This window comes from Staphylococcus lugdunensis (genome assembly GCF_002901705.1).
GTDB classification, from domain to species: Bacteria; Bacillota; Bacilli; order Staphylococcales; family Staphylococcaceae; genus Staphylococcus; species Staphylococcus lugdunensis.
Map to the genome: position 1 here is coordinate 452,465 of NZ_PPPV01000012.1, position 115,343 is coordinate 567,807.

The 115,343-nt window shown below is 32.7% G+C and carries 109 protein-coding genes and 2 pseudogenes (2 of these 111 running past the window's edge); 29 read left to right on the forward strand and 82 right to left on the reverse strand.

Annotation, left to right across the window (positions count from 1 at the left end):
- The 18 genes and pseudogenes from CD041_RS02940 to CD041_RS03020 all read right to left on the reverse strand — a co-directional run.
- Positions 1-1,753 carry the 5' portion of a 2-oxoglutarate dehydrogenase E1 component gene (locus CD041_RS02940; protein ID WP_070815408.1) on the reverse strand. 1,055 nt of this gene lie to the left of the window's left edge, so 1,753 of the gene's 2,808 nt are visible here — the first part of the coding sequence; the start codon lies at positions 1,751-1,753; its stop codon lies off the left edge, out of view.
- Positions 1,754-1,947: 194 nt separating this feature from the next.
- A complete protein-coding gene (locus CD041_RS02945; protein WP_002459152.1) occupies positions 1,948-3,327 on the reverse strand; it encodes a HAMP domain-containing sensor histidine kinase in 1,380 nt (459 codons plus the stop codon).
- On the reverse strand, positions 3,324-3,983 hold the full coding sequence (locus CD041_RS02950) for a response regulator transcription factor (protein WP_070648570.1): 660 nt from the start codon (positions 3,981-3,983) through the stop codon (positions 3,324-3,326). The genes CD041_RS02945 and CD041_RS02950 overlap by 4 nt, the downstream gene beginning before the upstream one ends.
- Before the next feature lie 135 nt (positions 3,984-4,118).
- Positions 4,119-4,217: pseudogene (locus CD041_RS12280) on the reverse strand (hypothetical protein); the annotation flags it as partial.
- Positions 4,218-4,634: 417 nt separating this feature from the next.
- On the reverse strand, positions 4,635-5,258 hold the full coding sequence (locus CD041_RS02955; RefSeq protein ID WP_002459155.1) for a phosphatase PAP2 family protein: 624 nt from the start codon (positions 5,256-5,258) through the stop codon (positions 4,635-4,637).
- Between the two features lie 14 nt (positions 5,259-5,272).
- Positions 5,273-6,346 carry an undecaprenyldiphospho-muramoylpentapeptide beta-N-acetylglucosaminyltransferase gene (murG, locus tag CD041_RS02960; RefSeq protein ID WP_002459156.1) on the reverse strand — a complete coding sequence of 358 codons (1,074 nt, stop codon included), beginning with the start codon at positions 6,344-6,346 and terminating at the stop codon, positions 5,273-5,275.
- Between the two features lie 17 nt (positions 6,347-6,363).
- A complete protein-coding gene (locus tag CD041_RS02965; RefSeq protein ID WP_002459157.1) occupies positions 6,364-6,867 on the reverse strand; it encodes a GNAT family N-acetyltransferase in 504 nt (167 codons plus the stop codon).
- Between the two features lie 15 nt (positions 6,868-6,882).
- Positions 6,883-8,298: a S41 family peptidase gene (locus CD041_RS02970; RefSeq protein WP_207754615.1), complete on the reverse strand. Its 1,416-nt coding sequence runs from the start codon at positions 8,296-8,298 to the stop codon at positions 6,883-6,885.
- A gap of 204 nt (positions 8,299-8,502) precedes the next feature.
- Positions 8,503-8,724 carry a YozE family protein gene (locus CD041_RS02975; protein WP_002492786.1) on the reverse strand — a complete coding sequence of 74 codons (222 nt, stop codon included), beginning with the start codon at positions 8,722-8,724 and terminating at the stop codon, positions 8,503-8,505.
- Entirely contained in the window at positions 8,724-9,224 is a 501-nt protein-coding gene (locus CD041_RS02980) for a PTS sugar transporter subunit IIA (RefSeq protein WP_002492789.1), read from the reverse strand. Before CD041_RS02980 ends, CD041_RS02975 begins: the two co-directional genes overlap by 1 nt.
- 12 nt (positions 9,225-9,236) lie before the next feature.
- Positions 9,237-9,665, reverse strand: a complete 429-nt coding sequence (msrB, locus tag CD041_RS02985) for a peptide-methionine (R)-S-oxide reductase MsrB (protein ID WP_070815409.1) — start codon at positions 9,663-9,665, stop codon at positions 9,237-9,239.
- Positions 9,658-10,185 carry a peptide-methionine (S)-S-oxide reductase MsrA gene (gene msrA / locus CD041_RS02990; RefSeq protein WP_062077609.1) on the reverse strand — a complete coding sequence of 176 codons (528 nt, stop codon included), beginning with the start codon at positions 10,183-10,185 and terminating at the stop codon, positions 9,658-9,660. The genes msrB and msrA (CD041_RS02990) overlap by 8 nt, the downstream gene beginning before the upstream one ends.
- A gap of 98 nt (positions 10,186-10,283) precedes the next feature.
- Positions 10,284-11,123, reverse strand: a complete 840-nt coding sequence (fakB, locus tag CD041_RS02995; protein WP_002459163.1) for a DegV family protein — start codon at positions 11,121-11,123, stop codon at positions 10,284-10,286.
- A gap of 485 nt (positions 11,124-11,608) precedes the next feature.
- The gene (locus tag CD041_RS03000) at positions 11,609-12,094 is read right to left on the reverse strand and encodes a dihydrofolate reductase (protein WP_002459164.1); all 486 of its coding nucleotides are present in this window, start codon (positions 12,092-12,094) and stop codon (positions 11,609-11,611) included.
- A gap of 40 nt (positions 12,095-12,134) precedes the next feature.
- Positions 12,135-13,091 (reverse strand): thymidylate synthase, encoded by a 957-nt coding sequence (locus CD041_RS03005; RefSeq protein WP_002478224.1) that lies wholly within the window; start codon positions 13,089-13,091, stop codon positions 12,135-12,137.
- 193 nt (positions 13,092-13,284) lie between these two features.
- Positions 13,285-13,722, reverse strand: coding sequence for a bacilliredoxin BrxA (brxA, locus tag CD041_RS03010; protein WP_062077608.1), 438 nt, complete (start codon positions 13,720-13,722; stop codon positions 13,285-13,287).
- Between the two features lie 232 nt (positions 13,723-13,954).
- The gene (locus tag CD041_RS03015; RefSeq protein WP_002459167.1) at positions 13,955-14,209 is read right to left on the reverse strand and encodes a NifU N-terminal domain-containing protein; all 255 of its coding nucleotides are present in this window, start codon (positions 14,207-14,209) and stop codon (positions 13,955-13,957) included.
- 10 nt (positions 14,210-14,219) lie between these two features.
- On the reverse strand, positions 14,220-14,414 hold the full coding sequence (locus CD041_RS03020; protein ID WP_080606578.1) for a zinc-finger domain-containing protein: 195 nt from the start codon (positions 14,412-14,414) through the stop codon (positions 14,220-14,222).
- Positions 14,415-14,650: 236 nt separating this feature from the next.
- On the opposite strand from CD041_RS03020, the gene CD041_RS03025 reads away from it, so the two are divergent.
- Both CD041_RS03025 and CD041_RS03030 read left to right on the forward strand, forming a co-directional pair.
- Positions 14,651-15,355, forward strand: a complete 705-nt coding sequence (locus tag CD041_RS03025; protein ID WP_002492666.1) for a queuosine precursor transporter — start codon at positions 14,651-14,653, stop codon at positions 15,353-15,355.
- Positions 15,356-15,562: 207 nt separating this feature from the next.
- Positions 15,563-15,964 (forward strand): ribonuclease HI family protein, encoded by a 402-nt coding sequence (locus tag CD041_RS03030; protein ID WP_002492661.1) that lies wholly within the window; start codon positions 15,563-15,565, stop codon positions 15,962-15,964.
- Positions 15,965-16,256: 292 nt separating this feature from the next.
- On the opposite strand, the gene CD041_RS12285 is transcribed toward CD041_RS03030, so the two are convergent.
- The gene (locus CD041_RS12285; protein WP_062077604.1) at positions 16,257-16,409 is read right to left on the reverse strand and encodes a peptidase M42; all 153 of its coding nucleotides are present in this window, start codon (positions 16,407-16,409) and stop codon (positions 16,257-16,259) included.
- A gap of 844 nt (positions 16,410-17,253) precedes the next feature.
- Between CD041_RS12285 and ulaA the strand changes: the two genes are divergently transcribed.
- The 9 genes from ulaA (at position 17,254) to CD041_RS03080 (ending at position 26,370) form a co-directional block, all read left to right on the forward strand.
- Positions 17,254-18,699 carry a PTS ascorbate transporter subunit IIC gene (ulaA, locus tag CD041_RS03040; RefSeq protein WP_002478227.1) on the forward strand — a complete coding sequence of 482 codons (1,446 nt, stop codon included), beginning with the start codon at positions 17,254-17,256 and terminating at the stop codon, positions 18,697-18,699.
- 37 nt (positions 18,700-18,736) lie between these two features.
- Positions 18,737-19,018, forward strand: a complete 282-nt coding sequence (locus CD041_RS03045) for a PTS sugar transporter subunit IIB (RefSeq protein WP_002459174.1) — start codon at positions 18,737-18,739, stop codon at positions 19,016-19,018.
- Positions 19,019-19,042: 24 nt separating this feature from the next.
- The gene (locus CD041_RS03050) at positions 19,043-19,522 is read left to right on the forward strand and encodes a PTS sugar transporter subunit IIA (protein WP_002459175.1); all 480 of its coding nucleotides are present in this window, start codon (positions 19,043-19,045) and stop codon (positions 19,520-19,522) included.
- A gap of 48 nt (positions 19,523-19,570) precedes the next feature.
- A complete protein-coding gene (locus CD041_RS03055) occupies positions 19,571-20,236 on the forward strand; it encodes a 3-keto-L-gulonate-6-phosphate decarboxylase UlaD (protein ID WP_080606579.1) in 666 nt (221 codons plus the stop codon).
- Positions 20,237-20,240: 4 nt separating this feature from the next.
- Positions 20,241-21,104, forward strand: coding sequence for an L-ribulose-5-phosphate 3-epimerase (locus CD041_RS03060; RefSeq protein WP_002478230.1), 864 nt, complete (start codon positions 20,241-20,243; stop codon positions 21,102-21,104).
- Position 21,105: 1 nt separating this feature from the next.
- Positions 21,106-21,810, forward strand: a complete 705-nt coding sequence (locus CD041_RS03065; RefSeq protein WP_002459178.1) for an L-ribulose-5-phosphate 4-epimerase — start codon at positions 21,106-21,108, stop codon at positions 21,808-21,810.
- Positions 21,811-21,842: 32 nt separating this feature from the next.
- Positions 21,843-23,519, forward strand: coding sequence for a BglG family transcription antiterminator (locus CD041_RS03070; protein ID WP_070648576.1), 1,677 nt, complete (start codon positions 21,843-21,845; stop codon positions 23,517-23,519).
- Between the two features lie 73 nt (positions 23,520-23,592).
- Positions 23,593-24,684, forward strand: a complete 1,092-nt coding sequence (gene ulaG, locus CD041_RS03075) for an L-ascorbate 6-phosphate lactonase (protein ID WP_002459180.1) — start codon at positions 23,593-23,595, stop codon at positions 24,682-24,684.
- A gap of 594 nt (positions 24,685-25,278) precedes the next feature.
- The gene (locus tag CD041_RS03080) at positions 25,279-26,370 is read left to right on the forward strand and encodes a prephenate dehydrogenase (protein WP_070648578.1); all 1,092 of its coding nucleotides are present in this window, start codon (positions 25,279-25,281) and stop codon (positions 26,368-26,370) included.
- A 115-nt stretch (positions 26,371-26,485) separates the two neighbouring features.
- Here the strand turns inward: CD041_RS03080 and CD041_RS03085 are convergent, their stop codons facing one another.
- A complete protein-coding gene (locus tag CD041_RS03085; protein WP_002459182.1) occupies positions 26,486-27,748 on the reverse strand; it encodes a Y-family DNA polymerase in 1,263 nt (420 codons plus the stop codon).
- Positions 27,749-27,900: 152 nt separating this feature from the next.
- Between CD041_RS03085 and thmT the strand changes: the two genes are divergently transcribed.
- Positions 27,901-28,086 carry a 2-hydroxymuconate tautomerase gene (gene thmT, locus CD041_RS03090; protein ID WP_002459183.1) on the forward strand — a complete coding sequence of 62 codons (186 nt, stop codon included), beginning with the start codon at positions 27,901-27,903 and terminating at the stop codon, positions 28,084-28,086.
- A gap of 58 nt (positions 28,087-28,144) precedes the next feature.
- Here thmT and CD041_RS03095 read toward each other — a convergent pair whose 3' ends face one another.
- On the reverse strand, positions 28,145-29,125 hold the full coding sequence (locus tag CD041_RS03095; protein ID WP_070648580.1) for an LCP family protein: 981 nt from the start codon (positions 29,123-29,125) through the stop codon (positions 28,145-28,147).
- 139 nt (positions 29,126-29,264) lie between these two features.
- Here CD041_RS03095 and msrA (CD041_RS03100) point away from each other — a divergent pair, with 139 nt between their 5' ends.
- Positions 29,265-29,777 carry a peptide-methionine (S)-S-oxide reductase MsrA gene (gene msrA / locus CD041_RS03100; protein WP_002459185.1) on the forward strand — a complete coding sequence of 171 codons (513 nt, stop codon included), beginning with the start codon at positions 29,265-29,267 and terminating at the stop codon, positions 29,775-29,777.
- A gap of 17 nt (positions 29,778-29,794) precedes the next feature.
- Here the strand turns inward: msrA (CD041_RS03100) and CD041_RS12120 are convergent, their stop codons facing one another.
- Positions 29,795-29,950, reverse strand: a complete 156-nt coding sequence (locus CD041_RS12120) for a hypothetical protein (protein WP_002459186.1) — start codon at positions 29,948-29,950, stop codon at positions 29,795-29,797.
- Positions 29,951-30,696: 746 nt separating this feature from the next.
- On the opposite strand from CD041_RS12120, the gene CD041_RS12425 reads away from it, so the two are divergent.
- The 3 genes and pseudogenes from CD041_RS12425 to CD041_RS03115 form a co-directional block, all read left to right on the forward strand.
- Positions 30,697-30,942 carry an SdpI family protein gene (locus tag CD041_RS12425; RefSeq protein ID WP_070648582.1) on the forward strand — a complete coding sequence of 82 codons (246 nt, stop codon included), beginning with the start codon at positions 30,697-30,699 and terminating at the stop codon, positions 30,940-30,942.
- Positions 30,943-31,082: 140 nt separating this feature from the next.
- A complete protein-coding gene (locus CD041_RS12430) occupies positions 31,083-31,340 on the forward strand; it encodes an SdpA family antimicrobial peptide system protein (RefSeq protein WP_002459188.1) in 258 nt (85 codons plus the stop codon).
- Positions 31,341-31,649: 309 nt separating this feature from the next.
- Positions 31,650-32,028 (forward strand): annotated as a pseudogene (locus tag CD041_RS03115) (transposase); the annotation flags it as partial.
- 196 nt (positions 32,029-32,224) lie between these two features.
- Here CD041_RS03115 and mprF read toward each other — a convergent pair.
- From mprF to parE, 5 genes are all read right to left on the reverse strand, one after another.
- Positions 32,225-34,747, reverse strand: a complete 2,523-nt coding sequence (gene mprF, locus CD041_RS03120) for a bifunctional lysylphosphatidylglycerol flippase/synthetase MprF (RefSeq protein ID WP_002491889.1) — start codon at positions 34,745-34,747, stop codon at positions 32,225-32,227.
- A 188-nt stretch (positions 34,748-34,935) separates the two neighbouring features.
- Positions 34,936-36,159, reverse strand: a complete 1,224-nt coding sequence (locus CD041_RS03125; protein ID WP_002459191.1) for an AI-2E family transporter — start codon at positions 36,157-36,159, stop codon at positions 34,936-34,938.
- A 310-nt stretch (positions 36,160-36,469) separates the two neighbouring features.
- Positions 36,470-37,927 (reverse strand): glutamine transporter AlsT, encoded by a 1,458-nt coding sequence (gene alsT, locus CD041_RS03130; RefSeq protein ID WP_037544547.1) that lies wholly within the window; start codon positions 37,925-37,927, stop codon positions 36,470-36,472.
- A 211-nt stretch (positions 37,928-38,138) separates the two neighbouring features.
- Positions 38,139-40,541, reverse strand: a complete 2,403-nt coding sequence (parC, locus tag CD041_RS03135) for a DNA topoisomerase IV subunit A (protein ID WP_070648587.1) — start codon at positions 40,539-40,541, stop codon at positions 38,139-38,141.
- Positions 40,538-42,532, reverse strand: a complete 1,995-nt coding sequence (gene parE / locus CD041_RS03140) for a DNA topoisomerase IV subunit B (protein ID WP_162494577.1) — start codon at positions 42,530-42,532, stop codon at positions 40,538-40,540. Before parE ends, parC begins: the two co-directional genes overlap by 4 nt.
- Before the next feature lie 205 nt (positions 42,533-42,737).
- Between parE and plsY the strand changes: the two genes are divergently transcribed.
- Both plsY and CD041_RS03150 read left to right on the forward strand, forming a co-directional pair.
- Positions 42,738-43,346 carry a glycerol-3-phosphate 1-O-acyltransferase PlsY gene (plsY, locus tag CD041_RS03145; protein WP_002459195.1) on the forward strand — a complete coding sequence of 203 codons (609 nt, stop codon included), beginning with the start codon at positions 42,738-42,740 and terminating at the stop codon, positions 43,344-43,346.
- Between the two features lie 376 nt (positions 43,347-43,722).
- A complete protein-coding gene (locus tag CD041_RS03150) occupies positions 43,723-44,019 on the forward strand; it encodes a HesB/YadR/YfhF family protein (protein WP_002478237.1) in 297 nt (98 codons plus the stop codon).
- A gap of 160 nt (positions 44,020-44,179) precedes the next feature.
- Here the strand turns inward: CD041_RS03150 and menI are convergent, their stop codons facing one another.
- The 3 genes from menI to CD041_RS03165 all read right to left on the reverse strand — a co-directional run bounded on the left by menI (position 44,180) and on the right by CD041_RS03165 (position 49,469).
- Positions 44,180-44,653, reverse strand: coding sequence for a 1,4-dihydroxy-2-naphthoyl-CoA hydrolase MenI (gene menI / locus CD041_RS03155; protein ID WP_080606580.1), 474 nt, complete (start codon positions 44,651-44,653; stop codon positions 44,180-44,182).
- A gap of 215 nt (positions 44,654-44,868) precedes the next feature.
- Positions 44,869-47,574, reverse strand: a complete 2,706-nt coding sequence (gene acnA / locus CD041_RS03160; RefSeq protein ID WP_002459198.1) for an aconitate hydratase AcnA — start codon at positions 47,572-47,574, stop codon at positions 44,869-44,871.
- 254 nt (positions 47,575-47,828) lie between these two features.
- A complete protein-coding gene (locus CD041_RS03165) occupies positions 47,829-49,469 on the reverse strand; it encodes a BCCT family transporter (protein WP_080606581.1) in 1,641 nt (546 codons plus the stop codon).
- Positions 49,470-49,673: 204 nt separating this feature from the next.
- Between CD041_RS03165 and mscL the strand changes: the two genes are divergently transcribed.
- Positions 49,674-50,030 (forward strand): large conductance mechanosensitive channel protein MscL, encoded by a 357-nt coding sequence (mscL, locus tag CD041_RS03170; RefSeq protein ID WP_037540403.1) that lies wholly within the window; start codon positions 49,674-49,676, stop codon positions 50,028-50,030.
- Between the two features lie 132 nt (positions 50,031-50,162).
- On the opposite strand, the gene sbcC is transcribed toward mscL, so the two are convergent.
- The 7 genes from sbcC to sosA form a co-directional block, all read right to left on the reverse strand.
- Positions 50,163-53,189 carry an exonuclease subunit SbcC gene (gene sbcC, locus CD041_RS03175; protein WP_002478240.1) on the reverse strand — a complete coding sequence of 1,009 codons (3,027 nt, stop codon included), beginning with the start codon at positions 53,187-53,189 and terminating at the stop codon, positions 50,163-50,165.
- Between the two features lie 4 nt (positions 53,190-53,193).
- Positions 53,194-54,318: an exonuclease subunit SbcD gene (sbcD, locus tag CD041_RS03180; protein WP_002478241.1), complete on the reverse strand. Its 1,125-nt coding sequence runs from the start codon at positions 54,316-54,318 to the stop codon at positions 53,194-53,196.
- Between the two features lie 199 nt (positions 54,319-54,517).
- Complete coding sequence (locus CD041_RS03185; RefSeq protein WP_012990854.1) at positions 54,518-54,985, reverse strand: CcdC family protein; 468 nt, start codon at positions 54,983-54,985, stop codon at positions 54,518-54,520.
- Between the two features lie 171 nt (positions 54,986-55,156).
- Positions 55,157-55,399 carry a YneF family protein gene (locus tag CD041_RS03190; protein WP_002459204.1) on the reverse strand — a complete coding sequence of 81 codons (243 nt, stop codon included), beginning with the start codon at positions 55,397-55,399 and terminating at the stop codon, positions 55,157-55,159.
- A 258-nt stretch (positions 55,400-55,657) separates the two neighbouring features.
- Entirely contained in the window at positions 55,658-57,646 is a 1,989-nt protein-coding gene (gene tkt, locus CD041_RS03195) for a transketolase (RefSeq protein ID WP_002491993.1), read from the reverse strand.
- 110 nt (positions 57,647-57,756) lie between these two features.
- Positions 57,757-57,993 (reverse strand): DUF896 domain-containing protein, encoded by a 237-nt coding sequence (locus tag CD041_RS03200; protein ID WP_002459206.1) that lies wholly within the window; start codon positions 57,991-57,993, stop codon positions 57,757-57,759.
- A gap of 262 nt (positions 57,994-58,255) precedes the next feature.
- Positions 58,256-58,489, reverse strand: coding sequence for a DNA damage-induced cell division inhibitor SosA (gene sosA / locus CD041_RS03205; RefSeq protein WP_002459207.1), 234 nt, complete (start codon positions 58,487-58,489; stop codon positions 58,256-58,258).
- 142 nt (positions 58,490-58,631) lie between these two features.
- Between sosA and lexA the strand changes: the two genes are divergently transcribed.
- Positions 58,632-59,255 (forward strand): transcriptional repressor LexA, encoded by a 624-nt coding sequence (gene lexA / locus CD041_RS03210; protein ID WP_002459208.1) that lies wholly within the window; start codon positions 58,632-58,634, stop codon positions 59,253-59,255.
- Between the two features lie 213 nt (positions 59,256-59,468).
- Here lexA and CD041_RS03215 read toward each other — a convergent pair whose 3' ends face one another.
- From CD041_RS03215 to CD041_RS03235, 5 genes are all read right to left on the reverse strand, one after another.
- A complete protein-coding gene (locus CD041_RS03215; protein WP_170121709.1) occupies positions 59,469-60,494 on the reverse strand; it encodes a CAP domain-containing protein in 1,026 nt (341 codons plus the stop codon).
- An 11-nt stretch (positions 60,495-60,505) separates the two neighbouring features.
- Entirely contained in the window at positions 60,506-61,483 is a 978-nt protein-coding gene (gene guaC, locus CD041_RS03220) for a GMP reductase (RefSeq protein ID WP_070648591.1), read from the reverse strand.
- Positions 61,484-61,646: 163 nt separating this feature from the next.
- Positions 61,647-61,916 carry a 30S ribosomal protein S14 gene (gene rpsN / locus CD041_RS03225; protein WP_002492006.1) on the reverse strand — a complete coding sequence of 90 codons (270 nt, stop codon included), beginning with the start codon at positions 61,914-61,916 and terminating at the stop codon, positions 61,647-61,649.
- A gap of 160 nt (positions 61,917-62,076) precedes the next feature.
- A complete protein-coding gene (gene rpmG, locus CD041_RS03230) occupies positions 62,077-62,226 on the reverse strand; it encodes a 50S ribosomal protein L33 (RefSeq protein WP_002459212.1) in 150 nt (49 codons plus the stop codon).
- Between the two features lie 79 nt (positions 62,227-62,305).
- Positions 62,306-63,811, reverse strand: a complete 1,506-nt coding sequence (locus CD041_RS03235) for a catalase (RefSeq protein ID WP_002478245.1) — start codon at positions 63,809-63,811, stop codon at positions 62,306-62,308.
- A 220-nt stretch (positions 63,812-64,031) separates the two neighbouring features.
- Here CD041_RS03235 and CD041_RS03240 point away from each other — a divergent pair, with 220 nt between their 5' ends.
- Positions 64,032-65,477: an amino acid permease gene (locus tag CD041_RS03240; RefSeq protein WP_002459214.1), complete on the forward strand. Its 1,446-nt coding sequence runs from the start codon at positions 64,032-64,034 to the stop codon at positions 65,475-65,477.
- A 178-nt stretch (positions 65,478-65,655) separates the two neighbouring features.
- Complete coding sequence (locus CD041_RS03245) at positions 65,656-65,970, forward strand: hypothetical protein (RefSeq protein ID WP_002459215.1); 315 nt, start codon at positions 65,656-65,658, stop codon at positions 65,968-65,970.
- A 199-nt stretch (positions 65,971-66,169) separates the two neighbouring features.
- Here the strand turns inward: CD041_RS03245 and CD041_RS03250 are convergent, their stop codons facing one another.
- Genes CD041_RS03250 through CD041_RS03265 form a run of 4 tightly spaced genes read right to left on the reverse strand, consistent with a single transcriptional unit; the run spans position 66,170 to position 70,288 of the window.
- Positions 66,170-66,979: a Cof-type HAD-IIB family hydrolase gene (locus CD041_RS03250; protein ID WP_037544555.1), complete on the reverse strand. Its 810-nt coding sequence runs from the start codon at positions 66,977-66,979 to the stop codon at positions 66,170-66,172.
- Between the two features lie 47 nt (positions 66,980-67,026).
- On the reverse strand, positions 67,027-67,944 hold the full coding sequence (gene thrB / locus CD041_RS03255) for a homoserine kinase (protein WP_002478247.1): 918 nt from the start codon (positions 67,942-67,944) through the stop codon (positions 67,027-67,029).
- On the reverse strand, positions 67,944-69,005 hold the full coding sequence (gene thrC, locus CD041_RS03260) for a threonine synthase (RefSeq protein WP_070648594.1): 1,062 nt from the start codon (positions 69,003-69,005) through the stop codon (positions 67,944-67,946). Before thrC ends, thrB begins: the two co-directional genes overlap by 1 nt.
- Positions 69,006-69,010: 5 nt before the next feature.
- Positions 69,011-70,288 carry a homoserine dehydrogenase gene (locus tag CD041_RS03265; RefSeq protein ID WP_070815411.1) on the reverse strand — a complete coding sequence of 426 codons (1,278 nt, stop codon included), beginning with the start codon at positions 70,286-70,288 and terminating at the stop codon, positions 69,011-69,013.
- A 192-nt stretch (positions 70,289-70,480) separates the two neighbouring features.
- Here CD041_RS03265 and CD041_RS03270 point away from each other — a divergent pair, with 192 nt between their 5' ends.
- Positions 70,481-71,854, forward strand: coding sequence for an aspartate kinase (locus CD041_RS03270; protein ID WP_002478248.1), 1,374 nt, complete (start codon positions 70,481-70,483; stop codon positions 71,852-71,854).
- 365 nt (positions 71,855-72,219) lie between these two features.
- Here the strand turns inward: CD041_RS03270 and CD041_RS03275 are convergent, their stop codons facing one another.
- Positions 72,220-72,798 (reverse strand): hypothetical protein, encoded by a 579-nt coding sequence (locus CD041_RS03275; RefSeq protein WP_002459221.1) that lies wholly within the window; start codon positions 72,796-72,798, stop codon positions 72,220-72,222.
- Between the two features lie 314 nt (positions 72,799-73,112).
- On the opposite strand from CD041_RS03275, the gene CD041_RS03280 reads away from it, so the two are divergent.
- Positions 73,113-73,970 carry an NERD domain-containing protein gene (locus CD041_RS03280; protein ID WP_002478250.1) on the forward strand — a complete coding sequence of 286 codons (858 nt, stop codon included), beginning with the start codon at positions 73,113-73,115 and terminating at the stop codon, positions 73,968-73,970.
- Positions 73,971-74,050: 80 nt separating this feature from the next.
- Here the strand turns inward: CD041_RS03280 and nucI are convergent, their stop codons facing one another.
- Positions 74,051-74,593: a thermonuclease NucI gene (gene nucI / locus CD041_RS03285; protein WP_002459223.1), complete on the reverse strand. Its 543-nt coding sequence runs from the start codon at positions 74,591-74,593 to the stop codon at positions 74,051-74,053.
- A gap of 138 nt (positions 74,594-74,731) precedes the next feature.
- Here nucI and CD041_RS03290 point away from each other — a divergent pair, with 138 nt between their 5' ends.
- On the forward strand, positions 74,732-74,923 hold the full coding sequence (locus CD041_RS03290; RefSeq protein WP_070648596.1) for a hypothetical protein: 192 nt from the start codon (positions 74,732-74,734) through the stop codon (positions 74,921-74,923).
- Between the two features lie 233 nt (positions 74,924-75,156).
- Positions 75,157-75,342, forward strand: coding sequence for a hypothetical protein (locus CD041_RS03295; RefSeq protein ID WP_002478251.1), 186 nt, complete (start codon positions 75,157-75,159; stop codon positions 75,340-75,342).
- Here the strand turns inward: CD041_RS03295 and CD041_RS03300 are convergent, their stop codons facing one another.
- The 5 genes from CD041_RS03300 to cls form a co-directional block, all read right to left on the reverse strand.
- Complete coding sequence (locus CD041_RS03300) at positions 75,343-75,945, reverse strand: response regulator transcription factor (RefSeq protein WP_002459226.1); 603 nt, start codon at positions 75,943-75,945, stop codon at positions 75,343-75,345. It lies immediately after the preceding gene.
- Positions 75,942-77,048, reverse strand: coding sequence for a sensor histidine kinase (locus tag CD041_RS03305; protein WP_080606582.1), 1,107 nt, complete (start codon positions 77,046-77,048; stop codon positions 75,942-75,944). The genes CD041_RS03300 and CD041_RS03305 overlap by 4 nt, the downstream gene beginning before the upstream one ends.
- Entirely contained in the window at positions 77,049-77,780 is a 732-nt protein-coding gene (locus CD041_RS03310; protein WP_002459228.1) for an ABC transporter permease, read from the reverse strand.
- The gene (locus CD041_RS03315; RefSeq protein ID WP_002459229.1) at positions 77,777-78,649 is read right to left on the reverse strand and encodes an ABC transporter ATP-binding protein; all 873 of its coding nucleotides are present in this window, start codon (positions 78,647-78,649) and stop codon (positions 77,777-77,779) included. The genes CD041_RS03310 and CD041_RS03315 overlap by 4 nt, the downstream gene beginning before the upstream one ends.
- 154 nt (positions 78,650-78,803) lie before the next feature.
- Complete coding sequence (gene cls / locus CD041_RS03320) at positions 78,804-80,285, reverse strand: cardiolipin synthase (protein WP_080606583.1); 1,482 nt, start codon at positions 80,283-80,285, stop codon at positions 78,804-78,806.
- A gap of 230 nt (positions 80,286-80,515) precedes the next feature.
- On the opposite strand from cls, the gene CD041_RS03325 reads away from it, so the two are divergent.
- Positions 80,516-81,541: a threonine aldolase family protein gene (locus CD041_RS03325; RefSeq protein WP_002459231.1), complete on the forward strand. Its 1,026-nt coding sequence runs from the start codon at positions 80,516-80,518 to the stop codon at positions 81,539-81,541.
- A gap of 393 nt (positions 81,542-81,934) precedes the next feature.
- On the opposite strand, the gene glnA is transcribed toward CD041_RS03325, so the two are convergent.
- From glnA to hflX, 4 genes are all read right to left on the reverse strand, one after another.
- Entirely contained in the window at positions 81,935-83,275 is a 1,341-nt protein-coding gene (glnA, locus tag CD041_RS03330) for a type I glutamate--ammonia ligase (protein ID WP_037544561.1), read from the reverse strand.
- A gap of 19 nt (positions 83,276-83,294) precedes the next feature.
- The gene (locus CD041_RS03335; protein ID WP_012990857.1) at positions 83,295-83,633 is read right to left on the reverse strand and encodes a MerR family transcriptional regulator; all 339 of its coding nucleotides are present in this window, start codon (positions 83,631-83,633) and stop codon (positions 83,295-83,297) included.
- 428 nt (positions 83,634-84,061) lie between these two features.
- Positions 84,062-85,300: a methionine gamma-lyase family protein gene (locus CD041_RS03340; RefSeq protein ID WP_002478257.1), complete on the reverse strand. Its 1,239-nt coding sequence runs from the start codon at positions 85,298-85,300 to the stop codon at positions 84,062-84,064.
- Positions 85,301-85,318: 18 nt separating this feature from the next.
- Entirely contained in the window at positions 85,319-86,557 is a 1,239-nt protein-coding gene (hflX, locus tag CD041_RS03345; protein WP_080606584.1) for a GTPase HflX, read from the reverse strand.
- Positions 86,558-86,667: 110 nt separating this feature from the next.
- On the opposite strand from hflX, the gene CD041_RS03350 reads away from it, so the two are divergent.
- Positions 86,668-87,144 (forward strand): glutathione peroxidase, encoded by a 477-nt coding sequence (locus CD041_RS03350; RefSeq protein WP_002459237.1) that lies wholly within the window; start codon positions 86,668-86,670, stop codon positions 87,142-87,144.
- A 160-nt stretch (positions 87,145-87,304) separates the two neighbouring features.
- Here CD041_RS03350 and hfq read toward each other — a convergent pair whose 3' ends face one another.
- The 17 genes from hfq to CD041_RS03440 form a co-directional block, all read right to left on the reverse strand.
- Complete coding sequence (hfq, locus tag CD041_RS03355; RefSeq protein WP_002459238.1) at positions 87,305-87,544, reverse strand: RNA chaperone Hfq; 240 nt, start codon at positions 87,542-87,544, stop codon at positions 87,305-87,307.
- A complete protein-coding gene (miaA, locus tag CD041_RS03360; RefSeq protein ID WP_002459239.1) occupies positions 87,541-88,494 on the reverse strand; it encodes a tRNA (adenosine(37)-N6)-dimethylallyltransferase MiaA in 954 nt (317 codons plus the stop codon). The genes hfq and miaA overlap by 4 nt, the downstream gene beginning before the upstream one ends.
- A 6-nt stretch (positions 88,495-88,500) precedes the next feature.
- Positions 88,501-89,436, reverse strand: coding sequence for an alpha/beta fold hydrolase (locus CD041_RS03365; protein WP_002459240.1), 936 nt, complete (start codon positions 89,434-89,436; stop codon positions 88,501-88,503).
- Between the two features lie 251 nt (positions 89,437-89,687).
- The gene (locus tag CD041_RS03370) at positions 89,688-91,361 is read right to left on the reverse strand and encodes a glycerol-3-phosphate dehydrogenase/oxidase (protein ID WP_037542961.1); all 1,674 of its coding nucleotides are present in this window, start codon (positions 91,359-91,361) and stop codon (positions 89,688-89,690) included.
- Between the two features lie 143 nt (positions 91,362-91,504).
- Positions 91,505-93,004, reverse strand: a complete 1,500-nt coding sequence (gene glpK, locus CD041_RS03375) for a glycerol kinase GlpK (protein ID WP_002459243.1) — start codon at positions 93,002-93,004, stop codon at positions 91,505-91,507.
- Between the two features lie 92 nt (positions 93,005-93,096).
- Positions 93,097-93,915, reverse strand: a complete 819-nt coding sequence (locus tag CD041_RS03380; protein WP_002459244.1) for an MIP/aquaporin family protein — start codon at positions 93,913-93,915, stop codon at positions 93,097-93,099.
- Positions 93,916-94,244: 329 nt separating this feature from the next.
- Positions 94,245-94,778, reverse strand: a complete 534-nt coding sequence (locus CD041_RS03385; RefSeq protein ID WP_002459245.1) for a glycerol-3-phosphate responsive antiterminator — start codon at positions 94,776-94,778, stop codon at positions 94,245-94,247.
- Positions 94,779-94,792: 14 nt separating this feature from the next.
- On the reverse strand, positions 94,793-96,706 hold the full coding sequence (gene mutL, locus CD041_RS03390) for a DNA mismatch repair endonuclease MutL (protein ID WP_062077581.1): 1,914 nt from the start codon (positions 96,704-96,706) through the stop codon (positions 94,793-94,795).
- Positions 96,707-96,722: 16 nt separating this feature from the next.
- Positions 96,723-99,332, reverse strand: a complete 2,610-nt coding sequence (mutS, locus tag CD041_RS03395) for a DNA mismatch repair protein MutS (protein WP_002478264.1) — start codon at positions 99,330-99,332, stop codon at positions 96,723-96,725.
- A 187-nt stretch (positions 99,333-99,519) separates the two neighbouring features.
- Positions 99,520-100,008: an energy coupling factor transporter S component ThiW gene (thiW, locus tag CD041_RS03400; protein WP_002459248.1), complete on the reverse strand. Its 489-nt coding sequence runs from the start codon at positions 100,006-100,008 to the stop codon at positions 99,520-99,522.
- An 18-nt stretch (positions 100,009-100,026) separates the two neighbouring features.
- Positions 100,027-100,395 (reverse strand): YlbF/YmcA family competence regulator, encoded by a 369-nt coding sequence (locus CD041_RS03405; protein WP_002459249.1) that lies wholly within the window; start codon positions 100,393-100,395, stop codon positions 100,027-100,029.
- Entirely contained in the window at positions 100,396-101,940 is a 1,545-nt protein-coding gene (gene miaB / locus CD041_RS03410; protein ID WP_002459250.1) for a tRNA (N6-isopentenyl adenosine(37)-C2)-methylthiotransferase MiaB, read from the reverse strand.
- A gap of 186 nt (positions 101,941-102,126) precedes the next feature.
- The gene (locus tag CD041_RS03420) at positions 102,127-102,420 is read right to left on the reverse strand and encodes a thiamine-binding protein (RefSeq protein WP_002492111.1); all 294 of its coding nucleotides are present in this window, start codon (positions 102,418-102,420) and stop codon (positions 102,127-102,129) included.
- A gap of 57 nt (positions 102,421-102,477) precedes the next feature.
- Positions 102,478-103,098: a poly-gamma-glutamate hydrolase family protein gene (locus CD041_RS03425; protein ID WP_037542965.1), complete on the reverse strand. Its 621-nt coding sequence runs from the start codon at positions 103,096-103,098 to the stop codon at positions 102,478-102,480.
- A 548-nt stretch (positions 103,099-103,646) separates the two neighbouring features.
- Positions 103,647-104,513 (reverse strand): 2-oxoacid:ferredoxin oxidoreductase subunit beta, encoded by an 867-nt coding sequence (locus tag CD041_RS03430; protein ID WP_002459254.1) that lies wholly within the window; start codon positions 104,511-104,513, stop codon positions 103,647-103,649.
- Positions 104,514-106,274, reverse strand: a complete 1,761-nt coding sequence (locus tag CD041_RS03435) for a 2-oxoacid:acceptor oxidoreductase subunit alpha (protein ID WP_002459255.1) — start codon at positions 106,272-106,274, stop codon at positions 104,514-104,516. It abuts the gene before it with no gap.
- Between the two features lie 133 nt (positions 106,275-106,407).
- A complete protein-coding gene (locus tag CD041_RS03440) occupies positions 106,408-107,196 on the reverse strand; it encodes a TIGR00282 family metallophosphoesterase (RefSeq protein WP_070648604.1) in 789 nt (262 codons plus the stop codon).
- A gap of 155 nt (positions 107,197-107,351) precedes the next feature.
- Between CD041_RS03440 and CD041_RS03445 the strand changes: the two genes are divergently transcribed.
- Positions 107,352-107,570 carry a hypothetical protein gene (locus CD041_RS03445; RefSeq protein WP_002459257.1) on the forward strand — a complete coding sequence of 73 codons (219 nt, stop codon included), beginning with the start codon at positions 107,352-107,354 and terminating at the stop codon, positions 107,568-107,570.
- A gap of 356 nt (positions 107,571-107,926) precedes the next feature.
- Here the strand turns inward: CD041_RS03445 and rny are convergent, their stop codons facing one another.
- The 8 genes from rny to yfmH all read right to left on the reverse strand — a co-directional run.
- A complete protein-coding gene (gene rny / locus CD041_RS03450) occupies positions 107,927-109,486 on the reverse strand; it encodes a ribonuclease Y (RefSeq protein ID WP_002478266.1) in 1,560 nt (519 codons plus the stop codon).
- Between the two features lie 268 nt (positions 109,487-109,754).
- Positions 109,755-110,801: a recombinase RecA gene (gene recA / locus CD041_RS03455; RefSeq protein WP_080606585.1), complete on the reverse strand. Its 1,047-nt coding sequence runs from the start codon at positions 110,799-110,801 to the stop codon at positions 109,755-109,757.
- Positions 110,802-110,974: 173 nt separating this feature from the next.
- Positions 110,975-112,117: a CinA family nicotinamide mononucleotide deamidase-related protein gene (locus CD041_RS03460; protein WP_070648606.1), complete on the reverse strand. Its 1,143-nt coding sequence runs from the start codon at positions 112,115-112,117 to the stop codon at positions 110,975-110,977.
- Positions 112,118-112,287: 170 nt separating this feature from the next.
- Positions 112,288-112,863: a CDP-diacylglycerol--glycerol-3-phosphate 3-phosphatidyltransferase gene (gene pgsA, locus CD041_RS03465; RefSeq protein ID WP_002459261.1), complete on the reverse strand. Its 576-nt coding sequence runs from the start codon at positions 112,861-112,863 to the stop codon at positions 112,288-112,290.
- A 21-nt stretch (positions 112,864-112,884) separates the two neighbouring features.
- On the reverse strand, positions 112,885-113,277 hold the full coding sequence (locus CD041_RS03470) for a helix-turn-helix domain-containing protein (RefSeq protein ID WP_002459262.1): 393 nt from the start codon (positions 113,275-113,277) through the stop codon (positions 112,885-112,887).
- A 21-nt stretch (positions 113,278-113,298) separates the two neighbouring features.
- Positions 113,299-114,132, reverse strand: coding sequence for a YmfK family protein (locus CD041_RS03475; RefSeq protein WP_002459263.1), 834 nt, complete (start codon positions 114,130-114,132; stop codon positions 113,299-113,301).
- A gap of 97 nt (positions 114,133-114,229) precedes the next feature.
- Positions 114,230-114,934, reverse strand: a complete 705-nt coding sequence (gene ymfI / locus CD041_RS03480) for an elongation factor P 5-aminopentanone reductase (RefSeq protein ID WP_002459264.1) — start codon at positions 114,932-114,934, stop codon at positions 114,230-114,232.
- Positions 114,931-115,343, reverse strand: partial view of an EF-P 5-aminopentanol modification-associated protein YfmH gene (gene yfmH / locus CD041_RS03485; protein WP_070648608.1) — the end only. 880 nt of this gene lie beyond the right edge of the window; the window shows 413 of its 1,293 coding nt (coding positions 881-1,293); the start codon falls outside the window, past its right edge; its stop codon occupies positions 114,931-114,933. Before yfmH ends, ymfI begins: the two co-directional genes overlap by 4 nt.

A 115,343-nucleotide genomic window follows, 5' to 3' on the forward strand; every position in this document is an offset into this window, starting at 1 on the left:
ATGGTTCTCGACGCTTTTCTAATACTTTATTTAATTTTTTTAATATATGAAATCCCTCTGGATAAGATAACATCGCATCGTTGATTTCTTTTAACTTTTCAACTGAAAATGATGCTGTTTTACTTTCTAATGGCGCTTGTAGTGCACTTGGTCTAGCCATTTCAGGGTCATCCATTTTATCTGTTTTATCGATCTTATCTTGTGCTGCACGCATCTCTTTATGCACACGTTCAATTGTTTCATTCATATAATCTTCAGAGATAACACCTTCATCAATTAATTGTTTGCCATATAATAATTCCACTGAGTCATGCTGACGAATATTATGATAAGGCACTGGATTCGTAATTGATGGTTCGTCCATTTCATTATGTCCGTAGCGGCGATAACCGACTAAATCAATAACAACGTCTTTATGAAATTCCTTTCTAAATTCAAGCGCAATATCAATAGCTTCAATAGTTGCTTCCACATCGTCCGCATTAACATGTAAAATAGGAACGTCATAACCTTTTGCTACGTCACTTGAATATGTTGTAGATCGTCCATCAATCGGTTCTGTTGTAAAGCCAATTCTATTATTTGTAATAATGTGCAATGTGCCACCAGTGGAATAACCGTGAAGATTGCTTAAGTTCATTGTTTCAAAGTTAATACCTTGACCTGGGTAAGCAGCATCACCATGAATAATAATAGGCATAGATTGATGATAGTCTGTCGTAGGTTTTCCTACGCCATGTGTGTTATCTTGTGCTGCTCTCGTTTTTCCAATAACTACCGGTGCTACAATTTCTAAATGACTTGGATTATTCGCTAATGAAATACGTTGCTGAATACCATACGTATCCGTTGTTTTGACTCCGCCTAAATGATATTTCACATCACTTGTCCATCCAGCAGTTAATTCTAAGCTACCATCTTCAGGTAAGAACTTCATTGGATCAGTATGCATAAACTCCGATATCATCATTTGATATGGCTTTTCCAGAACATGTGTTAAAACATTTAATCTACCTCGATGTGCCATGCCAATTTGAATATTCTGAATTTCTTCTTCAGCCGCTCGTCTCAATGTATGCTGCAACATGGGCACTAATGTATCCACGCCTTCAATAGAAAATCGTTTTGCACCAACAAAGTTTTTATGCAAATATTTTTCAAAACCTTCAACGTGTGCGAGGGTATTAAATAAATACCTTTTTTGATCATGATTTAATGTAGCTTTATACGGCGTTTCAATTCGTCGTTTTAGCCACGTACGTTCTTTATTATTATTTATATGATTGTATTCAAAAGCAATTGGCCCCTTATAACGTTGTTCCATACGTTTAATTGCTTCATAGGCATTATCATATATATCTTTAAAATGATCTGAAACAATGCCTGCTGTTATACCTTCTAGAGTTTGTTTATCTAAATTAAAATCCTCGATTGTTAATTTAGGTAAATGTGTTCTTTTAGGAGGATTTATCGGATATATATCTGCTAATAAATGGCCATACTGCCTAATATTATCAATCAAGCGCATTACTCGCTTAATTGTGCTATCATCCGTTAAGTCACCACTCCCATCTGTGGCTGGCTGAGCTATAGTATGAGCTTCACCATTTTTTATTGTTCCGAATAACACTTGTAAATCATCAGGCACAGATGATGGATCTTGCAAATAATCATCATACAAATCAAGCATTAAACCAAGATTTGCGCCAAAGTTTACAGGTGCTTCTGTAACATCTGTCTTATCCTTTGTCATATGATACCCTCCACATAATAGTTAAACGCTTACACGTTAATAATAGCATTAATTTATGCATTGATAAAGTACATATATGGATTAAAAAATAAAAAGCAGAACCCATTCAAAATGTGATTCTGCTAACCTTTTCAGGCATTTAATTTTGTTGTTTATAAATAAAGAAAATGCATAATTCACCATTTCTTATACGATTATGCAAGGTTGGCGTCTTTTTCAAATTGAATAGTAAATGTAGTATATTGGTTAACTTCACTATCAACAGTGATATATCCACCATTTGCAGTCGCTAATTTTTCAGCAATAGACAACCCCAACCCATTTCCACCTTGACTACGGGCACGAGATTTATCAACACGGTAAAAACGGTCAAATATGAATTCTTGATCTGCTTTTGGTATACCTTGACCATGATCCGTGATTTTAATGGTAATTAATTTATTGCGTAATTGTGTTTCAACTTTAATTTTCTTACGCTTTGTATCATACTTCATAGCGTTATCTAAAAAAATAAGCAATAATTGTTCAAATTGATGACGGTTCATATATAGAAGTAATTGTTTGGGTGATAAATTAAGTTCAAAGTTGTAATCAGGATGCAATTGCTCTAAAGATTTAATACGCGTTCTTATTTCTATGTTTATATCAACTGGTTCATGTTCATTGGCTGAATGTGTAACATTATCTTTTGACAATAACAACAACTCTTCAACTAACTTTGTAATTCGATTCATTTCCTCAATGGAAATGTTGAGTGATTCTTCTAACACTGCTGGATCTTTTTTACCCCAGCGCTGAATTAAATTAAGATGGCCTTGAATAATTTGAAGTGGTGTACGCAATTCATGCGAAGCATCTTCTACAAATTGCCGCTGTTGATTAAATGACTCTTCGATTTGTAGCATCATATCATTAAATGTATCAATAAGGTTGTCTGTTTCTTCATAATTAGTTGTTAATTCTAATTTTTTCTGAAAACCATCACGCCGGATTTGAATCATTTTGTTTGACATAGTCACAATTGGTTTTGTGATTTGTGATGAAAATATGTAACTAATGCCTGCTGTAATAATAGTTGCAATAATACAAAATACTAAAGCAACAACATATATTGAACCTACAGTATTATTAAATTTTTGTAGGGAATGCACTAATACTGTATAACCATGAAAGCTTGGCGTATCAACTGTTTCAGTCAACACAATATAGTCTTCACCATTTCTGCTCATAATTTTTATGCGGTCATGATTATCCTTATCGAAAGCAGGATAAAAGTGTGTAGCATTATTGTTCGCAGTTTGAAATAATTTTTTTCCATTATGATCATAGATTAATACTTCTTGAAAATTCTCCAGCGATGCACTAATGTCTAATGGAGAAATTGTATCAATAGGTTTAGACTCCAATAAATTAGCTATATCTTTTGAGCTTCTTTCAGCTTCATCTAATTCACCATCTTTTAAGGTATCTTTCAAGAAAAAGATAATCACTAGACAGAATAACAAGATTGTTAAGAACATAATCAAAGTTGTAATAATCATCCATTTATATTTTAGTTTACGTTGTTTTATCATCGTATCACATATCCTACGCCTCGGACTGTTTCAATCGTTCTTTCTTTATTAAAAGGCTTTAACTTATTTCTTAAATATCTGATGTAAACATCTACAACATTCGTTTCAACTTCACTATCATATCCCCATACATGATCAAGTATTTGTTCGCGTTGCAAGACATGATTCCTATTTTCTGCAAGAACATACAAAAGATCATATTCTGTTTTAGTTAAATCTAGTTGTGTCCCGTCCACGGTTACTTCAAAAGCATTTTTATCAATAATAATACCATTAATATCGATAACATCTTTCTGGGGTTGTCTGCGTAAAATCGCTCGTATTCGAGCAAATAATTCTTCAATTTCAAATGGCTTTACAATATAATCATCTGCCCCATAATCCAATCCAGTTACTTTATCCATCGTTTCACTCTTTGCTGTAATAATAATGATGGGTGTCGTGTATTGCTGACGAACTCTTCTACAGATTTCTAAACCATTAATATGAGGCAACATTATATCTAATATAATCAAGTCATATGTTTTGGTTAACGCTTTATCTAAACCACTTTGCCCATCATTCTCTATGTCCACTTTATAATTTTCATGCGTTAATTCCAGCTCTAGAAAACGAGCTAAATTTTGTTCATCTTCGACAATTAAAATATTTGCCATTTCTCCACCTCTTTTGCATTACACTGTTTATTTCACTACCTGACTTTTCTATTTTATTATAATACAAAATATTTAACCACCAACCATAGTCTAAGATTTATGATTAACTTTCAAAAATTTATCATAAAAATTTCAGTTTTCTAATTGACAATCATTATCAATGATGTATAATAATAATTGAAAATGATTATCAATACCAAATAGAACTCCCCCCACATATTCGTTCTTATGGATTGATCATTTTCGAATTCCCCTTTTATATGCCCTTAAAAGACTAACGTAAAGCTTACAATAACGCTAAACGTGTACATAAAAGCAGCTCCCTAATGGTAGCTGCTTTTAATCTATATTTTGACACTGACATTCCTAATCGTATAACTCGGAATGTTAAGAAAAAATCGGAATATAAATTCCCAAAAATAGCACAAAGGTGATGTGAAATAAATCATCTTTGTGCTTCTTTATATTGAATACTTTATATTGTTGGCTCACTTGCTAAGGGGATAGCTTTAGGCACCTCAACCTGCTTTGCTTGTAGCCTTTCTTTTTGAAAGCCTTTTTGTTGGGGCCCCAGTCAAAGATATTTTTGTCCTAGCTGATTAGTTATGGCTATTTAAAATGATAGTTAATGATTTAACTTGCATTGATTTTTTAATTTGTAATGTTATAGAGTTTTTTTCTTAAAATTAGCGTTGATAAAACAATACAAAATACCCCACCAATGATACCGGCAACAATATCTGTAGGATAATGAACTCCTAAATAAACTCTAGAGATGGATACCATCAAAATCATTAATGCACATAAGCCAATAATAATACCTTTATCAGCGCCAGACATTTTACGGTTAATAATAAACATCACGCTTCCAAAGAATGCGGTCGAACCCATAGCATGTCCACTTGGAAAACTAAATCCAGTGATATCAATTAATCGCAATAAAGTTGGTCTTTCACGGTCAAATATATTTTTTAACACCGGATTGAGTATACTTGATAGTCCCATAACTAGTACAAAAAAGAGTGCTTCTATTTTACAACGTTTAAGCATGAGATAGGCAATCAGCATTAGAGAAAGTGACAACATGGCCCACACTTCACCAATTTTGGTTGCACCTAATAATATAGATGTCGTGATAAAACTTTCTGAAGCATAAATAAATTCGTAAACCTCATTATCAATCCACTTTCCCAAACGAGACTCATGAAAGAAAGCTATTATTCCAAACACTAATGTAAAAATAATGAGCAATGAAATGCGCTTCGTGCGGTTCACAAAATTTCCCCCTCTTAATGACTGAGTGCATCATCGATGATTTTATTTAATAAATCTTCTTTGGTATAACTTTCTTGATAGTCTGACATATGATTCATTATACTATCTCGTGATGCTTCAATATCTCCTAGCTGCTCTAATAGCTTAGTTGAGGATAGTTCTTCTTCTAAAACGACACGCCCGTAACCTTTTGATTCGAAATATTTTGCATTATCAATCTGGTCACCACGTGATTGGTCTAAACCTAAAGGAATTAATAACATTGGCAGTCGCAGCGTTAAAAATTCGTATATTGCATTTGATCCAGCTCGACTAACTACAGTATCTGTAATAGCTAACAGATCCGTCAATTCTTCTTTCACAAATTCATATTGTATGTAACCTTCTTTTTGAATCGAGCCATCAATAAGTCCTTTACCTGTTAGATGGATAATTTGGTAATCTTCGAGCAGTGCCTCTAAATTTTCACGAATAACACTATTTAATTTTTTACTTCCTAGACTACCTCCCATTACTAATAAGACTTTTTTATCTTTATCAAATTGAGTTAATTCATACCCTCTTGAAGCATGACCATGCTTTAAATCTTCACGTATGGTTGCACCAATAAAATCAGCCTTTGATTTTGGTAAGTAGTTCAGTGTATCTTCAAATGTTGTATAAATCTTTTTCGCAAATTTTAGACTAATTTTATTCGCTAATCCTGGTGTTAAATCAGACTCATGAATAATAGTGGGTATGTTTAAAGTACGAGCAGCAATAACCACTGGAACTGAGACAAATCCGCCTTTAGAAAACAACAAATCAGGTTTTTCTTTTTTAAGTATGCGGCGAGCATCCCATATTCCCTTTACCACTTTAAAAATATCTTTAGCATTTTCAACAGAAATATAGCGACGTAATTTACCACTTGAAATAGCATGGTATTCAATATCAGGTAATTGAGATTCTATCATTTCTTTCTCAATTCCTGCTTTTGAACCAATATAAAATGCACTATATCCATGATTTAACGCAGTGGGTATCAAACTTAAGTTTACTGATACATGACCCACTGTTCCGCCTCCTGTAAATGCAATTTTAGTCATAATTATAACCTCTATTCTTAAATGTTTTTATAATAGGCATAAAATGGTGCACCTCTATCAAATGGATGATAGTCGATTTCAGCTTCTCCAACTTTTGTAAAACCAAATTTTTCAAATAAACCTTGTGCAGGTTTATTCAATGCAAATGTATCTGTCAAAATAACATGTATACCGTGATCTGTTGCTAAATTAACAGCAAATTTAAATAATTCAGTTGCAGCACCTTTATATTCAGGATTTCCAGCTAAGCGATGAATAACATATGCGCCTTCCCGTTTAACTGGCCAGTCAAGTTTATCATACCATTCTGATTGTTGTTGGTCGACAACAATAAAGCCTTGGATTTCATCATTGTCCTCTAGTACATATAATGTTTGATTCGCAATATCTTCTTCAAAGTGTTCTCGCGCAGGATATTTGTCATCCCATTGATTATTATTAAATTCTTTCATTATTTCTTTGGCAGTTTCTACTAATGCTTCAATGTATGGCAAATCATTCTTAATTGCTAATCTAATCATGTTAAGAACACCTCTTTATTTTAATTTTTTTAAAAGTTCATTTAGAACTTTGTCTTCTTTATTTGCTTTTTCAACCAATTGTACTGTGAACTTATCATTTGTTTCCTTATCAAATTGTCCATTTACAGTTAAGTTATTATCTTGTTGAAATGCTTTAATTGCTTGTTCTAAGTTGTCGTCAAAGTCTTTAGATTCATTATCTACTTTATATCCTAATGCTGTTAGACCAATCTTCATAGCTTTCACATGTTTATTATTGTCTCCTTTATGATAGCTTGTATCATTCGGAATGACATTTAATGATTGGTATTTAGGCGTATCTAATTTGATATCTGGTTGAATACCTTTACCATGAATATAATGGTCCTTAGGTGTTAACCACTTCATTTGTGTATATTTTAGTAAAGAACCATCTTTAAATTCTTTTGTTGTTTGAACAATCCCTTTACCAAATGTTTTTGAACCATATACCTTAGCTATACCATAATCTTTTAATGCGCCAGTAAATACTTCAGATGCACTTGCCGAACCTTCATTCACTAAAATCGAAAATTTCATATCTTTCGCTTCTTTTAATGAGTCATTTGAAGTATCGATTGTTTCTTTGTCATTTCCTTTTTCTAATTTAACTACGGGTTTACCTTTATCTATAAAAATATTCGCCATTTTCACGGCTTCATCTAATAAGCCACCTGGATTATTTCGTAAATCCAATATGACATTGTGTACACCTTGTTTATGTGCATCTAAAATTGCTGATTTTAATTCTCCAGAAGTGTTTTCTTGGAAGCGATTTATGGTAATAACTCCAATTTGTCCTTTTTTCTTATATTCCACACTCTTAACATGAATTTTATCTCGTTTAATTTTTATGTCTTTTTCTTCAGAACCGCGTTTGATCGTTAAAGTTACAGTTGTGCCTCTTTTACCTCTAACCATTTTCACTACTTGATCTAATCTTTGCTTTTCAACAGATTTACCATTAACTTTAGTTACTATATCTTTAGGTCGTAAACCTGCTTTCTCAGCCGGAGATGATTTCATTGGACTTGTTACCATAATCTGATTGTTTTTTTGCTGCATTTCAGCACCGATACCAACAAAATCACCAGAAACTCCCTCATTAAATGACTCTGTTTTTTCTTTAGTCATATATTCAGAATATGGATCTTTCAACTCTTTGACCATACCGTCAATTGCAGCTTCAGTTAATTTATTAGGACTTTGTTTTTTATAATAATCATTGTTTAATGTCTTATATACAAATTGAATTTTATTCATCGCTTGTCGCTCATCTTTTGTGAGCCCACTCACTTTATGACTGATAGCTAAAGTAATGCAAACTGTAATTGCTATCGTAGCTAAAATTATAACGAGTTGTAGTACTACAAATTTCCAAAATCTGAATTTCACACTTTTATGCTCATCCATTTCGTCGATTTGTTGATGTTCAGTTTCTTGACTCACTTTAACACTTCCCTCTATGTAACTATTCCCTCATGACCTTCTTAAGGCTTTTTGGATATTATCAGTATGTCGTTTCTCGTCAATAAACGCAAATAAAAAAGTAGAGGTTGGGAGCATAAAAATACGATGCGTCTCAACCTCTATAATTAAATATTATAGAAATTTAGATTAAAATTTTAGCCACTCAGAGTATTCTTCATATAAATCGTCAAACACATACATTGGAATCGTAAATTCACTTTGCGTTTCTATATATTCTGATAGTTTATTAAAATCATTTTCATGCTTTGGAAATGATAAATCATTAAAAATTTGTTCAGCTAATTTTCCTTTGTCACCTTTACGTCCACGTGCTGTTAAGGCAAAATGATAGAATGAATAATCTTTCATTATTTCATTGTCACATCAACTACTTTTGTTTCACCTTTGACAATAGCGTTGACATCATTGATATTGATAGCGCTTGTTTGATCAGTATTTGTAATAATAACTGGAGATATTACAGACTTAGCATTATTGCTAATATACTCTAAGTTAAATTTCACTAAAGGATCTCCAACTTGAACAGTGTCACCGCTATTTACTAATACTTCAAAGCCCTCTCCATCTAGCTGAACTGTATCTAAACCAATGTGGACTAATAGTTCTAAACCATTATCCGCTTTTAATCCGATTGCGTGTTTTGTTGGGAATACGTTATCAACCTTCCCTTCGATTGGAGAAACCACTTCGCCTTCAGTTGGATTAATACCAAAGCCTTCACCCATCATTTTTTGTGCAAATACAGGATCTGGAATATCCTCAATTTTTACGTATTCACCAGTTAATGGTGCATAAATTTCAATATTTTTATTAACTTCTTTGCCTTTACCAAATAGCTTTTTAAACATTTTAGGTCACTCCTATTTTTCAAAATGAGGGATTAAATCCCCATAGCCTAACTCTTGTAATTTGTCATATGGAATAAATTGAATGGCTGCAGAATTGATACAATATCTTAATCCACCTTGATCTTTAGGACCATCATTAAAAACATGCCCTAAATGACTATTAGCTTGTTCTGAACGTACTTCAGTTCTCACCATACCAAATGTTTTATCAACTAATTCCACAATTTCATCATCATTCAAAGCTTTTGAAAAGCTCGGCCAACCACAACTCGATTCAAATTTTTCTTCTGATGTAAAAAGTGGTTGCCCAGAAATTTTATCAATATAAATCCCTTTTTCAAAATGATTCCAGTATTCATTTTCAAAAGGAGGCTCTGTTCCATTTTCTTGTGTAACAAGATATTCCATTTCGTTTAAGTCATCTTTACTCTTTTTAATCATTATGTCCTCCCCAATGTGATTCTATAAAACCTTTACGTCCCGAACCTTGTTGATACCGTTCGTAATGCTGTGGATTCTTTTTATAGTAATCTTGGTGATATGTTTCGGCAGGATAAAAGTTTTTGTATTCAATAATTGGTGTAATCACTGGTTTTTTAAAGATGCCTTGTTCATTTAATTGTTGAATTTTTAATTCAGCAGCTTTTTTCTGTGCTATATCATGATAAAAAATTGCTGGTTCATAGCTTTCGCCTCGATCAAAAAATTGGCCTTTATTATCAGTGGGATCAAAGGTTTTAAAATAGACATCTAATATGTTCTCAAAAGATGTAATATCAGGATTATACGTGATTTGTACGGCTTCTCTATGGCCTGTTTGATTAGTACAAACTTGTTCATAAGTAGGGTTTTCAATATGCCCTCCACTGTATCCAGAAACAACATCTTCAATACCAGGATATGAGGTGAAAGGTTTTACCATACACCAAAAACAACCACCAGCCAACGTTGCATATGCCATATCATTGCCTCCTTAATTATCTCATAATTCACGCTAATTTTTAGCTATTAAAAAGTAATTTACATTTACGATTTATGTTTTAACTCAGAATATTCCACTTAGTCTCGCAAAACAACCAAGCCTATAGCACCTTGGCCTGTGTGTGTTGAAACTACAGGTGTTGTTACATTAACATCATAATTTTCAAAGTCAAATGACTCTGTAAATTGATGTTTTACTTTATCAACAAATTCAATAACATTAGCATGTGCAATACCAATGGACTTTATTTTGTGATTTTCAACAAATTCTGCGATTTCTTTTTTTAAAAATTTAATACTCGCATTTTGCGTTCTTGAATTATGCACAATTTCAAGGCTGCCATCTACTAACGTACCAACTGGTTTAATTTTCATAATATTACCAATTAAGCCCTTCGTTTTACTAATTCTACCGCCTCTAATTAGTTGATTCAACTGCCCAATAACAACAAATAATTTAATATTTTGTTGCATATCTTTCACTTTTTGAACAATTTCATCAGTGCTATAACCTTTATTAATAATTTCAGATAAATATTTTATTTGATAACCTAAACCAAATGAAATAGATTTTGAATCAATAACTGTAACATCAGCCTCAACCATATGGCTGGCCTGAACGGCTGTTTGATACGTACCACTTAATCCAGATGACATGTGTATACTAATAATTTGAACACCTTGTTGACCCAATTCTTCATATTTATTGATAAATTTTCCAATAGAAGGTTGGCTCGTTTTAACATCAGCCTCATCTTCAATTCTGTTTATATATTCTTCCGACGAAATATCAACCTGGTCTACGTATGATTTACCATCAATCGTTAAATTGAGCGGTACAACATGGATTTGATGCTCTGCTAAGTATTGATGTGTTAAATCTGAAGTTGAGTCGGTAACAATAACCTGTTGTTTCATAAAGTCCTTCCCCCAAAAAATGATATATTTCGTATAATTTTAGACTATAACTTTACGTTTCAGTCATTAATAACTTCAATGGAGAATAGCATGTTACGTATTTTAAAGTCTATTTGTTAGTTATTATAAGCTGACAAAAGTACATTTTTCACTATTGCACTTTTTATTTATTTTAAACATTTAACTAATTATTCATGTTTGTGACACAAAATCTAACCCAAATTTGCATCTTTATTACTTAGGATTAATTATTTAAACATAACACTCACGTTGTTACTTTAGTTAGCATCATACTAACATTATTTATAAAGTACAACTGATTTATATTACAAATACGCATTAATGACGTTTATAGCTTAAGTCAAACTGAATTCTAAAATTATATTTAGCGAGCGATCGACTTTATGCCTTCAGCATAGAGAAAATACTAAAAAGCATTTCATCAAGCTTTGCGAGCTGTGAATTGGGGCTCCACGCCATTAGCTCTAATTTTTCTTACGTCTAACTAAATGTAAAAAAGTATGAGGAATTGTATTCTTTTCATCCAAAACACCTTCTTCTGAAGATGCAACTTCCCACTCTTCAAAAGTATATGGCGGAAAGAACGTATCACCTTTAAATTTCCCTTCTAACACAGTAATATACATATCATCTACTTTATCAATCATTTTGTCGAAAAGACTTTGCCCACCAAAAATAAATACATGACCTGGCAAATTATATATTTCATCAATAGAATGGATAACATCAACACCATCATGTTGAAAATTTTGATTATGTGTTAATACAACATTACGTCGATTAGGTAGAGGTTTACCAATGGATTCAAAAGTTCCTCTACCCATGACTAACGTATTGCCTGTTGACAATTTTTTCACATGCTTTAAATCATTAGGTAAATGCCATGGTAAATCGTTATTATAGCCAATCACGCGTTGTTGATCATGTGCTACTAATATTGATAATGTCATAATTGCACTCCTTTACTATTAGTTGTTAAATGCTTGTTTATCAAACAGCTATAGGCGCTTTAATCGCTGCATGTGATTGATAATTTATCAATTCGATATCCTCATAACTAATATCAAAAATAGATTTATCCGTATTAATACGAATGGTTGGTGGTTCAAAACTACTGCGACTCAGTTGTGTATGAACTGCATCTATATGATTAGAATAAATATGTGCATCGCCAAATGTATGGATAAATTCACCAACTTCTAAATCACATTCTTTCGCCACCAAATGGGTCAATAAAGCATAACTTGCTATGTTAAAAGGTACACCTAAAAAGATATCAGCACTTCGCTGATATAATTGACAACTTAATTTGCCATTTTGTACATAAAATTGAAACATAGTATGACATGGTGGTAAAGCCATTGTATCAACTTCTGCAGGATTCCAAGCTGAAACAATATGACGTCTAGAGTTAGGATGGGTTTTTATCTGTTCAATGACCGTCTTTAACTGATCAAAGTGATTGCCGTATTGGTCCACCCAATCGCGCCATTGTTTTCCGTATACATTTCCTAAATCTCCATATTTTCTAGCAAATGCATCATCGGTGAGAATATTTTCTTTAAATCGTGTCATTTCTTCTTTATATTGTGCTTTGAAATGATCATCAACCAATGAGCGATGACCAAAATTAGTCATATCTGGCCCATGATAATCAGAGGATTTAATATATTTTTCAAAAGCCCATTCATTCCAGATATTATTATTGTGTTGTAATAAATATCTAATATTCGTATCACCTTTAATAAACCACAGTAACTCTGTAGCCACCAATTTAAAAGACACTTTTTTTGTTGTTAGCAATGGGAATCCTTTGGTTAAATCAAAGCGCAACTGATGTCCAAACTTGGAAACTGTTCCTGTTTGCGTACGATCATCTTTATTTTTACCGATAGCTAATATATCTTCACATAAGTCATGATATGCAGCATCAAATGGATTTAACATTATTTAATCTCCTTTCTTAAATAAAATGTGTTAAATATTAGTTTTATTATACTAGAAAACTTAAAAGACTAAAAAGAAAATCTCCAGCGCTAAGTGAGAAATAGTACAATATTAGAATGATTACGCACATTTTTATATTTATTTAAAAAAGTCTAAATTGAAGTTTATTTCACTTCAACTTAGACTGTAGATTTTAGTTGCAATACTCATCAAAAGCATCTTTAATATCCATGCAAATATCTTGAATATCTCGTCCTTCGATATGTTCACGAGGAATAAAATGTTTTAATTCAGTTCCTTTAAACAAGGCGTAAGATGGGCTTGACGGTACTTGTTGAATATACGCTCTCATAGTTTGTGTAGCTTCTTTATCCTGACCAGCAAAAACAGTTATCTTGTGTGTTGGCTTTTTATCATTTTGATCTGCTACTGCTACCGCCGCTGGACGTGCTAAACCAGCTGCACAACCACATGTAGAATTGATTACTACAAAAGTAGTATCGTTTTCCCCAACTTGATTCATATATTGTGAAACTGCATCACTTGTTTCTAAACTTTCAAATCCATTTTCTGTAAGTTCAGCTTTCATTTGTTGTGCAAGCTCCCGCATATATTGTTCATATGGATTCATGATATTTCCCCCTCATAGTTTTCTTCTTTCAACATTACAATTTATTTCAAAACAAAGGTAACCCTTCAGCTCCGTTTTGAATATATAAAATTGTCATCTTAATTTATAATTTAACTTCATATACTAACGATCAGCCTATGACTTTAATACTTCTAATTTATTAAACAGCAACTTAATTAGATATAACAGTACGTCGTCAGACATATTATAAATCAATTTTTAACCGGTACGTTTATGCATTAAACTTTTCTTGGATTTTAGGAATTAATTCATCCCAATCTTTATCATTTTCCTTATCGACTGAAATAAAATCCATCACATAAAAGATAGAGGTTACACCTTCTATATCAAATAAGCGATTAATAAATTCAGGTTGTCCATCTGCAGCATGCGTGTAAGTATCTGATTTATTATCACTTCTTTTTTCTGACAGCGTAATTTTTATTGTATTTTGATTCGGTGTTTCGCTAATTGCTTCAATTTGCATAATTTACCTCCTATTGCAGTTCATTTCCAATTTGTTTAATTTGCTTACCCACTGAACATTCATTAATGCAAAAATGATGCGCTTGGGTCTTACCTTCTGTCTTTCTTATATGTGATTTCAACAAACAATGTTCACAATACGTGTTCATTAAATCATCTATCTTATGAATTGCATTCTGCTCGGAATGTGTAAGTATATCAGACACTCCTTTTAAGTCATTTTAGGCTTAATAGCACCTAATTTTAAATACATGTTAACATTATAGCTTAATTTATTATAATTTTGAATTATTCTATTTCTCATTACCACGAGCTTTTACTTATTATTCGTTATAAATGTGGTTATATTTAAATTGCATATTCGAATTTTTTGAAGTAAAATGTATAAGTTGTTTTTAGCGGTTTCTAAACACCCGCATTATCAAAATTTAGGAGGATTTCTATGTTTAATGAGATATTTGGGGCAGCAAGTTTTTTAGTTACTTTTATTTTAATGGTACTTATGTTTCGAGCTTTTGGCAAACAAGGCCTTATTGTTTGGATTGCTATAGGTACAATCATTGCCAATATCCAGGTCATAAAAACAATTCATATTTTTGGCATCTCAGCAACTCTTGGTAATGTCATGTTTGCTTCGATTTATCTAGCAACTGACATACTAAATGATATTTATGGTCGAAAGATAGCTAAAAGAGCAGTTTGGCTCGGGTTTTCTTCAACTTTAATTATGATTATTGTTATGCAAATGTCATTGCATTTCATTCCAGCACCTGAAGACATTGCGCAAAGTGGCATGGAAACGATTTTCAATCTTATACCAAGAATCGCACTAGGTTCTATCATAGCTTATATTATTGGTCAACATGTTGATGTGTTTATTTTTAGTATGATTAAAAAGATATTCAGTTCGGATAAAACATTTATTATTCGTGCTTATGGTAGTACAGCTTTAAGCTCAATTATAGATACTGCACTATTCGTGGCTATCGCATTTATAGGCACATTACCTGGTATGGCCGTGTTTGAAATTTTTATTACTACGTACCTATTAAAACTTTTATCTACAATACTAAACGTACCTTTTGGTTACATTGCTAAATCCATGTATCGTAAAGGTAAAATAGCTAACCTAGATAAAGATTACTAATATTCATTTAATATTATTGACTACACTTAAATAAACTAACTTGTTGATTATACCTAACAGTTATAGACATGAGCGGAATATGAGGTCACATATGACTTTATTCCGCTCTTTTTCTATATCATCTATAAATTTTCAATTGCTATAAACAAAGTTATTTCTTAAAATAAATTTGTATTATAAATTTAAAGTATTGCAGGTGTTGTTTCAATGGCTAAAATATTTTTTGATGCTGCAACCAATGGTAATCCCGGTGAAAGCTGTTGCGCCATTATTATAAAAGACGATAACAATCATCATATTTATACGCATTATATCGGCCTTTTAGATAATCATAGTGCAGAATGGGCAGCTTTTATTCGCGCTCTAGAATATGCACGTGAGCTTAATGTGACAAATGCTTTATTATATACAGATTCTAAACTTATCGAAGATGCTATGTTAAAAGATAATGTAAAAAATATAAAATTTAAACCGTATTTGGACCAAGTCAAAATATTAGAACCTAGTTTTGATTTATTATTTGTCAAATGGATTCCTCGAGAACAAAATAAAGAAGCAAATCATCATGCTAAACAAGCGCTTTACCAATATATTAAAAATAAAGATTGATCTAGAATAAGCCGTGTTTAATATAGGCAGCCGACTTCAATAATACCGATGCGTCAGATGCGTAATAAGGATAAATATCTATTTTAAAGTAGAATATGATTGGTTTCACATAATTTTGCTAAATGCTTTTTAAGCACTTTATGATATGAGCCAGAGATATCTTCTGCACTGATTAAAACTATCTACTCATCCAGCGATTGACCATCACCCATTATCCCCATTTCTAAGGCCCTATACTTCAATCATATATTCTGAGATTGAAGCATTAGCATCATAGCCTGTTGCTTCATTATTAAAAATGTAAAATTGTGTTATATGTTGTAGCATCATTGTGTTTTAATTTTTTGAGTAACCCAATAATCATCGTTACACTTGACTTATCATTCAGATGTCTTGATTTAATAAACCCCGTTTTTGGAATTTGTGTCCTTGAATCAAAACTCATAAAGTTCCCCCACTTCTATACATAAATCTCTAGTTTATTGTGCTGATTATGTCCTCTTATCAATGCGCACTTCCATATATTTATCATCTTTAGAACGTTTATTGCTGTCTTTATAAACATGAACACTTGTTTCATGTATACATATTGTTCCTGTAAATGTGCCTCCTGATTCAGTTTAAATTTCACATTTCTCATCTTCTATTAAGTTAAATCCACTAATAAAATCAATGTTCAAACGGCTATCTTCCTTAATTTCTTTAACCATTCAAGCTATTGTATCTACATGTTCATATATATAGCTTTGCTTCACATTGTGCTCGCCTTCTAAAGTAATGCACCTTTATTAGTTATCTGTGTCGGATAAGCTAACTGTTCAGCGTGCGCTTTGATATATGAAGTTGTATCTAGCATGAACCCTCTTAAAAGTTATAAAAATTCCCCATCCGTCCGATTTATTATACAACCTAACTCACTTACTTATTTGGTTATTTTAGGATTAATGTTATTGATATTTTTTAATTTATATAGGTAAAAACCAAAGAATTATTAACTTGGTCAACTAACACTTGTTAAGGAATAAAGTAAAGAATGTTTTGTTATAAATAAGTCATACTAAAAATATATATAAAATTAGTGTTCATAATTCAAAAATCAAATGTCATGTTTAATTATAAATTTCATGCGATATTTTTATTTATACCTTTAACAAAACAATTAAATATTAAAAAACTATATTTGTACACTCTTGTGTGTACAAATTGGTATTACATGTAAGCGGATTCATTTATATAATAATTCTTGTAAATCAATGCATTATAGGTTTAATACTACGGAGGTTATAAATATGGAATATATACCAATAATCTTAAATTGGTTTTCGCAGAATATCTTACAAAAACCAGCTTTCTTTGTTGGTTTGTTAGTAATGCTCGGTTACGCTTTACTTAAAAAACCGTACTATGCTGTTTTTGCTGGAGCTGTAAAAGCAACTGTAGGCTACATGATTTTAGATATTGCTGCTGGCGGATTAGTCACAACATTTCGGCCTATTCTAGCAGCTCTTAATTACAAATTCAGTATTGGTGCTGCTGTTATCGACCCTTATTTTGGATTAACTGCAGCAAATGACAAAATCGCTAATAACTTTCCAGAATTTGTAGGTATTGCGACATCTGCACTTTTAGTAGGATTTTTTGTGAATATCTTTTTAGTAGCATTACGCAAAATCACGAAAGTCAGAACGTTGTTTATTACTGGACATATTATGGTACAACAAGCTGCAACAATTACGGTAATGATTTTACTGATTCCAACATTCCGTGAAAGTCCATTACTTGCTACGTTTGGTATTGGTACAATATGCGGATTATATTGGGCAGTAAGTTCAAATTTAACTGTTGAACCTACACAACGTTTAACAAACAATGGTGGATTTGCGATTGGTCACCAACAACAATTTGCGATTTGGTTTACAGACAAAGTCGCATCAAAATTGGGTAACAAAGATAAAAATTTAGATAACTTAAAATTGCCAAAATTTCTAAGTATTTTTCATGACACAGTAGTTGCATCAGCTACTTTAATGTTAGTTTTCTTTGGAACCATTTTATTCATCTTAGGTCCAGATATTTTATCAAATGCTAAAGTCATCACAAGTGGTACTTTATACGTGCCAGAAAAACAATCATTCTTTATGTTCGTTATTCAAACGGCATTCACGTTCTCTGTTTACTTATTTATGTTAATGCAAGGTGTAAGAATGTTCGTTGGAGAATTAACAAATGCATTCCAAGGTATTTCTAACAAATTACTTCCTGGTTCATTCCCAGCAGTAGACGTAGCAGCTTCATTTGGTTTTGGTTCTCCAAATGCTGTACTGTTTGGTTTCGTGAGTGGTTTAATTGGACAAGTCATTATGATTGTCTTATTAATCGTATTCAAAAACCCAGTACTTATTATTACGGGGTTTGTACCTGTATTCTTCGATAACGCAGCTATTGCTGTATACGCAGATAAACGTGGTGGTTGGAGAGCAGCAATAATATTGTCATTTATTTCAGGAATAATACAAGTTACATTCGGCGCTTTAGCAGTATTATTACTTAGCCTTTCAGGTGGATATCATGGAAATATCGATTTAGACATTCCATGGGTACCATTTGCTTATATGTTTAAATATTTAGGTATTGCTGGTTATATTTTGGTTTGTGCATTCTTTTTACTTATCCCTCAATTACAGTTTAGACGCGCTAAAAATAAAGAAGCTTATTATTCAGGGATTCATCAATAACAAAAACAATAATTAATTATATTTAGGAGGAATTTTTATGATTAAAGTACTTACAGCATGTGGAAACGGAATGGGTTCATCAATGGTTATCAAAATGAAAGTTGAAAACGCATTAAGAGAATTAAATGTATTAAATGTTGAATCTGCATCTTGCTCAGTAGGAGAAGCTAAAGGAATTGCTAGTAATTATGATATAGTCATCGTTTCTAACCATTTAATTGCAGAGATGAAAGACTATACAAAATGCAAACTCATAGGCTTAGACAACTTAATGGATGACAATGAAATTAAAACTAAATTAAAAGAAGCTTTAAAATAATTTTTAGTTAGGAGCACAATACTTATGAATTTAAAACAAGCTTTGATTGATAACGATTCAATTCAGTTAGGTTTGACTGCGAAAGATTGGAAAGAAGCTGTTAAGTTATCTGTACAACCACTCATCGATAGTGGTGCTGTTAAACCTGAATATTACGATGCAATTATTGAATCGACGGAACATTATGGTCCATATTATATATTAACTCCTGGAATGGCTATGCCCCATGCTCGTCCTGAAGCAGGTGTAATAAGAGATGCATTCTCATTAATTATTCTTAACGAACCCGTAAAGTTCTCAGACGGAAAAGAAGTCAGTATTCTTCTTACATTGGCTGCAACGAGCTCGAAAATTCATAATTCAATTGCTATACCTCAAATTGTTGCACTTTTTGATTTAAAAGATGCAATTAGACGTTTAAATGATTGTCAAACTAAAGATGAAGTCCTTTCTATAATTGAAGAAACTAAAGATAGCCCTTATCTTGAAGGAATTAAATTTTAAAATTTATTTATAAATAATATTAAATTTAATTAGAAAGTAGGAAAAGAAATGACAAAGAAATTACCTAAATTGCAAGTAGCATTAGATCATTCAACAATGTCTGATGCGGTTAAAGCTGCTTCACTCGTTGGAAATGAAGTTGATATCATTGAGGCTGGAACAGTTTGTCTTTTACAGGTAGGAAGTGAACTAGTAGAAATACTAAGTAAACTATTTCCTAATAAAACAATTGTCGCTGACACTAAATGTGCAGATGCTGGCGGAACAGTAGCTTTAAACAACGCCAAAAAAGGAGCTGACTGGATGACATGTATATGCTCAGCAACTATACCAACAATGAAAGCTGCACTTAAAGCTATTAAAGAAGAACGAGGTGATCAAGGAGAAATACAAGTTGAATTATATGGAGATTGGACTTTTGAAGAAGCTCAAAAGTGGCTCGATATTGGTATTGAACAAGCAATATATCATCAGTCGCGCGATGCTCTATTAGATGGCGAAAGTTGGGGGGGAAAAGATCTTTCAAAAGTGAAAAAATTAATCGATATGGGCTTCCGTGTATCTGTTACGGGTGGTTTATCTGTAGAAACACTTAAACTTTTTAAAGGTATAGATGTTTATACATTTATTGCTGGTCGTAGTCTTACAGAAGCTGAAGACCCACTATCTGCTGCACGTGAATTTAAAGATGAAATCAAGCGTATTTGGGGGTAAGATTATGTCTCGTCCAATTGGTATTTATGAAAAAGCATTGCCAAAACATTATACGTGGATAGAAAAACTTAAATTCGCTAAAGAACTCGGTTTTGATTTTGTCGAACTATCTATTGACGAATCAGATACTCGTTTAGCAAGATTAGACTGGTCTAAAGAACAAAGACTAGAACTTGTAAAAGCTATTTTCGAAACAGGCATACGTATACCTACGATTACTTTCAGTGGTCATAGGCGTTTCCCAATGGGGTCAAATGATTTTAATACTGAAGAAAAATCTATGGAATTAATGAAAAAATGTATAGAATTTGCGCAAGATATCGGTGTGCGAAATATTCAATTAGCTGGTTATGATGTTTATTATGAAGAAAAATCCATAGATACTCACAAACGATTTATAAAGAATCTTCGACAAGCTTGTACGTGGGCAGAAGAAGCTCAAGTCATTCTTTCAATCGAAACAATGGATGATCCATACATTAATTCAATTAAAAAATATCTTGCCATTGAAAAAGAAATTAATTCCCCTTTTCTATACGTCTATCCAGACATAGGTAATATATCTGCATGGAACAATAACCTTTTAGATGAATTTTATAAAGGGAGACAATCTATTGCCTCTATACACTTAAAAGACACATACGCAGTAACAGAAGATTCAAATGGACAATTCAGAGATGTACCATTTGGAGAAGGTTGTGTAGAATGGGAAAAGTTTTTTAAAATATTAAAGGATATTCATTATAATGGCCCATTCCTGATTGAAATGTGGTCAGAAAATTATGATACTGTTGAAGAAACACGTTACGCTATAAAAACTGCACAATCTTTTCTTTATCCATTAATTGAGAAAGTGGGGTTAAAATAGTATGTCAGAAACATTAACACAAATGCGTCAGAACGTATATCATGGAAACATAGAACTTCCTAAATACAAACTTGTTAAATTCACCTGGGGCAATGTATCAGAAATCAATCGTGATTTAGGAATTGTGGTCATTAAGCCTTCTGGCGTAGATTATGAAAAACTCACACCGGAAAATATGGTCGTCACAGATCTTGAAGGAAACGTATTAGAAGGATCATTTAACCCTTCTTCTGATCTTCAAACACATCTTGAATTATATAAGGCATGGCCAGAAATTGGCGGGATTGTACACACACATTCTACAGAAGCAGTTGGATGGGCACAATCAGGATTAGACATTCCATTCTTAGGTACAACTCATGCAGATTATTTTCATGGTCCTATACCATGTACACGTTCATTGACATATAATGAAGTTGAAGATGCCTATGAAAAAGAAACAGGAAAAGTCATTGTCGAAACTTTTAAAGAACGAAAACTTGATCCAACGTCTATTCCTGGTGTTATCGTTAGTAATCATGGTCCGTTTACATGGGGTAAAAATGCTTCACAAGCTATCTATCATTCTGTTGTCCTTGAAGAAGTCGCCAAGATGAACAGATATACGAAACAAATTAATCCGTGTGTGGAAAATGCACCAAGTTATATTATGGATAAACACTATTTAAGAAAACATGGCACTAACGCTTATTACGGTCAGCAATAACATTAAAATACTAAATAAAAAGGTGATAGTTTATGATACTCAGCTTAGATAAAACAAGTCATACTCTACTAGACTACTTAATTCAAATTGAACAACCAGAAACAATTACAGAAATCTCAAAAAATCTTTGTCAATCTAGACGTAAAGTATACTATCACCTTAAAAAAATAAATCAGTCATTACCAGACGATACAAAGAAAATAATAAACTACCCACATATTGGTATTTTATTAAACGATAATCAAAAACGCGCCTGTATAGAATTATTAAGTAAATCTGATACAACGCAATATGTTATGAGCATAGAAGAACGCCAATGGCTAATCATCATATATATTTGTATCTCAAATGAATTCATTACAATCAACAAACTTATGGAACTTGTTGATGTCTCACATAATACGATTCTAAATGATCTCAATAATATTCGAGAACTTATAGAATTTGAACAATTTAATATTCATCTACGTGTAAAAAAGTTTGGAGGATATTATATTGAATGCCATCTGTTATCTAAAATTCAATTTATATATAAAATACTGCATGAAATTCATAAATCATCATCTGAAGCTTTTAAATCTTTGATTCATGAGAAACTTTTATCTAATACAAGCTTTAGTCACTATCACTCATTAGAAAAAACGGATTTTTTAAAGACCTTATTAAAAGAAATAAGTAATGATTTAGGTAAAATACTTAATCGAAAAGATAGTGAGTTTATGTTACAAATACTACCCTATTTGTTAATGGTTTCTTATAACAGTGGGATTAATGCTTACAATTATGAATTGATAAGAAAAGATTTCATACTTGTTCAAGAGCGCATTGAATATAAAGTGTCTGAAAAGCTTGTATCCTCTTTAGAGTCTGAATTTAATGTTTCTTTTGATCAAATGGCAAAAAATATTATAGCCCTTTTACTTTTATCATTGCGTAAAGATAGTGATATTCATAATGTTAGTAATGATTATGATGATATGCGTGAGACTTTAGAATTATTTTTATCGCTTTTTGAGCATGAATATAATATAAATATTTCAAAACGAAATATGTTGTTGAATCAACTTCTAACACACTGTAAATCTTTACTTTATCAAAAGACTTACAATATTCCTTCAGATACACAATTTACAAATAATATTAAAGAAAAGTTCAACTATCTATTCATGGTTACAAAGCGTTGTATTACATTACTTGAAGAAGCTTGGCTAATACACATGACTGATGATGACATAGCTTATATAGCCATACATCTTGGTGGTGCAATTCACAATAATCCAAATAGTGAAATACCAGTTAAAAAAATTACACTTATATGCGATGAAGGTATTGGCATGAGAAAATTCTTCTTAAAACAATGCCAGTCCTATATATCTAATGCATATATTGATACTGTATTTACTTTAGAAGAATTCGATAGTGTTAAAGAAATTTTAAATTCAGATATTATCATTTCTACAAGTGATGCTATCGAAACGGATATTCCCGTAATATTTGTTAATCCAATTCTCACAAATGAAGATATTATACGTATCGTTTCTTATAGATATTCAAGTAATGAAATAAATTTTTATAATTTTTCTAATCAACTAGATTTAATATTGAAACATTATATTAGAGATGAAAGTGAACAATATAACTTACGAAATCAAATCGAAAAGTTATTTCTCAAAGAATTAATCCAAACTTTAGAAACTAAAAATTTTTAAAATTTCATTTGCATAAAGAAAGTAGATTCATTGAAATACTTAAATAACAATAATGATATAAGGAGATTCAATAATGAAAAATGTTAAAGATATTACAAGAGAGTCATGGATTCTATCTACCTTTCCAGAATGGGGAACTTGGCTTAATGAAGAAATAGAAAATGAAGTTGTTAATGAAGGTAATTTTGCAATGTGGTGGTTAGGCAATTGTGGTATCTGGATCAAAACGCCAGAAGGTGCAAATATCGTTATGGACTTATGGTCAAACAGAGGCAAATCTACTAAAAAAGTTAAAGATATGGTTCGAGGACATCAAATGGCCAATATGGCAGGCGTTCGTAAACTACAACCAAATCTTCGTGTACAGCCAATGGTTATTGATCCATTTGCGATAAACGAATTAGATTATTACCTAGTTTCTCATTACCATAGTGATCATATTGATATTAATACAGCTGCGGCAATCTTCAACAATCCAAAATTAAACCATGTTAAATTTGTGGGTCCGCATGAATGTGCCCGCATCTGGAAAGAATGGGGTGTTTCAGAAGATCGTATTATCACAATAAAGCCAGGTGAAAGCTTCGAATTTAAAGATGTAAAAGTAACAGCGGTAGAATCATTCGATAGAACTTGTCTTGTTACATTGCCAGTTGAAGGCAGCGAAGAAAATGACAACAATTTAAAAGGACTTCCAGTAACTGACGAAGAAATGGCTCGAAAATCAGTCAATTATGTATTTGAAACTCCAGGTGGTACGATTTACCATGGTGCTGACTCACATTTTTCAAATTACTTTGCCAAGCACGGTAAAGACTTTAAAATAGATGTTGTACTCAATAACTATGGTGACAATCCTGTAGGTATTCAAGATAAAATGACATCGATTGATCTTTTACGTATGGCAGAAAACTTAAATGCGAAAGTAATTATTCCAGTACATTATGATATTTGGTCTAATTTCATGGCATCTACAAATGAAATTATAGAACTCTGGAAAATGCGCAAAGATCGCTTACAGTATCAATTCCATCCTTTCATATGGGAAGTTGGTGGTAAATATACTTATCCAGAAGACAAAGATAAAATAGAATACCATCACCCACGCGGTTTTGATGATGCTTTTGAACAACCTTCAAATATTCAATTTAAAGCATTATTATAATTGAATTAGAAAGCAATAAATAAAAAAACACTTATCAAACGGTTATCACAGCGTGTCGGCAAAACCTGAAATTTTGCTGGCACGCTTTAATAAACTCTAATTTTGTAATTTTTGTCCTTGAATCAAAACTCATACATCCCCCACTTCTATACCTAAATCTCTAGTTTCTTATGCTGATTGTGTTCTCTCACCAATGCGCACTTCCATATGTTTATCGTCTATAGAGACTGTTTATTGCTGTCTTTATAAACATGAACATTTGTTTCATGTAAAATATATTATTCCTATAAAGATTTCTCCTGATTCAGTTTGAATTTTACAGTTCTCCCTTTTACTATTATAAGTAATGCAGCTTTATTAATTATCCGTGTCGAATAAACTAACTGTTAATGATATTGCTTCTGTCGCATTTCTTGTTGGACTACCAATTTCAATTAGTGTCTGGATTGTTTCTAAAGTATTTTCAGTCACGCATATATCCCTTTTTTAAATTACAGATTACTATACCTTTTACTCCCCTAATTATATTTGATTAATTACTCCATCTACTTTACAATGTTTTTATTCTGAAAATTTTGAATAAGGTGATTCTTAATGCACAATATTGTTTTTATTGGACTAGGCTTAATTGGCGGTAGCTTGGCAAGTAATTTAAAGTATTATCACAGTAATATTCATATCTCTGCATATGATTCAGATATTTCTCAGTTAGAAAAAGCATATTCTATGGGTATTATTGATACTAAAATAACCGATTATCGCATTGCCGTTGAACAAGCAGATGTTTTAATTTTTGCAACGCCTGTTCAACAAACGATTCGTTATTTAGCTCAATTACATCTATTTAACACTCAGGCTAACCTAATTGTTACTGATACTGGGAGTACAAAAACAAACGTTTTAGAATTTGAAAATCGACTATTGCATCATAATATACACCTTGTAGGTGGCCATCCAATGGCCGGTAGTCATAAGTCTGGGGTGTTAAATGCTAAAAAGCATTTATTTGAAAATGCATATTACGTTCTCGTTTATAATTCAACTAAAAATCGCGATGCTGCTCAATATTTGAAACAATTATTTAGCTCTACTTCAGCTAAATTTATTGAAACAACAGCAAAAGAACATGATATTGTCACTGCAGCTGTTAGCCATGTACCCCATATTATTGCAGCTAGTTTGGTGCATTTAAATGCAAATCAATCTACAAAACATAAATTAGTTAAACAACTTGCTGCTGGTGGTTTTCGCGATATTACTCGCATAGCTAGTAGTAATGCAGAAATGTGGCGCGATATTACAATTAGTAATAAAACAGCCATTCTAAACTTAATACAAGATATGCAACAACAATTAGTAGCATTATCTTCAATAATTCAAAACGATAAAATCGAAGAAATTCAAGCGTTTTTTGCTAACGCTAAAACATATCGTGATGCTTTACCCCTTAAACAACAAGGCGCATTAAATACAGCGTATGATCTATTTGTAGATATTCCGGATAAACCGGGTATGATTAACCAAGTTACTTATATTCTAAGTTTACATAACATTTCTATAAGCAACTTAAAAATTTTAGAAGTCCGTGAAGATATTCTTGGTGCACTTCAAATCAGTTTTAAAACACCCGAAGATCGTGATAAAGGTATTAAAGCTTTGCATGAATTTGATACCTATGTACCATAAGTCAGTAGTTGATTGGATTGAAAATACGCTGGTACCATTTTTTCAATCCTAGTCAACCTTGCCGGGGCGAGACTACGAATTCACCATGAATTCTGTCCGACTCCCAATGTAATTATTACATCTTATGTCCTGCCATTAATCCTAAACGTCCGTGCTTAGTACCTGAATCAGTATAAGATATAGCTTTAGATACAATGCCTTTACCATATTTCATGTGTAAATTATCAATCGTTTTAGCTAATTTTTCATCTCGTTTACGTTCGTATTCATCAAAAAATAAATTCAATTGCCGTTGATCTTCAGGTACAAGTTGTGTTAAAGATACACTTAATGTACGGTATAATACTTTTTTATCGCATAAATGATTAGCATAGTAGTTTACTACTTTAAATATTTCTTTTTCTAAGTTAGTAGGATCTTCAAGTGTATATTGCTTATGCACGCCACCACCTTCGCTATAGCCAAATGAAAAGTGAATCGTTCTTGCCATTTGTTTTCGCGCTCTCACCCTGCTTGCCACATCTTCTATTAATTCTTGCATAACTACTTTAGATTCCTCAAAGGTGTAATCTCGCATTAAAATTTGGCTCTTACAAATTGAAGGATTTGTAATATGATGCTTATCTCGTAACTTACTTTGATCTATTCCATTCGCATGTAAATGTAAATCAGTACCTAATATTCCAAATGCTTTCTTTAATTGGTTATGTGGGTATTTTGCTAAATCTCCCACAGTAAAAATCCCACGTTTATTTAATTTAACTTCTGTCCGTTTATTAATTCCCCAAAATTCTCTCAAAGGTTGTATATTCCATAATTTATTCGGAACATCATGATAACGCCATTCTGCTATACCATTTATAGTATGTTTAGCTTCAGTATCCATTGCTACTTTACTTAACAGCATATTTGAGCCAATACCTACTGTACACATAATTCCTGTTTCTTCATATATTTCCTTTTTTAAGCGTTCACAAAAAGCAGTAACAGTAGAATTAAAGCGATAATAACTATCTGTTACATCCATAAAAAATTCATCAATACTGTATTGATGTAAATCTTCAGCTGGAACATAACGTAATGCTATTTTTGAAATAGCTATAGATACGTTTAAATACTTCCTCATACTAGGATTAATAATATAAATGTCATTACGATGTGGAATTTCGAATAGTCTTGAACCTGTTTTAATACCTAATTCTTTTAATTTTGGTGTTGCTGCAAGTACCACTGAGCCTTGTCGTTTAGTATCTGCTACTACTGCTAACTTTGTTGTTTTTGGATTTAAACCTTTCTCTATACATGAAACACTTGCAAAAAAGCTTTTTTGATCAATACATAAGACATCCCTATCGTCTAATAAATTGTAATCATACATTCCCACTACCTCCCTGTAGATATTTTAATTATATACGAACAAATGTTCTTTTTCAATACTTATAGGAACAAATGTTCTATAAAATATTGTTCTAAATATAAAGGTTTCATGCTATACTAAAATAGACTTAAATTTTAAAGGAGGCGCTATTTATGCCAATCATAAATGTAAAATTAATAGAAGGTCGCTCTGATGAACAATTGAAAGCATTAGTATCAGAAGTCACTAATGCAGTAGAAAAAACAACAGGCGCTAATCGTGATGCAATTCATGTGATTATTGAAGAAATGAAGAAAAATCATTATGGTGTAGGCGGAATAAGAAAATCTGATCAATAAAACCCTTTAAAATCGATAAAAACGCCAGCTACATGCGTAGTTGGCGTTTTTACTATACTTAGTTATCATCATCTAAAAACTTCTTGATAGCTTCTTTATTTTTTTGTTTATCAATATCTAAGGCACTTCCATCATTATTCGTATTGATATTTTGGTATGAATTTTTCACTGGTATAGTCAGAGACTGTACATCTTTATCTCCACGAATACCAAAACTTATACCTGTTTGGAAAATCGCTGAATCGGGCATATCTGTGTTAATATAACCTCTTAAAATACCTGCAACACGTGGCAATTTAAAAACTGTGCTAGGTGTTACTAATTCTTGCTTTAATGTTTGCATCACTTGCTGTTGACGACGTACACGACCAAAATCACCTTCAGCATCATGACGGAATCTAGCATATCCTAATAGCTCTTTACCATTAAGTCGATGGTGTCCTTTTTTTAATGACACGCCAATATTTTTGGACATATCTTTTTCAACATCTATAGGCACCCCATTAGGCGCTAACTCATCAATCATTTTCTCAAAACCTGTAAAATCAATAACTGCATAATATTCAGGATTAATTCCTAAATTCTTATTCAAAGTTTTTCTTAATAACTCTGGACCACCTAATGTATAAGCTGCATTAAGCTTATAGCTATTATATCCAGGAATATCTGCATAAATATCACGCATCACAGACATCATTTTCATTTTTTTGTGTAAATAATCGTATTGTACAATCATCATAGAATCTGTTCTAGATTTTCCAGACTGTGCTTTATCTGCACCTAGCACTAACACTGAAATTTTTCCATCATTTTTTATAGGGCCATTAAATTTATGAATTTTAACATCCTTTGCATGTTCTTCAGCATATTTAATTCCATTTTGATAGCTCACTGTAATATAGACAATCAAGCTCACAAGTAAAATCAAAACAATTAATATTGCGATGGGTAATTTTTTTATACGTTTTTTAGTTTTTTTAGTTGAAGTAGTAGTCCCATTACTTCTTCTGTATTTGGTTTGTTCCTTCTCTTCTGCCATGGCTACCTACCTTAATTTTAATTTCTTCAAAATACGCTATCTATGTATTATAATATACATTAAAGTTATAGAAAATAGCTAAAAAAATCAAGATATTTATGAAAAAATGGTACTAAGGTCTAATGAGAGGATGGTATAAATGAATATAAATACCGCATATTTTGCCGGAGGTTGCTTTTGGTGTATGACAAAGCCTTTCGATACTTTTGAAGGTATTGAAAAAGTAACATCAGGCTATATGGGAGGAACGACTGACAATCCAACTTATGAAGATGTTAAAAAAGGTACAACAGGTCATTATGAAACAGTTAAAATTGAATACGATGTTGCACTTTTTTCATATCATAAACTACTTGAAATTTTCTTTTCAGTGATTGATCCATTAGATGATGCAGGCCAGTTTCAAGATAGAGGTTCCCAGTATAAAACAGCTATTTTTTATACGAACGATGATCAAAAGAAAATTGCCGAAAACTACATTCAGCAATTACAACATACCATATATTCTGACAAAGCTATTGCCACAAAGATTTTACCTGCTTCAACTTTTTATAAAGCAGAGGAATATCACCAAGACTTTTATAAAAAGAATCCTGAGCGCTATGCCAAAGAACAACAAGATCGTGCTAATTATCAAGCAGATTTACATTAATGTTACTTTATCTAAAATCAATCTGTGATATAAATAAAATAGATTAAAATTAAAATTCCAAAATCTTTTTCTTCGAGTATCGTTTCAATAATATCATTAATATGATGAGAGATATCGTTTGAAAGTATTAATACTAAATGGCAGATGTTGCGTCTTGTTATCGCTTTATACATAAGGTACCTCGTTAATTTAGTTTAGTGAAGTTTATTAAATTATACGAAAGTGCCTTATTTTTTAAAGTATTTCAATGTATCATTACAAATAAATACGCCGTATTTTGGCGAGACTTTCGAGGGAACAGGACAAGCTGAAGCTGTCCCCTAAGAAAGCGAGCCAACAATACGAAATATTGTAAATAAAGAAGCCAGTAAATACAATTATAAAAGTCATTTATTGGCTATTTTTCTAGGATTTATGTCCCCGACTGTTTTTAAAGTTGTATTAAACACATATTTCAAGTACGTATAGTAAATTTGTATCATCGTCATCAAAAATCAAATTGAATGCTACCCGTCTATTTTTTAGACGCTTAAGAACTGAATAAAGATACAAAATTTCTCTTGATCAAAATATATGAAAACGTATCATTGGAAGTATGTATAAAACCTGCATAATGGATAATAATAATCAAAAGGCATAAACGCTGTTAAATCAACGTTTATGCCTTTTAGTTTAGTTAACATAATTAACGATTATAGGTAATCGTTTTGTATAGCGTATTCATCAAATTATTTCTAAAGTTAAATTAAAAATTAAAGTTTTAAAAATAGGATTGGTTTTTATTTCAACCGTTTGCTATATTAAAAAAAGGAGTTGGTTAATTATAATTTTACTATTAACAGTTTTATCTAATTTAATAATAACATTATTTTTAAAAAATTCTTTAAAAAATAATGTTGGAGATCAAGTTAACTATTTTATGGGCCTGCGAACTAAAAGTTCAATGAAAAATAAAAAGAATTGGAAATTGACTCAAGATTTTTTTGTTAAATTTAGTATTAAATTTAGCTATTGGTTTTTACCTTTAGGGATAGTATGGACTATATTTGACATAATATTTGGTATTTCTATCACTTCTTTAATAATACAATTCATCCTATTTATCACTTTCATTATAGTAATTATAATAATCACTGAAAAAGAGGTGAAAAAAATGGTCGAATAATAACAAAAAAGAAGATCTTACATTCAATAAAACTATCATGATTTTGATATCAGTATTTCTTGTTTATTTTTTAATATTTATTAGTTCTATATTAAGTATAATGCCTAATAACCCTACTAAAGATAAAACACAAATCATTAATGCTTCTTGTCTTTAGAGTACTTCCTCAAGGATGGGCTTTTTATAGTAGAAATCCTAGAGATAATACATATAGAGTTATCAACACAAAAACAGGAGAACGAGCAACACAATTTCCAAACGCTAGCCCAAATAACTATTTTGGTTTATCTAGATATGGCAGATTAAAAGATGTAGAAGTTGGAAGACTAATATCTAAAATAAACGAAAAAAATGGAAAGACACTACTAGTAATCCTATTAAATTTGGTCGAAAAATGAAAAAATCAAAATGGTTAACAATCAATTAAATCCAAAAGTAAAGAGGAGATATTATCATATATTATAGTGATCCTATTCCTTGGAAACATACTAAGATTAGCTATGAAGAAATCTATGACGATAGATTTCTTCATAGCTATTTTTTATAGTTATAGAGAGGAGTAGACTGTACGGTCTCTTTGGTTTTAAACCCGTATTAAAAACTAGTCAGCTTTACTCTCGCCTTTTGAAATTCGTTTGTAGTATGTTGGGTTCTTGAAACCGTGTATAGGAAAATGAAATGAGAAAGGTTAAGTAAAGTTTCAACTTCTCAAACAATTAGATGAAGCTATGATTCAGTTAGCAAAGCAACTTAATTGTTTTCAAAATATTCATTCAATACCTGGAATTGGTGAATTAACAACGGCTATGATTATTGGCGAAATCGGAGATATTACACGATATCAATCAGGTGGTACACACAGTAGAGATACGATTACCAAGAATGACAATAAAAAAGAGAGAAGACTTTTATTTTGGGTGGTTATGAATATTATTAGGGGACAACGTCATTATGATAACCATGTCGTCGATTATTACTATAAATTAAGAAAGCAGCCTAATGAGAAAGCTCATAAGACTGCCGTCATCGCATGTATGAATCAATCGACTATTAAAAACGATTCATTATTTAGTATCGAATCGGTAATTGTACGATTATCAAATGTCTCCACATGAGTCAAACGTACAACCAAATATAGTTTAACACCTTATTCAAAAAATTTAAATTGAACGGACTAATTTAATAATGCTTATTTTAAAGGGCTTGACTAATCTTAATATGTTTATTTTGGGCTTTATATTCTATCCTGAATTTTTCTTGAGAGGATGTTCACCTAGTTTTATTATTTATGACGTATGACACGCATTACTTTTAACATGCTGTACCATAAAGAACTGTCTTTTCTATAAACTAAAAATCTTGGTTCCCAATTAGGACTATATTTTTCTTTATAACGTCTTAATCCTTGGAAACGATATAAACCGTTAAAATGTTCAAAAACACGTCCAGCAATTCTTTCTCTCACAAAAGCAAAATCCATTTGACCAACATTAGACAATGTGGCCATACCCATGTTAAAGGCACCGTAACCTTTTTCTTTACTCCACAATAACATGTGTAAATATAAGCCATCCATTAGTGGTAATTCAATTTCCGGCAACCACCGTATTAAATCAACTGATATAGCATCATTATAATATGTTGGCATTAAACTACAGAAAGCAATGATTTTATCATCTTTATCTTTAATAACGCCAATCGGTGCTTTGGATAAATATTCCGGCGTAAATTGTCCTACAGAAAAGTGCATTTCTTGACGACCATCCAGCCACATATCACTAATTTCTTTTAAACTACTCATAAGGTTGTTTGAAAATGGCGGTTCAAGAATTTCAAACTTAAACTCAAGCTCTTCAAGTTTATTAAGTGTCGCGCGGAAGCCTCTACGCTTTTTACCTGAAATAGTAAATTGGGTTAAATCAATAATAGCTTCCTCCCCTAATTTGAAAAATTGATTACCAAAGTTATGATAGAGTGGCATAAATCGATCACTTACTTGATAAAAGATAACATCATAGCCTAAGCGTTCAGCGTATTGATAAAACGATTCGAGTAGCGTTTGAAAGCTTTGAGTATCCCCAATAGGATCACCTAGTACAACAAGCGCATTACCTTTATAACGATACATTAAAAAGGCTTGTTCATTATCATGCATAAAAACATCTTTATCACCACTGTATAACAAATGGCTTAAATAGTTACCCCCATATGAATCAATAATAGTTTCACATTGTTTATAGTCGTTTATTTGATGTGGACGATTAAATCGATAATCAAACAACCAGGCAATAATACCTACAACAAGTATAATCACTAGAATGGTTAACCAGAAATAATATCTCAATGCAGATGTATTCATTTCTATTTGATATACATCCAACGCATAAAAAGTTTGTGAGATAATAAAATGATTCACATAAAGCACAACAACACTCATAATAAATGACATTACAAATTGATGTAATCTGAATGGGCGCTTTAATACTTTCGCACGACGGTATGCAGCAACCAATATAGCAAACATAACAATAAGCCAACTTAATAATAAGGCAGATGCATATGTATAAATTGTTGCTCCAAAAATTAATATAATCGAGATCATTGCGAAAATAATAGCTCTTCTACTTTGTTTAAATATCCCTTTCACATTTAACAATAGTAATAAACAGGCACTTGTATGAATTGATAACACAATGTAATACACAAGATGATTTTCATCAAATAAACCATCATAAATAATCGTCATATTATTTATAAAAAACATGATACTTGTTATCAAAACAAGGATAGCCACCGATAATGATGGGATTTTTGCTAAAATATCCTTTTGATAAGACATTGCAAAAGAGGTGATGTCTTTAGCCGGAACAAAGTATTTAGAACCTTCAAAGTAACGTTTAGCAGTTGATCCAAATTCAAACGTAGAGAGTAATAGTGCCACAACGACAGGTACAAAATAATAGGCAAAACGATAAAGTAACAGCGCTAATAAAATTTGTTCCTCAGGGATGTCTAATGATTTTAAACCAAGAAGTACAACTAAATCAAAGGCACCAAATCCACCAGGAATAAAGCTGACTAATCCTGATAAAGCTGCAATAATAAAGACGCCTATTAAAGTCATAAATGAAATATGGATATCGACTATTAATACAGATAAATATAATACTAATGCAGCTGCTAGCCATTCAACACTTGAAACTAATGTGCAATACACACCCATAAATCTATTCTTTTTATCTGCTGGGCGCATAATCGTGTATACGATGAAGATAGGTAAAAATAAAGCAACGACATATAATATCCAACGTACCCAACTTATTTTGTCAATCATATGTGATGCATTAAATACATGTAACACAACCAAGATAGATAATAAGCTTAATCCTGTGAGCATAGAGATTAAGATGATTGAAATATAATGTACTAATTTTTTCTTGTCTTCCGTATAATTTTTATATACAACTGCTCTCACACCAGCACCAATAAAACCACCAAAACCTATAATGGCATTAAAAGCATTGATAATGTAGCTTATTCGAATGATTTTAAATAAAGGCATTTCCATCTTTAATGATTTGACTAAGATGACATCATACATAGAGAGCAAGAGTAATGATGCACCACCACAAGCAAATAGTCCAACGAGCATCCAGCGATTGATTTTACTAAATACGGTAACTGTATTTTTAAAATCAATATGTGATAATTCACGATAGAGTGTAAATACCACAATGCAAAACAATGCTGTTGCAAAAGTAATTTTTAATATAGATAAAATTCTATTTTTAACTTCCTGATTCATTTTTTCACATCAATTCTAATTAATTCTTTTGTTACTGAAAATATATCATAACTGCCTGTGATTGAACATGACTATCGTCCTAACAGATTTGTAATATACTAAGGTGCACTAAACCGTTGAATTGATTCACATATGCAATAAAAGCCGATAAAGCAATCCCAAACTGTCCTACTTCATCGGCTACTATACTATTCTGCTATTTTCGAATCTTCTTTAGGAATATCATAGTCTCCAGCATCATCACCATAATACTTATTATATCGGCGTTTAAAAATTAAGAATATGTGAGACACCAGTACTTTTAATATCGCATAAGCTGGAATACCTAAAATGACACCTACAATCCCTAGCAAGTTCCCTGCACTAAGCAAAATGAAAATAATTGTTAATGGATGTATTTTTAATGTTTTACCCATAATATTTGGAGAAATAAAATGACCTTCTATAAATTGAACTAATGTCCATACAACAGCTAATTTTAAAAGCATTAACGGAGAGGTTATTAGCGCAATAATAATTGCAGGTGAAATAGCGATCGTTGGCCCTAAATAAGGTACAACACTTGTTACTGCAGCGATACTTGCCAATATTAAGCTATAATCTAGACCAATAATCGTATAGCCAATAAACAATAAAATACCAATACAAAATGACACAATAATTTGTCCTTGTATATAAGAACCCACTTGAACACTCATTTTTTCTAATAAGTCATGATAATCTTTTCTAAATTTAGGTGGCATAATTTTAGTCGTGTACTCTTTAAATTTATGACCGTCTTTTAGCATAAAGAACAGTACAAATGGTGTTGTTATTAAAACTACGCCAACATTTACAATAGCTTCAGCAAATGTTCTTAATTTAGTTCCAAAACCATCAAAATAGTCTGTAACAATACTAGGAATCTTTTTAGATAAAGAATCTAAATTGGTCTGTATTTGATCATAAAATGAGGACAAGAACGAAAAGTGCGTCACCTTATCTAAAGTATCATTAAATTTAGTCACATATGCAGGTGCATTATGTATTAAGCGTGTTACCTGACTGCCAATGACCGGAATCAATAAATTAACGATGAGTGCAATAAGTCCAACAATAGCTAAAAATACTATAACAATACCCAGCAATCTTGGAATGTTATAACGCTCCATCAAGTTAATGATTGGATTGATTAAATAAAACAAAATTAACGATAGAATGATTGGTGCTACAATAGTGTTAAAGACAATGATAAAAGGCTCAAATACATATGAGACTTTGTCAAAAATAAATATAACAATACCTAATAATACCAATGCACTAAGTGCAAATATAAGATCCTTACCACCAAAAAATCGCATAAATCTTGTTTCAGAAAAACTTAATTTACCTGGTTTCTTTTCAGCTGTATTCTTTTTATCATCCAACATCATTATTCACCAAACCTTAACTCGTATTCTCTATTTGTAACTATATTTTTTTAATTGATTGTATTTTACTAATCTATATCATACCATACTTGTCATAAATTATAGATTATTTTATCTGAAAATGCATCAATACAATAAAATAGGAGCAGGTAAAAAGCCAATAGTTATGACTTAATTTCCTACCCCTATTTTACAGAGTTTGTGAGCAACACAAATTGTTTTTAAATAGCACAACGCAATTTTAAACGGTTATTATAAATATAATTTAACAAGTTTACTCATTTTAAAATATCTCAAACTTTAAAAGTTTACACTATGATTTTTTAGATTTATTTTCACGTCCCCAAGATTCAATGCCAAATAAATTTATTTGTAAATTTTCGGGATTGAACACGGGATGTTTTCCTTCTTTACGTTGTTGTTGATAATCTTTCATCACTGCGAAAGCTACATTGGATAAACCAATAATCGATATTAAATTCACAATGGCCATAAGTCCCATAAACAAATCTGCTGTACTCCATACTGTTTCCGTTTTAACTACAGCACCAACAAACACTAATATTACAACTAAACATCTAAAAATAAATAAGATTATTTTATTCGTTGATAAAAACTCTATATTAGACTGTCCGTAATAATAGTTCCCTACAACTGATGAAAATGCAAATAAAGTCACAGCCACAGTTAAAAAGATACCGCCAGCAGATCCTAAATGATCATTTAAAGCTGATTGTGTGACAGCAACACCTTGTGGCGCACTATCGCCAAATTTCAAACCTGAATAAAGTAAAATCATAATTGCTGTAGCAGTACATACGAGCATTGTATCGAAGAAAACACCAAGAGATTGAATTAAACCTTGTTTAACTGGATGTGGAACAGCCGCTGTCGCTGCAGCATTTGGTGCTGAACCCATACCAGCTTCATTTGAAAATAAACCACGCTTAATACCTTGTAATATAGCAGCTCCTAACGCACCACCAGCAACCTGTTCAATGCCAAAAGCACTCTTGATAATTGTGCCAATCATTGGAACAACTTGATCTAAATTCATCAATAAAATAACTAAAACCATACCAATATAAATAATAGCCATAATAGGTACTATTAGTGATGATAGTGTTGCAATACTACGAACACCACCAAAAATGATAATCCCAGTAATAACGGCTAATACAATGCCTGTTATCACAGGGTTGACATTGTACTGTGTATTTAATGATTCTGCAATCGTATTAGATTGCACCGTATTAAATACAAATGCAAATGTCACTGTAATTAAAATCGCAAATAAAATACCTAACCATTTTTGATTAAGTCCTTTTGTTATGTAATATGCAGGCCCTCCACGGAACCCACCTTCTTTATCATGAACTTTATATATCTGGGCTAGTGTGGCTTCCATAAACGCACTTGCTGCTCCGATAAAAGCAATAATCCACATCCAAAATACTGCACCTGGGCCACCAAGAACAATGGCAGTAGCAACACCTGCAATATTCCCCGTACCCACACGTGAGCCGGCGCTTATCGCAAACGCTTGAAATGGTGAAATACCTTTCTTTCCAGACTCTAATGTTTCTGGTTTCTCAACGAGCGCTCTAAACATTTCTGGCAACATTCTAAGTTGTACAAATTTTGAACTAATAGTAAAGAAGAAGCCAACCGTTAGTAACAGACCAATTAGGTACTGTGACCATATTAAATCGTTTCCGACTTGCACAATTGTCTTAAACCAGCCAGGAATCAAATTATCAAAATCTCTCACTCTATCCATACCTCACATTTATCTAAATTTATCTAGTGAATACGTTAAGAGATTTACATTTATAATTTAGGTTATATGATTCATTGAAAATGGAACAATGAACTTACTCCTATTAAATGTAAATCTCTTGCTTTTATATAAGTTAAAAAATAAATAACAATTCTAAGTTTATCATTTTATTTTAACTATGAAAATAAAATCACTAAAAACATTATTGAATAGTCATATTAATTACCTCTCCAAACTCAGTCGTATCGACGATGAATGAACCATTCGTGTATTGTTCAGATTTATGAATATCAACAATAAGACCTTCTTCAACATGTGACTCTGAATAGATCATATATTCAGATTGATTTTCTGTTACCACATGACCAGCAACGATTCGATGTGGATTTTTCTTTAATTCTTTCAATAAAGTAATACCTCGTTGAGCTCGTTTTGCCAATTGTAAAACTTTAAAGTCAATACGTTTCATAGCCCCACGTTGGGTAGCCATAATGATCGTTTGTCCAGCTTCAACAACTTCGGTCATAACTACGAAATCTTCCACCTTTAAATTGATAGATTTCACACCAGCAGCTCTCAAACCTGTATCAGATAACTCATTAGTGTTATATGTTAATGACATACCTTTATGCGTTAGTACCGTTATAATTTGATCTTCTGTCAAACGTTGTACACTTATAATTTCATCTTGCGGTTTCACCTTCATAGCAACTAATGGTTTAGTGTAACGTGTTGTTTTAAATAATCCAGCATGACTTTTTTTAATCATACCGTTACGTGTAGCCATAATATAAAATGCCTCTTGTTGGAAATTTTTTTCATTATATACATTGATTATATATTCGTCTTCTTCGATTGCTACAAGTTGTGACACGTGTTGCCCTAATTCTTTCCACCGCGTGTCTGCTAATTTATGTACCGGAATGAACAAGTATCTGCCTTTATTTGTAAAGACAAGAATCGTATCCTGTGTATTCACCTCTTGATATTTTAATAATCGGTCACCTTGCTTAAGTCCGATTTCTGAAACACCACTCGCATTAAAACTTCGTGTTGAAGTACGTTTAATATATCCTTGAGCAGTGACACTCATAATGACATCTTCGCTAGGAACCATTACTTCTTTATCGATTTTAATTTCTGCAATTTCTGCTTCAATTGCAGACAGTCTTTCAGATTTAAAACGCTTACGAATATCTTTTAATTCGTTCTTAATAACAGTTAGCAAAGCGTCATGGTTATCTAAAATATGACGATATTCTTTAATACGTTCACTAAGCTCAGCGTGCTCATTTTTCAATTCAATAATATCCGTATTTGTTAAACGGTATAATTGCAACATAACTATCGCTTCTGCTTGAGCATCTGTAAAACCATATGTTGCCACTAAATTATCTTTAGCATCTCGTTTGTTTTTCGATTCTCGGATAAGGGCGATAACTTCATCTAAAATAGATAAAGCTTTCATCAATCCCTCTACAATATGCATACGCTTTTCTGCATGATCCAAATCAAATTTAGTCCGATTGACAACAACTTCAATTTGATGGTTTAAATAACTATCAATAATTTGACGAATACCCATCAATTTTGGTCTACCGTCGCTTATTGCCACCATGTTGAAATTATATGAAATTTGTAAGTCAGAATTTTTGAATAGATAATTTTTAATAGCCTCACTATTAGCTTCTTTCTTTAATTCAATAGCGATTCTCAAACCAGTACGATCGGTCTCATCTCTAACTTCGACAATTCCATCTACTTTTTTATCTGCTCGTAATTCATCAATTCGCTTAACAAGCGAACTTTTATTTACTTCGTATGGCACTTCGGTCACAACTAATTGTTGTCTGCCATTTCTTAATGCTTCTGTTTCAACTTTTGAACGAACTACAATTTTCCCTTTACCAGTTTCATATGCTTTCTTTATGCCATCAACACCTTGAATAATGCCACCAGTTGGAAAATCTGGCCCTTGAATATATTTCATAAGCTGACTTACTGATATATTAGGATTATCTATATACTTTAAGGTTGCTTGAATGACTTCAGCTAAATTATGAGGTGGAATATCAGTAGCATAACCTGCTGAAATACCAGTAGAACCATTAACTAGTAAATTAGGAAATCGCGCCGGTAACACCATAGGTTCAAGGGTTGTATCATCATAGTTAGAGACAAAAGATACTGTTTCTTTATTAATATCGCGCAATAATTCTTCAGCTAATTGACTTAACTTAGCTTCTGTATAACGCATTGCAGCAGGAGGATCATTGTCGATACTACCATTATTACCATGCATTTCTACGAGTACATGACGTAATTTCCAATCTTGACTTAAACGTACCATCGCATCATATACTGATGAATCGCCATGAGGATGATATTGTCCAATAACATCCCCAACAGTTTTGGCACTTTTACGGAAATTCTTATCATACGTATTACCACTGCTATACATAGCGTACAAAATACGGCGTTGTACTGGTTTAAGTCCGTCTCTTACATCTGGCAGAGCACGTTCTTGAATTATATATTTACTATATCTACCAAAGCGGTCACCAATAACATCTTCAAGTGATAAGTCTTGTATTATTTCACTCAATTTGTTTCCTCCTCAGTATAATTTTCATTGTCTAATACTTGAACCTCTGTATTATCTAAAATACTCAAATCTTCTTGCATACCAAATTCAACATGGCGTTCAATCCACTCACGTCTTGGTGCCACTTTATCACCCATTAATGTAGTAACACGTTTAGAAGATCGCACTTCATCTTCAACTTGTACTCGAATCAATGTTCTTGTATCTGGATTCATTGTTGTCTCCCATAATTGTTCTGGATTCATTTCACCTAGACCTTTATACCGTTGCAACGTAAATCCTTTTCCTAGTGATTGTTGAAGTTTGTCTAATTCATCATCCGTCCAGGCATATTCAACTTGCTTAGCTTTTCCTTTACCCTTTTCAAGTTTGTAAAGTGGTGGCAAAGCAATAAACACTCGCCCTGCTTGAACTAAAGGTTTCATGTATTTGAAGAAGAACGTTAATAACAGTACCTGTATATGAGCACCATCAGTATCCGCATCGGTCATGATGATAACTCTGTTGTAATTACTATCCTCAATTTTAAAATCATTACCTACACCAGCACCGATTGTATGAATAATCGTGTTAATTTCCTCATTTTTAAATATATCTTCTAAGCGCGCCTTCTCTGTGTTGATTACTTTACCTCGAAGTGGCAAAATCGCTTGGAATTTGCAATCACGTCCTAACTTGGCAGAACCACCTGCTGAATCACCTTCGACTAAGTACAATTCATTTTTCTCAGTATTTTTACTTTGTGCAGGTGTGAGTTTTCCAGATAACAATGTATCTTTACGTTTATTCTTTTTACCAGAACGGGCATCATCGCGGGCCTTGCGAGCTGCTTCACGTGCTTGCTGTGCTTTAATTGCTTTTTTAACTAAAGATTTGGAAAGCTGCCCTTTTTCCTCTAAATAAAAAGGTAATTTCTCAGCTACGACAGAATCTACTGCACTTCTAGCCTCTGTTGTTCCAAGTTTAGACTTTGTTTGTCCTTCAAATTGCAATAATTCTTCAGGAATTCTCACTGAAATAATGGCTGTTAATCCTTCACGTATATCATTACCATCAATATTCTTATCTTTTTCTTTTAATTCATTAATGCGTCGTGCATAATCGTTAAATACTCTGGTCATAGCAGTTTTAAATCCTACTTCATGCGTACCACCATCTTTAGTCCGTACATTATTAACAAAACTTAAAATACTCTCAGAATATTGGTCATTATATTGAAAAGCCACATCGACTTCAATGCCATGAGATTGGCCAGAAAACATAGTTACATCATGTAATACTTCTTTACCTTCATTTACGTAACTTACAAATTCTTTAATACCTTCTTCATAATGGTACAGTTCTTCACGTTCTTTACCACTGCGTAAATCGGTTAGTTTAATTTTTAGATTTTTTAATAAAAATGCAGACTCTTGTAAACGCTCGCTTAATGTTTGGAAAGAAAATGTCGTTGACGCTTTAAAAATCTCTGGATCAGGCTTAAAAGTTACTTTAGTGCCAGTTTTTTTAGTTTTTCCTGCTTTGACTAAACCAGTGGCAGGCAAACCCCCATTTTTAAAACTTTGTTTATAGATATTTCCATCTCTATGTATTTCAACCTCTAACCATTCACTAAGCGCATTCACTACTGATGCACCTACACCATGCAAGCCACCAGATGTTTTATAACCACCTTGACCAAATTTACCTCCAGCATGTAAAACGGTAAAAATAACTTGTACCGTCGGCTTACCTGAAGCATGGATTCCTGTTGGCATACCTCGACCATTATCTTCAATAGTAATGCTATTATCTTTATTAATTGTGACGTTGATTTCATCACCATAGCCATTTAATACTTCATCAACAGAGTTATCAACAACTTCATATACTAAATGGTGGAGCCCGCGCTTATCAGTGGAGCCAATATACATACCAGGTCTTTTACGCACAGCTTCTAATCCTTCTAAAACCTGTATTGAATCATCTGAATAATTGTTTTTTTTATTCACTGTCAATGTAATTTTCCTCCTACAAACGTACGTTCGTTATTTTTTCTATACAATAGTTATTCTTATATAAATCCGCTTAAATTGCAAGTCTGAGTTTAAAACAAGGCTATTTATTTACCATAACATTTGTTTTAAATTTATTGTCGTAAAAAATAATCAGTTTATGGTAAAATAGAGCTAAGTTATAAAAGGATGTGTAATTATTATGATGATAGTCCTCATGTTGTTACTCAGCTATCTCATAGGAGCTTTTCCAAGTGGTTATGTTGTTGGAAAACTCTTTTTTAAAAAAGATATAAGACAATTTGGAAGTGGCAACACTGGTGCAACAAATAGCTTTCGAGTACTTGGCAAGCCTGCTGGTTTTTTAGTAACATTTCTAGACATTTTTAAAGGATTCATAACTGTATTCTTTCCAATTTGGTTGCCTGTGCATGCAGATGGCCCACTAAGCACCTTTTTTACCCATGGACTCATCGTTGGTTTATTTGCAATTCTAGGCCATGTTTATCCTGTCTATCTTAAATTTAAAGGTGGCAAAGCAGTAGCTACAAGTGCAGGTGTCGTACTAGGGGTTAATCCTATATTGTTGCTAATTTTAGCATTGATTTTCTTTATTATTTTATACCTATCTAAATTTGTGTCCTTATCAAGTATTATTGCTGCGATTAGTTGTGTTGTTGGTGCATTTGTCATACATGACTATGTATTACTTGGTGTCAGTTTGCTTGTTTCAGTTATATTAATTGTACGACATCGTTCTAATATTATCAGAATTGTCAAGGGTGAAGAACCTAAAATCAAATGGATGTAATTAAGCTCAACAATTTAAAATTATTGCTATTTTTCGACCGCAACAAGACTTGTATAAGCTTTTGCGGTTTTTATAATACAATAACAACTTAAAATTGGAAAACGAGAGTGGAACAGATTTCATGATGAATTCGTAGTCCAGAATAGAATTGAAAAAAGCCTGGTATCAGTGTATTTTCAATCCAATCAACTACTGCCAATATATAGTTCGTAGCTTTAAACATAATGATGCACCAGCCTCAATATTATTCTTGAGTTATCGTTAACTATTTCATTAAGCATATTCAAATATTTTTAATAGCTACTATGCTATAATCCTACTTGCGAAGATAAATTATTTATGGGTATTGATGAATGAGCTATTAGGAGGTTATAAATTGAAAATACAATTAACTGAACAAGCTATCAACTGGTTTAAAGATGAATTAGATTTGCCAGACAACAATAAAGTTTTACAATTCTATGTCCGCTACGGTGGAGAATTCCAATTAAAACAAGGCTTCAGTCCTGCTTTTCGTGTTGAAAATGAAGATGACATAGATATTGGTTACAGTGAAAATTATAATAACCTTAAAGTTGTAGTTGCTGAAGACGATTTGTGGTACTTTAAAGACGATATTATTGAAGTTGATACCGTTAATCACGAAGATGAAATAGCTTATACTACAAAGTAACATCAATTGCAGTTTAATAGAATAATAAGAAATAGCTATGAGACTTTTACTCAAGATATCAGTCTTCATAGCTATTTTTTTATAAAAATAGCTCATTTGCTTTAAGCTATCATTTCAAAGGTTTAAAAACTATTTTGTAATATATTCGTTCCGCTTAATTTTAAAGATGATTTAAATCATCTTTATTCGTTACTTCTAACTCAATATTATTTTTATTTAATGCTTCAACTTTACTATATGTTTCATGCCAATCTGGAAAATGGCAATCTAATCTAATAGGTCTAAAATTATCTGCCTTCATACAAATTAGCTCAGTAGTCCCTGTTGTAGCAAGTTCTCCTTGCTCATTATATATTTCATAGCTATAAATTGAACGTAGCCGCGAATATTTTTCCACCCAAGTCTTAACTTTAACAGTTTCAGGATATGTAATGGATTTGATATACTTCACATTCAAATCTGTAACAGGAGATATAATGCCCACCGCTTCCATGTCAGCATAATTAAAGCCTAATTTTCTAATATAATCTGTGCGCGCTACTTCAAACCATGTAGCATAGTTGCCGTGATAAATCACACCCATTTTATCTGTTTCTTGGTATCTAGCCTCGATTTCAGTAATACTGTATATCATAATCAACTATCCTTCTTTCAATATAACTTTCTTATCAATTCTAACATAAAAAAGGAGCGGAGCAGAATTCATGATGAATTCGTAGTCCCACCCCAACCAGGTTGACTAGAATTGAAAAAGTTTGGTATCAGCATATTTTCAATCCAGTTAACTACTGCTAATAATTAGTTCCTAGCCTAAAACATAATGATGTCCCAGACTGTATTTCGCCTTGTTTATTGTGCAAGTTTATTACGTAAAACCATTTGTAAAATACCACCATGACGATAATAATCCAACTCTACTAAAGAATCAAAGCGAACAGTTGCATCGAAATCAACTACTTCACCATTCTCCTTTTTAGCATGAACTTTAACAGTATCTTGCGGCTTAACATCTTCATTGATATCTACAGAAATTTCTTCCTTACCATCTAAGCCAAGTGAGTCTGCTGAATCACCATCTTTAAACTGTAATGGTAATACCCCCATCATGACTAGGTTAGAACGGTGAATACGTTCATAACTTTGAGCAATAACTGTCTTAACGCCTAATAAGTTAGTACCTTTGGCAGCCCAGTCACGTGAAGAACCCATACCATAATCATTACCAGCTAATACAGCTAAACCAGTACCGTCCTCTTTATATTTCATAGCAGCGTCATAGATAGGCATCACTTCATCCGTTGGCCAATAAGTTGTATAGCCACCTTCAGTTCCAGGTGCTAATTGGTTTTTAATACGAATATTTGCGAATGTGCCACGTACCATAACTTCATGATTCCCACGTCTTGAACCATATGAATTAAAATCACGAATAGGTACATCATGATCAAGTAAATATTTACCTGCTGGCGTATCTTTACCAATTGCACCAGCTGGTGAGATATGGTCAGTTGTAACTGAATCTCCAAACTTACCCATAACACGCAAATCTTTTAAAGGTTTAATTGTGCCAGGTTCTTTAGATAAGTTTTGGAAAAATGTAGGATTTTGAATATATGTTGAATTAGGATCGAAGTCATATAATGGTGCGTCAGTCACATCAATTTCATTCCACATTTCATTATTATTATATACATTTTTGTATTCTTCCAAGAATAACTCGGGCGTCACTACACTGTCTACTGTGTCTGCAACTTCTTTGATTGATGGCCAAATATCATTTAAATAAACATCTTCGCCATCTTTTCCTTTTCCAAGTGGCTCATTTTGCAAATCAATATCAACAGTCCCAGCTAAAGCATAAGCAACAACTAATTGTGGTGAAGCTAAGTAGTTTGCTTTAACTAATGGATGGATACGACCTTCAAAATTACGGTTACCTGATAATACAGACGTAACAAGCAAATCTTCTTTAGCAATTGCTTTTTCTATTTCAGGTAAAAGCGGACCTGAGTTGCCAATACATGTTGTACAACCATAACCAACTAGATTGAAACCTAAATCATCAAGATATTCTTGTAAACCTGAATCACGTAAATAACCTGTTACAACCTTTGAACCTGGAGCCAATGAAGTTTTAACAAATTCTGGCACTTTGAGCCCTTTTTCGACAGCCTTCTTAGCAACTAGACCTGCCCCCAACATGACATATGGATTTGATGTATTTGTACATGAAGTAATTGCTGCTATCGCTATATCCCCTGTTGTCATAGTTGCAGTTGAACCGTCACTAAATTGGATTTCAGCTGTTTTATCAAATTCTTTTTTATCAAATCCATGGCCTTGGTTACCCGCAGGTGCAGTAACTGATTTTTCAAATTCTGATTTCATGTCACTTAAAAAGATTAAGTCTTGGGGACGTTTTGGCCCTGATAATGATGCTTCAACCGTAGATAGATCTAAGTCAATAACATCAGTGTATTCTGGGTCTTCTTTATCAACAGTAAAGAACATATTGTTTTGTTCCAAGTATGCTTTAACTAATGCAACATGCTCTTCTGATCGTCCTGTTAATCTCATATATTTTAGTGATTCCTCATCAACTGGGAAGAATCCACAAGTAGCACCGTATTCTGGCGCCATATTTGCGATAGTTGCACGATCAGCTAGTGGTAAATCTGTAACACCTGGTCCAAAGAATTCAACAAATTTGCCAACTACACCTTTTTTACGTAATTCTTGAGTCACTCTTAAAGCTAAGTCCGTAGCGGTTGAGCCTTGAGGTAATGTGTTAGTTAATCTGACACCAATAACTTCTGGGATTGGGAAATAAGAGGGTTGTCCAAGCATACCTGCTTCTGCTTCAATACCACCAACACCCCATCCTAATACCCCGATACCATTAATCATAGTTGTATGAGAGTCAGTACCTACTAGTGTGTCTGGAAATGCTGTTTCTTCTCCATCAACGTCACGAACATGAACGACATTAGCTAAGTATTCTAAATTCACTTGATGTACAATACCAGTTGCAGGCGGTACTGCATTATAGTTGTTAAATGCTTTAGTTGCCCAATTTAAGAATTGATATCTTTCATAATTTCGTTCAAATTCCAATTTCATATTGCGTTCAAGCGCATCTGGATTTGCATAACTATCTACTTGAACAGAATGATCAATGACTAAGTCAACAGGAACTTCTGGATTAATTTTATTAATATCGCCACCAACATCGTTCATTGCTTTACGCAATGATGCTAAATCCACTACTGCTGGAACTCCAGTAAAATCCTGTAAAATCACTCGAGAAGGTTTAAATGGAACCTCACCTTCGTTATTTTCTCCCCCAAAATGACTTAATGCTTTAATATGATCATCCGTAATAACAAAATCATCTTCTTGTCTTAATACAGATTCTAATAATACTCTGATGGAATATGGTAATTTAGATACCGTAGTTAAACCTTGTTCTTCTAAACTTTTCAAATCATAATACACATAAGATTTGTCGTTCACTTTAAATGTCTTTTTAGCATGTGATTTCATGTTAGAAGCCATAGTATTTCCCCCTTGAACTAAATCATAATATTTTTATATGCCGTTACTTAAATTGTATAATTAACTAAATTTTAAAACAACTGCAATTCGCTATAAATAGGCGTTTTTAGGATTTCCTTTTTTAATCGGACTATATAAGTAAAAGTTATCATTAAGCATACGTTCAATAAGAAATAGTTATTAATTGAGAATGATTTTCAATAAAAATAGTCCTTATCACTTTTTAAGCAATAAGGACAATAAATTATCAATTATTAGTCTTTTTCAGTATTTCTCCGTGCTTCACGTTTCTCTAAAATATCTGCTTCATAATCAGCTTGTTGATGTTTAACATATTCTTGCAAACGGTGCTTGTTTGGTTGCAGCGTCAAACCTAAGAATTTACGTTCTTGGTTAGCATCTTTATAGAAACTAATCATCATCAATATGACGACAAAGGAGAATGGAAAGGCACTGATAATTGCAGCACTTTGAATGGCACTCAATGCTGCTGCACCATCTCCACCACCGGCAAGTAATAAAATAAATGCAATCAGTGATTGTGCTACGCCCCATGTGACTTTCACAAAACCTGTTGGCTCAAGAGAACCAAACGTAGTCTGCATTCCCAGCACAAAGGTTGCAGAATCGGCAGAAGTGATAAAGAATGATGCAATAAGAATAAGCGCAATAATGGATAATAACATACCTAATGGCACTTCGTTAAACACACCAAAAAGTTGTGTTTCAGGTGTCATTTTAAATAATTCTGGATGTTTTTTTCCTGTTTCAATACCTAAAACGCCAAATACACTGAACCAGATAAAGCTTACGATTGCTGGAACAAGTAATACACCAGAAATGAATTCTCGAATAGAACGACCTTTAGATACACGGGCAATAAATACACCAACGAATGGGCTCCAGCTTAACCACCAGCCCCAATAGTACAATGTCCAAGTAGACATCCATTCCCTTTTTTGGCTATTTAAAGCAGCCGTATCTAAACTGTTAAATAAAAATGTATTAAACAAACTACCAGTCGAGCTCGTAAACATATTTAAAATAAGCACTGTCGGCCCAATAATAAGGACAGCAATCATTAATATTGTTCCTAAACCAATGTTTAAGTTACTTAAATATTGAATACCTTTACTTAAACCTGACCATGCACTCGCAATAAATAGTACTGTTACTACAACAATAATAATTGATTGTACCCATACCGTATTAGGAACGTTGAATAAATAATTTAAACCACCATTAATTTGTAGTGCTCCCATACCAAGTGATACTGCTACACCAACGACAGTTGCAAAGACTGATAAAACATCAATAATTGTACCAATTGGACCTTCCACCTTATCACCTAAAATAGGTCTTAAGGTTCTAGACAGTAAACCTGGTTCATTTTTTCTAAATTGCGCATACGCAAGCGCTAATGCGACAACTCCATATGTAGCCCATGCATGAAAGCCCCAATGGAAAAATGTAGAGCGTAGTGTCTCAGTATATGCTTGTGTTGTCTTTGGATCAGCATCTGGTGGTGATGCAAAGTGTGACATAGGTTCAGCAGCTCCATAAAACACTAAGCCAATACCCATACCTGCACTAAATAGCATAGCAAACCAAGAAACAGTGTTAAATTCAGGTTTGTCATTGGGTTTACCTAATTTTAATTTACCTATAGGACTGAAAATTAAAAAGATACAGAAGAAAACTATGATTGTAGTTAAAATAAGGTAATACCAACCTAATTTATCAGTAATCCAACCACTGATTGCGCCTGTAACACTGCCAAATTTAGTCGGAAAAATCGCTCCAACTAGCACTACAATCGCAACAAGAATAGCGCTATAAATAAATACAGGTGAAAACTTCTTTCCGCTACTATTTTTTTGAGAAGAAGAATTCATAAATAAATAACTCCCTTCATTATAGTATTAAATTTTCAATGCGCGAGATATACTACGTTTAGAAAGCAACGCTATACCTCAAACGATACCTATAAGGATATCAAACCTAAATTCTTTTATCAAATTTGTTTAGAAAAAGTATTTTCTAAATAAATTATATATTGTATAATGAGGTGTATTATGTTTAGAAAGGATATAAAAGTTATGTTGAAAGAATTTAAAGAATTTGCATTAAAAGGCAACGTATTAGATTTAGCAATTGCAGTCGTTATGGGTGCAGCATTCAATAAAATCGTTACTTCATTAGTAACTTATATCATCATGCCATTAATTGGTAAAATTTTCGGTTCTGTTGATTTTGCAAAAGATTGGGAATTCTGGGGCATTAAATACGGATTGTTCATTCAATCTATCATTGACTTCCTAATTGTTGCTTTTGCATTATTTGTATTTGTTAAAATTGCAAATACTTTAATGAAAAAAGAAGAGCCAGAAGAGACTATTGAAGAAAACACAGTATTACTTACAGAAATTCGCGATTTACTTCGTGAAAAAAATTAATATATTTTATAGACAGAGGTTAAAAATTTTTAGCCTCTGTCTTTTTTATGTTATTTATATAGCCAACACTTAAAAGTATTTATATATAGGCTGAACTATAAACGCTCATATAGTTTCATTCATCAAAGCTTGTTAATTAAACTTAAATTGTGTAGCGCTTTGAAACTGTTTAGAAGTTACTTCTAATATGAGCGGAATACGTTGTTTAAGCTCAGTTACATGTGAAATAATTCCTACCATACGACCAGATGATTTTAAGTTAACAAGTGTATCTAATGCTGTATCAAGTGTTTCTTGATCTAAAGTACCAAATCCTTCGTCAATAAACATAGATTCCAGTGTTATTCCACCTGATTCTTCTTGAACAACTTCACTTAAACCAAGCGCTAAAGCTAACGAAGCTTGAAATGTTTCCCCACCAGATAATGAACTAATATGTCTAGATTTATTAGAATGAAAATCAAAGACATCTATTTCTAAACCACTATAACCGTGTGATAAACTTTTTCTTCTTTGCAGATGATACCGTTGACCACTCATTGTAGCTAATCTTAAGTTTGCTTGTGCGATAATGCGTTCCAAATAATAAATTAATACATAAGTTTCCAGCGTTAACTTCTGACTATTTTTTCCCGAAAGAATTTCTGCTAAATTAAAAATTTCTTGTTGCGATTTTAATTCTTTAGTCAGATAATTGATATTTTCATAAAGTACATCAAACTTTTGATCGTTCTTTTTCAATTGATATTTCAATGTATTTTCTTGTTCTATAACTTTATCTAATTTTTCACTTTGAACTTGATATGAATTTTCTAATTGTTTTGTGTCTTGTAGAACTTTATCATGAGTCAATGATTTTAAACGCCCTATTTCATGCTCAAGTGCTGCGTATTTCTTGCTATATGCTTCGACTTGTTGTTCATAATCTGATTTAAGATGCATGTCTTCTAATATTTTAAATAACGCTTTTTCATCCTTAATCGCATATCGTCTCATTTCAGTTTGTATATCTTTATCAACACTTTGATACTCATTTTCTGCAATGTGTTTTTGGTTCTGTATATTGATTAAATTATTACTTTCTAATTGCTTTTGCTGATTGGCTGTAATAATTTCATTTGTTAATTGTTCTTTCGAATTTTCAAATATTTCTATTTGTTTTTTATAGCTTTCAAACTGTTGTATAAATGAATCGATATCTTTAGTCTGGGTTGTTGATATAAATTCTCCTATAAGTTGTTCATTTTGGTTCCTCTGATGAGATAAATCCTTATATTGTAGTTCCATCTGATGTATATCTTTTTTATACTCATTTATTTGTGTTTCAATTTGTTTAGTCATCGCATATTTTTCTTTAAAAGAAGCTTTTTCTAGTTCTTTTTCATTATATTGTACTTGCAACGACTCAAGATCAAGTGGTTCTTCATCAACCTTTATTTCTTTCATTTTATCTTGAGCGTGTGACATTTCGGTTTCAAGTTTAATTTTTTGCTCTGTAAGTGACAACTTTTCTTTTTCAAGTGTATCTAATTGATGTTTTTGTAGTTTAATATTTTCAAAGTCAATATGTTTTTCTAAAGATTGAATCTCATTACCACATACAGGACAAATTTCTCCAATAGATAATGCTGATTGAAGCTCGTTAATAAAACTTTCTTTGTCATTTAAGTCTAAATTCTTTGCAGTCAACTTATTTATATGATTTGAAACATGCTCAAATTCTTTTTCAATCATTTTTAACTGTTTCTTATCTTCAATATATTCATTTTTTAATTCCTTAAACTTTTGGTTATTGCTTAAAGTTTCTTTAGTCTTATCTATTAATTTGTTGATATGTGCCAATTCATCTGTTAATTCAACAATTTTATTATAATCTATATCATTTTCTGCTTTTTGCTTTTTAAGCTTAGTTTGTTTCTCATTATATTGCTTTATCTTCTGCTGCGTTTCACTTAATTGTTTTTTTACATTATCATTTTCTGCCATAGCTTTTCTGTGGCTTTCTATCTTTTGATAAATTATGTGACACTTATCAATATATTCTTTGTATTGATTAATAGCATGTTCACTTTTTATTAGTATTTGCATTTGTTCTTGTAGCTGCTTTTGTTGCTCTTGTATGGACTCAATATCTTTACCTTTTGATGTGATAGCATTGTTAAAATCGTTTAATTTTGCTATTTGTGATTCTCGCTGTTGAACAAGTGTATTTAAAGTTCGAATTTCATTCAATTGAGTAATTTTATGCTTAAGTTTATCTATATTTTCTTGCTCTTGCCGCAATAATTCAAAGCGTTGAGTATAATCAGCTAAATCATTTAATTGCTTTTCTAATTCATTATTTGCCACTAATGCTTTATGAAGCTTTTCTGTTTGACATTTTTCTGCTTGTTTTAATTTTGTTGTTGCTAACAATTGTTCACTACCATATTTTTGAAAAATAGGTATAGCATCTACAAGCTTTTGTATTTGTATACTTTCTATTTGTTTCAGTGCTTGCAAATCTTCAATTTCAAAATCTTCAATTTCTTCCCATACCATTGCTATTTTGTTATATCTTTGTTCGATCAATTGTTTCTCATTTTTCACCTCGTCAGCTAATATATCCTGTATTTGCTCAAAACGGAGGCTATTGAATAATGTACGTAGAATGCTTTGCTTGTCTGAACTACTTGAAACTAAAAATCGTTTAAATTCTCCTTGAGGCAAAATAAACAACTGTCTAAATTGTTCTGCATTAACGCCTAAGAGTTGTTGTATAAATAAATTGCCTTCATGTATTTTACTTTCACGCAAATCAAACACTTCTCCATCAAATTCATAGACAGTTAACTTTCCAGGCGTTTTAGTTTTATTGCCTTCTTTTATATATGAACCTTGTCTAAAAATTTTGAACTGTCGCTGATTAATTTCAAATTCAAACGTTACGCTCATAGGTTCCTTAGCCTCAGCAAAATGACTTCGCAAATCGCTTTCAGTTCTACTCTTCGTAGATGCTACACCAAATAAAGCGTAAACAATTCCATCAAAAATCATGGTTTTACCGGAACCTGTTTTACCGCTAATAAGAAATAATTGATTTTCGAATACTTGTTTGAAATCAATCGTTTCATTTAAAAATGGTCCAAAGTTAGACAACGTTAAAGTCAAAGGTTTCATCGCTTCAATCCTCCTTAGTCAAAAGATGGTTTAGAATGTATTCAACTTTTTGACTTTGTACATTTGTTAAGGGTTCATTTGTCATTTCTTTATAAAATTCGCTAATAATATCTTCATCCTTTAATTTTGTTATTGCATGACGTGTTGTTACATCATCAGTTTGATAACTGATATTCGTTAAGGCAAGTGTGTTAGGATAGATTTTTTTAAGATGTATCATGGGGTCGGTAATATGAGACATACCTTTCAATTTAAAATGAAAATAATTATTTTTGTTTTTTACTGCTATCTCTTCTGCAATGACTTGATTATATTGTCCTTCAACAACTTCTAACTCTTTTAATGGTTGTAGCTGTTTAAATGTATCTTGAATTTTACTATTAGTGTCAATCTCAATTACACGATATCCTTTAGCTTGCCCAACTTCAGAAAATGAATATTGTAATAATGATCCACTATAATTGACTTTATCGTCATTAATACTAAACGGATGATGTAAATGGCCAAGTAATACTTTATCAAATGCTTCGAATACCTTTTTATTAACACTTTCTACAGTACCAATTGTTAAAGGCCTTTCAGAGTCTGATTTTTTACCGCCTTGTATCGTAAGATGACCAATAATAATATTTATATTTTGTTTGTTTAATTTATTCGACATGATTTCTAGACATTTTTCTGTAGCTTGCTGATGTGTTTGAATCGTCTCATCATCAAAGAAGTGAGCTACTTCGCTGACTGTGGCATATGGCATTGTATAAAATTTAATATTTCCAAATGTTATTGGGCATGTTAAATCTTCTAAAGATGTTTTTATATGTAAGTTGGAAAGTTGAAACCAAGGTGAGCCATAATTTAATCTTTCTTTGCTATCATGATTACCATTAATGATAATCATTGGAATTTTTAATTCTATATTTAACTGATAAATCGTTTGTTCTAAGAGCTTTATGGCATCTTTACTTGGATAAGATGTATCATATAAATCACCTGCAACAACGATAATATCTGGTTTTTCAATTAACATTTGATCAATAAATTGCTTTAATATATATATTTGATCCTCTAGTAAGGATTTGCCATTTAGTATTTTTCCTAAATGCCAATCCGCAGTATGAATGATTTTCATTGTTACCTCCAAATACAGAACGTTTGTTCGTTTTAATTATAAGATGCATTTGAAAAACTATCAAGTCTTAATGATATATATTTAAAACTTTATAACTTAGGCACACAAAGTAGATTTCACTGCTTGTCATTGCAATAAAAGTAAAGACTCAAAACGACATTAAGTGTCATTTTGAGTCTCAGTTTTTAAAGAAATTTTATTAATTAACAAGTTCTTTCTCGATTTTTTTAAATTTATATAGCATAGCCAATCTCCAAGGAACAATCATGCAGAAGGCTAACAAGAAGAACATGCCGCCTATTTCTCCCGGATCTATTTCACTACTAATAAATATTTTAATTACAGTTCTAATAACTAATAGTGAAATTAAAATAATTGGAAATGCTTTTGAACGCTTCATATAAACTTTCGTACCTTGTACTTCAAAATGTGTTGTCCAAATTAAGACTAAAGAAAATAATACGCCTAAAACCAAGGATTCAAGCATTTCAGCCCCTGTTAATCTAAAATATGGAATCACATACATAAAGGCACCTGTAGCCATAAAAAACGGTGGTAAAATAATCTTTTTTTCATTAACTGGAAATTTTTGTGCTTTCATTCTAATAATAATGACTGCGATACCCATGATAAATGCAAACACAATTGAAAAAATTAAATACGCCAACATTGACACCCTCTTATTTATGTCGAAACTTTATTTCTATTTATTTTCACATGATAGTACATCACTATGCAATTAAAACGCATATCGATTTAAATATATACTATTCAGTTTAACTTGCTATAATTTAAGGATTGTAAACAAGTAACTGTCTACAATCCTATGATTATCAACTTATTTTTTTGGATTTTTCATATTTTGATCCATATTTTTGTTCATCATTGTCATCATTTGGTTGATTTTCTTTTGTGATGGTTTTTGTCCCATTTGCATCATCATCATTCGTAGCATTTCTTCATTAATTGGTGGATTTTTCTTCAAGAAATCCATCATATATTTTCTTGCTAGGAAAAAGCCAATTGCTAATCCAGCAATTAATGCTAATACAATTAATATAATTGCTATCCATGTTGCCATTGTTTCACCCGCTTTCTATATCCTACTGAATTTTACTAAATTATAATTAGTATTTCAAGCTTGAGTTTGAGCGTAAATCATCCACAATTACGATCATAACAAAAAACATAATATAAATGATACCTTTTTTTACAGAAAAATGAGGCATGCGCAATTAAGATTTGTTAAACTTCTATGCCGAAATAGTCGACATAGAGAAAATAAAGTTAGTCAAATCGTTAACTTCAAATGCCTCAATCTTTATAAAACTTAATTTATTTAAAGCGTTTGTATTTGATTTAATACATTCTCTTTAGTGAAACCATATTTTTCAACTACTAGCCCACCTGGCGCACTTGCCCCAAATTCGTCTATACCAATGACTTTGCCATCAGTACCCACATACTTGTGCCAACCAAGTGATGATGCCATTTCAATCGCAACACGTTTCGTAATATGTTTTGGAATGACAGATTCTTTATAATCATCAGATTGTTGTTCAAAAGCAAACCAGTTTGGCATTGATACAACTCTTACACCTTTACCTTGCTTTTCAAGATCTTTCGCAGCTTCAACAGCTAAACTTACTTCAGAACCTGAAGCTAATAATAAATACTCAACTGCTGTTTCTGTTTCAAATACTGTATAAGCACCTTTACGAACGCCTTCTTCTACTTGTGCTTCTGTTACATCAAGGACAGGGAGGTTTTGACGAGTTAATACTAATGATGTTGGCGTTTGTTCAGATTCAAGTGCAACTTCCCAAGCTACACGTGTTTCATTACCATCAGCTGGGCGAATAACATTCATATTGGGAATCGCTCTTAAGCCAGCGAGTTGTTCAATTGGTTCATGCGTAGGACCATCTTCTCCGACAGCTATTGAATCATGCGTGAAAATAAATGTTGAATTAAGACCCATTATTGCAGATAAACGCAATGCTGGTTTTAGATAATCACTAAATACAAAGAATGTCGCTCCATATGGATGCAAGCCTCCATGTGCAGCCATACCATTGACTGCTGCGCCCATAGCAAATTCACGTACACCGAACCATATATTTTTACCTTCTGGTGTATCTTTGTCATAATCTTTAGCTTCTTTAACGTTTGATTTATTTGAACCAGCTAAGTCAGCAGAACCACCAAAGAAAGATGGAACAGATTGACTTAAAGCTTGAATAACTTCTCCAGAATCAGCACGAGAAGCACCATTATGATTCAAATCAAATCTTGGTAATTTTTCTTTATAATTTGATGGCAACTTACCGCTGACAGCTAATTTAAATTCTTCTGCTAATTGCGGATATCGTTGAGAATATGCTTCTAATTTATCATTCCAAGATTCTTCATTTTCATTAGCACGTTTTAACATTGTTGTTTGGAAAATTTCATATACTTCTTCAGGAACATAGAATTTTTTATCTGGATCTAAACCATAGTTTTCAAATGTTAGTTTTCTTTCTTCTGCGCCTAAAGGTGCACCATGGACACCGTTTGTGCCTTTTTTGTTAGGTGAACCATAACCAATAATTGTTTTAATTTCAATTAAAGTTGGACCTTGCTGAGACTTAGCAGTAGTAATCGCTTTGTCTATTTGGTTTAAATTGTTACCATCTTTAACTAAAATATGATTCCAACCATATGATTCAAAACGTTTTTTTACATCTTCAGAAAAAGCTTTATCTAATTCTCCATCTAATGAAATATCATTTGAATCATATAAGACAATGAGTTTATCTAATTGATTATGGCCTGCAAATGAAGCCGCTTCATGAGAAATTCCTTCCATTAAATCGCCATCTGAAGCTAATACATAAGTATAGTGATTAACAATATCAAAATTATCTTTATTAAATTTACCTGCAAGATGACTTTCAGCTAATGCCATCCCTACTCCCATTGCAAATCCTTGTCCTAATGGTCCTGTTGTTACTTCTACACCATCAGTATGTCTATATTCTGGATGCCCTGGTGTTTTTGAGTCCCATTGTCTAAACTGTTTAAGCTCTTCAAGCTCAAGACTTCCTGAGACGTGTAATAAACTATAAAGTAATGCAGATCCATGTCCAGCAGACAAAATGAATCTATCTCTATTAAAGTAATCTTTAGACTGTGGATTAAAATTCAAATGTCTTGTCCATAAAGTATATGCCATTGGTGCAGCTCCCATTGGTAAACCCGGATGCCCAGAGTTAGCCTGTTCAATTGCATCAATGCTTAATGCACGAATGGTATCTATTGCTAATTGATCTTTTTCGTTAAACATTTTTTATGTCTTCCCTTCTAGAAATAAATGTTGCTATTATTATACCTTAATTATAGATAAATTCATAAATATTCGTTTAAAATTACTAAATTTTCTGTAGTTTGCAGAAACTATTTATTTTTATTATGTTTTTGAATTTGTTTTAGCTTTTCAGGCGTTACATCATTACCCTCAGGATCCATAACTTTAGTGTGCTCAATTTGCTGTTTAAAGCCCTTTCTAAATTCTTCTAAATATATTTTACGTAACTTAGCTTGTTCTTTTGCCTCTGCTTCTGTCAAGCCTTGCTCTTTCTTCTTTCTTGCTAATTGATTAATTCTATCGATGTTCAAATTATTTTTAGTCATTGAATTTACCCACCTTTATATATACATATTTCACATTTAAATAGTACCTAACTTATAAAGAATATAACAAAAAGGTGAATGTAACCAAATCGTTACGCTCACCTTTCATGATATATCATTAATATTTATTAGCATCATTACAATAATTCAACTTACCCCATCACAAAATTGTATATTACTTTTCTAATTAAATCGCACTGTTGATAAAAATTACCGCATTGCTTTACCTAAATATAATAAATATGAAATATGTTGTTCGTGATTATTTCGCATATGCGAACACACTTGTGTGATTTTGTTCGCTGTTAGATATAGATTGTTGTTTGCTTTCAGAGTTGATTTTGTAATGTTGTGAGATATTATGATCTGCCATTTCGTACGTTTGTTCTACTTTAGAATTTTGATATGCCGTCGTGAAAAATAAAGAGAAAACAAGCAAAGATATTATAAAAACTATGATATAAGTAGCTATTTGACTTTTATATTTTAAAATCATGTTAAACACTCCTAGAACATTTGTTTGTATTTATAATTTATCAGAACTCATGTTCTATGTCAACATTTTTACGAACAAACGTTTGTTTTATTTGTTACTAAATGATATAATAAAAATAAATAAAATTAGGGAGTGCCTATATATGAGAGAATTAACAAAACGTCAAAGTGAAATATATGATTACATTAAGCATATTGTTCAAACAAAAGGTTATCCGCCTAGTGTTCGTGAGATAGGAGAAGCTGTAGGATTAGCTTCAAGTTCTACGGTGCATGGACATTTATCTCGACTAGAGGAAAAAGGTTATATCCGCAGAGACCCTACAAAACCAAGAGCTATTGAAATTGTATCAGAGCATAATGATGCCGCTATCGATATGGAAGGGACTATTCACGTACCTGTCATTGGTAAAGTAACTGCTGGTATTCCTATTACTGCCGTTGAAAATGTTGAAGAGTATTTTCCATTACCTGAGCATTTAACCTCTACACATAATAGTGACATTTTTATTTTAAATGTAGTTGGTGAAAGTATGATTGAAGCTGGCATTCTTGATGGAGACAAAGTAATAGTTAGAAGTCAAACCATTGCAGAAAATGGGGACATAATTGTAGCTATGACAGACGAAGATGAGGCTACTGTTAAGCGATTCTATAAAGAAAAGCATCATTATCGTTTACAACCGGAAAATAGTTCCATGGAGCCAATTTACCTTGATTCAGTATCTGTTTTAGGTAAAGTTATCGGCTTGTACCGTGAACTTTAGTTGTGTCAATAAAACATTTTATTGTTAGTAATTCTCTTATATAAAGTTAAAGAAGCTAAGCAACTAGTGCCTAGCTTCTTTTTGATTACTTTTATGCAGGATATCTTTTACTTTTTCCAAAATATCCTCTTTTTGATTATTATTCTGTTTTGATGTCATATTCATCGACTTCCTTCACAGAAATTTTACCCATTACTAGTCATTATTAAACGCTTAACCCGTATAATTTTCTGTCCAATAAGGCTGCCTTTCATCATTAAAATCTACACCCACACCAACCGTGTTAAAATGTTCATTTAAGATATTCTTTCGATGTCCTAATGAATTCATTAATCCTTGATGGGCATAAATACTGCTAACTTGACCATAAGCTAGATTTTCACCGGCCGCATTAAATTCAATGCGATCTGCTTTTAACCGATCGAATGGTGACTCTTGGTCTAAATTCGTATGATCAAAATAATGATGCTTCGCCATATCTTCACTATGTTTGCGTGCCGTGTTTGAAATGTTGCTTGAATATGACAAAGTAGCTAATTGATGTTGCTTTCTTTCTGAATTAATTAAATCTACATTTTGCATTTCATAACTTTTAGCTAATGATTTAGACGGTGCTGCATATTGTTTTGTTAAACGCTTTTCCATTTTATCACTAACTTGCATTAATGCTGTTACACCATTTTGTTCATGTTTATCATAAAATATCGTTGTATACACATGATTTGAATGAAAGACATCATATTCACTATTTTTAATTGCAATACGCAACCTTTGTTTATCCATTTCAGTTATAGGTTGACCCAACCTTTGTCTAACAACTTGCTTGGGTGTCCCATACTTAATCTTAGACTTAGAAGTTATTATGTTTTGATTTGTATACAAAGCGTGCACTTTATTATCTAAATATGCAATCATTACAAATCTTTGATAATCGCCATCATAGTATGCATACCATTTTGTACCATATTCATTTGTGGTTATTCTTTTGGCTTTACCATATTTTTCTTCTACATTACCTTTTTTCATATTTAACTGAACATTATTAACAGCAAAAGGTTGTTCTTGAGGTACTTTAAGTGTCTCTTCATTTTCATCTTCTTTATTGAATACTTGTTGATTAATAAAACTTCTGACGTCTTGCTGCATGTGTACGACTAGAGAACTTTCTCTAATTGGAAAGATAATAATAATACATAGTAAAATTAAACTAATACTTAAAAATTTTTTAATGGTTTTCACCTACCAAAAATTTAATCTCGATCCCCATTGAATATTGAGTTTCGAACAATTACATAATCGACAGTTCTTAAAGATTTTAAATCTTTGCCACCAGCATATGAAATAGAGCTCTGTAAATCTTGCTGCATTTCTACAAGTGTATGCTCTAATGAGCCTTTATGTTCGACAAACATTTTTTTACCTTCAACATTTTTACGTTCACCCTTTTGAAATTCTGAAGCACTTCCAAAATATTCTTTGTACAGTTTACCATCTAACTCAACTGTTTCTCCTGGAGATTCATCGTGTGCAGCAAATAATGAACCTATCATAACCATTGAAGCTCCGAAACGTATCGATTTTGCAATATCACCATGCGTGCGAATGCCTCCATCAGCAATTAACGGCTTACGTGCTGCTTTACTACACAAATTGAGTGCAGCGAGTTGCCAGCCTCCAGTTCCAAATCCAGTTTTTATTTTGGTAATGCACACTCTTCCTGGTCCAATACCAACCTTTGTCGCATCTGCACCGGCATTTTCTAATTCCCTTACGCCCTCAGGTGTACCAACATTTCCAGCAATTACAAAGGCTTGTGGCAAATGTTGCTTGATGTGTTTAATCATACGGATAACTAAATCAGAATGTCCATGAGCAATGTCTATCGTTATATATTCAGGCACGATATCAGCTTGTTGTAATTGCTCAATAAAGTCAAATTCACGTGCTTTAACACCAACTGATATAGACGCAAATAATCCTTGATCATGCATATTTTTAATGAATGGTATTCTAGACTTTTCGTCAAAACGATGCATTATATAAAAATACTCATTTTTAGCAAACCATTGTGCTAATTTTTCATTCATAACTGTTTGCATATTAGCAGGCACAACTGGCAATTTAAATTTACGTGGGCCAAATTGAATTGCAGTATCGCACTCAGATCTACTTTCAACAATACATTTATTCGGAATTAATTGGATATCTTCATAATCAAAAATTTTCATTTATTTATAAGCCCCTTATAATTAAGTATAAAAATAAAAAACTGAGGGTAAATCACGAATGATTAAATCAAAACACTTGATAATCATTCATATTTTCTACCCTCATATACTTTACAATTTTTTATTGTCAATGTAAATGGACTTGAGTTGTACTTTTGAAAATTTACCAACTTGATTTTTTAACACCAGGAATTTGTCCTTTATGCGCGTGTTCTCTAAATGCGATTCGAGACATTTCAAATTTTCTTAACACGCCTCTAGGACGGCCTGTTACTTTACATCTACGCGTTAAACGTGTTGGCGATGAATCTCTAGGTAATTTACGTAAAGCCTCATAATCACCTTTTTTCTTTAGTTCTTTTCTTAATTCATAATATTTACTAACTAATTCTTCTCTTTTTTGTTCTTTCGCAATTTTAGATTTTTTAGCCATATATTAAAAACGCTCCTTAAATCGTAATTATTACGTTTTATATTTTAGCATATTTTCTAATTAAATCAAGAATAAGTTTTTACTATATAAATAAGAGCTATGGATTGCATTCCACAGCTCTTATGTCAAACTTTAAATTGTCGTATTTAAAGGTAAGTGATTATTTCGTTTCACGATGTAATGTGTGTTTTTTTAATCTTGGGCAATACTTTTTCATTTCGATACGCTCAGGATTATTCCGTTTATTTTTAGTAGTAATATAATTACGATCGCCACATTCTGTACATGCTAATGTAACATTTACGCGCACGTTAAACACCCTTTCTTGTTAGGAATACTTACGATTTAAAATTTTAACACAACTTTTACAAGGATGCAATATCTTCTAGCTATTCATGCGTCTCATCGTTTTCATCATTTAAATCTATTGTATTGATATCAATTTCTAGTGCTTTGGCGACGCCTTTTCCATAGTCTGGATCAGCTTTATAGCAATGACGAATATGTCGCTTTTTAACATCTTCTGTTACGCCATCCATCGCATTAGCTGTATTTATAAACATTCTTTCTTTTGCTTCATCCGATTGTAATCTAAATAGTTTTCCTGGCTGTTCAAAGTAGTTATCATCGTCTTCCCTATAATTATATTCATAACCATCACCATCTGTTGGAAATGGTGGCTTTTTATATTCATGTTGAGAAGCGTATACACCTTGATTATTTGGATAATAATGTGGTCCGCCACCTTGGTTATCATCTAAGACACGCATTTGTCCATCGCGGCTAAATGGGCATAGATTCTCTACTCCGACAGCTTTAGGTTGATTCACTGGAATTTGCCAATGGTTCACTCCTAAACGGTAACGTTGTGCATCTCCATATGAAAATAATCTTCCTTGTAATACTTTATCAGGTGAAAAATCTAAACCAGGTACAATATTCGTTGGCGCAAAAGCAGCTTGCTCTACATCTTGGAAATAATTATTTGGATTACGATTCAATTCGAATTCGCCGACTTCAATCAATGGGTATTCACCATGATACCAAACTTTAGTCAAATCAAATGGATTATCTTTATGATTTTTTGCTTGTTCTTCAGTCATCACTTGAATATACATTTTCCATTTAGGATAATCTCCATTTTCAATAGCATTATATAAATCTCTTTGTGATGAATCCCGGTCTTGTGCAATCACATCTGCCGCTTCTTCATCGGTTAAATTTTCAATACCTTGTTGGCTTCTAAAATGATATTTCACCCAAACACGTTTACCTTCATTATTATACATCGAATAGGTGTGTGATCCAAAGCCGTGCATATGCCGAAGATCTTTAGGAATGCCTCTATCAGACATTAGTATTGTCACTTGATGTAATGCTTCAGGTAACCCTGTCCAATAATCCCAGTTGTTTTGTGCACTACGCATATTGGTACGAGGGTCTCTTTTTACAGCACGATTCAAACTAACAAAGAGTTTAGGATCTCTGAAGAAAAAGACCGGTGTATTATTCCCCACTAAATCCCAGTTTCCATCTTCAGTATAAAATTTAAGCGCAAACCCACGAATGTCTCGTTCAGCATCTGCTGCCCCTCTTTCACCAGCTACCGTTGAAAAGCGTGCAAACATATCCGTTTGTTTACCGACTTCTGAAAAAATCTTAGCTGATGTGTACTTCGTAATGTCATTCGTAACTGTAAACGTTCCGAACGCCCCTGATCCTTTCGCATGCATACGGCGTTCTGGAATTACTTCACGATCAAAGTGTGCCATTTGTTCCAAGTAATAAATATCTTGCATCATAAGTGGACCTCTTTGACCAGCTGTCATACTGTTTTCTCTATCTGAAACGGGGTGCCCAAAAAGATCAGTTAATTTTTTATCCTCTTTTGACATAGATATGCTCCTTTCAAGACTAATGCTTCATTATAATAATTATAATTTAGCTTATAGTTAACATACCCACAATTTAATCATTATCAAACTTGTATATCTCCGTTATTAAATATCAGAAAATTTAAAATATTTATGCGGAATATTCTCAAAATCTATTGAATACTTGATTTAAAAGGATTAAAATGATGTGTATATTTATAAAATAGATGGGAGAGCTCATATGGAAGATAATAATATGAAACGTGGTCTTAGTTCCAGACACATATCTATGATAGCCATCGGTGGCGCAATTGGAACTGGTCTCTTTGTAGCAACCGGAAGTGTCGTTGCTCAAGCAGGTCCTGGTGGTGCAATTTTAGCCTACTTATTAATTGGAGTTATGCTTTATTTTCTAATGGCTTCAATTGGAGAACTCGCAACTTTTTATCCAGTATCTGGCTCATTTAGTTCATATGCTACGAGATTTATTGACCCATCACTCGGCTTTACCATGGGATGGTTATATTACATTATGTGGGCTTTAGTTTCGAGTGTCGATGTTATGGTTGCAGCTAGTGTTATACATTACTGGAATGTATTCCATTTCTTCAGTCCATTGACTTGGAGTTTAATATTCATCACATTACTTTTATTACTTAATATATTTACGGTTAAAGCTTTTGGAGAAACTGAGTTTTGGCTTTCATTAATTAAAGTAATTACAATTATTGTATTTATAATTATTGGTTTTCTCATGATATTTGGCATACTTGGTGGACATGCATATGGTTTTGATAACTTTACAAAAGGTAATGCACCATTTGTAGGTGGCATCACAGGCATTCTTAGCGTACTACTTGTAGCTGGATTCTCTGTTGGAGGTACTGAAGTCGTTGCTGTTACCGCTGGTGAATCTGATAATCCAAGTAAAACGATGCCTAAAGCTGTTAAGCAAGTCTTTTGGAGAATATTATTATTTTATGTATTGTCAATTTTTGTTATTTCGGCAATTATTCCTTATACAGATTCATTGCTATTAAATGAACATGAATCAGTCGCACAAAGTCCGTTTACGATTGTCTTTGATCGTATTGGAATTGCTTTTGCTGCATCAGTCATCAATGCTGTTATCTTAACTTCATTGTTATCAGCAGCGAATTCTGGTTTATATACTACAAGTCGCATGTTGTATTCACTTAGTGATAATCGCCAAGCACCCAAATTTTTAGGAAAGTTAAATCCAACTACCAAATTACCTTTGCGTGCATTAATAACGACATATATTTTCATTGTTTTAGTTATTATTTATGCTAATTTTAATGCCAATGCAGTATTTAGTTTACTTAATATCATTGGCTCAATGGTTATTTTAGTTTGGGGTGCAAGTACATGGGGACAAGTAAGATTGCGTCGTGCAATTAAAAAACAAGGAAAAGATATTTCAACATTATTGCCTTATCGTTCTCCTTTATATCCGCTTGGACCAATTATTGTATTCTTGATGTTGATCTTCCTGTTATTCGGTAGTTCATTCGGCAAATTGATGGCTGGCCAATTCAGTGGTGTATTTATCAATTTCTTACCACTTATCGTACTCGCAATCATTTTCTTTATTCATAAACTGATTAGAAAAACAAAATATGTCAAATTGGAAGATATGGATTTATCACAACATGAAATTAACTAATATATCATTATAATAATACACATTAATTTACTATATCTTTAATAAATATCGTCGAAGTGCAACACTAATTTTGTATGCTTATACATTAAAAGTGTTGCGCTTTTTTAAATGTATTATTTTCTGAAAAGGCTTTATTATGTATAATGTAGTTAAAGACTAAGGTTTCGAGGTGGATTATATGATAGGACAAACTAATTTATTCGATGATGTATTGAAGAAAGATGAAAGATTTGTTATCGTAGTGCAATCCCTAGAGGATAGCAAAGGACGCTTAATCAAACGTACTTTAAGAGAATACCCTAGTTTAGATCATAATCAGATGAATAATTTATTCAATCATTTAAAAGAAGTATTTTTAGAAGAACCCTTTGAAGAGAATCAGTCTGCATTTACCATAACAGTTTATACAAACCTTGATTACGCTGCAGATCAGGTCTATGCACACATCAAACGTTACAGAGGGAAGAATGAATGGACGCATACTGCCAAATAATTTTAATAAATCACAAATGGAGCGGAACAAAATTCATAATGAATTTTGTTCCGCTCCATCAAGCTTGACTAGAATTGAAAAAAGCTTGGTATAAGCGTATTTTCAATCCAGTTAACTACTGTCAATATTTAACTCATAGCCTAATACATAATGATGTCCCAGACCATTTATTATTAATAAACATGATAATCTTATTGCTTTATATGTTTAGTAGTTGTTTTAACGCATGAGGAATACCATTAGCATTGTTATCTAATGTAACTTCATCTGAGATTGCTTTTAAATCATCAGTAGCATTTCCCATTGCTACAGCATAACCTACTACTTTAAACATTGACATGTCATTCGGACTATCGCCAAAACAGATAACTTGAGCTAGGTCAATATTTGATTTATCACAAAATGACGAAATAGCATGACCTTTCGACACATTTTTAGCCATAAATTCTAAAAAATATGGTTTGCTCGTAGTTACGTCAACATTATCATTAAACGACCCTGCTAAATGTTGTCGTGCTTTTGTAATATGTTCCTCATAATCAACTGCAAGCACTTTCGGAACATTTTGCTGTATATATTGCTTTAAATCATTAACACGTTTCATAGGTAATCCAGTTATTTCTGATTCAATATTCATATATTCATGGTCGTCATCATAAATAATGTATCCATCTTGATAAGTCATAGCAAAAAAGTTATTTTGACGACAATAATCCACTATAGCATCAAAATCCTCTTTGCGAACTGACTGCTCAGCAACGATAGATTCATCAGCAACGCTTATCGTTTGTCCACCATTATAACTCATGATATAGCTTTTATGCATGTCTAACTTCAATTCATACGCTGTCGGTAACATCCCTTCCGTTGGTCTCCCAGAAGCTAATATTACTTTAATTCCTTGATTTTGAATATCAATTAAATATTGTTTCGTAATTGGATCAACCTTATTGTCTCGTGTTAATAAAGTATCATCCATGTCCATCACAACCACTTGATATGTAGTCATAAAAGTTGTCTCTCCTTTCTCTATCTCAATTTTATTTTACAATAAAATTAATGTTGAAACACAATTTCTTCAAATACTCCTGTTTCATTGATATAGGAGAGCTCAGAAATACAATGTGGACATGCTCGGCGCAATTGTCTCACAATTTCACCGCTGTATTCCCTTCTGCTAAGTGTTAAAATCGTTGGGCCTGCACCACTAATAACCGTAGCATATGCATGATATGCTTGCGCAATTTCTTTAACTTTTGCAAATTCTGGAATCAGTTGCTGACGAAACGGTTCATGAAAGCCATCTTGCATCATCATTTTTCCAGCAAGCTCATAATTATGTTGTATTAATGCACAAATCATTGTATTGCTAATAGCGCTACTTTGAACGGCATTATTATGACCAAAAGACTGTGGAAGTGCACGTCTTGCATCTTCAGTTCTTAACTCATATGGTGGAATAGTCAAAATAATGTCAACTTTAGGTATGTTAATATGTGCCACATCAGTTTCTAAAGTCTCTGGATTATGATACCCCGCAAGTAATCCTCCATAAATAGTTGGCGCAACATTATCTGGATGACCTTCCATTTCGGTTGCTAGTTGTAAAAGTTCATATTTGGACAACTGTATATTCCCGAAATGATTAGCAATGTACAATGCACCTACTAAAGCAGAAGCAGATGAACCTAAACCTCGCGCTAAAGGAATATCACTTCTCATATCAATTCTTAATGCCGGCAACTTAACCTGATAACGTTCTGCGACCTCTTGCGCAACTTGATAAATATAATTATTTTTATTTTTAGGTAAGCTATCTAACTCTTTATTTAAATAATGAAACTGCCAATTTTCACCTGCAATTTTATATACATATAAATGTAAATATTTGTCAATCGCCATGCCAATTGAATCAAAACCCACACCGAGATTAGCAGTAGATGCAGGCACTTTTAAATGTAAATAGTCCTCCATTATTTAAGAACCCCTTTGATATATTCAATAATACTTCGTTTATCATTAGGTAAAGGTTGAATCGGATTATCTAGAAGTGATATAGCCGTATCAGGATCTTTAAGTCCATTACCCGTTAATACAGCTACAACTGTTTGATTCTTTGGCAACTGTCCAGCACGATGTAATTTAATTAATCCTGCAATTGATGCATTACTTGCTGGCTCACTAAATATGCCGTCTTTTGAAGTCATAATTTGATAAGCTTCTAAAATTTCTTCATCAGTTACACTATCAATTAATCCGTGAGATTCATTTAATGCAGCGGTTGCTTTAGTCCAACTCGCAGGATTTCCTATACGAATCGCAGTCGCTATTGTTTCTGGATTTTTAATGACTTTATTTTGAACAATAGGAGAAGCACCTTCTGCTTGAAAACCAAATAAACGTGGTAATGTTACACCATGCTTATCATGATATTCCTTAAATCCTTGCCAATATGCTGTAATATTACCAGCATTACCAACCGGTATAGCTAAAATATCTGGAGCTTTTGTTAATTGCTCAATAACTTCAAATGATGCCGTCTTTTGTCCTTCAATGCGGAATGGATTAACTGAATTAACTAATTCAATCTCACCATCTTTCGCAATTTCTTTAACAATTTCTAACGCTTCATCAAAGTTACCTTCAATTGACACTATTTCAGCACCATACATGACAGCTTGTGATAATTTTCCGAGTGCTATTTTACCTTCTGGAATAACTACAATTGCTTTTAAGCCTGCTCTAGCAGCGTATGCAGCTGCAGAAGCAGATGTATTTCCTGTCGAAGCACATATCACAATCTTTTTCCCTTGTTCTTTTGCTTTTGTCACAGCCATAACCATACCACGGTCTTTAAACGAGCCAGTAGGATTTGCTCCCTCATACTTTACGTATAGATTTATATTTAATTTTTGTGACAGATAGTCACAATGAATTAATGGTGTATTTCCTTCATTTAGTGTAAGTTGAGGCGTCTCTTCATTAACCGGTAAATAAGACCGATATTCTTCTACTAATCCTTGCCATCTTTTCATAATATTTAAACTCCTTCTACAGGATAAACTTTGATTATATCAATACCTGCTTGCTTTAATGATTGTTCTGGTGATACATCAACACCTGTAATAACTCCAGCATATGTAGTATCATTTCTTTTTATAATGTCAAAAGATTTATGAAAAGGCAGATTAGACTTGATTATTTCTTTTATTTTGTCTAATGTTTCACTACTATTAACCACAACAAAGTAACTATATTTTTCTTGTAGTGTAACTAAATGCTCATGATCCATTAACTCTTTAGTCTGATCTGTTTTAAGTTCAAAATGAGGAGGTAGCGTGTGTAAATTAGATTCAAAGAATAACGACACATTTAATAAATCACTTACTACGGCACTACCTGTCGCTAAACTACCTGCACCTTTGCCATAGAACATCGTGTCTCCTACAGCATCACCTATAACATAAATAGCATTGTATTCATTGTCTACAGAGGCTAATTGATGACTTTTATGTATCAATGTTGGTTCAACAGACGCATGTACTTTTCCATGTTCATAAATGCCTTTACCTATCAATTTAATCTTATAGCCTAACTTGTCAGCCACAAGAATATCATCAAGTGTTGTCTCACTAATACCTTTTATGTAAACATCATTTAATTTAATCACTTGATTAAATGATAAGTATGAAGTTATAACTACCTTTCTAGCTGCATCAATACCTTCTACATCATCTGTAGGATCTGCTTCAGCAAAGCCTAAACGCTGCGCTTCATTTAATGCATCTTCAAAAGATGTATGCTCTTGAAACATCTTAGTTAAAATAAAATTTGAGGTACCATTAAATATGCCCATGAATTTTGAAATATTATTGGCATTTAATCCATTATTTATTGCATTTACAATTGGAATACCACCTGCAACGCTTGCTTCAAATTTAAGCGCTACACCGTTAGCTTCTGCTAAATCTTCAAGTAAACGCAAATGAACTGCAAGCAAATCTTTATTTGCAGTAATCACATGTTTACCACTTTTAAGTGTTCTACTTATATAATCAACTGTTGGTTCAATGCCACCCATTACTTCAATAACAATATCAATTGAGTCATCATTTAATATCTCATGTACATCTTCAGTTAAATGATATTGTTGAAAGTTTATAGGACGCTTCTTTGCCTTATTGCGGACTAAAATATGTTTAATAATAATATCTTTATTAATTGTGTCTTTAATTTGCTGCCTATTTTCTTCGATTATTTTAACTACACCTGAGCCAACTGTACCAAGCCCTAATAACGCAATATTTAATTCTTTCATTACTTATCCCCCTTTTGTCTTTTTCTAAAATACATTTGTACTGTTGAAAAATACTATATAATAGTATATTATATAAATCAATTCTTATTATTTCAATGTTTAAAACTTCACTCCAAATATATAGCTATATATTATCACGTGCTATCAGAAAATTAAATAGAATTTTCTGATTTTTTAGAAAGGTTGGTTCCATTGGTTAAAGTAGCTAAATTTGGAGGTAGTTCCGTCGCTAATGCATCTCAAATAAAAAAAGTATTAAACATTGTTAATGCTGATGACGAAAGAAAAATTATCATTGTTTCCGCTCCTGGTAAACGTTATAAAAATGATATTAAAACGACAGATTTATTAATTCGACTATATGAAAAAGTAACAAGTGGTTTAGATTATCAAGATAAGAAGCGTCAAATTGTGCAACGATACGCTGACATTGTTAATGAACTTCAAATGTCGACCGAGATACTCAAATCAATAGATACGACATTAGAAAAATTAATTCATTCATTAAAAAATCGTCCACCGCGTCTCTATGATGCATTATTGTCATGTGGAGAAAATTTTAATGCACAGCTCATTGCAGATTATAATAATACGCAAGGGGTACCTACCACGTATTTATCTCCTGAGGATGCAGGAATTCTAGTCACTGATTTACCGCAACAAGCCCAAATATTGGAGCAAGCTTATGAGCGAATTGCACAATTACGTAACATTAAAGGAAAAATCATTATTCCTGGTTTCTTTGGTGTTTCTAAACATGGATATATTGTCACATTCCCACGAGGAGGCTCGGATATAACAGGTGCTATCATCGCACGTGGAGTTAATGCATCACTTTATGAAAACTTCACTGATGTTTCTGGAATTTTTAAAGCCAATCCTAATGTTATTAAACATCCAGAGCTTATTAAAGAAATCACATATCGAGAAATGCGTGAACTATCTTATGCAGGGTTTGGTGTCTTCCACGACGAAGCACTTCAGCCACTTTACAAACATCGCATACCTGTCGTGATTAAAAATACAAACCGTCCACAAGATAAAGGCACTTTTATCAAACATGACCGAGATATCAGTGCAAATAATGTCATTAGTGGGATAAGCTGTGATAAAGATTTTACAGTTATTAATATCAAAAAATATTTAATGAATCGTCAAATTGGATTTACTGTAAAAATATTACAAATATTAGAAGACTTTAATATTTCATTTGATCATATGCCATCTGGCATCGATAGTATCAGCATAATTATGCGTTCACATCAACTTAAAGGTAAAGAAGAAGACGTTCTAAACGCAATACGTAAGAAGTGTGAAGTTGATGAATTAAGTGTAGATCATGATTTAGCTATTTTAATGATTGTAGGAGAAGGAATGAATCAGACCGTAGGAACAGCAAATAAAATCACGCATGCATTAGCACAAGCTAACATCAATTTAAAAATGATTAATCAAGGTGCTTCTGAAATATCGATGATGTTTGGTATTTCAGTTAAAGATGCTGAAAAAGCCGTACATGCAACGTATGAATTTTGTTATCACGGAAAATGCATCGATAACGTTTAAACAAAGACAAAACAGGCTGGGACATAAATCTCAAAAAATAGCAGTCAGATGAATTGAATTCAACTCATCTGACTGCTTCTTTTTTATTGAATACTTCGTATTGTTGGCTCGCTTTCTTTGGGGACAGCTTCAGCTTGTCCTGTTCCCTCAAGAGTCTCGCCAAAATACGTCGCATTTATATGTAATTTTACATCAACATACTTTAAAAAAATAAGGCACTTTCGTAAATTTAATAAACTTCACTAAACTAAATTAACGAGGTGCCTTATGTATGAAGATGATAACATGACTCAACTTACACTACCAATGGAAACTTCAATACTTATTCCTACAAATGATATTTCCCGATATGTTATTTTGTTTGATTACTCATTAAGACATTTTTTAATTTTATCTTCGCCTACTACAGTCTGTAAAATAACAAATTGATAATAGCTTAATGCATCTAATACTTTTTTATAACTAGAAGATTGGTGATAATTTTGATTATCTAAAAAATCATACATTAGTACAATTTCTGGTTTAATATAATCCACATTCCATGTCAAAGAATGGAAATAAATATTATTTTGAGGCAATCTCACATGATTATCTAATCTAAAAATCCATTCACCATTCGCTACATCATATATAAATATATTTAATAATAAACTAGTGTTGTTCATTACAGTAATATGAACGACCTCTGTAATAACAAGTTGACTCGTATCTAAAACATGATTGTTTTTATTATAGTATGTTAATTTAATATCATTAGGCAAAGCTGTAATCACTTCTGTTAAATGCTTACGCTCTACACATAAATCAACTATAGAAGGAAGATCAAATTGATTATTCAAAAATAATTGCATGGCTACTTCTCCATGAAATTTAAAAGCTTGTGGACAGTTATCAAGTAAAATATTTACTAAGTCCTTAGCTTTGTAATCCTGTAATTTAGCCATTCGACCCCTCCTTAGGAAACGCTTTCATTACTCAATTATAACTTGCTCGTACTACATTTTCAATTTTTGAATTGTGAACTTTTGGTAAACTGCATGTTACTTCATATTTACCTATAATTATATATATAGTTACTTTGGCTTTAATTTGAACTTTAGATATTTAATAAGCTACACATTTTGTCTACGCATTGATTGAATTAATAAATTAAACTGTATATAATTTACAGTGTATTTGTATGATTAAAATATCTTTAATAATCAGGAGTATTTTAATGATATAACAATACAAAATAAACAGAGTAAGGTGATAAATAATGACCTTGTCAATAGTGCTTATTATTTTATTAGTGATACTCATTTTAGCTTCTATACTACATCATCGCTACATGCAAAGTAGAATTGATACAGAAGTATACGCTAAAAATCAACTCACTTCTAAGAACGCGATTCTCAGTAATGAAAATACTGAACTCAAAAATCAAATGTTAAGTTCTAATAACGATGTCAGCACACATGCTAAGAAAAATGCAAAACGTGAAGTCAAAGAAATACTTGAAAGTTTCAAAAAGAATGGCCAGCTAAAATACTACGAAATTATTCAGACAAGTAAATTAGCTACAAAACATCCATTCTTCGAGTATTTAAGAACATTTGACTTTATCGTTGTCTCAGATGTAGGTCTAATCAATATCGATGTCAAAAATTGGAAGCAAAAAACATTTTACCATTTTGACGCATCTGTAAAGGATGAATTAAATTTATCTAGCTTTAGTTCAATTGATCAAGTCATTGGACATTACATTGCCAAGCAGTATCACAGCCAATTTAATTCAACACGTCAAGAAATATATACGTTTATTGAAAAAATACAAAGTAATCGTGTTATTTTTGATTTTTATGACGTAGATCCTTATCAACAGGCAGCACTGAACTCTAAAACATTAAAAGACGGCATTGAAAACCACTTCAATCACAAAATTCAAAGTATTGGTGTTGTGTACTTTAATGATGGTAGTGTCAATATAATTGAAGGATCAGATGAAAGAGGAAAATATGTAGATACTGTTTCTACAAAATCTTCGTTAAAATCCGTCATTGGACATGCTATAGAGTTGTCAAAACATCCACTGACTAAAGAACAAGTCGAAACCATTGCAAAAAGTTTTGATTAATAATTAAAAAGCCGGAAATGCACCTCTCATAAAGTGATGTAATCACAATCACATAAGCAGATGGGCATTCCTGGCTTTTTCTAACTCCAAAGATTGATTTTTTTCTTTTGCGCCTCGTTTTGTGCTTTGATAAAGACGTCTCTATATTTTCCATTAGGTGCAAAGTATTTTTCTTTAGCTAACCCTTCTTTTACTAATAGCTCATTAAATAATGTATCTTTATCCAGCCAAACATATGCTAAAACACGTCCATAGCGATCATTTTTTTCTTTATCATATTCCAGATAAACATCTTTATTGGTTAAGTTCTTTTTACTAAAATGCGATGCTTCTTTACCGTATGGCTGTACAGGTGTATTAGGTTTCACTGTTTCAGGCGTATCAACGCCGATTAAACGAATTTTAAGCTGCTGGCCTTTGCTATTACGAGCTACAAAGGTATCACCATCAACTACACGTATAATATGAACTTTTTCCTTTCCTTTTAAATCAGTAGATGATTGCTGTTTAGATTGTGATAACAGAGATTGAAAAGGTCCTGTATGATTAATATATTGAAAACCTAAGACAATAAGTACTATGACCACAAAAATAACAATTGATTTTGACTTTTTGGATTTCATTAGTTGCTCCTCATTTTAAATTTACTCAATTATCATATCTAATTAACTTCATCAAGGTCAATATGAAATTACACTGTTATTCCATTCACTTCTATTTAAAGCATGATATAATATTATTGAAAGTTGGGAGTGAATATTATGAGCGAACAAAATGAGAGCCTCGTTACCATCATTGGAGCTGTCATTGCTATAATTGTAGGAGTTATTCTCCAAATCATTTTTAAATTACCTATCATCGTATCAATTGTAGTCGCTATACTACTAGGGATATTCGTAGGTTTTCTAGTTTATCTTATCCAAAACATCATAAATAAGCGTAATAATAAATAATTATCACGCAACAAATAGTTTTTCTTCTATAATGCCTTCAAAAGCTAATTTCAAGCTTTTGAAGGCATTTTTTTGATTTAAAATTGTAGATTAAAGTTTAATAATGTTATTTTTATTCAAAATGTGGTATATATAAGTAAAGATACTAAAAGACGAACTTTCTTACAAAAAATATTTTAAAAGTTAAGTTTTTAGACTGTGATTAAATTCAAATGGGACATGAGGTGTTTAAAATGGAAATTATGGATATTATTATTGAAACTGATGCTCTTGTATACTGCGTAAAAACACAAGAAGGCTACACATTTAAACATACGTTAGCTAGTGATACACCACCTGACAAAGTAGCACACGTTTTGAGACTTTTGGCTGAACATGTTGATAAAATGTCTAGCAACCAAAAAGTAGTTACAAAATAATTAAACCCAACCTTTTTCAAACGCTTTTTTCCAAGCTTCAAAGCGATTGTCCGCCTCCATCTTATCAATAATAGCTGATGTATAATTTCTCACTGTTCCGTCCGACAAATACAATTTATTTGCGATTTCTTTACTGCTGAGGCCCAGCCCAATTTCTCTTAAGACAATTTGTTCTTTGTGTGTGAGTGGATTCATATTAGAAATCATTGATGTCATGAGTGAAGCACTGTATTCCTTTTCCCCTGTTATTACTTTTTTTATCGTGCCAATCAAATCATCAACAGAACGTTCTTTAAGCACATATGCGTCTACATCATTCGCAACCGCTTTTTCAAAATAACCTGGTCTTTTAAATGTCGTTACGATAATAATCTTAGTTGAATCGTTTCCTTCTCTCACTTTAGCAAGGACTTCCAGCCCCGTCATCTCAGGCATCTCAATATCCAATATAGCTACTTGAGGACTGTGCTTTTGGATATATCTTAATGCAGAAGCGCCATCGCCAAATTGTTCTACCACTTTAATATCATCGCTCATATTAAGTAATTGAACCATCGCTTGCCTTAACATTGTTTGGTCTTCCGCTACAATAACTGAAATCATAGTTGCTCACCTCTTGGAATATGAACTTCAATGGTCGTTCCTTGTTGTTTACTAGAATGAATAACTAATGTTCCTTTTAAATATGCAACACGTTGTTCTATACTATTTAAACGAACAGTTTCTGGTTGTCGCATACCTTGACCATTATCCGATACACATAATATAATTTTCTCTTGTTTGTTTATTAAGTTTCCTTCTACTTTGGTCGCATGCGCATGCTTAATAATATTATTTATTGCTTCTCTTAATATCATTGCTAATGTAGATTGACGTACAGAGCTCATCGTCTTGGCAATATTAGCATTATAAAAATCAAAAGAAATATTCGCATCTTTTAATACATGTTCGACAGCATGAACCTCTTCATCAAACGTTTGTGTTTTTAAATCTTCGATAATTGCTCTAACTTTAGTCAATGTTTGACGTGATAAATCTGCCAGTGCTTCAATTTCTTCTTTTGCCTGTTCTGGTTGCTGGTCAATTAATTTTGTAGCTAGTTCTGCTTTCAATGTCATCCCTGCAAACACATGACCTAGTGTATCATGCAAATCTTGACCTATACGATTTCTTTCTTGTTCAGTAATCAACATATTAATATATTCATTTTTAGCATTTAATTGATCTTTTAAATGTCTTTCATGAACAGCTCGGATATTGCCTAGACACATCATTAAAATAACTAAATAATACACTAATAAAACAAACATATGACTTTGATCTATATAGTATTGCATCATTAGAGCTGCTGCTAGCGCCATGCAAAATAAGACAAAAAATTTAGATTTTATGCCTACTTTTAACATAAATGGCAAAGCAAACGCACTAAAAAAGAAAAATAACGTGTTCATAGGTGTATTACAAAATACGAAATATATTAAAATCGCATAATGTATAATAAACAATATAAAAAGCCAATTATTTCGCCACTTAGTGTAACCAAAAATAATCATCATATATGTGATAGTAAATACAATAACAATGCTTACATATTCAACTTTAGATCGTGTTATATCATCTGAAAACGTAGCCAATATTGGAAATATCAAATAAATGAGTGGCGTTATTTTTTCTGCTAAAAATATAGTTACTGAACGTTCTTTCATTTAAGACACATCTTTTCTATGATTTATCCACAATGCAATGATTAAGGCAAATATACTATATATAAATATAATACTAAATGATTGTACATTGATTCCGCTACCTTTACTTAAGTCATATGCAATCGCTTTTAAATGGTAGGTTGGCATCCACTTTGATACTTGCTGCATCCAATCGGGGAAAGTTGTTGTTGGGAACCAAAGTCCTCCTGCTATTGCAAGCAATATACATATCATATTAGCTATACTACTTGCTTTTTGCGTATCATCAAATTGGGCAATAACAAGACCAAAGGTTAAAAATAAACTTGCGCCAATCCAAAGTAATATACCTGATAACATCCACTCAGCAATACTCATCGTAACGTCTTTAGAGAAATGTGCAACGACAAAAATGATAACAATCGATAATAAAAATTGTATCATCGTTCGCACAACTTTTACACCGTAATAACGTGATATTGACATAGGTGTAACCATTAACCGTTTATACCATCCATTGGCACGTTCTTCTATCATATCTAAAGGAAACGACATCATACAAAAGTTCAATAAACTAAACACTACCATACTATACATATATTCTTTATTAAACACTTGTTGTTGAGCTTTAGGTAAATCTAAAATTGACGTAAAAATAAGATAAAAGAATAAAGGTAATAAAATCGAAAAAATTAGATACACTTTTTTTCTAAAAAGAACTTTTAATTCCGTTGTTAATAAAGTCATCGTCATAATGTTTCCACCTCTTTTGAATGATTATCTTTAAACATGATTTCAAGTAATGATGCTTTATGTATCTCAATCTCATTTAAATTTACTTGCTGTTGTTGCAAATCTTGTAGCGTTCGCGAAACATCTTTGGTACATATTTTAATGATGTGCTGTTGCTTTGTTTCTTGTATCTTTTCATTAATATGAAGCTGTTTTTGATATTTTTTAGGTATATAAATAAATGTCATCGCATCTTGTTGGCGAATTTGTGATAACGTGTCGTTCATTTGAATAACACCATTTTTTAATAAGACAATATGATCAGCCATCCGCTCTACTTCTTCAATGTAGTGTGACGTATATAAAATAGTTGTTCCTTGATCTTTGAGATGTTGAATCACCTGCCAAAAATATTCTCTAGTCTCTATATCCATTGCTGCTGTTGGTTCATCAAGAATGAGTAATTGCGGATGCCCTACCAATGCAAGGGCAAAATCTAGCAACCGTTGCTGTCCACCCGATAGTTTATTAGCCATTTGATTTAACTGAGCATCGTCAAATAATGTTAATGCTTTAAATGCCTTAAGTGACATTGCTTGTGGATATAATGCGTGATGTAAGTAAAATAACTCTTTCACTTTTATCATTTTGGGAAATTGCGTCTTTTGAAATAAAATAGCCATTTTTGATGGGTCTAATAATTCTGACTTATCTATAATTTGACCTTCATTAGGAGTTAAATTACCAATAATAATATCAATCAATGTTGATTTACCCGCTCCATTTTTACCGATAAAAGCCGTACATTTACCATTTTGAATTTTCAAATTAATGTCGTTTAACACTAATTTTTTCCCAAATTGTTTTTTTATACCTTTTACTTCAATCATCTAAATCACCTCTTGTTTGACTATTACAACAATAACAAGGAATGACGTTTGATATTAGATGCAAATGTCATCATGTTAGAATGACATTTGTCATAAAAAACACCTACTGAAAATATTTCAATAGGTGGTAATACTCCAATACTTTAACTACTTGTTATAAAATTGGTGATACGAGCTTTGCAATGTCTTCTTTTATTTTTATTTTTAATGAACGTTGGTTATATTTTTCTTTAGTTAACAATTTAGATTTTTTGATATCTTCTTGATAAGCTTTTTTTAATTGCTGTGCAATCGTTTTATCATATACAAAGGCATTGACTTCAAAATTAAGTTCAAAACTTCTGTAATCCATATTAGCTGTACCTACAGACACTACTTCATCATCAATCATACATAATTTTGAATGAATAAAGCCATTTTGATAGGTATGAATATGCACCCCACTATCTAATAGAGCGGCCGCATTAGAAAAAGTCGCCCAATAAACAAAAGGATGATCCGGTTTGCATGGTATCATAAGATGCACTTCTATCCCTGTACTCGCTGCTATTTTTAATGCATTAATATAAGCATTATCCGGTATAAAATAAGGCGTCTGTAAGTAAATCGATTTTTTAGCACTCATAATCATTTTAGTATAACCAAATTCAATTTGATGCCAATCTTCTGCCGGACTACTTGCCACAATTTGAAGTGGTGTATGACCATCTCCATAATCTTTTTTAGGAAAATACTTACTATCATATTCAAATTGAGTACGATGTGCTTGAGAGTTCCAATCTAAAATAAATCTTACTTGCAAGGCATCAACTGCATCACCTTGAATTCTAAAATGTGTATCTCTCCAATAACCTAATTTTCCCAATCCTAAATAATCATCTCCTATATTAAAACCACCAATATAGCCTTTTTGACCATCTATGACTATAATTTTACGATGATTACGATTATTCATTCTAAAATTAATTAATGGAAACTTCGATGCAAAGAATGCTTCAACTTCGCCTCCAAGTGCTTTAAATTGCTTAAATTTAGATAAGCCAACTTTTTTAGAACCAACATCATCATAAAGGAGTTTTACTTCTAAACCTTCTTTTAACTTCGTTTCTAAAGCATCAAGAATACGTTTACCTAAACCATCTAACTCAAACGTATAATATTCTAAATGAATGTAGTGTTTAGCATTGTATATATCTTCTATAACTTGATCAAACAACTCATGCCCATCCGTAAATACATCCACTTGATTATTTTCAGTTAAAAAGCCATCTTGGTTCATAAGCAACATGCGAACTAAATCATGATGTGTTGTTACTAGTTCATTGCTAGTACCATAATTATGTTTGTCAAAACTTTTTATCTGATCATCTATCAATTGCTTAAATGCATTAAGCTCCTTACCATTATGTTTTTCCATTTTACGCTTTGACACAGTTCGACCAAAAAATAAATATAAAACAAAGCCAATGAGTGGCAATACTAACAGCACAAAAAGCCATGCCCATGTTGACGTAGCACTTCGTCTATTACGTTCTAAAAAGATAATAATAAATGCTAAAATCAAGTTCAATATAAAGCCAATGATTAACAAAAATGTAAATATAATACCTAAATTTCCCGTTACCCCTAAGAACATAATTCATCTTTCCCTCTTTCAGCGTCATTTATATTCATTATTCATATTTATTTACTAATTTAAATAATAGCTTTTTTAGTTTTAAATATCAAACTACTGTATCTTTTAACATCAACTTTAAAACGCTTACAATTATTTAATTGCGAAATTTAATTTATTTCCAACGAAAAATGCGCTATAATTGTCATATTATATTTTCAGAAAGTTCTGTTAATTTAAGGGGGAATTTCATGATTTCATTTGAAAACGATTATTTAGAGGGTGCACATGAAAAAGTGTTACAACGACTTATAGAAACAAATATGGTGCAAGAAGCCGGTTATGGTGCCGACCAATTTTCTCAACAAGCAGCTGATAAAATTAGAGAAATTATTGACTGTCCACATGCGACTGTAAGATTTTTAGTTGGTGGCACACAAACCAATCAAGTCGTTATAAGTACAGTATTAGAACCGTACGAAGCTGTGATTTCAGCCAATACAGGACATGTTGCCGTTCATGAAGGAGGAGCCATTGAATTCAGCGGTCACAAAGTAATAGAGTTAGAATCAAACGAAGGAAAAATTACAGCAGAATCAGTGAAACAATATTTGGAAACATTTAATAGTGATTTCAAAAAAGAACATATGGCCTTTCCGGGAATGGTTTATATATCACATCCTACAGAATATGGTACGCTCTATTCAAAAAGTGAGTTACAAGCTTTGTCAGAAGTATGTCGTAAGCATCAAATACCATTATTTATGGATGGTGCTAGATTGGGTTATGGCGTAATGAGCGACGCAACTGACGTAGATATCACAGATATTGCAAAGTATTGTGATATTTTTTATATCGGTGGCACAAAAGTTGGTGCATTGTGCGGTGAAGCAATTGTCTTTACGCAATATAATGAACCAAAACACTTCACTACACGCATTAAACAACACGGTGCATTATTAGCTAAAGGACGATTAGTTGGTATTCAATTTTTAGAATTATTTACAAACAATTTATATTTTGACATCAGTCGTCATGCAATTCACATGGCCAATAAAATGAAAAAAGGGTTTATTGACAAAGGTTACAGAGTCTATTTCGACTCACCTACGAATCAACAATTTTTCATATTAAGCGAAGAGAAAATTCAACAATTACAACAAAAAGTAAAGTTCGCAGTTTGGGAAAAATACGATGAAAATCATCGCGTCGTAAGATTTGCTACAAGTTGGGCAACAACTGAAGAAAATGTCAATCAATTATTAGAATTAATATAATAGAAAATACTTATATTTTTAACTAAAGAAGATATAACAAATTAGCCGTCTAAAAATTTTTGAGTATGATAACAATGTTTTTGACAATATTTGTTATCTACTCTTTTTTTATAGTTTAAAACGTATTACCTTGGTGATTTGAAAGAGTATATAAACCTTTTCTAATCAAGTCTAAACATTCTGTAATAATTTAAGATGAATGATGATACTAATGAAAACTTTGAGAAATATATCAAGAATATATTTTAAAATGAGTTGCCCAATAGTTGACCATCCAATGAAAAAATAGCTTTCTTTTATAGGTTAGTTGTCCACTTTTATATAAAAAAGAAGCTAAGGCAAAGTGCCTTAACTCCTTGTTATCCCTAAGTCGGTCCCCTGTTTGCTTAGCGATTAATATTGTTTCATGTATTGGTCGCGCTCCCATTCAGAAACTTGGGTTCTGTAATAATCCCATTCAATTGATTTAGAATTAATAAATTGATTGTAAATATGGTTACCCAATGCTTTTTTAATCGTTGGATTTTCACGCATTGCTTTTAATGCTGTATAAAGTGTTGATGGAAGGTCATGAATGCCAACAGCTTCACGTTCTTCACGATTCATTTCGTAAATATTTTGGTTCACTGGTTTTGGTACTTCTGTTTTATTTTTAATACCGTCTAACCCTGCTTGCAAAATAGCTGCAAGCGCCATATAAGGATTTGCCGCTGGATCTACTGAACGCACTTCAATACGTGTTGATAACCCTCTTGATGAAGGTACACGAACCAATGGAGAACGGTTTTTACCACTCCATGCGATATAACATGGTGCTTCATAACCTGGTACTAAGCGTTTGTATGAGTTTACAATCGGATTACATACAGCTGTGAAGCCACGTGCATTATTTAAAATACCAGCTGTGAAATGATATGCGTCATCTGTTAATTGCATTTCACCATTTGGATCATAGAAGGCATTTTCTTTACCTTTGAATAATGACACATTGAAGTGCATACCGCTACCGTTTACACCGAACAATGGTTTTGGCATAAATGTTGCGTGTAAATTATGTTTACGTGCAATCGTTTTTACAACTAACTTAAATGTTTGAATATTATCACATGCTGAAATCGCATCTGCATATTTAAAATCAATTTCATGTTGACCAGGTGCTACTTCATGGTGACTTGCTTCGATATCAAAGCCCATGTCTTCAAGTTCTAAAACGATATCACGGCGGCAGTTTTCACCTAAGTCAGTTGGTGCTAAATCGAAGTATCCACCATCGTCATTTAACTCAAGTGTTGGTTCACCTTTTTCATCTAATTTGAATAAGAAGAATTCTGGTTCAGGTCCAAGGTTAAAGTCTGTATAACCCATGTCTTCCATTTCTTTCAAGACACGTCTTAAGTTCGCACGTGGATCCCCTTCAAAAGGTTCACCATCCGTTTTATATACGTCACAAATTAATCGTGCTACTTTACCTTGTCCTGCTGTCCATGGGAAAATAACCCATGTATCTAAATCTGGATGTAAATACATATCTGATTCTTCAATACGAACAAATCCTTCAATTGAAGAACCATCAAACATCATTTCATTATCTAACACTTTTTCTAATTGGCTTACTGGAACTTCTACATTTTTTATTGTTCCTAAAATATCTGTGAATTGTAAGCGTAAGTATCTTACATTTTCTTCTTTTGCAAATTTACGAATGTCATCTTTTGTGAATGTACGTTTTGGCATATTTGAATCCTCCACTACTTTATTTAATAAATCTGGATAAATCTCCACGATTTATTGGCAATGCTTCACCTATGGGTTTTTGCGTTGCATCTACAATCATTCTTTTTCTAGTCTCTTGTTCATCAGTTGTTAAATGCCCTTGATCATCTAAAATAATTTGTTTGATTGCTTTGATGTTAAAACCCTTTTCTAAAAGCGCTTTAATCTCTAAAAGTCGTTCCAAATCATTCATTGAAAATAATCGTTTATTTCCTGCTGTTCGTTCGGGCGTTATCAGTTCATGTGTTTCGTAATAACGGATTTGTCTTGCTGATAATTCCGTTAATTTACTTACAACACTCATAGAGAATACGGCCATATTACGCCTTAATTTATCATTAGACACTAATAACCTCACCTCTACTTTTGAACTTGTTAACAATTTAGCATACTTTTTTTTATAATACAAAAATATGTCAGGTTTTCTAACATAGAATGGTTAATACTTCATTAATCTTAATCATACGAAGTCATGTGGTTTATAAAATAGACTGACACTGCTCTTTCAGGAGTCTCGCCATAAATAATACGTATTAACATGTCGTCTTATATTGAAATGCTTAAAAAAACAAGACACTTTCGTATCATTTAATAAACTTTACTAAACTAAATGAACGAGGTGCCTTTTGTATAAAATCCTGATATAAATTAATCTACGCTACCCAATATTGTAAGAACCATATCCAAAGAAAAAGTTTTGGTGTTCCAATTTGAATCCACTACATTTATATTCTAAAATGTTTCTTATTATACTAATTGTTGCTCTTGTAATTGTTTTACTGCATAAATAATCGCTAGCTTAACGTGCTCATAAGTTAAACCGCCTTGGACATAAACTTCATATGGTGGACGAATTGGACCATCTGCAGATAATTCGATAGATGCACCTTGGATAAAAGTGCCTGCAGCCATAATGACATCATCTTCATAACCAGGCATGTAACTTGGCTCTGGACTAAAATGTGCATTTATAGGTGACGCATGTTGAATACTTTGACAGAAAGAAATCATTTGTTCTTTTGTTTCAAATTGTACTGTTTGGATTAAATCAGTGCGTGGTACATCATATTTGGGCGTTGTGTGCATGTGCATTTTCTCTAATAAAAGACTCGTAAATAAAGCGCCTTTCAAACTTTGGCTCACTACGTGTGGTGCTAAGAAGAAGCCTTGATACATTTCATGAAGTGCATAGACCGAAGCCCCTGCTTCACGCCCAATTCCAGGTGCCGTTAGTCGATAACCACAACGTTCAATTAAATCTTCACGACCTGCGATGTAACCACCAATTTTAGCTAAACCACCACCAGGATTTTTAATCAGTGATCCTGCCATTAAATCTGCACCACATTCAATTGGTTCTCGTGTTTCAACAAATTCGCCATAGCAATTATCTACAAAAATAATAACATGCGGATATTGTGCTTTAATTTTTTGAATAGCACATTCAATTTTATCAATATTAAGAGATGGTCGTTGATCATATCCTTTAGAGCGTTGTATAGCAACTACTTTTGTTTTATCAGTAATCGTGCTCAAAACTTGTGAAGTGTCTATATCACCATCTTTTAATGGAATATCACGATATTTAACGCCATGCTCTTTTAAACTTTCGATACCATTACCATTGACGCCTATAACTTCTAATAAAGTATCATATGGACTTCCAGTAATATAAAGTAGTTCATCTCCATGCTTTAACATACTTTGAAGCGCTATTGTAATCGCATGTGTACCTGAAATAATTTGCGGACGCACCAAAGCTGATTGTGCTCGAAATGTATGTGCATAAATCTCTTCTAAATGCTGCCTTCCAATATCATCATATCCATAACCAGTAGTTCCTAGTAAATCACTTTCTGTTGCTTTTACATGATGAAATGCTGCTAGTACTTTTTCCTGATTCAAAAGTGCAATGTCTTCAATCTGTTGAAAAAATGGTGCTAAGATATCTTCTACTTCTGCAATTGTGTGTGTTAAATCTGACATGTATAATCTTCCTTTTTGTTATTTTCTATATCCCGTAACCTCATAACAATTGTTTTGAGGATTAAAGTTCATTTCTTCTATTAGTGTATGCTGTTTCAAAAAGTATATGCGTTGTGCATTGGAACTTGCCACTGTTTCTGAATAATAAGTTAAACTTTCTTTTATTTGTTTAATTAACAACGCTTTGACCTTTGTAATATCTGAATGATGCTGTGTCGATACAAATTCAAATAATGATGATGACATTGGTAAAGCCATTGTAGAAGGACATAAATCTCTTTTGTTAAACAGTACAACTTGTGGAATTTGGTCCATATCTAATTCTTGAATTAACTGATTGACTGTTTCGTATTGTGAGCGAAATTCAGGGTGGCTCGCATCAACTATATGTAATAATATATCAGCATTTTTGGCTTCTTCTAAAGTGGATTTAAATGTAGCTACTAAAGTTGTTGGTAGTTTTTGAATAAATCCTACTGTGTCCGTAATTATCACATTAAATCCTTCATTTAGCTGGATTTGTCTAGTTTTAGGGTCTAGCGTAGCAAACAATAGATTTTGCTCATAAGTACTTTCACCAGACAATACATTAAACCATGACGATTTACCTGCATTAGTATAGCCAACTAATGCTATTTGAAATACTTGATTTTGCTCGCGTTTATTTCGATATCTTTCTCGATGTTCAACTATTGTCTGTAATTGATGTTTAATTTCATTTATTCGTGTTCGAATATGTCGTCGATCCATTTCTAACTTGGTTTCACCAGGACCTCTCGTACCTATTCCTCCACCTAAACGTGACAAACTCTTTCCATGTCCTTGTAGTCTAGGTAGTAAATAATCTAACTGTGCTAATTCAACTTGTAACTTCCCTTCTTTGCTTTTAGCACGTAATGCAAAAATTTCTAGTATAAGTTGTGTGCGGTCAATAATCTTAACATCTAACGCATCATTTAAACTTTTGGACTGTGCTGTCGTTAATTCATCATTTGCTACAACGACATCTATATCATGTAAATCAATAAATGCTTTAATTTCATCGATTTTACCTTTACCAACATAATATTTATGATCAACTTGTTGTCGATTTTGTGTTATTTGACTAACCACTTCAAGCTGGCATGTCTGTGATAAGGCCTGTAATTCTTGCATAGTTGAATCATAATCAAATTGATTATCTACTTGGGCATTTACACCGACTAGAACTGCAGTTTCTCGTTTCTGTTGTGTGCTATATGCTGCTTGTTGCACCATAGTATGCATCTCCTTAATCTTGCTACTCAAATCATTCTAACACAGTGCTTTATTTAAGACTATCTGCATAAATTATGTTAAATTAAAGATAAATTGAAAGGGTGAATAGAATGGAAAATATTTATGATATTGTCGTTCAAACTTCAGATGGTAAAGACTATAAATTAGAAAAATATAAAGGGGACGTCATGCTCATCGTGAATACTGCAAGTGAGTGTGGTTTTACACCTCAATTTGAAGGACTTCAAGAGATTTATGATAAATACAAAGAACAAGGTCTTGTCGTATTAGGTTTTCCATGTAATCAATTCGGTGGTCAAGAACCTGGTTCTGGTGCTGAAGCTAATCAAAATTGTAAAATTAATTATGGTGTCACATTCCCTATTCACGAAAAAATTGATGTAAAGGGAGAGCATCAACATCCATTATTTAGATTTTTAACTGACGCGCAACATGGTATGTTTAATGAGAAAATTAAATGGAATTTTACGAAGTTTTTAGTTGATCGTCAAGGTCATGTGGTTAAACGTTTTTCTCCTCAAAAGAAACCTGCACAATTACATGAAGCAATTGAAGCTCTTTTATAACACAAAAAGGCATCCAGTTCGTTTTTAGCGAGCTGGATGCTTTTTACAAACAACTAACGATATTATTTTAATGTGTTATCGCCTATGTTTGTAAACATGTGTAGTAACCGAATACTTCGCTTACTTAGATATGATGATTAAAAGCTTGTAAGCTTATAACCTATTCTTCGCTGTTTGTTTCAACAGTGTCTGAGCCTTCTGTATCTACAGCAAAAGTACTGATCGCATGTTTGTAAATCAAATGTTGTTTACCTTGAGATACGATGTTGACAACATATTTGTCAAAGTCTTCAATAACACCTTTCATTTGGAAACCATTTAAGAAGAAGACAGTGACTTCTGTTTGATTCACTTTAAAATTTTCTAGTGTTTGGTCTTGGATGTTGTGATTTGCAATCATTTTACAGAACTCCTTTTATTTATTTGGGTTGTAATCTCATCTAACATCATTTGAAGCGACATGTTCTCTTTATCTAACCATCGCACTTTCATCTTATTCTTGAACCAAGTCAGTTGTCTTTTGGCATATTGTCTCGAATGCTGTTTCAATTTATCAACTGCATAAGACAATGTTTCTTCACCTTTGACCACAGGAATTAGCTCTTTATAGCCAATTGCTTGCATGCTCTGTTCATGCTCATATCCTGATTCAAGCAGTGCTTCCACTTCCCTAAATAATCCGTTGGTCAACATAATATCAACTCGTTTATTTATTTTAAAATATAATGTTTCACGCGACATTTCAATCCCTACTAATAATGTATCATAATTTTCTGTAAATTGTTGAACTTTCTTGCGTGAACTTAAAAGTTTTTCTGTTTTTAAATAATATTCTATTGCCCTAAGCACTCTTTTTCGATTATTAGGGTGTATTTCTAAAGCAGATTTTGAATCAAATGTATTTAAATATTGATGTAAATGATCATTATCTAATTCTTCTAATTCATTCATTTTTTTTGCGACTTCACGTTTCTTTTCAGCTGTAATTTCTTCCTTTTCAAATGGATAATTATAAATCAGTGATTGAATATACAAACCTGTACCGCCTGCAATAATAGGAATTTTCCCTCTCGCAGTGATATCTGCGATGCATTGTTCTGCACGTTTTTTAAATTCGTATGCCGAAAAGGCTTCATCTGGATTTAAAATATTGATAAGATGATGCGGTACACCTTCCATTTCTTCTTGTGTTACTTTTGCTGTACCTATATCCATTTGTCTGTACACTTGCATTGAATCGCCACTAATCACTTCACCATTTATTTTCTTAGCTAGGGCGACACTCAATTCAGTTTTCCCTGATGCCGTTGGACCAACGACAACAACGATAAACGGCTTTTTGCTCATCATATTTTACTATCCTCTCTCGTTTGTTCGCTTCAAAATATGTTTTTCAATCCATTCAAACATGTGATTCCATGTTAAATCATAATTATCTTCAAATAATATTTCATGTCTTTTGAATTTATATAGTTGTACCGTGATATGTTTTATACCTGCTCGTTTAAATTTTCGTCCTAGCTTACGCACACCTTTGCCGTAATCACCAAATGGATCTTCCTTACCTGATATCAACAAAATCGGTAGCTTACTATTTATCTTCTTGAGTTCTTTTTTCCATGATGTCACCATCATATATTTAACCGTTTGATAGATAAGTTGATTAGACACTAAAAAGCCACAGTATTCATCTTCAACATATTTATCTACTTCTGCACGTTGAGAAGATAGCCAATCGCTTGGCGTTTGAGGATTGTCGATACGTTTATTAAATGATTTATAAACAAGTTGATTTACCCATTTTAGACGTTTTCTTCTACCTAGGCATAAAGCTATAAGTTTAAGACTAACTACTGCTGGAATGGCTTTCCATAATGGAAATTGACCTGTCCCCGTCAAAATTAAGCCATCAGCAACATCAGGGTATTGTTCAACAAAACGACGCGCAATAATTGACCCCATTGAGTGACCCAAAACAATATATGGCAATTTGCCAAAGTCACCATATATTGTCCGTGCGATTTCTTCTGCATCTTGAGCTACAATACGCAAATCATCATAGTGTCCGCGTTCATGAATCGTTATTTCCTTTCCATGTCCTCGATGATTATGACGAATCACGTCGTAACCATGTAGATTAAATGCATGGACTAAATTATCATATCTATCCATATGCTCTGCCATACCATGAAAAATATGTACTACGCCAATTGTGGTCTTATGCGCTTTATTAAGTTTAACTTCCAACATTGTGCCATCTTCAACGGTGATATAAAACGTGCCTTGGCTCACATATATGCCCCCTAAAATGAAATATCATGTACTATGTATAAAATTCAGTGTTATATTTTAATATACCTTTACTTATCACTGTTATCAAATGGTTTGCTTTTGTTGAAAAGCTTAGCCAAAGCTCATTATCTTCAAAATAATTAGTAAAAACGCCTATATTATTAAACAAGAAATAACACCCTGAAAATTAGACCTCCGCCTACTTTTCAAGGTGTTACTCGTTTATATAACAATATTTTTACACATAATACTTATGCTTTTACAGCAGGTTGATCATTGCCAGTTTGAGCCTCATCAATAGCTTGATCTAGTTCAGCAGTGAATTGTATCTTCTGCGCAGGCGTATAGTTCAATAAATTACTTAACACTTCGATAACACCTGCTTTATAGGCTAAAACATCTTGAATATTAAAATACAATTTACCTGTTCGGCGTACCAAGAAGTCGGTTGGTTTATATACCATTTCATTTTGAACACTATAAATAAGTTCAACATAAATTTCAAGTGGTAAATCAATATCGTGCAATTGTGCAGTTTGTGCAATATTAAACAATTGATCTACATTAGATCCGTATTTTGAAGCAAGACGTCGTGCAACATTTTCATCGATATGGAATGCTTTTGCTTCTTGGACTTTTTGTTCAACAAATTGATTAAAGTTCTTACTTCCACCAACGTCACCACCAGAAATTGGTAAATGTTTCGTTGCACACGCATCGAATGTTAAACCATATTGCTGCTTCAATCGCTTAGCTAATAAGTTAACTATATCCAATGCCATATGACGATATCCTGTGAGTTTACCGCCTGCAATTGTTAGAAGACCTGAATCTCCTTCCCATACTTCATCTTTACGTGATATTTCTGAAGGATCTTTGCCTTCTTCTAAAATTAATGGACGCACACCAGCCCATGTAGATTCAATATCACTATCCGTCACTTGAACATCGGGGAACATATAATTAATAGCGTCTATAATATAATCTCGATCTTCTTGTGTCACTAAAGGTGATGCTTTGTCATTATCATAGAATGTATCTGTAGTACCTACATATGCTTTACCTTCACGTGGTATGGCAAAAATCATGCGTCCGTCATTCTCTGTATCGAAATATACCGCTTGTTGTAATGGGAATTTAGATTGATCAATAACTACATGAATACCTTTAGTAAGACGTAATTGTTTATTATTTCTAGCATAATCACCGCTTCTTACTTCATCAACCCATGGTCCAGCAGCATTGATTACTTTTTTTGCTTTAATTTGATAAGTTTCATTTGAAAGTTGATCTTTAACTTCTACGCCATTCACTTTGCGTTTTGTATCGTAAATAAAGTGTTCTGATTTCGTATAATTTATGATATCCGCACCTTGTTCGGCAGCTTTTTTTATAACTTCAATTGTTAATCTAGCATCATCCGTGCGATATTCTACATAGTAGCCTCCGCCTTTTAACCCTGCTTTTTTAACTAGAGGTTCTTTAGCCAAGGTTTCTTTTTTAGATAACATTTTTTTACGCTCTGCTTTTTTAACACCTGCTAATCGGTCATACATTGCTAAACCAATTGATGTGCTAAATTTGCCAAAGGTTCCACCCTTATGCATAGGTAACAGCATCCATTCCGGAGTTGTAACGTGTGGACCATTTTCATAAACAATGGCGCGCTCTTTACCCGTTTCAGCTACGACACCTACTTGTAGTTGTTTTAAATAACGTAAACCTCCGTGAACAAGCTTCGTTGAGCGTGAGCTCGTTCCTTGTGCAAAGTCTTGCATTTCTACTAATGCAACCTTCATTCCACGCTGGCTTGCATCTAAAGCAATACCTGCGCCCGTAATACCTCCACCAATAATTACCACATCATAATCTTTATGCTTTAAATTTTGTTTGATTGCTTCTCTTTTTAACGTTGATAATGTCATCGTCATACCCCTCCTATATTAGATAAAAAAAAGAGAGACCTGTCCCAATACAAAGTACTGTCAAACAGATCTCTTCTTCTCAAGATAAATATTAACTTATTAAAAGTATAACACAAATTAAAACACTACGTCTATTTCATAGTTTATTGTTCAAGTTTGAAAATTTGTGTTGCCTCGACTGCTTTTTTCCATCCTTTATAAAGCTTAGTTCGTTCTTGATCTTCCATTTGTGGTTCGAATTCTTTTTCTAGTTTCCAACGATGTGCAATTTCATCTTTACTATCCCAAAAACCAACAGCTAATCCAGCTAAATATGCTGCACCTAACGCCGTTGTTTCTTGAATTTCCGGTCTTTCAACTGGCGTATCCACAATATCCGCTTGGAATTGCATTAAGAAATTATTTTTTACTGCGCCGCCATCGACACGTAAGTTGTTAACTTCTATATTAGAATCTTTAGACATCGCTTCCATAACATCTCGTGTTTGATAGCATAATGATTCTAAAGTAGCTCGTATAAAGTGTTCTTTTTCTGTGCCACGTGTTAATCCGAATATTGCACCTCGTGCCTCAGCATCCCAGTATGGTGTTCCTAATCCTACAAATGCAGGTACGACATAAACCCCTTCAGTTGATTCTACACGTGTCGCATAATTTTCACTTTGCGGTGCAGAATTAATCATTCTTAAACCATCTCGTAACCATTGAATAGCCGAACCTGATACAAAGATAGAACCTTCTAACGCATAGTTCACTTTGCCATCAAGACCATATGCAATCGTCGTCAATAAACCACTTTCAGATTTAACAGCCTTTTCACCTGTATTCATTAACATAAAGCCACCAGTGCCATATGTATTTTTCACATCTCCACGATCAAAACATGCTTGACCAAATAAAGCAGCTTGTTGATCTCCGGCAATACCACTAATCGGCACTTCTTGACCAAAGAAATGGTAACTAATTGTTTTCGCATAAATTTCACTTGAAGCTTTGACTTCCGGTAACATATTGCGTGGAACATCCAAAATTTCAAGTAATTCGTCGTCCCATTTTAAATCATAAATATTGAACATTAAGGTACGGCTAGCATTGGTATAATCAGTAACATGTGCTTCTTTACCAGATAGTTTCCACACAAGCCACGAATCTATAGTTCCAAATAACAATTCACCATTAGCTGCTTTTTCGCGTGCCCCTTCAACATGGTCTAAAATCCATTTTACTTTCGTACCAGCGAAATAAGGATCTAATAATAATCCAGTACGATCACGGAATTTTTCCTCATGTCCTTGTTCTTTTAATTCTTGACAAATTCCTTGTGTTTGACGTGATTGCCATACGATAGCATGATAAATAGGACGTCCTGTATTTTTATCCCAAACAACTGCCGTTTCACGTTGATTTGTAATACCAATCCCCTCAATCTGATTGGCATTGACATTATTCTCATTTAATACTTCAGCCATAACTGATAACACCGACGTCCAAATTTCATTCGCATCGTGTTCTACCCAACCAGATTGTGGGAAATATTGTTTGAATTCTCGTTGTGAAACACCTTTGATTTCTCCATCTTTGTTAAATAAAATGGCACGAGAACTTGTAGTTCCTTGATCAATTGATAAAATATACTTTTCCATTTAATGGCCACTCCTTTAGTCTTTTAGCTTAGAAACTGTACAAATGAAATAACTACTAAATCATGCCAATACTAACACAATTTTATTATTAATTAATAAATCGTTTCAATATCATCACTTTGCACAATTTTATTTAAAACAAAACCTAGTATTACAGTTAATATAACTACAATAATGCCAATAATCGATATTGTAGTTAAATGTCCTTTATAGAATAACTGATATAATGCGGCACCTAGCATTCCTCCGGCGATAGGTCCAAGAACCGGAACAATTGCATAAGCCCAATTAGATGCGCCTTTACCTGCAATAGGTAACAATGCGTGAGCAATACGCGGTCCTAAATCACGTGCTGGATTAATAGCATAACCAGTTGTACCACCTAGGCTTAGACCAATAGCTATAATTAAACTTCCAATAATGATGGGATTTAGCCCATCAGCAATCTTATTGATACCTATAAATAAAATTCCCATTGTCAAAATGGTAGTTCCAATAATCTCACTAATAAAATTGGCCATATAATTTTTGATAGCTGGACCAGTTGAAAAGACGCCTAATTTAGCGCCTTGATCATCAGTTGCTTTCCAATGAGGCAAGTACATAAGCCACACTAGAACACCTCCGACAATGCCACCTAACATTTGTGCCAAAATATAACCAGGTAATTGTGTCCAACTAAAACTACCATCCATGGCTAAAGCAACAGTAACTGCTGGGTTTAAATGTGCGCCTGAAATATTACCAACTGCATAGACCCCCATCGTCACGGCCAATCCCCATCCAAACGAAATAACTATCCAGTCTGACTTGTGTCCCAATGTCCGCTTTAAATTAACATTTGCGCACACGCCACCACCAAACAAAATTAATATAGCAGTACCTAAAAATTCTGCTACGTATACATTCATTAAAATAACCTCCTAAACAAAAAAATCTCCACAATGCATACCTCATTGTAGAAATCTCCTCGTCTCTTATTCTATTATTAACTTGGGACTATCATACTATCGACATGTAAGCGTTGTCAATATTTTGTTTTAAATCGAGTCTTATATTTACTCTAATATTTGAAAATTACAACAATTTTTTATTTAAGCAAGCAGCGGGCTCAAAGTCAAGGTTTACTTTATTGCCCGCCACATATAATTAATCTCATTACCTACACATCATTAAACTTATCATTTTTATTGGTTAATCATTTAATATCATTCTTAATATCATAGGTTATATTGATAAACTACCAAAGACTGCGATCACTAGTAGTTACATAGCTCGCCCCATTTGACACAGCTTCCTCAATTTCTCTTTTTTCGCTAATCAAACCACCAGCGATAACTTCTGTCTTTGTACTTTGTTTAATTATTTTTACAATTTTACTGGCAACACCTGGTAATACTTCTACATAATCAGGCTGAACCTTTTGTATTAATCTAATACTTCGATTTAATGCTTGGCTATCAATAATAAATACTCTAAATATCGTTGTTTTATTTAATGATTTGGCTTTTTGAATCACTTTTGTTTTGGTAGACACAATACCTTTGGGTTGATAGGTTTGAATAATATATTCACAAGCAAATTCATCATGACTCATACCTTTAATCAAATCAACATGAATGTATGCTGAGATATCATGCTGTGCTAATAGTTCCATAACACTTTTCAAATGTCCTATATGCATATCTAGAAGGACACAAGATTTATAGTCGGTTTCTGTCAGCTTTTCTAAATCTTTCATATTTCTAATTGCCGGTAAAACATTATCATTCATGCGCACTGTCCTTTCTAAACAACTCTTTTAAATAGTTTTTCTAATTCATAATTTGAAAAGTTAATAATAATAGGTCTTCCGTGTGGACATGTAAATGGATCTTCGGCTTTTCTTAACTGATCAATTAAATCTGCCATTTCATTTATTTTAAGATAGTGATTTGCTTTAATTGACTTCTTACAGCTCATCATAATTGCAGCATCTTCGCGCAATTTTTTTATATCAATTTTTTTATGTTCTAATACTAACTCAATCATATCTTTAATAATGTCTTCAACATCTGCTTTCGGCAACCATACTGGATAGCTATTTACAATATAGTCACTACCTCCAAAATGCTCTAAATGCACGCCTACTTTATCTAACTCCGATTGATATTGGTTTATAATGATTTGTTCATCTTTTGAAAAATGAAAGGTCATAGGTATAAGTAAATCTTGTACCTCATTAGTAACCTCTCCTATTTTATCTCTAAAATATTCATATTTTATCCGTTCTTGAGCAGCGTGCTGATCTATCATAAACATGCCATTTTCATTTTGTGCAATAATATAAGTTCCATGTACTTGACCAACAATTTCCATATAAGGGACACGACGCGATGGTGTCTTACTAACCGTACCTTTAATATCTTCTTGTTCCAATAATGAACTATTGCTAGATGTACTATTTTCTAGCTCAGACAAAAATTCTTTTTGTCGTTCAAAGTAATCATCATTTGAATTTCGTTTATTATAAGTAGAGTCAACTGGTTGCACTGTTTCCTCATTGAAATCATCAGATGTCGTTGTCTGTTCTAATTCATTTGAAGCTCGTTCACTAGATGTGTCATTTGAGTTAGTATTTTGTCGTTGTTTCTCAAAATCCATTTGTTGTTGTTCAAATGTATGCAGAACTTTATTCTTTTTCGGCTTCTCATCCCATTTATTTTGTGGTATTAAAATCCGATCATGGAATGCCTCTCTTATCTTTTCAACGATAAGTTGATACAACTGCTCCTCTTTTGACAATCGCACTTCTAATTTTGTGGGATGTACATTAACATCTACTAGTATAGGATCCATTTTAATATTAATATAACAAATTGGATAACGACCAATCATCATCAACGTGTGATAACCTTCAACAATCGCTTTATTAAGAATGAAATTTTTAATATAACGACCATTAATAAAGATAGAAATATAATGTTTATTGCTTCTAGAATGTTCAGGTTTAGCCACGTAACCTTCTATATGGTAATCACTTGTATCACCAGTAATATGAACTAAATCTTTAGCTACTTTCATACCATAAATATCAGCCATAACCTCATTTGTTTTTCCAGAACCATTTGTTTGCAACATTATTTTACCATCTGATACTAAAGAAAAACGAATATCTGGATGACTCATTGCCATACGATTCACAATATCAGTTATTTTACCCAATTCGGTATATAAACTTTTAATATATTTTAAACGTGCCGGCGTGTTATAAAATAATGACTCGACTTTAACATCTGTACCTTTTCTAGCTTTCGCAGGCTTTTTATGCACGATTTGACCATTTTCAGCATAAATCTCATGACCTTGTTCGTTATCAGTACACGTCGTTAAAGTAACCTTTGCAACAGAAGAGATACTTGCTAATGCTTCGCCTCTAAATCCTAATGTTCGTATATGAAACAAATCGTCATCATCATGCAGCTTACTTGTAGCATGTCTATGAAACACTAAATTTAAATCGTCGGCCTCTATACCTGAGCCATTATCAACTACACGAATCGACGAGATACCAGATTCTTCAACTTCTACATTAATTTCAGTTGCATCAGCATCGATTGCATTTTCTAATAATTCTTTTACTACTGAACTAGGTCTCTCAACTACTTCGCCAGCTGCAATTTTATTAGCTAAAGAGGTTTGTAACTCTTTTATTTTTCCCATTTCATTTCACCTCATTTTATAACTTTTTTTGTAATTCATTTAGTTTAATTAATGCATCAAGTGGTGTCATATTGGAAATATTTAATGTTCTAATTTCAGCTTCAATTTCACTTTCTGTGGTTACATCGTCGAATAAGCTAAAGGTTGTTTGTTCATATGCTGGTTTTACAGCTTGATTTTCAGAGTCTTTCAGATATGCTGATTGTGATTCTGCAATATATGCATCTTTATTGTCTTGCGACCGTATCTGTGACGATTGCGTCGATTTTTGTTCGAATTGGTCAAGAATAACTTGTGCTCTTTCAATCACTTCGTTAGGTAAATCTGCTAATTTGGCAACTTGAATACCATAGCTATCATCTACCGCACCATCTTTAACCTTATGTAAGAAAATAAGTTCTCCTTGGTACTCGTCAGCTGCAACATGCACATTTTTCAAACAGCTTAATTCTTGATCTAGATCTGTTAATTCATGGTAATGCGTTGAAAATAGTGTTTTAGCGTGTGATGTTTTTGCGACATACTCTATCATTGATTGAGCTAAAGCTAAGCCATCGTATGTTGATGTGCCACGCCCAATTTCATCAAAGATTATTAAACTGTCCGCCGTAGCATAAGTTAATGCTTTTTGTGCTTCTAACATTTCAACCATAAATGTACTCTTACCTGAAACTAAGTCATCGGCAGCACCAATACGCGTAAATATTTGATCAAATATTGGTAATGTCGCTTTATCACAAGGAACAAATGAACCCATTTGCGCCATAATACTTATAATAGCCACTTGTCGCATATATGTTGACTTACCAGACATATTTGGCCCAGTTATCAAATAAATAAAGTTCTCTTTATTTAACAAGCAATCATTAGGGACGTAATCATTGTGATCCATCACTCGTTCAACAACAGGATGACGAGAATTTTCTAAATTCAATGTCTTATTCTCGCTAAACTGAGGTCTTGTGTAATTATAGCGTTGTGCGATTTCGGCAAAGCTTTGTAAACAATCTAATTCCGAAATGATTTTTGCTTGTTGCTGAAGTTTCTCAGTATACGTTTTAATATGCTCGCGTAATTTTACAAATAATTGATACTCTAGTTCAACTGCTTTATCTTCAGCCCCAAGTATAATGTCTTCTTTTTCTTTTAATTCATCAGTAATAAATCTTTCTGCATTAGAAAGTGTTTGTTTACGATAATAACCATAATCAGTCGGATTAAATCCTTGTAAATTTGCTCTTGTAATTTCAATGAAATAACCAAAGACTTTATTAAAACTAATTTTTAAAGATTTAATACCTGTTTTTTCTCTTTCTCTAGCTTGTAATTGCGCTAACCAGCTTTTTCCATTTTGAGACGCATCCAAATATTCATCTAACTGCTGATTAAAACCACGTTTAAATAGTCCACCATCTTTAACAGATATAGGCGGTTCTTCCACAATACTATTTTCCAATACATCTAATAGGTCATCTAAAGGTTCCAATTTGTCAAATTGCTGACTAAATGTTTGATCCATTTCTAACAATAATTGTTTAATATGTGGGATTTCTGATATGGAATGTTTCAATTGAATTAAATCTCGAGCATTAACATTACCGTAACTTACTCGACCAACAAGTCGCTCTACATCATAAACTTGATTCAAATAACCTCTTAATGTATCTCTTTCAATAAAAGCGTTTATTAGCTGATCAACAGCATTTAAGCGATGCTCTATTTCTTGTTGTTGAATTAAGGGACGATCAATCCATTGCTTTAATCGTCTAGCACCCATCGGCGTTTTTGTTTCATCCATCAACCACAATAAAGTGCCTTTTTTTGATTTTAATCGAATACTTTCTGTCAATTCTAGATTTCGTTTTGCATAGTAATCCATTTTCATAAAATCAATTGCAGCATATTCTTTCACATCTTCAATATGAGACAAATCTCTTTTTTGAGTATGGTGAATATAATCTAACAATAATTGTGTTGCTTCGAACATCAAGGTTTCTTTTTTGGGATTTACCTCATATACGTTTTGAGAAAGTGATTCATTGACTGTAATCGTTTCAGTGGTCAAATTTATTTGTCGCGTAAGCGCATCAGACAACGCTTGATTAACAACAATTTCATTCGGATTAATCGTAGTTATTTCATTTAACAGTGTCGATGTACCTTCAAATTGTGTTGTCTTCAATTCACCTGTAGAAACATCACAATAGCTAAGTGCTATTTGATTTTGTCTTTGAATAAAACTCAATATATAATTATTTTGTTTGTCATCCACCCCGCCTTGCTCCATTACAGTACCAGGTGTGACAATACGTACTACTTCTCTTTTCACCATTCCTTTGGTTTGCTTTGGATCTTCCATCTGTTCACAAATAGCAACTTTATATCCATTATTTATCAAAGTTTCAATATAGCTATTTGCCGAATGATACGGTACGCCACACATTGGAATAGGTTTTTCTTTTTTGGCATCTCTTTTCGTTAAAGTAATTTCAAGAACTCGTGATGCTTCTTTAGCATCATCAAAGAACATTTCATAAAAATCGCCTAATCGAAAGAATAATAAACAATCATTATATTGTGCTTTTATGTTTAAATATTGTTGCATCATAGGTGTTACATTTGCCATTTATTATTCACAACCTTATTTCTTTTTACTTTTTGATTTATATTATTATTAAAATTATTTGCCTTCGTTAACTTATATATTTTAACATAACTATAAACAAGTCGCCTATTGATATTATCTTTTAAAGTTTAACATAAAAAAACATTGACTTTTGCAGCTATAAACGCATAAGTCAATGTTTTAGGCTCTACTTAAAGCGATCAAGTAAACCTCGTTTTTTTAAAATAATCAATAATATATAGCTTATTACTGCACCAATCACACTAGAAACAATAAAAGCTAACATTAATGGTTTAACAACAAAATTGTGAAATCCTAATATCCAAGCCATTGGTATACACATCAAACTACCAATAATACCCGTACCAATAACTTCTCCAATAGCAGCTATAAAGATATGTTTTTTATACATATAAAATAAACTTGCTAAAAACACACCAATCATGCTACCTGGAAATGCAAAGAAGCTACCTGTATTAAATGTGATTCTGATAATTGATGAGATAAGTGCTTGTGCTAAGCCATACCATGGTCCAACAAATACTGCACATAAAACATTGATAAAATGCTGTACTGGTGCTGCTTTGATTGGTCCTACCGGTATAACAATGATACTGCTTAAGACAACGTTAATGGCAATAAGTATGGCAGTCACAGTTAACTTCTTTGTGTTCATGAAATTACAATCCTTTCACTATTGATTACTATGTTCATCAGTATGATGTTCATTTAATCTATTTTCCATTGTGCTAATCATCAATTGTAGAAATTCATTAGCTTCAAATTGCGCGCTTTTAAATTCATCTACAATAGGCAAATGATTAATTTCTGCTTCAAGATGATTAATTTCATCTTCTGATTGTTCAAACGCATGTTGTTTACCATAATTCTGAAAGTTGACCGATTGCTTTTGTTGCTTTTTAAGCTGATTCATCTTTGTTGCAATCGTCTTATTTTGATGAATTTGTTGTTCGACACGCTGATAGGTTTGGATAATATCCAATTTTTCAATATTCTTTGTTATCCCATCGGCATACGTTAAAATATCTTTTTTTGAATACATTTAAGGCGTCACCAACGTTTGTTGAGTGAATCTAACAAAGGTACCATTTAATGAATATTGTTTAGCTTCATCAATTTTCACTTCTACTAATTGACCAATCGCTTCTTTAGGACCTTTAAAATTCACTAATTTATTTTTACCAGTATATCCAGCTAGTACTGTGTCATCTTTTTTACTTGTGCCTTCACATAATACAGTCACAGTTGTGTTTTCATAATGGCTCATAGCTTGTTGTGAATACTGTCCAACCTTTTGATTTAAACGTTGTAATCGTTGTTTTTTCACTTCTAGCGGTACATTATCTTTCATTTTAGCAGCTGGTGTACCATCGCGCTGCGAGTATAAATACGTATAAGCATGTTCGAAAGCCACTTCATCGTATAGTGTTAACGTTTCTTCAAATTGATCTTCTGTTTCGTTAGGGTAGCCAACAATGATATCAGTTGTTAAAGCAATATTCGGAATAGCCGCTTTAATCTTTGATACTAATTCTAAATAACTTTCACGCGTATATTTACGCCCCATAATTTTTAACACTGCATTATTTCCTGATTGAACCGGAAGATGAATATGTGGCACAATATTACCACCTTGCGCAATCACTTGTATCATTCTGTCAGTAAAATCCCATGGATGACTTGTTGTAAATCTAACTCTAGGAATATCAATTTTAGAAATAGCTTCAAGTAAGTCGCCAAGCTCATAATCTATATCTTCAATATCTTTCCCATAAGAGTTAACATTTTGACCTAATAACGTGATTTCTTGATAACCTTCACGTGCAAGTTCTTTGACTTCCGCAATAATATCTTCTGGTCTACGACTACGTTCTTTTCCTCTTGTGAAAGGAACAATACAATACGTACAAAACTTATCACAACCATACATGATATTCACCCATGCTTTAATATTGCCTTCTCTCACTTTCGGCAAGTTTTCAATGATGTCCCCCTCTTTGGACCACACATCAACAACCATTGCTTTAGACATATATGCCTCTTCAAGAATTTCTGGCAATTTATGGATATTATGTGTGCCAAAAATCATATCGACATTTTGATATGACTTTAAAATTTTATTGACTACTGATTCTTCTTGCGACATACAACCACAAACACCAATTAGGCAATCAGGTCTATTTTTCTTTAGGTGTTTTAAATTTCCAATCTCACTAAACACCTTATTCTCGGCATTTTCACGGATAGCACAAGTGTTTATAAGTATGACATCTGCTTCTTGAATATCAGAGGTGGATTGATAACCTAGTGCTTCTAAAATACCGGCCATTACTTCTGTATCGTGCGCATTCATCTGACAACCATATGTTTTAATTAAAAATGTACGTCCTTGACCGATATTGCGATATTTATCCTCTATCTGAAAATCTCGATTATATTGTACTTGTTGTTTCCCACGTTTTTTAGCTTCTTTTAAACTAGGCGGCTGATAAACCGTCTCAAAGTACTTGCTATAATCTTTTTCTTCTTTTTTATTACGTTCACTTAAAATATCTATCGTACCAGCTTTTCTTTGCTCTTCATTCACTTAAAAAATCCTTTCCATATGCCCTTTTTATCATTATTCCATTATATTAAATTTAGCTATAAAGTGCAAAATGCCTTCATTCTGAATTTTAAAGACATCTTTATTATAAAAAAATTAGGGCAAGAAAAAGGTCAATACATTGTCCTTTAAGCTTACCCCATCACTATTTATTATTTAAATCGTAGCTTATCCATCATATTTTCCTGTTAAAGTTTCAATCGAAATACCTTCGGGTACATGATAAAACTTAACTTGGCTAATAATACTTGAACATTCTAATTCAACCATTCTCTCGTTCAATTTTTGAATGAGAATTAAACAAGCACTCATTTCACCTTGTACTGTTGTTTCAAGCGGACCTACTCGATAATGCAGTCCAGATTGTTCTATCAATTTAATAGCTTCGTCAACATATGGGATTACATCATCATTTTGTGGTGTCTTTGGTATAATTTGAATACTCATTAATGTATCTTGCATCATTATCACCTCGAAAAAATTGTTCTTTATGTTCATCATATCATTTTTATCTTATATTTAGTTAACTTGAGATGTTGATTCTACAATTGCTTGTGCTATCTGATACATTAAGTTACTCCAATTATCTTTATTAGTTCGATTGTGATAGCCGTATTTTCCATTTTTAAATAATTGTTTTCTGAGTGCCGATGTTAATTCTAGTTGTACACCCGCACCAAGTTGATTACAATTAACAATATTATTTGATTGTTTGCCTGACATGTTGCTTGGGGCATGCGCCACTTTTATACCTATTTGTTTCAGACTATTGCTTATTTTTTTACTCAGCAGTTCATCTTTACCTCCAATATAGACTATTGGACTTTCACCTTTACATCCATGTATAGCAATTGTTCTTTCACTCCGTTTTACAAGATCTATCGCTATTTTATTATCATAATGAATTGAAGTCACATGCAGTTCTTGATTCCCCTTACTTCTCATTCCATTAAAAACAAAGTAATTATAGTTACCTTCTTTGGCTATCAGTTTTGTTAACTCTGTAGTTGCTGGCTCAATTCCGCCACCATGTGGGGCAATAATAACCACTTGACTGTGATTATCTTCCGTTTCAATCTTCCAATCTTGATGTTCAGCTGTTTGTTGTTCCAATGTCTCCATCGTTTTAAATTTATCCATCATACATCACTCCTTTATACAACTTATATTTCATATTACCTATTTTAGAAGTTATAAAAGTGATTTACAGAAAATAAATAAAATTTCAATTTATTAAAAATAAACAGCAGAGACATAATCCAAAATAATAGAACCTCAAACATGATTATTATGTTCGAGGCTCTTAACTATATATTGACAATAGTAGACTAAATTGAAAATGCACTGATACCCAGCTTTTTCTATCCTAGTCAACCTTGACTGGGTGGAAATAAGAACTCAAAATGAATGCTGTCCCGCTTCCTTATTTTATATTTAATACTCTATGTTGTATGGCTTCGCGTCTTTAGGATTCTATATCAGTCACACTGGCTTGCTTTGTTAGAAAAAACTGTTCTAGCCAGTTACGCTGTGCTTGGATCCCAACAAAGGGAAATACAACAACCATTTCTACAATTAACATATGTTGCAATCAATATGCGTTAACAAAAATTGGGAAAATAATATTACCTTATTGTTCAGGATTACTTATACCCTAGACACTTAATGGCCTAGCCTTTTATAAACTACTATACAAATTGCTCTGTTAGAGTGTTAAATACTTCTTCCGGTAACTGCAAATCTCTTTTAGCCAATGGCGTATCTTCTAACTCTACGATTTGCGACTCATAAGACGGAGTTGAAGTATCTTGATACACTATTCCTTTTACTAAAGATTCATGTTCAATGACTGTTTTCATAGCTAATTGCTTATCCGATGTATCATAATCAGTGATATCTTCTATATTTGTCAAATGTTCTTTAAACCAATCATATGTGTTCACTTTATTATATGTTACGCAAGGTGAGAAAACATTTACAAATGAAAATCCATCATGATTAATTGCATCTTCAATCATTTTTGTTAAAGCTTTAATATCGCTGGAAAATCCTTGAGCGACGAAGGTTGCACCTGAAGATAGCGCTAACTCTAATGGCGCAACATTTTTTTCTATATTGCCTTTAGGTGTTGATTTCGTAACAAAACCAACAGCTGAAGAAGGTGAAGTTTGTCCTTTTGTTAAGCCATAAATTTGATTGTCCATAACGATATAAGTCAAATTCATATTTCTTCTTAATGCGTGGATCGTATGCCCCATACCTATCGCATAGCCATCTCCATCCCCACCTGATGCAATAACAGTTAAATCTTTATTTGCCATTTTTACACCTTGAGCTAAAGGTAATGCTCTACCATGAATAGCATGAACACCATAAGAATTTACATAACCCGATAAACGTCCGGAACAGCCTATACCTGTAATTATGGCTACTTCTTCTGGCTCTAATCCTACATTGGCAGCAGCTTTTTGAATGGCTGCTTGTACTGAGAAATCACCACAACCTGGGCACCAATTTGGTTTGACGCTATTTCTAAAATCTTTAAATGTAGCCAATTAGACCAACTCCTTTAATTCTTTTACAATTTTAAGTCCTTGTTCCTCAATTTCATGTGGTAAAAATGGCGTACCATCATATTTTGTCTGCTGTACTAATTTATCTTGAATCTGCGTATTCATTTTAATAATACTTGCGAGTTGTCCTTGATAATTATGTTCTGCAACAATTACCTTTTTAGCTTTATTGATGGCGTCTTGGATGATTTCTTTAGGAAATGGATGTAATTGGCGAATCTGCATTGTATTAACTTTTATTCCTGCATCTTTTAATCGTGATGTACCTTCTTGAATGGCACCTTTACTTGAGATAAAACCAATGTATAATATATCTGCTTCATCATACGTTTCGTTTGACTCTACAGGATTTTCAATTCGTAGCTGTTCTGTTTTTCTCATTCTTTTATCCATTTGTTCGCATCGATTCATCGCAGCTTCACTTGGTTTACCCTGTTGATTATGCTCTACGCCAGTTACATGATGAATACCACCTTTTACACCAGGTATTGGTCTTGGGGATATACCACTATCTGTTATCGCATAGCGTTTAAAGTATTCCTTATCTCCCTCTTCTCTCTCAATATCAGTTTGGATAATCTCACCACGATTGATTTCAATTTTATTATAGTCTAATGCTTTCACTGTCTGTTTACCTAGAGACAACTGCAAATCACTTAAGACAATAACTGGACATTGATAAATTTCGGCTAAATTAAAAGCTTCAATAGTTAAATAAAATGCATCTTCTGCATCAGTTGGCGCAAGAACAATCTTTGGTATATCACCATGAGTTCCGTATATCATTTGCATAAGATCAGATTGTTCTTGTTTAGTTGGCAATCCTGTTGAAGGTCCCCCACGCTGCGTATTTACAATAACTAATGGTGTTTCTGTCATACCAGAAAGACCGATTGCTTCCATCATTAAAGATAATCCGGGCCCAGAACTTGCAGTAAATGCTCTTACACCAGCATAATTTGCACCAATAGCCATTGTGGCAGCTGCGATTTCATCTTCAGTCTGTACAACAGCCCCTCCTGCTTTTGGCAAATTAGCAATCATATATTCCATAATTTCAGATGCAGGTGTAATCGGATATGCTGCCATAAATCTTGAGCCTGCTGAAATTGCACCCAGCCCTATAGCATCATTCCCAATCATATATAAATGCGGCGCACTATCCGTTGCTACTAATTCAAAATCTCCTTGAATTTGATCTAATTGCTCTTGCATCAATTGGTATCCTTGATACAATGCAGTTATATTCATATCGACAACTTTGTCGCCTTTTTTCATAAACATATTTCGAATTAAATCTTCGAAAGTTTGTGTATTTAAGTTCATTAAAGCACATGTTGCTCCGACAGCTACCATATTTTTCATTAATGCAGTACCTAACTCTTTTGCAGTTGCAGTTAATGGTAAATCAATGAGTTGTGCTTTACAGTTTTCAGGCTTTTCTGGTTTTGCTTTAGTATCAGCAATAATAATACTATCTGATCTCATTTCGTGATGATTTAATTCGATAGTTTCTTGGTCAAATGCAACAAGGATATCTAAATCATCACTAATAGCATGAACAGGTGTTAATGATACTCTTATTTTATTATTTGTATGACCGCCTTTTATTCGACTCGAAAAATGTCTATACCCATATAAATAGTATCCTTTTCTGTTCATTGCAGTTGCAAAGATTTCACCTGTAGATTCTATACCTTCACCTTGTTGTCCGCCCACTTTCCACGATAATTGTGGTTTCATATCATAAGCCTCCTGTGGAATTAATTCATCTTAAATAATAACAAAAAGAACCACCGTATTACTATGTCAACAGTGGTAATTTCATAAACTCATACTTATGGACGATAGTCTTCATATCGTTCTTAGGAACTTGTTAAAATGGATGATCTTGATTAATTAGTATCCTTTCAATATATGATGTTTTTCCTTCTCTATCAAGATCAATCAGCACACCTGACAACACACTGCGTCCATCATCAGGGACAACATGACGTTGCGGTAAACTTGTAATAAATCGCTCAATAACTTCTGTCTTGTTGATACCTAGAATACCATCATAAAAACCAGTCATACCAACGTCTGTAATATATCCCGTGCCTTGGGGTAAAATACGTTCATCTGCTGTTTGTATATGTGTATGTGTACCAACAACAGCACTCACCCGTCCATCTAAATACCAGCCCATTGCATTTTTTTCAGATGTTGTTTCCGCATGAAAATCAACGAATATATATGGTGTTTGTTGTTTAGCCTCATTTATAAGTTCATCTGCTTTTTTAAAAGGATCATCAATAACTGGCATAAAAGAACGTCCTTGTAGATTAATTATAGCTAATTTAATATCATTAATTTGGATAAATCTCATACCCACGCCAGGTGCTTCACTAGGAAAGTTTGCTGGTCGCACCATTCTTTTCGCTTCATCGATAAAATCATATATTTCCCGTTGACCATAGGTATGATTTCCCATTGTAATAAAATCAACGCCGTCTCTTAGCAATTGCTTATATATTTTTTCGGTTAGACCTTTACCGTGTGCAGCATTTTCCGCATTGACAATCGTTATTGTTGGCCTATGTGATTGCTTTATTTTAGGTAGGTATTCTGCTATTGCTTTTCTACCAATTTTCCCTACGATATCTCCTATAAAAAGTATTCTCATGAATTGTTCATCCTTTCATAAATAATTTTAAGTCAAAATCAAAAAGAATTAAAGCAGATTAACTATTTTTATTTTGTTTTAAAGTGCATTTCTTTTTCAGTAAAGAAACCTATGTTAAGATGAATTTATAAAATAATAGGAGTTGTATATATTACATGTCAATTAACATTGATCCAGAAAGATTTGCAGAATTGGTTTTAACAGCAAACCCAGCAAAATCTGAAGATGCTGAAGATATCGCAAAAGAATGTTTAGAGTTATATATTAATGCTTATCGCTTAGCAGAAAGATATTCTAACGTTGCAACAAACTGCTATGACACTGCTGAAGTCATTTCAGAGATGAACAAAGCGGATTTACAATTGAAGCATTAACATACCACACCTATTAACGACAACAATTTGCATATTAATGAATAAACATATAAACATTTAAATTATTAATACAGGTTGCCACCAAAAGTTGAATGAAAATTCTAACTTTTGGTGGCACTTCATATTTCAAATAAATATATTTTTATGATGCCTTACTTTAAGTTCTTAATAAGATGATCAATTATGCATAAGCATTAACCTAACTTATTATTTAATGTTGAACTAATCATTTTTATTTGAAACAATAATGAAGTAAGTTGTGCCTTATAATTAAAAATAACACCTAAAAAAACAAACCTAATATTTTACAACATTAGGTTTGTCGACATTTAAGAAACAGGCACGAAAGGCCTGTTTTATTTAGCATATTCAACTGCTCTGGTCTCACGAACAACTGTCACTTTAATATGACCAGGATATTGAAGTTCTTCTTCGATTTGGTTTTTAATATCTCGTGCAAGGCGATATGATTTTAAATCATCAATTTCATCCGGAGAAACGATTACTCTTATTTCTCGTCCGGCTTGTATAGCAAATGCTTTTTCAACGCCATCGTAACCTTCAGATAATGTTTCTAAGCGTTCTAATCTGCGGATATAATTCTCTAAAGTCTCTTTACGTGCACCTGGTCGTGCAGCGGATAAAGCATCTGCTGCCGCGACTAAAATTGATATGATAGAAGTGGGTTCCACGTCACCATGATGAGAATGAATAGCATTTATTACCGTATCATTTTCGCCGTATTTTTTAGCGAGTTCTACACCAATTTCAACGTGACTACCTTCAACTTCATGGTCTATTGCTTTACCAACATCATGGAGCAAGCCAGCTCTTTTGGCTAAACTTACATCCTCACCTAATTCAGCAGCAAGCATACCTGATAAATGCGCAACTTCAATCGAATGTTTCAACACATTTTGACCGTAGCTTGTTCGATAATTTAAGCGACCTAAAATTTTCACTAATTCAGGATGCATATTATGAATATTCATTTCAAAGGTAGCTTGTTCTCCCGCATCTCGAATGATTTCGTCAACTTCTTTTCTTGCTTTGTCAACCATATCTTCAATTCTACCAGGATGGATTCTACCGTCTGATACTAAATTGACTAATGCTGTTCTTGCAATTTCACGTCTAATTGGATCAAAACCAGATAAAATAACTGCTTCTGGTGTATCATCAATTATCAAATCGATACCTGTTAATGTTTCTAATGTTCGAATATTTCTACCTTCTCTACCAATAATACGACCTTTCATTTCGTCGTTTGGTAAATTAACAACTGATACTGTTGATTCTGTTGTATGATCTGCTGCTAATCTTTGGACAGTTGTAGCTAATAATTCTTTGGCAGTTTTATCGACTTTTTCTTTAGCTTCTGCTTCTTTTTCTTTAACAAGTACTGCAATATCTTGTGACAGTTCTTCTTCAACTCTCTGAAGTTGTTCTCTAACAGCTTCTTCTTGAGTAAGACCGGAGATGCGTTCTAATTCTTGTTCATGCTTCATTATTAATGATTGAACACTACTCTCTTTTGCATCTACTTGTTGTTGTCTTTCTTCAAGTTTAGATTCTTTTTGTTCTAAAATCTCATCTTTTTTGTCTAATAGATCAGATTTTCGATCTAAATTTTCCTCTTTTTGAAGAAGTCGGGCTTCTTGTTTTTGAAGCTCACCACGTCTTTCACGTAATTCTGATTCAGTTTGTTCTCTTAAGATTTGGTTTTCTTCTTTTGCTTCAAGTAACTTTTCTTTTTTGATATTTTCAGCTTCTTTGTTTCCTTGCCTAATAATATCATCAGCGGTTTGTCTTGCTTGTAATTGTTTTTGATGCAACAAATTTCGGGCTACGAAATACCCTACAACAACTCCTAGAATAATCCCAAGCAAAATGAGTAGGAGGGCTAATAAATTCACACAAACACCTCCTTTTTCTAGGGCTATGTTCTGTATATCAAAATCGATATGATTTTATAAAATTTATAATAATCATACAAACTAATTGTACTTTTTTAGTTGTGTGAGTGTCAAGGTAAGAAGCCTATTAATCATTGTAATTCTATTAAAAATAGTGTATAAAAATACCTTGATGGCCATAAAACCAACAAGGTATTTTAAAAGTTATATATTTAATTATTTTGTAGTTAATTAACTATGCGTTAAATCATATCACTCAAACTTGATATCATTCTTCATCAAATAGAGATTCTGGTGCTTTAGCTTCTTTTTCTTCAACATCACCATCAAAAATACCTAATTTTTCTCTTAGTTTACGATCAATATCATCTCTTACTTCTGGATTTTCTTTTAGATAAGTTTTGACATTTTCTTTACCTTGGCCCATTCTATCTCCATTGTATGAGTACCAAGCACCTGATTTATCAACAATATCATGTTCAACACCTAAATCAATGAGTTCTCCCTCTTTAGAGATTCCTTGACCATACATAATATCTACTTCTGCAACTTTAAATGGCGGCGCAACTTTATTTTTAACAACTTTGATTTTCGTTCTATTACCAACGATGTCTTGACCTTGCTTTAATTGTTCTGCACGACGAACTTCTAAACGTACTGAACTATAAAATTTAAGTGCACGACCACCAGGTGTTGTTTCAGGATTACCAAACATTACGCCAACCTTTTCACGAATTTGATTGATGAAAATGGCTGTCGTATTTGATTTAGAAATTGCACCTGAAAGCTTACGTAATGCTTGAGACATCAAGCGAGCTTGTAAACCTACATGCGTATCTCCCATTTCTCCTTCAATTTCAGCTTTGGGTGTTAAAGCTGCAACTGAGTCCACAACTACAATATCAACAGCTCCACTACGTACAAAGGCTTCAGCGATTTCTAAACCTTGTTCACCATGATCTGGTTGAGAAAGATATAAGTTATCAATATCTACACCTAAAGCAGCTGCATATTCAGGATCTAGCGCATGCTCAGCATCAATAAAAGCTGCAATACCACCATTTTTTTGAACTTCGGCAATTGCATGTAATGCAACGGTCGTTTTACCTGAACTTTCAGGACCATATATTTCTATAATTCTTCCTTTAGGATATCCACCAACTCCTAAAGCATTATCTAATGTCACTGATCCAGTAGATACACTAGATACGCGACGGCCTTTATTATCCCCTAATTTCATTACGGCACCTTTACCGAATGATTTTTCCATATTTTTAATTACAGTATCTAGCGCTTTTTGACGATTATTATCCAAAACGAGACCTCCTAATAGGATTATTTTCCTGTTTATTGTCTTATCATTACTATACAATCATTTCATATAAAATACAAGAGATTTACGAATATTTGTTCGCTATATTTACGGTAAACTTATATTAATTTCATGTTAAAACTAAAAATATACGAACATAAGTTCAAAAAATGATACTATCTTAACCAATTAAGTAATGTTATCAAAGCATAATTTTGACTTCTGCGTCTTAAAATATTTCGTGTTTGTGGCATTTTAAACATTTTAGCTTTAAATGCTTGATCTGTTAATAAACCTATATAGACTTTCTCATCTTCATTCAATAATGCAATTCCCATTTTACTATGGTATGTCTCTTTTATATATAATGCTGCCTGTTGCAGCTTGTCATGAATATTTGATGTGTTGCTCAAAAATATTTCTGAATCTGGCAACATTCCTACTAACTTTTGTTTTTCATCTACATCTTTTAAGCGATGATATAATGCACCATTGGTCACACCATCATAAATTGCGTATGAATCAGTTAACTTTTGACTCACGGCTTCTTCTATAAGAATATCATCAGAACCGTAATAATATTCACCAATTCTAGCTAATATCTCATCTTTCACAGGTGCTATTAAATCGTGACATTCTTCTTTAGTATCCGCATTAGCTGTTAAGCGTATATATACCTCATCAGTACCCGCTAATGGTGCAATAGTCGGATTTTCTTGTGCATCAATTAAATCCATTAACAACGTTTCAACTTTTGATTCCCCTATACCAGCAAAACGGAGTTGTTCTGAAAAAATGATATGTTCGCCATCTAATAAATACGGTAATAACTTATTTTTAGCCATTGGACGCATTTCACGCGGTGGTCCTGGAAGTAGGACTATTTTTTTATTACCTTCTGTTATTAACATGCCAGGTGCCATACCATAATCATTTGCTAATACAGTTGAACCTTCTATCACTAAAGCTTGTTGCTTATTATTGGGGGTCATTGTTTGCCCTTGAGCATTAAAATAGTCTTGAATAAAGTTAAGTGCCACATCATCTATAACCAGTTGTCGTCCTAAAATATCTGCAACAACCTGTTTGGTTAAATCGTCTTTTGTTGGTCCTAACCCGCCAGTTAATACGATAGTATCAAATCGTGTTAATCCTTGTGATATAGCATGCGCCAATCGTTCTGGATTATCACCAACAACTGTATGTTCTACTACACTTTTTCCAATACTATTAAATAATTTTGATAAATATTGACCATTGGTGTTTGCTATTTGACCTAATAGCAGTTCTGAACCAACCGCTATAATTGATATATTCATAAATTAAAAGCTCCTATTCAATAAAAAATTATCACTTTATGTGTCAAAAACTTGTGCCAATTATTAACTTACAATAAAAACGACCAAGTGTCCTAATAAAAAGTTTATACTTATGAATCACGTCATTTATTATGCGTGTATAAACTTCAGAACATCTTGGTCAGAAATAGCTATTGTTTAAAAACAGCTCTACCTTTATAAAAATATTCAAGGCCAGATAATATTGTAAATAAGACACCGATGTATAGCAATGTTTGTCCTATTGAGAATCCAATCACGTTAACGAACAGATCGCCAAATAGTAGCCAAATAATTGCAACCATCGTTACAGCAGTTTTAATTTTACCTAATTGACCTGCTGCACTTACAAATCCTTGTTCGATTTGTAATAATCGTAGTCCTGTCACAGCAAATTCACGTGCTATAATAATAATCGCTACAACAGAATTAGTTATTCCTAATTCTACCATTACAATCAAGGCGCTTGATACGAGTAATTTATCAGCTAAAGGATCTAAAAATTTCCCCATATTCGTAACCAATTCCCATTTACGCGCCAAATATCCATCAACAAAGTCGCTCAGTGAAGCAACTATAAATACTATCGCACTAATCAACTGCTCAATGCGTATATCATAGCCTCCTAAAACGGATACCGTACCGAATCCAAAATCTACAAGAGCAAAAAGGATAAATACGGGGATGAGGATAACTCTAAAAACTGTAATCTGGTTAGGTATGTTCATTAAAAAGCCTCATTTCTATATTTAAAAAATTAATACTGCAATAATCCATAGTATAACAGATATGATACTTAGTGAGACGATGATTATACTCAATTGAATAGGTTCTTTATAAGAAACGTGTTGGGTTGGTGGTTCAATACTTTGAAACTGTGTGATTAAATCATCTAGTTGGCTTTGACTATTGGGAATTTCTTCTCTATGTGCAGATACTAATTGGTTATCATCAATATTTACAGTTTTAGCATACTTACGAATAAAACCTTCTGCATAATCTTTTTTAGCCAATAATTCATAATTATTATTCTCAATATGCTGTAATGTTTGACGTTTAATTTGCGTTCGTGACTCTAGTTCAGCTAATGTCATTCCTAAACGTTCTCTTCTATGTTTTAATATTTCACCAACTGTTTTCACTTGATATAGCCTCCAACTTTATTATTCAAAGAAACCAAATCCACCACCAAATGGATCACCAAAATCCAAGTTGTTCTTGCTTTGTACCTTTTGAGTCTGAGCTTTCATATGCTCATATTCAATTTTTTGAAGTTTATTTTCCCGCAATTCTATAATATAGTCAAAATCATCCATAGTATATTCTGATGTTTCTACAAATAAATCGGGATGTTCTACAACCTTAATAGATGGTAATGTCATCACTTCACGCACAAGCTCTTGATGCTTTTGATTGGTTTCTCTACCTGTTACTGCACCATCGATGATATAAACATGATTTGACTCATATTCCCCTTTAATAAGTGAACTTCTAACTGTTTGCTTAATAAGTGTTGAACTAATAAATAACCATCGTTTATGAGCACAAACACTACCTGCAACAATTGACTCGGTCTTGCCAACACGAGGCATTCCTCTTATACCAATAAGCTTATGCCCCTCTTCTTTAAACAATTCAGCCAAAAAATCCACCAACAGTCCTAAATCTTCTCGTTCAAAACGAAAGGTTTTCTTATCATCTGCATCTTGCTCAATGTATCTACCGTGTCTTACAGCTAACCTATCTCGCAATTCAGGAAGTCTTAGTTTGGTTATTTCAATATCATTAACCTCTGAAATAATGTTTTCAAAACGTTTTACTTTTTCGAGGCTATCGGTTTTGATTAACAAGCCTCTCTTGCCTTGATCCACACCATTAATCGTAACAATGCTGATGCCGAGCATACCGAGAAGGCTTGATACATCTCCTAGCAAACCTGGACGATTTAACGTAATCCTATACTCAAGATACCATTCTTTCTTTTCAATTATGGCCATCAGTCATCCCCCTTGTAGATAACATCAATTTATTAAAGCTATTATAACACTTCAAATGATTACATGAATATAAGAAAATAAACAACAAAATATCTTATTAAATATACCAACCGCCGTTAATTTTTTGCACTGTTCCAGTGATACTACGTGCTAAAGGATGGCATAAATATGAACAGGTATGTGCAATTTCAGCCGGTGTCACAAGTCGCTGTTGTGGAATGTTCTGTAAAATTTCTGCTAAATCATCCTCAGACCAGATATCGCTCATTCGCCCTGAAACTATACCGGGCGCAATAGCATTAACGGTCACCGTCGTCAAAGCCAATTCTTGACTCAATGCTTTAACAAAACTTATTTGTGCACCTTTCATCGCCGAATAAATTGTTTCCATACTTGCGCCAGTCTCACCCCAAATAGAAGAGATAACAATCACTCTTCCATGTTGACTTTGTCGTAATTTATCAATAAAAAAACGGCAACAACGCATCATTTGTTTAACATGAATATAATAACTCTTATCCATATCATCATCCGTCATATCTTGGAGCATACCGTATAGGGCTACGCCGCTACAATAGATAAGGCAATCCAGTTTATCAATGTGTCCAAATGTTTGCTCTAAATCGATATTTTGACTTAAATCTGCTTGAATAAAAGATACACTTTTACCATGATATTTTTCTCGCAAATCTTCGATATCGCTGCGATAATAATGCAAAATAACATCATAACCGTCAGATAATAAGCGCTCAACAATTGCCGTTCCAATACTTCCTGATCCGCCTAACACTAATGCCTTCATTGTGTCTCAATCTCCAAACGACTATCTACTTGTTGTTCAAGATTTAAATAAGCCATTGTCGTTTCATTAATACTTTCAAGTGTAATACGTTCAACAATATCTAGTAACTCAAAGACACTAACTCCCTCAAAATATAATTTAGTATACTGATTAGCTATATATTCAGGAGAGTTTAAACTAGAAATGTATTCGCCTATAAATTGTTTTTTTAGTAATTGGAACGTTGCATCATCTGTAAGCTGTCCACGATTTTGAGCTAACTCATTGAGTAATAATTCTTTTAATTTGTCAGGTTGTTGTGTTGCACTCGTAATAACTGAGAAACTATAGCTTGGCTCTAGCACAAACTGATAACCAAATGTTTCGTCTATCAATGATTCATTAAGTAGCATTTGATAAAAATCTGTTT

Coding starts and splice junctions, on each gene's coding strand:
- CD041_RS03055 (WP_080606579.1), top strand. CDS start 19,571: ATGACAAAGAAATTACCTAAATTGCAAGTAGCATTAGATCATTCAACA.
- nucI (WP_002459223.1), bottom strand. CDS start 74,593: ATGAAATCCAAAAAGTCAAAATCAATTGTTATTTTTGTGGTCATAGTA.
- CD041_RS03240 (WP_002459214.1), top strand. CDS start 64,032: ATGGAAGATAATAATATGAAACGTGGTCTTAGTTCCAGACACATATCT.
- hflX (WP_080606584.1), bottom strand. CDS start 86,557: ATGGTGCAACAAGCAGCATATAGCACACAACAGAAACGAGAAACTGCA.
- CD041_RS03305 (WP_080606582.1), bottom strand. CDS start 77,048: ATGAAAGAACGTTCAGTAACTATATTTTTAGCAGAAAAAATAACGCCA.
- CD041_RS12425 (WP_070648582.1), top strand. CDS start 30,697: ATGGGCCTGCGAACTAAAAGTTCAATGAAAAATAAAAAGAATTGGAAA.
- CD041_RS03300 (WP_002459226.1), bottom strand. CDS start 75,945: ATGATTTCAGTTATTGTAGCGGAAGACCAAACAATGTTAAGGCAAGCG.
- ymfI (WP_002459264.1), bottom strand. CDS start 114,934: ATGAAGGCATTAGTGTTAGGCGGATCAGGAAGTATTGGAACGGCAATT.
- CD041_RS03070 (WP_070648576.1), top strand. CDS start 21,843: ATGATACTCAGCTTAGATAAAACAAGTCATACTCTACTAGACTACTTA.
- CD041_RS02980 (WP_002492789.1), bottom strand. CDS start 9,224: ATGTTTAAAAAGCTATTTGGTAAAGGCAAAGAAGTTAATAAAAATATT.
- CD041_RS03050 (WP_002459175.1), top strand. CDS start 19,043: ATGAATTTAAAACAAGCTTTGATTGATAACGATTCAATTCAGTTAGGT.
- CD041_RS03005 (WP_002478224.1), bottom strand. CDS start 13,091: ATGTTAAATCCATTTGATGCTGCATATCATGACTTATGTGAAGATATA.
- CD041_RS03275 (WP_002459221.1), bottom strand. CDS start 72,798: ATGGCTAAATTACAGGATTACAAAGCTAAGGACTTAGTAAATATTTTA.
- plsY (WP_002459195.1), top strand. CDS start 42,738: ATGATGATAGTCCTCATGTTGTTACTCAGCTATCTCATAGGAGCTTTT.
- mutS (WP_002478264.1), bottom strand. CDS start 99,332: ATGGCAAATGTAACACCTATGATGCAACAATATTTAAACATAAAAGCA.
- CD041_RS12430 (WP_002459188.1), top strand. CDS start 31,083: ATGCTTCTTGTCTTTAGAGTACTTCCTCAAGGATGGGCTTTTTATAGT.
- CD041_RS12120 (WP_002459186.1), bottom strand. CDS start 29,950: ATGTATAAAGCGATAACAAGACGCAACATCTGCCATTTAGTATTAATA.
- pgsA (WP_002459261.1), bottom strand. CDS start 112,863: ATGAACATACCTAACCAGATTACAGTTTTTAGAGTTATCCTCATCCCC.
- CD041_RS03425 (WP_037542965.1), bottom strand. CDS start 103,098: ATGGATAAATTTAAAACGATGGAGACATTGGAACAACAAACAGCTGAA.
- CD041_RS03420 (WP_002492111.1), bottom strand. CDS start 102,420: ATGCAAGATACATTAATGAGTATTCAAATTATACCAAAGACACCACAA.
- murG (WP_002459156.1), bottom strand. CDS start 6,346: ATGACTAAAATTGCATTTACAGGAGGCGGAACAGTGGGTCATGTATCA.
- ulaG (WP_002459180.1), top strand. CDS start 23,593: ATGAAAAATGTTAAAGATATTACAAGAGAGTCATGGATTCTATCTACC.
- CD041_RS03460 (WP_070648606.1), bottom strand. CDS start 112,117: ATGAATATATCAATTATAGCGGTTGGTTCAGAACTGCTATTAGGTCAA.
- CD041_RS03325 (WP_002459231.1), top strand. CDS start 80,516: ATGATTTCATTTGAAAACGATTATTTAGAGGGTGCACATGAAAAAGTG.
- CD041_RS02950 (WP_070648570.1), bottom strand. CDS start 3,983: ATGGCAAATATTTTAATTGTCGAAGATGAACAAAATTTAGCTCGTTTT.
- menI (WP_080606580.1), bottom strand. CDS start 44,653: ATGATATACAGTATTACTGAAATCGAGGCTAGATACCAAGAAACAGAT.
- CD041_RS03295 (WP_002478251.1), top strand. CDS start 75,157: ATGGAAATTATGGATATTATTATTGAAACTGATGCTCTTGTATACTGC.
- glnA (WP_037544561.1), bottom strand. CDS start 83,275: ATGCCAAAACGTACATTCACAAAAGATGACATTCGTAAATTTGCAAAA.
- sbcC (WP_002478240.1), bottom strand. CDS start 53,189: ATGAAACCTTTGACTTTAACGTTGTCTAACTTTGGACCATTTTTAAAT.
- CD041_RS03440 (WP_070648604.1), bottom strand. CDS start 107,196: ATGAGAATACTTTTTATAGGAGATATCGTAGGGAAAATTGGTAGAAAA.
- CD041_RS03165 (WP_080606581.1), bottom strand. CDS start 49,469: ATGAATTCTTCTTCTCAAAAAAATAGTAGCGGAAAGAAGTTTTCACCT.
- CD041_RS02970 (WP_207754615.1), bottom strand. CDS start 8,298: ATGGATGAGCATAAAAGTGTGAAATTCAGATTTTGGAAATTTGTAGTA.
- mscL (WP_037540403.1), top strand. CDS start 49,674: ATGTTGAAAGAATTTAAAGAATTTGCATTAAAAGGCAACGTATTAGAT.
- CD041_RS03250 (WP_037544555.1), bottom strand. CDS start 66,979: ATGACTACATATCAAGTGGTTGTGATGGACATGGATGATACTTTATTA.
- rpsN (WP_002492006.1), bottom strand. CDS start 61,916: ATGGCTAAAAAATCTAAAATTGCGAAAGAACAAAAAAGAGAAGAATTA.
- lexA (WP_002459208.1), top strand. CDS start 58,632: ATGAGAGAATTAACAAAACGTCAAAGTGAAATATATGATTACATTAAG.
- CD041_RS03235 (WP_002478245.1), bottom strand. CDS start 63,811: ATGTCAAAAGAGGATAAAAAATTAACTGATCTTTTTGGGCACCCCGTT.
- sosA (WP_002459207.1), bottom strand. CDS start 58,489: ATGATTTTAAAATATAAAAGTCAAATAGCTACTTATATCATAGTTTTT.
- CD041_RS03045 (WP_002459174.1), top strand. CDS start 18,737: ATGATTAAAGTACTTACAGCATGTGGAAACGGAATGGGTTCATCAATG.
- CD041_RS03280 (WP_002478250.1), top strand. CDS start 73,113: ATGACCTTGTCAATAGTGCTTATTATTTTATTAGTGATACTCATTTTA.
- mutL (WP_062077581.1), bottom strand. CDS start 96,706: ATGGGAAAAATAAAAGAGTTACAAACCTCTTTAGCTAATAAAATTGCA.
- CD041_RS03025 (WP_002492666.1), top strand. CDS start 14,651: ATGTTTAATGAGATATTTGGGGCAGCAAGTTTTTTAGTTACTTTTATT.
- CD041_RS03080 (WP_070648578.1), top strand. CDS start 25,279: ATGCACAATATTGTTTTTATTGGACTAGGCTTAATTGGCGGTAGCTTG.
- CD041_RS03370 (WP_037542961.1), bottom strand. CDS start 91,361: ATGACATTATCAACGTTAAAAAGAGAAGCAATCAAACAAAATTTAAAG.
- ulaA (WP_002478227.1), top strand. CDS start 17,254: ATGGAATATATACCAATAATCTTAAATTGGTTTTCGCAGAATATCTTA.
- CD041_RS12285 (WP_062077604.1), bottom strand. CDS start 16,409: ATGAGTTTTGATTCAAGGACACAAATTCCAAAAACGGGGTTTATTAAA.
- thrC (WP_070648594.1), bottom strand. CDS start 69,005: ATGAAAAGATGGCAAGGATTAGTAGAAGAATATCGGTCTTATTTACCG.
- thmT (WP_002459183.1), top strand. CDS start 27,901: ATGCCAATCATAAATGTAAAATTAATAGAAGGTCGCTCTGATGAACAA.
- acnA (WP_002459198.1), bottom strand. CDS start 47,574: ATGGCTTCTAACATGAAATCACATGCTAAAAAGACATTTAAAGTGAAC.
- CD041_RS03340 (WP_002478257.1), bottom strand. CDS start 85,300: ATGTCAGATTTAACACACACAATTGCAGAAGTAGAAGATATCTTAGCA.
- msrA (WP_062077609.1), bottom strand. CDS start 10,185: ATGGCATATGCAACGTTGGCTGGTGGTTGTTTTTGGTGTATGGTAAAA.
- CD041_RS03335 (WP_012990857.1), bottom strand. CDS start 83,633: ATGGCCGTATTCTCTATGAGTGTTGTAAGTAAATTAACGGAATTATCA.
- CD041_RS03445 (WP_002459257.1), top strand. CDS start 107,352: ATGTCAATTAACATTGATCCAGAAAGATTTGCAGAATTGGTTTTAACA.
- hfq (WP_002459238.1), bottom strand. CDS start 87,544: ATGATTGCAAATCACAACATCCAAGACCAAACACTAGAAAATTTTAAA.
- CD041_RS03380 (WP_002459244.1), bottom strand. CDS start 93,915: ATGAATGTATACGTAGCAGAATTTTTAGGTACTGCTATATTAATTTTG.
- CD041_RS02965 (WP_002459157.1), bottom strand. CDS start 6,867: ATGATTAGATTAGCAATTAAGAATGATTTGCCATACATTGAAGCATTA.
- CD041_RS03385 (WP_002459245.1), bottom strand. CDS start 94,778: ATGAATGATAATGTTTTACCGGCAATTAGAAATATGAAAGATTTAGAA.
- CD041_RS03200 (WP_002459206.1), bottom strand. CDS start 57,993: ATGACTAAAAATAATTTGAACATCGATAGAATTAATCAATTAGCAAGA.
- thiW (WP_002459248.1), bottom strand. CDS start 100,008: ATGAACACAAAGAAGTTAACTGTGACTGCCATACTTATTGCCATTAAC.
- CD041_RS03015 (WP_002459167.1), bottom strand. CDS start 14,209: ATGCAAATTGAAGCAATTAGCGAAACACCGAATCAAAATACAATAAAA.
- msrA (WP_002459185.1), top strand. CDS start 29,265: ATGAATATAAATACCGCATATTTTGCCGGAGGTTGCTTTTGGTGTATG.
- brxA (WP_062077608.1), bottom strand. CDS start 13,722: ATGAATCCATATGAACAATATATGCGGGAGCTTGCACAACAAATGAAA.
- fakB (WP_002459163.1), bottom strand. CDS start 11,123: ATGAAACAACAGGTTATTGTTACCGACTCAACTTCAGATTTAACACAT.
- CD041_RS03245 (WP_002459215.1), top strand. CDS start 65,656: ATGATAGGACAAACTAATTTATTCGATGATGTATTGAAGAAAGATGAA.
- miaA (WP_002459239.1), bottom strand. CDS start 88,494: ATGATGAGCAAAAAGCCGTTTATCGTTGTTGTCGTTGGTCCAACGGCA.
- CD041_RS03475 (WP_002459263.1), bottom strand. CDS start 114,132: ATGGCCATAATTGAAAAGAAAGAATGGTATCTTGAGTATAGGATTACG.
- sbcD (WP_002478241.1), bottom strand. CDS start 54,318: ATGAAAATCATTCATACTGCGGATTGGCATTTAGGAAAAATACTAAAT.
- CD041_RS03350 (WP_002459237.1), top strand. CDS start 86,668: ATGGAAAATATTTATGATATTGTCGTTCAAACTTCAGATGGTAAAGAC.
- CD041_RS03030 (WP_002492661.1), top strand. CDS start 15,563: ATGGCTAAAATATTTTTTGATGCTGCAACCAATGGTAATCCCGGTGAA.
- mprF (WP_002491889.1), bottom strand. CDS start 34,747: ATGAATCAGGAAGTTAAAAATAGAATTTTATCTATATTAAAAATTACT.
- CD041_RS03085 (WP_002459182.1), bottom strand. CDS start 27,748: ATGTATGATTACAATTTATTAGACGATAGGGATGTCTTATGTATTGAT.
- msrB (WP_070815409.1), bottom strand. CDS start 9,665: ATGATTAAAAAGAGTAAAGATGACTTAAACGAAATGGAATATCTTGTT.
- CD041_RS03065 (WP_002459178.1), top strand. CDS start 21,106: ATGTCAGAAACATTAACACAAATGCGTCAGAACGTATATCATGGAAAC.
- CD041_RS03310 (WP_002459228.1), bottom strand. CDS start 77,780: ATGACGATGACTTTATTAACAACGGAATTAAAAGTTCTTTTTAGAAAA.
- guaC (WP_070648591.1), bottom strand. CDS start 61,483: ATGAAAATTTTTGATTATGAAGATATCCAATTAATTCCGAATAAATGT.
- CD041_RS03435 (WP_002459255.1), bottom strand. CDS start 106,274: ATGAAACCACAATTATCGTGGAAAGTGGGCGGACAACAAGGTGAAGGT.
- CD041_RS03315 (WP_002459229.1), bottom strand. CDS start 78,649: ATGATTGAAGTAAAAGGTATAAAAAAACAATTTGGGAAAAAATTAGTG.
- CD041_RS03060 (WP_002478230.1), top strand. CDS start 20,241: ATGTCTCGTCCAATTGGTATTTATGAAAAAGCATTGCCAAAACATTAT.
- CD041_RS02945 (WP_002459152.1), bottom strand. CDS start 3,327: ATGATAAAACAACGTAAACTAAAATATAAATGGATGATTATTACAACT.
- glpK (WP_002459243.1), bottom strand. CDS start 93,004: ATGGAAAAGTATATTTTATCAATTGATCAAGGAACTACAAGTTCTCGT.
- CD041_RS03190 (WP_002459204.1), bottom strand. CDS start 55,399: ATGGCAACATGGATAGCAATTATATTAATTGTATTAGCATTAATTGCT.
- tkt (WP_002491993.1), bottom strand. CDS start 57,646: ATGTTTAACGAAAAAGATCAATTAGCAATAGATACCATTCGTGCATTA.
- CD041_RS03095 (WP_070648580.1), bottom strand. CDS start 29,125: ATGGCAGAAGAGAAGGAACAAACCAAATACAGAAGAAGTAATGGGACT.
- CD041_RS03125 (WP_002459191.1), bottom strand. CDS start 36,159: ATGATGTTGGATGATAAAAAGAATACAGCTGAAAAGAAACCAGGTAAA.
- CD041_RS03290 (WP_070648596.1), top strand. CDS start 74,732: ATGAGCGAACAAAATGAGAGCCTCGTTACCATCATTGGAGCTGTCATT.
- CD041_RS03405 (WP_002459249.1), bottom strand. CDS start 100,395: ATGTATTCAAAAAAAGATATTTTAACGTATGCCGATGGGATAACAAAG.
- thrB (WP_002478247.1), bottom strand. CDS start 67,944: ATGGAGGACTATTTACATTTAAAAGTGCCTGCATCTACTGCTAATCTC.
- CD041_RS02975 (WP_002492786.1), bottom strand. CDS start 8,724: ATGAAAGATTATTCATTCTATCATTTTGCCTTAACAGCACGTGGACGT.
- CD041_RS03000 (WP_002459164.1), bottom strand. CDS start 12,094: ATGACATTATCAATATTAGTAGCACATGATCAACAACGCGTGATTGGC.
- cls (WP_080606583.1), bottom strand. CDS start 80,285: ATGTTCTTAGGGGTAACGGGAAATTTAGGTATTATATTTACATTTTTG.
- CD041_RS03265 (WP_070815411.1), bottom strand. CDS start 70,288: ATGAAAGAATTAAATATTGCGTTATTAGGGCTTGGTACAGTTGGCTCA.